We start from the raw sequence: 115,343 nt of genomic DNA on the forward strand, positions 1-115,343 counted from the left end.
CTGGGCTATCGCTATGCGCTCTGAATCTGAATATTGGCTTTTTCTGCCCTGCGTCTTCTTCATAAAGGAAATTTAATTTAAACGTTATTAAATCCCTAAACTGTAAAGCCAATTTTGAAATAAGACACTATTGTAACTGTATTGCCTTAGTATTTGCGTGGTATTACCGTAGTATAAGCGTGGTATTGGTGTGGAATGAATACCGTATTGTAACAGCGATAAAGCAATTTTACAGTTACCAGCATTCTTACAGAAAAAAGCGGTCCGGGTATAAACCAGGACCGCTTTTCATATTGAAAAGAATTAAAACTATACGAGATCGATATCGAAGTTTACCAGCTGCACGAATTGTTCGAGACGGTTGCTGATGTCTTCTTTAGAGATTTCACGCAGGCGGGCGGCGCCGAATTTCTCTACGCAGAACGAAGCCATGGCAGAGCCTACGATAATTGCGGTTTTCATGTTTTCGAAAGAGATATCTTTCGTTTTGGCCAGGTGGCCCATGAAGCCTCCGGCAAAGGTGTCACCGGCACCGGTGGGGTCGTACACTTCTTCCAGCGGCAAAGCAGGTGCGAAGAACACATGATTCTCGTGAAACAGCATGGCACCATGTTCACCTTTCTTAATGATAAGGTAGCGGGGGCCCATAGTGAGCACTTTCTTTGCAGCTTTAACCAGGGAGTATTCACCGGTGAGCTGGCGGGCTTCGCTGTCGTTGATCATCAGCACATCCACCATTTTGATGGTTTTGAGGAGGTCTTCCAGTGCCACATCCATCCAGAAGTTCATCGTATCCATTACGATAAGCTTGGGACGGGGGCTCATCTGGTTGATCACGCTCATTTGTACCTGCGGGGTGAGGTTACCGAGGATGAGGAACTCGCTACCCTGGTAGCTGGGAGGAATAACCGGCTGAAAATCGGCCAGTACATTCAGGTCTGTTACGAGGGTATCGCGGGTGTTCATATCGAGATGATAACGGCCCGCCCAGTAAAAGGATTTCTCGTCTTTCTTCACTTGTACACCTTCCAGTGCCACGCCTCTTTTGGCGAGGGCATCCAGTTCATCCTGCGGGAAATCCCCACCGATAACAGACACCTGGTTTACAGGCTGAACGAAGTTGGAAGCGGCCCAGGCAATAAATGATGCAGACCCGCCTACGATTTTATCCGATTTACCGAACGGCGTTTCGATATCGTCGAACGCCATGGTACCTACTACAGTAAGAGACATTAGTGCTTGAATTAGAGGTTTAAAACGCAGCAAATGTAATCCATTCGCTATTTTAAACCTTGATTTTCTTCCAGCGTCCTCTCCTGAAGAGGATAACCCCGGCTACCGCCATGGCAGATTCTGCCATCACAATGGCCCAGTATACGCCTTGTGGCCCCCAATCCAGCACAATCGCCAGCAGGTACGCCAATGGTATCTGGAAAACCCAGAATCCCAGCAGGTTGATGATCGTAGGGGTACGGGTATCGCCCGCACCATTAAACGCCTGGATCATGACCATACCGAAGGCATAAAACAGGTAACCTACACTAACGATCCGTAATCCTTCCACGCCATTTGCCTGAACGGCCGGGTCAGTGGAAAAGAATCCGATGATCCAGGGGGCCAGTGTAATAAAGAAGACTGAAACGCTACCCAGGAACACCATGTTCATAATGGCGGCCTTTTTAACGCTGATTGCCGCCCTTTCCGGCTCATTGGCGCCGAGGTTCTGTCCTACGAGTGTGGCCGCTGCATTAGCGAGGCCCCAGGCAGGCAAAATGGCGAAAATTATAGCACGGATGGCGAAGGTATAGCCGTCCAGCGCATCAACCCCGAAATGGGATATTATACGCGTTAGAAAGATCCAGCTGGCGCTGCTGATGAGGAACTGCATGGTACCACCCGTAGCAATAGAGGCCAGTTTACGAACGGTTTCCCAATGCGGGCGAATATGCTCCCACCTGATCCGTATCACCTTTTTGCCGCCAAACAGGTGATAGCACTGGTATACCACCCCGGTACCACGGCCAATTGTAGTTGCAATAGCCGCCCCTTCGATGCCCATAGCGGGCACAGGACCGAAACCATAGATGCAGATGGGGCAAAGGATAATATTGAGGATATTGGCCAGCCAGAGGCTTCGCATGGCTATACTGGCCTCTCCTGCCCCGCGGAAGATGCCGTTTATGAGAAACAGCATCATGATTACTATATTGGAGCCCAGTGCAATCCGGGTAAAGCCATGGCCATACGCCACCATTTCTTCCCCTGCCCCCATAAGGCGGAGAATGTCAGCGGCATAGATGATGCCGGCAATGCTAACGATCACTGAAAAGCCGAAGGCCAGGTATATAGATTGCATCGCGGCAATCGAAGCCCCTTCAGGATTCTTTTCCCCGATCCTGCGTGCCACAATGGCCGTGGTAGCCGTACTGATACCTACAGCCACGGCGTAAATAATAGCAAGTACCGATTCAGTAAGGCCCACCACTGAGATGGCTCCCTTGCCCAGGTGCCCAACAAAATAAGCGTCTACAAGTGCAAACATGGATTCCATGGTCATTTCCAGGATCATGGGAACAGCCAGGAGCACCAGAGCGCGGTTGATGCTGCCTTCAGTATATACTTTCTCCTCTCCCCGGAGTGCTTCTTTGATTAATGTAAAATATCTACGGGTACGGGTTATAACCTGCGCCATTTTTCGCATTTTAAATATTGATATAATAAGATAACGGGAATGCCCCGGGGAATGCGGGGCGTAATTAATTGTAACAAATCGCCGGCGCGGGGCTGGCGGCATTAGCCTTTCATATGCGAAATATTTGAAGGGCCCGAAATTAGCGGGAATTGCTGGTCATTAGGGCATTGTTTCCGTCCAATACAGTCAAAAAATGACCAATTCCATTCGTCAGGGCTTATTTAAAAACCGGGTGTAACTTTTCCGGGATGGTTCCCGTTTCATTCACAAACAGTTAAACGGACACCAAACTTATTATATCTTTGACGGAAATCATGCTTGTTATGTTCAAAAAACAGATATGGAAGGGAATGGCTGCAGCTGCGATAATCAGTACTACCTTCGCCGCCTGCAGTAAAGACGATGCACCCAAGAAAGTATACCGCTATCAGACCCTGGATCTGAAAGATAATAATAACACCAACAATGGCTTCATCACAATAGCCGAAACTTCTGATTCAACTTTCAATATCTTCATGCAAATCAATAAGTCGGTAATGGACAGGCAGTATAAGTTCGTGGTATTCCGCGGCAATACCGCCTCAGCGCCCACCGATACGCTCATTAAAGTAGGTTCTATTCTCAGTGAAACTACCGGCGCCCCCGTACTGGCGAAGCTGCATGCAATCAAAGAAATTAAAGTAGACGCAACTACCAGCCGCAAATTCAATTACGATAGTATCATTAACGTACTTGCGTTTGCCCGCATCTCTACCCCCGGCTCCCTCGGGCAGGATTCTACCCTTGCACTTGGCAACATCGGGAAGAGCAAATAAGTGTACAATTTTTAGTTGATAGATGGATGTAAGCTGTTCCGCCTTTGCGGGGCAGCTTTTTTCTTTGAGGCTATTCCTAAAAATAAAGCCGGCCAAATGGCCGGCTTCCAGGTCGTATATGAATAGGATATGGTTCCAGGCGGGAAGGAATTCCCATGCAGAACAACTTTTACCGTATGGTTGTCAATTTCGTAAGACTTTAAACTCGGTGCGCCTGTTTTGCTGGCGGCCATCAGGATTATCAGACCCGTTGGGCAGCGTATTGGGCGCTACAGGGCGTGTTTCGCCATAACCTTTACTCACAATCCTTTTTTGCTCTATGCCTTTGCTGATCAGATAATCCACGCAGGATTTGGCGCGGTTGTTAGACAGCTTGAGGTTGTAAGCATCAGTACCCTTACTGTCGGTATGTGCACCCAGCTCAATCTCCATTTTCGGATTATCCAGCAGCAGGAAATACAACGAATCCAGGATGAGCTTAGACTCTGGCCGGAGGGTAGCCTTATTGTAATCGTAGAAGATATCGTTCAGTACGATAGGCTTATCGATTTCAAAGCGTTTCAGGCACACAGTTGGGTTCATCATGGAATCAACCATTGTGAGCTGTTCGGAGTTGAAGGTGAAGTTCTTCGAGAAATAGTTATCCTTCTCGATCAGCACCTTATACTTCTTGTTCATCTCTATCTCAAATGTATAGTTCCCGCCAAAGCCGGTGGTTTGGGTTTCCAGCACATTGCGCTGGGTACTGTCGAGCAGGGTGATTTTGGCACCTGCGAGGGGTTTGTTGGTTTCGCAGTCCAGCACCATACCGCCAGCCATTTTGGCTCTTCTTTTTACAGCGAAAATTTCGAGGCAGCAAACAGACTCCCGGTCGGAGCTGATAAAGCCTTTATTAAGGGCATTATCCGGAGAAAGGCCGGTGTAATATTGATCGTCTTTGGCAGAGTTAATGGGGTAACCCATATTTTGGGGAGTGCTCCAGCCACCGAAATTACCGGCGGATTTAGCGGAGTAGAAGTCTTGTCCGCCGAAGCCTACGCGGCCGTTGGAGCTGAATATAAGGGTTTGTTTCGCGGGGTCATAGAATGGGGCGCTCTCGTCACCGTCGGAATTAAGGGTTGCGCCAATATGCTGGGCTGCGCTAAGCGTTCCGCCACTACCAATGGAAGCATACCAGATATCGAATCCGCCTTTTCCGCCAGAGCGGTCGGATACGAAGAGGAAGTATTTACCGTCGGAGGAAACGGAGGGCTCTTTGGAACTATAGCCGGGTGCATTAATGGTTGCATCAAGCGGTTGAGGCTCACTCCATCCATTACCCGTACGGGTACTTCTGTAAATGGAGGACTTCTTCGAACCGTCTTTGCTATTCCATCTGGTCAGAAACAAAGTTTTACCATCTGGCGTGATAGCCGCAGCTCCTTGTTCAATGCCCTTATCAGTAGGGATCGCTACTTTTTCCCGGCTTTCATAATTCGCATTATCACCCATCGCTACATACAGTGTATTCACGAATGGGTTAGCTTTCTTCGCCAGCAGCAGGGAATCGGGCCGTGAAGAGGTAAAATACACCATACGGTCGGCCACAGGCACAATGGCATAGTTGGCGCCCCCCTGGTTAATATTACCGGATACCTTTACTACTTCATACCGCGGAGGATACTTCATTTCTTCTATGGCAAACTCACAATTCTTTATCTCCATATCGGCTTTCTTCGAATACTCATCATACGATTTCTGTCCACGTCTGAAAGCAGAAAGCTGTTCCCATGCACGCTCGTAATCTTCACTTTTCTTTGCATTGGCCCGGATGGTAAGTCCGTACCAGTAGCGGGCATGCGGAAATAATGTGGAATCGAACTGAACTGCTTCGCCGTAATATTTTTCCGCATTACCAAAATCGTTGTACATGCGGTAGGATTCCGCCAGGCGGTATACTACCTGCTCGTAGTCCTTCAGTTTCTGTTGTTTCTTTTTGCCACTATGCTCAACCTGGTAAGGCCGGTATTCACCGGGCTTAACATTGAAAGTGCCCAGTGCCTTGCTATAGTACTGCGCGGCGGAGTAATAGTCTTTCTGCTCGAAATACTGGTCAGCCGTGCGCTTGTAATCCGTAACATACTGTGCCTGCAGGTTGTATAAAACTCCTGTCAAAGCCAGGATACATATAAGGGTAAATTTTTTCATAAGGCTCATCATTAGGTGTGACTGAACCGGGTATTATAACCTGGGGCAGATGAAATATTCCGGTTGAAGTATTCTGCGTTTGCGGCCGATGAACGAAAGCGACACTTCGAAAGCGTTGCTGCCGCTGGCGAGCTTGCGGAGGTTGGAAGCGTTGGCATCATAGCTGAGGCCCAGCGTGAAATTCTTGTAGTGAAAACCTGCAAAAGGTATTACAGCATCTTTTAAGCGGTAATTAGCCCCGATGAGCAGATCAAATTCAAGGTTAACACGCACCTGGGAATATACACCTACAACGGTTTCCTCTGCATTACCCTGGCGCATATAAAGTGCATGAGGGGTAAGGCCGATCATTTCTGACACTTTAATACGGGAGCCGCCGTGTACAGTGTAACGTACCGGCAGCGATTTGGTCTCATCGTTTTCAGCAACAAAGGGATCCTGTGGCTGGGTGAGGTGCGCTCCGGCTATTCCGACAAAAGGATTGAATTTGTGATTGGGGTTACCATCAAACAATAACAGCCCTACGTTGGCATCGAACACCGTTGAGGAAGAAGCCCGTAATGCTTCGCCTGAAGGGATATTTGGATCGAAGCCGCTAACGGGATTGTACTGGCTGCCCATTTGAAATTTAGACTGATCTACCCGGCGGCTGATTAAACCAGCCTGAACACCGGCCACGAGTTGCGTGGTTTGGTTCTTACCCATTTTAACACCACTGTACGAAACGGTAGCCATGGCATTAAAATAGTTAAAACCAGCCGAGCCTGCTCTGAGATTGAGTGCCGTAATACCAAGGCCCAGGTTCTTGCCGGTTGGCGCGTCAAAAGAAACGCCGCCGGTAGAATAAGGGTCTCCGAAGTTAGCCCATTGGTTGCGATAGTTCCCGGTAAGCCGCCAGTCCCCGTCAATCACACCTGCCATTGCCGGATTCAGGAATAGCGGATATGCATAATACTGGGAAAAGTGCGGATCAACCTGTGCACTGGCAGTTTGTTGTAAACATCCGCAAACTGCGAGCATGGCCACAAATATTTTATTCTTCATAGGAACGTGTTTTTCGTTTTTGATAGCCGGAACGAAGTGCTTTCCACTTCGCTCCGGCAGTTTGTTTTTTTGGTTGCCTATTTTATTGCAGGTATTACCTGATAATGGTAATGGTACCTCGTTTATTCACGGTAGTGCCATCCTGAAGCACTGCACGGAGTACGTAGTTGTAAACGCCTACCGGTTGCTTCCTGCCGCTCATCGTTCCATCCCAGCCGCGTACACGCTCTTTCGACTCGAACACCAGCTGGCCCCATTGGTTGTACACCCTGAATTCCATTTGACGGATTGTGGTGCCATACACATAGAGGATGTCATTGGTACCATCGTTATTCGGCGTAAATGCGTTCGGAACGAAGATGAGGTTACCGGCAGGATTATCTGTGCTGCCGCCACCCTGGAACCATGCACTGTTCGCGCACTCGCTGGCGCCTATTGCCATCACCTGGAGGGTTACAACCTGATTAGGCTCAAGACCAGTTACCGTATGCGTTGTGCCTGTGAGGCCCGAGCTAGGTTGCGTGAAGGTGACGCCACCGTCTGTAGATACTCTGTAGCCCAATGATCCCGGGATCGCATTCCATCCGAAGGTTACCGAAGTAGCAGTTTTGGATGCGATAGTTACCGTTGGTGCCGCAAGTACAGCATACACGTTGATAGTTACCGGTGTGCGGGTTGCACTCATACATCCGCTGGCATTGGCAGCCGATACGTAGTAAGTGGTTGCCGCCGTGAGGGCCGGTGTAGTAAACACAGCACCAGTGAAGATCGGCGTACCGCCTGTTGCGGAGGTGTACCAGTTGAAGGTAGTACCCGCCTGGCTGGATGTTGCTGTAATTCTCACTGTACTGTCAGGACAGATAGTATTCGCGGCAGCAGTTACTACCGGTACAACCGGTATACCACCCACATCCGCTCTTGCTAATGCTCTGCCCGGGCTGGTACAGCTTCCGCCAACAACTGCTTCCACATAAACTGTGAGGCTGCTGGTGAGGGCACCGGTAGTATAGGTAGGCATGTTGCCAGACTGGAGGAGTGTTCCGCCATTTGCGGCATCGTACCAGCGGTAAACAACACCTGCCACAGGATTCTGGATGGTGAAGGTGGCCGTGCTGCCGGAGCAGATGGTCACTGTACCACCGTTTGCCAGTACCGGAACAGATGGTGCATCTGCCGGGATGAGGATCACCTGGGCACGTCCGTTGCTTGCGCAGCTACCACCCAGCAGTGTGGCTTCAACATATACAGTATCTCTCAATGTCAGACCAGCAGGTGTGGTGTAGCTGGCCCCTGTGAAGAGCAGGTTTCCACCACTCGGCGCATCGTACCAGCGGTACAGAAGGTCTGTGCGTGCATCCCGTACTCTGCCTGTAGCGCGCAGACCGCGGCATACGGTTACCTCAGCATCAACCGGTGTCGGTACAGCCGGACCGGCAGTTGTTGTAACGGTCACACTAGTGCGGGCATTGCTGGCGCAATTAGCAGTATTCACCGCTTCAACATAGAAGATGTCTGTAGCAGTAAGTACAGGTGTGGTGAAGGATGCGCCTGTTCCCAGGAGGGTACCACCGGTTGCGGCGTCATACCATCTGTAGGTCAGGGCAGCCTGCGGGTTCGTTACATTGAGTACGGCAGTGTTGCCTACGCAAACTGTTTTCGCAGCAGCGTCCACCGTTACTGCCGGCGGAGCCGGACTGATGGTCACCATAACTGCTGCTCTTGTGGCGCTTGCGCAGGTGCCGTTATTGGATTCCACATAGAAGGACGTGGTTGCCGTGAGGCCTGTAGGAGCATAAGTGCTGCCAGTGAAGAGGAGTGATCCGCCATTAGCCGCATCATACCATCTGTAGGTAATGCCAGGTTGCGGAGACTGAACACTCAGGCTGATCGGGGTGCCGGCACAAACTGTGGTGTTACCCACAATTACAGGTACTGCAGGGCCAGCAGATGCGATCAGGATTACCTGGGCGCGGTTACCACTTGCACAATTGCTTGTGTTCACTGCTTCTACATAAATCGTATCACGCATGGTCAGCGGTTGTGCCGATGTGTAGGTAGCTCCTGTGAAGAGCAGCATACCACCACTCGGTGCATCGTACCAGCGGTAAGTGATGCCTGCCAGCGGGTTGCTTACTGCAGCAGTGGGGCGGTTACCGGAGCATACCGTTACCTCACCGTTTGCTACCGCAGGAGTTGACGGAGCCGGAGTTACAGTTACCATTACCTGCGTGCGGTTATTGCTGGCGCAATTGCTTGCGTTCACTGCTTCCACATAGAAGCTGCTGTTTGCAGTCAGCACAGGAGTGGTGAAGGTTACACCTGTACCCAGCAGCATACCACCCGTCGCAGTATTGTACCACCTGTAGGTAAGCGCAGCCTGCGGATTGGTTACAGTAAGTACGGCTGTGCTGCCTGCGCAGGCGGTTTTCGCTGTTGCGTCTACCGTTACTGATCCCGGAACAGGGTTCACCGTGATGGCTACAACTGTCCTGGTTATGCTGGCGCATGTGCCGTTATTGGATTCAACATAGAAAGTTGCAGAAGCGCTTATGGCATTCACTGCGAATGTGGTACCGGTTGCCAGCGGGGTACCGCCGGTTGCTGTACTGTACCAGGTGTAAGTGATGCCTGCTTGCGGTGTCTGGATGCTCAGGCGAACTGTATCTCCTGCACAAACAGTAGTGGCACCTGTAACTACAGGCTGGGCCGGTGCCGCAGTGGCGATGAAGATCACCTGGGCGCGGCTGCCACTGGGGCAGTTGCCGGCATTCACTGCTTCCACGTATACGGTATCTCGCATGGTCAGCGGTTGTGCCGCGGTATAGGTTGCCCCTGTAAAGAGAACAGTTCCGCCATTCGGCACATCGTACCAGCGATAGATCACGCCGGGTTGCGGGGTTACGCTTGCAGTGGGTCGGTTACCTGCGCATACCGTTACGGTAGCATTGGTCACCGTCGGAGTAACCGGCGCAGGTGTTACCGTTACGGTAACCTGTGTACGGTTATTGCTGGCGCAATTGCTGCTATTGACTGCTTCCACAAAGAAGCTGCTATTTGCCGTAAGCACCGGTGTTGTGAAGGACACACCAGTACCAAGGAGGGTACCGCCGGTGGCAGCGTTGTACCATCTGTAAGTAAGTGCAGCCTGAGGATTAGTAACGTTCAGTACTGCCGTGCTGCCAGCGCAGGCGGTTTTCGCAGTTGCGTCTACCGTTACACTACCCGGAACCGGATTCACCGTGATGGCTACTGCCGTTCTGGTAGTGCTGGCGCAGGTGCCGTTATTAGCTTCTACATAGAAGGAAGTAGATGCACTGATAGCATTTACCGTGAAGCTTGTTCCGGTTGCCAGCGGAGTGCCTCCGGTAGCAGTGCTGAACCAGCTGTAGGTGATGCCTGCCTGCGGCGTCTGAATGCTGAGGCGAACAGTATCGCCCGCACAAACTGTGGCATTTCCTATTACAACAGGTTGTGCCGGAGCTGCCGTGGCGATGAAGATCACCTGCGCACGGTTACCACTCGCGCAATCACCTGCATTTACTGCTTCCACATACACAGTATCGCGCATGGTCAGCGGTGCGGCAGTTGTATAACTGTTGCCGGTAAACAGGAGGGCGCCTCCTATCGGAGCGTCGTACCAGCGATAGGTAATACCTGCCAGCGGATTGCTAATGCTAGCTGTAGGACGATTACCTGCGCAAACCGTTACCTCACCATTGGTAACCGTTGGTGTTACAGGACGTGCAGTAACTGTTACGCTAACCTGCGTGCGTGTTGCGCTTACGCAATTGCTGCTGTTTACTGCCTGTACATAGAAATTCCTGTTGGTGTTCAGTACCGGTGTAGTGAGAGACGCACCTGTACCTACGAGGTTTCCGCCGGTAGCGGCATCGTACCATCTGTAAGTCAGGTTAGCCTGCGGATTCATCACATTCAGGGTGGCTGTAGTGCCTATACAGATTGTTTTGGAAGTTGCATCAACCGTTACTGCCGGAGGAGCAGGGTTTACAGTTACCAGCACAGCCGCTCTGGTGGTGCTTACACAACCGCCTGTATTAAGGGCTTCTGCGTAGAAGGTAACATTGGAAGCATGACCTGTTGAAGTAAAGGTGCTGCCTGTTCCCAGGAGGTTACCACCAGCAGGTGCATTATACCACCTGTAGGTAACACCTGCCACAGGGTTCTGTATCGAAAGACGAACAGTATCACCGGGGCAGATTGATGTGTTGCCGGTAACAACCGGTACTATCGGATTTGCTGCGACAGACACAGTAACTCTTGTGAGGGATGCACTGCCACAACCACTTGCATTCACAGCCTGAACGAAGAAGGTATCGGCTGCATTTACCGGTCCAATCGGGAAGTTAACGCCTGTAGACAGTAGTGTACCGCCCGGCTGGTCGTACCAGTTATAAGTAATGCCAGCTACAGGGCTCAGTACGCGGAGCGTATCACGACCGCCACTGCACACTGCAACACTTGTTGCCTGTACAGCCGGAGCCGCTGGCAGCAGATTCACGTTTACAAAAGCACGTGCTCTTGCAGAACTGATGCAATTACCTGTACCGATGGCATCCACGTAGTAAGATACCGTATCAGTAATTGCGGGGGTTACAAATACAGGTCCGGTAAATACCGGTGCACCGCCCGTTGCTGCTGCATACCACCTGTAAGTAATACCAGCCTGCGGATTACGAACGCTTACGGTAGCTGTTTGATTGAGACATACCGCCGTAGTTGCATTAGTTACAACAGGTATTGCCGGAGGCTGATTCACATTCACTGTGGCTGCCACACGGCCTCCTGCGTTCGGGCATCCGCCTGCGGAGCGAACAGCTTCCACATAATAGATCGTGGTATTGGACAAGGCCGGAGTTACGAAGGTATTACCGGTAAAGAGCGGTGTACCACCCGTTACCACATTATACCAGCGGTAAACCACACCAGCTGCAGGAGACACAACACGGAGAGTACCTGTAGTGCCGGAGCAGATGGAGATGCTGTCCAGTTCAAGTACCGGGTTCGGAGGCAGCGTTGCTACCGTTACGGTAACTGATGTACGTGCTACCGTTCCACAGGTACCGTTAAATGTTTCTACATAATAAGTAGTATTAGCCGTGAGTACAGGCGTAGTGAATACACTGTCGAGGCTGAGCGGTGTGCCACCGGTGGCAGTTGCGAACCAGCGGATAGCATGAGCCGGATTAGCCGGACGAGCCTTCAGCACAGCAGTATTGCCGGTGCAGATGGTAGTATCACCCGCGATAATTGCCGGTGCCGGTGGTACAGGCAATACATTCACTGTAGCCTGGGTACGGATCGGGTTAGCGCAATTTGTAGAGGCCCTGAAGCTTTCTGCATAATAGGTAGTAGTAGTGGACAATACAGGAGTATTGAACACTTTACCTACGAACACTGGTGTTCCACCAGTAGCCTGAGTATACCAGCGTACTGTTGCACTGTCTGATGCAGTTGCAGTGAGTGTAGCCGATGTACCTGCACAGATGGTTACGTTGTTCGTTGTGATAACCGGAGATGCAAGCACCCTGTTAGCATAGTACACATTGACGTTCATCAGTGCCCCTACCAGGCTGCGTACCCGGATCTGAACACTGGTATATGGTGCTCCAGGCGCAAAGAGAACAGCCTGCTGATTGGCACCACCAAGTAACACAACGCGGAGCAGTGAGTTGTTCAGCGTTTTTGTATCACCGTTGGATACTCCATTATTGAACGAGGTAATCTCGATACGGCCCAGGGCAGTTGCATCCAGTAAGCCGGACGGGGTAGCGAAGCGAAGTTTCACGGTATCGCCTGCTGCTGCCAGCGTCTGGAAGTTAAGGTTATAAGTTACATCGCCTGCCACCCCTACAGGAATAGAGATGTTAGCGAAGTTGGTAGTATCGTTATCTACCGCATTATCAGGATTAGTCACTGCACAAAGCAGGCAAACGCCATTAACAGTTGAAGTCGCAGCATTTGCGAAATCGCAACCCGGGTTGAAGTTACGGTCTACATTCACCGTTACAGAAGTACGGTTAGCGCTGGCGCATCCACCCACAGATACTGCTTCCACATAATAGGTAATGGTATTTGCCAGTTGCGGTGTTACGAACGATGTTCCGGTGAATATCGGTGTACCGCCAGACGCCTGTGTATACCATTTATAGGTATATGCTGCATTAGGTGCTGAGATATTCAACGTTGCGGTTTGACCATAATTCACAAGCCCGCTCGGCGGGATGATGGTTACCACCGGAGATGCAGGCAGTGCTTCCACCATTACCGTTACCGTACGGGGTGTAACACTTGTGCACTGGCCGCTAACAGCCACTACATAATACGTAGCGTTCGCACCAAGTGCAGGTGTATTGAATACAGAACCGGTGAACACGAGGTTCGTAAGGCCGGCATCACTGTACCATCTGAAGTCTACACCAGGTGTGGTGCTATTAGCAGACAGCGTAGCCGATGTACCGATGCAGACGCTCGCATTAGCAGGCGTTACATCAGGTACTGCCGGGCGCTCGCTAACATTCACCTGTACTCCTGTTCTGGTAGCACTTGCACATCCACCGGCAGAAACTGCTTCCACATAGTAAACTACCGAGCTGTCGAGCGCAGCAGTTATGTATGTTGCACCGGTAAACAGGGCAGTACCGCCACTTTGCTGGGAGTACCATCTGAAGGTCGCTCCTGCAGGGCCGGTAGCTCTTAATGTTGCAGAAGTACCGTCGCAGGTAGTAACTGTGGCATTTTCAACTGTGGGGGCCGCAGGAGGTACACCTACGGTTACAGTTGCGGATACCCTTCCACCTGCATTGGGACAACCTCCCGTTGAACGCACTGCTTCCACATAGTATATGGTGGTGCCATTCAATGCAGGTGTTATGAAGGTGGTTCCTTCAAATAATGGTGAGCCGCCTGTCAGCGAAGCATACCAGCGGTAAACTACGCCTGCCACAGGAGCCGTTACGCGCAGGGTGGCGTTGGCTCCTGCGCAGATGCCCAGACTATCAGCTTCCAGTACCGGAGCCGGTGCTGCCGTGCTCACAGTTACCGTTACCGAAGTACGGGCCGCAGATCCACATGTTCCATTGTATGCTTCTACATAATAAGTCGTATTGGCCGAAAGTGCTGCTGTAACAAACACACTGTCGAGGCTCAGCGGAGTACCGCCCGTTGCTGCCGCAAACCAGCGGATCGTGAGCGATGGGTCTGACGGACGGGCCTTCAGGATCGCATTGTTACCCGAGCAGATAGTGGTATCGCCTGCGATGATTGCAGGAGACGGTGGCACCGGTAACACATTCACCGTTACAGCAGTACGTACAGGATTCGCGCAATTCGTAGATGCGCGGAAGCTTTCGGCAAAATAAGTAGTTGTTGTATTAAGTACGGGCGTGGTAAACACTTTGCCTGTAAAGACAGGTGTGCCGCCAGTTGCCTGCGTATACCACCGTACCGTAGCGCTGTCAGAAGCTGTTGCGGTGAGCGTAGCCGTACTGCCGGCGCAGATGGTGCTGTCGCTGGTAGAGATACGCGGTGCAGCCAGTACTCTGTTTGCATAATAAACATTCACGTTCATCAACGCACCAACCAGGCTGCGAACCCGCAACTGGATGCGATTGTAAGTACCGCCCGGCGAAAAGAGCACCACTTGCTGATTGGCTCCGCCAAGCAGGTCTACACGTACCAGAGAATTATTCAACGCCCTGGTATCGTTATTGGAAGTAGTGCCGTTGAACGAAGTGATCTCCAGCCTGCCAAGCGCTGCAGCATCCAGAAGGCCTGTAGGTGTGGCAAAGCGCAGTTTCACTGTATCACCTGCCGCCGCGAGAGACGGGAAGGTCAGCGTGTAGGTTACATCGCCTGCAACACCAACGGGGATGGAGATGTTCGCGAAGTTAGTGGTATCATTATCTACCGCATTGTCTGGGTTATTCACTGCGCAAAGCAGACAAACACCATTCACGGATGATGTTGCCGCATTGGCAAAATCACAACCGGGATTAAAGTCGCGGTTTACGTTCACCGTAACTGCCGTGCGTGTACTGCTGGCGCAGCCGCCTGCAGATACCGTTTCGGCATAGAAGGTAGTTGTATTTGTAAGTTGTGGCGTAGTGAAAGAGAGCCCGGTACTAACAGGACTTCCGCCGGTGGGCGCAAGGTACCAGTTGTAGGTAGCTCCAGCCTGAGGACCACTGATCGTCAGGGTAGCGGTTTGGCCATATTCCACAATACCTGATACAGGATTGATGGTAACAATCGGTGCAGCCGGTGCCGCTTCTACCAATACGCTTACAGTACGGGGAGTTGTGCTAACACATTGACCGCTTGCTGCAACAACGTAATAAGTGGTATTAGCGGTAATAACCGGTGTATTGAATACTGGACCTGTGAATACAAGGTTTGTTAATCCTGCATCGCTGTACCATCTGAAGTCAACTCCGGCAGTGGTAGATGTAGCTGTAAGTGAGGCACTTCCTCCGATACAAACCGCAGCACTTGCCGGGGTTACATCCGGAGTGGCAGGCCGGGTTGTTACATTCACCTGTACCGCCGTTCTCGTTGCACTGGCGCAACCGCCAGCCGATACAGCATCTACATAATAAATCACTGAACTGTCAAGTACAGGTGTGGTAAATGCCGCACCGGTAAATACAGATGTACCGCCTGTTGCAGAAGTATACCAATTGAAGGTGGCACCTGCAGGAGCGGTGGCTCTCAGGATGGCAGATGTACCTTCACAGGTTGTAACCGTTGTATTTTCAACGGTTGGCGCTGCGGGCGCTGCACCCATCTTCACAAAGGCCCTTGTTCTTACAGGATTCGCGCAATTTGTAGATGTTTTAACTGCTTCCACATAGAATACGGAATCAACAGATACCGGTCCGGTTGTGAAAGATGTTCCGGAAGCGATGGGAGTACCACCTGCTGGTACAGTATACCAGCGGAACTGTGTATTGGGTTTCGGGGTAACATTGAAGGTAGCGGTTCCGCCTGCGCAAATCGTTACCGTATCCGGAGTTACTTCCGGCACTGCTATAAGTCGTTGTGCATAATGCACATTTACTGCGGAGATCAAAGTAGCTACACCGGAATTGAGGCGAATTTCCACCCTGTCGAACACCGCTGTAGGGGCAAAGGCAACAATGGCCTGTGTATTGCCAGCCAGCAGCCTCAGATTAACCAGGCTGTTGTTAAGCGCTACACGATCATTATTAAAGGTTGTTCCATTGTATGTCGCAATTTGCGTTCCGCCAAGGAGGGCAACATCAGCCAGTGATCCGGTGAATGATATCAGTAACCGTACACTATCTCCGGCATCACTCGAAGTCGGGAAGATGAGCGTTTGTTGTGCATAAGCACCCAACAGGCCTGCTACCACGTGCAGTGATGAGCTGGAAGTTGAGCTTGCATCCACCGCTGCTCCCTGGTTATCAACAAAACATCCGATACAAATACCGTTCACATTGCTTACCTGTGTGGTAGCAATGTCGCATGGCACATCCGGATTGGTAATAGTCACATTTGCCACTACTGCAACACGTTGGGCACTGGCACAACCTGTAGCATTGGTTGCCTCCACATAATAGGTGGTGGTAGATTGCAGTGCGGGTGTTGTAAAGCTAGGACCAGTGAATACAGCAGTACCTCCAACAGGCACTTCATACCATTTGTAAGTAAGCGCTGCATTCGGATTATCAACCGTAAAGGTTGCAGTACTTCCCTGAGGAATAGTAACTGAATTCGCAGTCACCGTTACATCAGCCAGCCCAACTTCCACTACTACCGGTACCCGTGTTTCGCTGGGGCAATTGGTAGTACCGGAAACCGCTTCTGCATAATACACGGTGTTTGCCGTAATGGCCGGAGTTGTGAAAGATGCACCGGTAGACAGTGGCGTACCGCCTGTGGCAGTACTATACCAGCGCACGGTATTACCCGTGGGCACAGTGGCATTAAGTGTAGCAGTCTGACCGCTGCAGACGTTTACCGTATCTGCCGCAATTGTGGGACGGGCAGTTATTTGTTGTACATAGAATACATTGATTTCATTCAGTGCGGATACTACGCCTGTAAGCCTGATTTCCACGTTATTGAATACCTGGCTTGGAACAAAAGACACCACACTTTGCGTACCGCCGTTCAACAATTGCAGGTTCACCAATCCGCTGTTCAGCGTTCTTACATCAGCAGCATTCTCTGTTGCACCCATCCTTGGACGAACAGATGTACCTGCCAGCAGGTTCAGATCAAGAAGGCCTGTGGTAGAACCAATTACTATACGCAGCGAATCTCCCTGCGTACTGGACTGAGGGAATGAGATGCGCTGGTAAACAGATCCGCCCAGCAGCCCTACCGGCAGGTGGAGTGATGAAGAAGTCTGCGGATTATCATCTACCGCGAGGCCCGCATCATCCACACCGCACAACAGGCAAAGCCCTAATGTACCGGTAGCAGTTGATAAAGTACCACGACCGCATGACAGATCAGGACTGGCCGGCCCTACCGTTACCGTAATCGGAACACTGGTACGGATGAAGCTTGTAAGACCATCAGGCGTTGCGGCCTGTACATAATATGTTTTATCCTTCAGCAGCGCAGGCGTATTGAAAGTGGCACCTGTTGCAACAGGAACACCGCCGGTTGGAGTTTCGTACCAGCTGAACGTAGCCCCGGGGAATCGGATGGAAGCATTGAATGTGGTATCGTTACCGAATGGCACTGTGGCACTTGGCGGTACTACTGTTACCGGTACAAATGCTGCGGCTTCATAAATATTAAGGTTACTCAGCGCTGTCACCAATCCGTTCAGATCTATCCGCACACCATCGAATCCGCTGGTGGCCGGTAAAACTACTTTGAATTTGCTCACGTTACCGGTAACATCCAGGCCTAATGCCTGAAGGTTTACCAGGTCGGCATCGAGCGTAACAGGATTACCGTTGGGTGTAGATCCTGAATAAGTTTCTACCCGGATGCCCGAAAGCAGCTGGGCGCTCAGTATTTGATTCGGCACACCAAGGAAGAGCGCAATGCTGTCGCCTGCCTGGTAAGTACCGGGGAATTTAATCAGTTGGCCTACAGATCCGCCGGCACCTACCGTCATCACTACCTGCGATGCTGTAGTGGTATCCTGGTCTACCGCCAGGTTGGGATTAAGTACGCTGCAACCCAGACAGATACCACCAATAAGCGGACTTTGCTGCAGGTCGCCATACGTCCATAACGGACCGGGGCCACCATTAACGGTTACGGTAGCAGATGTACGCGAGAAGCTTCGTTTGCCATCAGACGGGGTGAAGGCTTCCGCGAAATAAGTTTTGGTTCGGGTAAGTACAGGTGTTGTAAATGATGCAGCATTGCCCACTGCAGTACCACCATTTTGTTCCTGGAACCAGGAATAGGTAGCACCCGGAGCGCGCACGCTGGCAGTCATAGAAGCTGTGGAGCCGGAAGGTATAACCGGCGCAGGAGGTGTAATTGTTAACGGCATGAATGCCACTGCTTCATACACACGCAGCCCGCTTAAACCAGCCAGAGCAGCGGAAGTACCTATGCTCACACCATCGAAGGACTGGCCAACGGGGAAGGTAACCCTGAATTTACCAGTGCTGCCCACTCCAATGCCAAGCGGTTCAAGTCTTACCAGACCACTGTTTAATGCAATAGCGTCGCCATTCGGCGTATCACCGGTGTAAGTCTGAGCCGTTAAGCCACCGAGTGCTGTTAAACTGAACAGCTGATCAGGCAACTCAAGGAACAGTGCGATACTGTCGCCGGCCTGGTATACACCGGGGAAATGAATGATCTGTGAAATACTGCCCAGCGCGCCCAACGGCATGCTGATCAGTGAGGAAGTAGTAGTATCCTCATCCACCGCATTTGCTGCATCTGAAATATTGCAGCCTACACAAATACCGTTGATGGCAGGACCGTTCTGACGGTCACCATATGTCCACAACGGACCAGGCCCTCCACCCACGTTAACAGTTGCCAGGGTACGCACATAGCTCTTTTTGCCGTCTGGCGTGCTGGCTTCTACATAGTATAAAGTTTGACGGGAAAGGTTAGGAGTATTGAATGTGGCGCCTGTGAATACAGACGTACCGCCGGCTGGTGAGGTAAACCAATCGAATGTTACCGGCGAAAGGCGGTTAGTGGCTGCAATAGTAGCGGAAGTGTTGAGCGGGATGGTTTGTACGGCAGGTGTTACCGTAACAGGCACCATCGCCGTTGCTTCAAATACCTGCAGGTTGCTCAAGCCTCCTACAACAGGTGCCAGAGAAATCTGCACAGCATTAAAGTCTGCTGTGGCGGGGAGGGTAACCCGGAATTTACCGGTGGGCCCTACCGCAATACCCAGTGCCTGGGCATTGGCGAGTGCAGCGCTATAAGCCGCTGCATCATTATTGGAAGTGCTGCCATTAAATGTTTCTATCCGGATGCTGTTCAGTAATTGCAGAGAAAGCAGCTGACCTGCCGGAATAGCCAGGTCAAAGATGATGCTGTCTCCCGTATGATAATTACCCGGGAAGCGGATCAGCTGGCCTGCGCTGGAAAGTACACCCAGCGGGATGCTGATGGTTGATGCTGTTGTTGTATCCTCATCTACAGCCAGTTGGGGACTTGTTACCGAGCAACCGAGGCAAACTCCACTCAGAACGGGGCTGGACTCTGTATCTCCATATGTCCAAAGTGGCCCGTCTGCTCCACCAACCGTTACAGGAACTGCGGTGCGTACATAACTGGTTACACCACCCGCTGATGCTTCTACATAATATGTGGTACTGCGCGTGAGGTTAGGCGTATTGAAATTGGCGCTCGTACTAACCGGAGTACCTCCCGTGGGAGTAGTGTACCATGCAAAAGTTGCACCGGCAGGGCGTACCGTAGCAGCAAGATTTGCAGATGTTCCATAAGGCACAACTGCAGGGTTGGGAGTTACCCCAACCGGGATCATGGCCACTGCTTCATATATACGCAGGGTAGCCAGCTCAGCCAGTACTGCATTCAGGTTCACCTGCACAGCATCGAAAGATGTGGTGGCAGGAATGCTTACTCTGAACTTAGGTGTGCCGCCCAGGCCAACACCCAGCGCCTGCACATGAATAAGGTCGGTGCCGAGGTTGATGGCGGCTCCCGCAGTTGCGGCACCAAGGTATGGCTGCAGTGAAATATTAGTGAGGAGGGATTTCGTATAAAGTACGCCGGGCAACTCCAGATCCAGGATAATGCTGTCGCCCGCCTGATAAATACCGGGGAAGCGGATCAACTGACCTACCGTGCTGGCAACGCCAACCGGTGAAGATAATGTGCTGAAGGTATTAGGGTTACCATCCACGGCATTGTTCGGATCAGTCACGGAGCAAAGCAGGCAAACGCCGCCCAGCTTCGGACTTTCTTCTTCAAAACCATACGTCCATAACGGACCAGCTCCGCCACCCAGGTTAACGGTTGCGAGTGTGCGGTTAAAGCTTGTTTTCCCGTCAGGCGTACTTGCTGCTACATAGTATCGTGCTCTTGCAGTAAGGTTTGGTGTATTGAAAGTAGCCCCCGTAAATACCGGAGACCCGCCCGTTGGCGTGGTATACCAGTTGAAAGTAGCCGTAGAAAGTCTATTGGCTGCCGTGATAGTTGCAGAAGTATTATAGGGTACTGTTTGAGTGGCAGGATTCACTGTCACCGGAATGGTAGCAGTAGCTTCATACACCTGAAGGTTTGCCAAACCACCGATCAATGGAGATAGTGAAATCTGTACCGCATCGAAATCAGTACCTGCCGGGAGCGTTACACGGAATTTACCGGTTGGCCCCACACCAATTCCTAATGCCTGTGCAGCAGCAAGCGATGCATTGAAAGCAGCGGCATCATTGTTAGCTGTGCTGCCGTTGAAAGTTTCTATGCGGATGCTGCCCAGCAGCTGAAGCGAAAGCAACTGACCTGCCGGGATGCCGAGGTCGAGAATGATACTGTCTCCCGCATGATAATTACCCGGGAAGCGGATCAGCTGGCCGGCATTGGAAAGCACGCCTGCAGTAATATTGATAGTAGATGCAGTAGTTGTATCCTGATCCACGGCCAAACCGGGATTTGTAACAGAGCAACCTACGCAAACTCCGCTGAGAACAGGACTTGTTTCAGTATCACCGAATGTCCATAACGGACCATCAGTCCCCCCAACTCTTACAGGCACCGCAGTGCGCACGTAGCTTGTAACTCCGTTCGATGCAGCTTCCACATAATATGTGGTGCTGCGGGAAAGGTTAGGTGTATTGAATGTGGCACTGGTGCTTACAGGCGATCCGCCGGTAGGGGTAGTATACCAGGCAAAAGTAGCCCCTGCCGGGCGCACGGTAGCACTGAGACTGGTAGATGTTCCATAAGGCACTACCGGTGCTGCGGGTGTTACTGCTACCGGGATCATGGCCACGGCTTCGTAAACACGCAGTGTGCCCAGTTCAGCCACCAATGCATTAAGGTTAACCTGCACGCCATCGAAAGAAGCTGTTGCAGGAATGCTTACACGGAATTTAGGTGTACCGCCAAGTCCTACGCCAAGTGCCTGTACATGAATGAGATCGGTACCCAGACTTACTGCGGCGCCTGCCGGAGAGGCACCCAGATATGGCTGCAGGGATATATTGGTAAGAAGCGATTTGGTATAAACAACACCGGGTAGTTCGAGGTCGAGTACGATACTGTCGCCCGCCTGATAAATACCGGGGAACTTAATGAGCTGTCCAACAGTGCTAAGCAGCCCTACAGGAGAAGAAATAGTGCTGAAAGTATTTGGATCGGCATCTATTGCATTGGCAGGGTCTGCCACTGTGCAAAGGGCGCATACGCCACCCAGTTTCGGACTTTCTTCCTGATCGCCATAGCTCCAGAGCAGACCGGGGCCGCCTCCTACGTCTACCGTAGTACCGGTACGGAGGATGCTGGTAAGACCATCAGAAGTGGTGGTTGCTTCTACATAATAATCATGAACACCACGGGTTAACACGGGTGCATAGGTAGCGCCGGTGTGTAGTAGGGTTCCACCGGTGGGAGCATCGTACCAGCGGAAGGTAGCTGCGCCAAGGCGGTGGGTGGCTGTCATGGAAGCTGCCTGACCGGCAGGACTGATTATAGGATCGGCGGAAGGAGTTATTGTAACTGGTACCACAGCGGCAGCCTGGAACAATTGCATATCGTAGCTGAGGCTTACGAGGCCGCCAAAGGTAATGGCAATCTGATCGAACTGTTGGGTGATGGGGATCACCGCTCTTCTTTTGCCGGTGGAGCCAACGCCCAGGAGCTGAACATTCACTGCGGTGCCGAGGCGTACATCCTGACGAACGGTGCTGCCACCGCCGAGGTATGTTCTTACCCGCACGTTATTTAGTACGGAAGCATCTACGAGTCCCGAAGTGGTGAGTGCGAAATCGACCACGAGACTATCGCCCGCTTCATAGGTTCCGGGGAATACGATCCGTTGTCCCATTTCTGCAACGAGGCCCAGTGCCATATTATATAATGCGGCGGTGTTGGGATCGTTATCGATGGAGTTTCCGGGATCGGTGATGGTGCAACCGATACAGGTAATGGAGGTGATGTTGGATGCAGTGGTGCCGCGGGAATAAATGGGTCCTGCGGCAAAGAAATTACGTACAGCCGGTACGTTTAGCCAGGAAAACCTGGCATCATCATGCAACATCGGGGATTTCCCAAACCAATCTTCCAGGTTAGGTACAGGGGATTGTTCCGGATACCACCAATATTGATTATATGCTGCGGGGGTGGCAGCGCGCGCGTTCCCGGCTGTACCGAGCATGAAAGCTGCGGAGAGCACGAATAAGAAGCGCAATAAGCAATTCGGAGTAACATTACAACTCATACGACAATGGTTTGGGTTTATAAGCTTGTGTTGATCGGTTCGGACACATCAGGAAATCCTTCTTTTGGTTGGAAGCAGGGTTTCCCGGACTAGCAAAGGCTATGATAAAGGAGAATGTCTGTCAAAAGATACAGGATTGAGTACCGGTCTTTTTAGTTTTTGATAGGATGCATTCATCGGTTTATTCATGGATTCTCGAAGCGATTGTAGCGCTAAATTAAATGGCCCGGGAGATGAATCGATATGCCATTCTTATCCATTCCGTTCAGAAACTACTATGTCGTTCATTCATTCAATAGTTGTTCATTTTGTTCATTTTTTAATTATTTGAACAATCGCTATTCATTAATTGTATCGGGGTTATTCATTAGAAATGTCACGCAGAGGTCAAATGATATGGTTTATGCATTCACCCGTTCATCCTTTATTCATATTCTCCTCTCTCATTATCAATATAGTTAGGAACACAGATTAATTTTAGAAATACTGAATTATTTAATATTCTATAAGAAACTGATTTTCAATAATATACTAACAAAATACCACTATGATCCCTACCGTTCATTTTGTTCATTTGTTAAAAACCAAAATCCAAACGTTCATTTCACTACGTATTTATTCATTTCAATCAGGGTCCCAGTATACCATAATCCATTAATTGTATACCCTTATGATAGATCTGTCCTACGACTTTATTATCACCTTACAAGCAGAGGTACTAAGGCATTTCGGCGTCGAGAATTTACAGCCTAATCAATGTAAGCATCTGACGCAGGCTATTCTTAACCATACCGGCAAACTGGTGAGCGAAACCACACTCAAACGTGTGTTCGGATTCGCCGTCACCCAACACAGCTTCTCGCGCTACACGCTCAACACATTAGCGCAGTATTGCCGTTACCGTGACTGGGAAGATTTCCAGTCCCAGCTCTACAAAAAGCAATTCCAGTTCAAACAACCCGTGCAGGAAAACTCGAAATGGGAAGACGTTCGCCGCAAAGCCACCGCCGTATCCCATTACACCATCCTCACTCTCCGCAACCGCTGCGGCATGCCATTTGAAAAAACCATGCCCCGCCAGTATTGCCAGCAACACATTGAGAAATTCCTCGAATCAAAATATTCCGCCACCTTCCTCATAGCCCCCGCAGGCTGGGGAAAGTCCACCGCCCTCGTTCACGCCGCAGAACATTACTGGTTCAGCCGCACACCCGCCTGCCCGCAGGATATCTGCTGGTTCATCAACGCTCATGCTACCGGAAGCCTCCTCCTCAAAGGATTCTCCCTTTCTTCATGGCTCGACAATCAGCTGAACCTCGGCAATGGCGACAACTTCCGGGAATACTTCTCTGCCAAACCGGAAGAGCGTTCCGGTAAACTCATCCTCATTATAGACGGGTTCGACGAAATTGCCCTCAGTGCCGATAAACTGAAGCTCTTATATAATAAACTGGAAGATTTCGTGTACTCCAACGATCTGCACCCCTGGGTGAAGGTCATCCTCTCCATCCGGTCGAGCACCTGGAGTGATGTGTTCCATCAATCTCACCAGTACCCTGCTTTCCGTAAGTTCTGGTACCTCGGTTCCGAAATGGATGAAGAAACCAATACCAATATCCCGGCGTTAACAGATCAGGAAGTGAAATCAGTATTGTATAACTTTGATTTCGACCCCGCTACAGTACGCCTCTTCTCCGATAATTTCATCCAGCGCCTCCGTCACCCCTACTATCTCCAGCTCTTCTGCCAGCTGAGTAATACGCCGGACCAATCGTTCGTAGACGAAAACCTTAGTCTTTTCGAAATCATCTCCCGCTTTATTCAGAACCGCGTATTCCATTCACCCGCAAATTCCTTTAAGATGCAGCTCATCGAAAAGCTGCTGGTATTGCTGGATATGGGAAGAGCCGGTTTATATACAGACAAAAGCAGCCTGCTCAACCAGAATGCCGATTATTTCCCGGCTTACAAGGAACTGCTGGCTGATAATATATTAGTGGAAGAGAATCTCAGTCAGGAAATCATGTTCAACGTGAAAGTCCGTTTTGCACATAATTTCCTCCTGGAATATTTCACGGCCATGAATTATGTGAACAGCCACAGCCAAACCGTGTCTGCCCGGCTGCTGGAAAAAGTGCTGGCAGATTTTCCCCAGAGCCCCTTCCGCATCTCCGTATTCAAATGGCTGTTGCGCTACGCCATCACCCGTAGCCAGGTAGATGGTATCCGAGATTTCTTCCGTTTGCCGCTGGCCACCAGCGAGAAAGCGCATTTGCTGGAGTATGTGGTACTGCACTACCAGCAGGAAGGCACCCATCAGGAACAACTTTCCGCTATTTTCCCTCCGGGTTACTTCCGCAAAAATCCGTTCGGCCAGTTTATTGCCGACGATTTCATGCATTTCAAAAAGCGGAAAGTGCTTAACACCTTACTGAGCATGGCTGAGTCGGCCGATGATAAGCTGAAGATCCGCTGCAATTTATTTGTAATGGCCCTGATGCAGCTGGATGCCGAACAATGTGAGATTGAGCTGTCTAATATCCGGAAGCTGTGTTCCGGCGAAAAGGCAGGAGATATGTGGATTACCCCCTACGAAGCGTTCCTGTTTATATATGAATACCTGAAATTCGGGCAAACCAATCCCGAAATGCGTGATAAGCTGTATCACTACGCATCCTGCTGGAACTTCTCTAACCACAAAACCTTCACTACCGGAGAAGAAGCCGTGTACCGGGCGCTCTGTTTCATCTTCCTCCTGCTGGGCGACTATCATCAATTGCTGTTATTCACCAGCCGGCTGTTTGAACAGCATCCGAGTATCCTTTTCAACCGTACAGACCCCTTCCGGCTCATGATGCTTTGCTGGAAAGCACAGGCCCACCTCAGCACCGGGGATACGGAACCTGCACGCCGCATCAGTACGCACGTGGAAAATGTGCTGAAACATTACCCTGCCGAGTTCTACAACGGCAAGCACCTCGAAACCCTGCAGAAAATAGTGGCTGCCCAGATCCATTTGCACGATCAGGAGTTTAACAAAGCCATCCGCGCAGCGGAATCTGCAATGGATATGGCCCACAAACTCGATTTCAAAATCTTCGCGCTGCTGAACTACAGCATCCTCGACCGGATTTATCACCAACTTAAAATGGATAAGCAGAAAAAGGATGCCCGGCAGAAAATGATCGTCATCCGCCAGAGCACTTCATTTATTCAAACACTGCCCGGCCTTGTAGAACATTAACGGGTTGTACCACAGATTTGGCATAATTTTGCGGTACTTATCCGAAATGCCCATCGATCAGAGCAAATACACAACTTTTCAGCACTTCCTCATGAACCTGCTGAGCCTGTTGATCATACTGCCCCTGGCTCCCTATCTCAACCGGTTCATGCCTGTTATTCAGGTAGGCAGCTGGCATATCGATCTCTTCGTTTCCGCACTGATCGTATTCCTTTTTACCCGCCTGCTCCTCTGGATATTCCGGCCACTTATTATTCCTGCTTTCGTATTGATGGCAGGTGTCCTCATTTTCAACCAGTTCACCGGCAAGTACTCTTTTGCAAATGTGCTGAACGATTATCAGGGGATGGTACAGGGCAACTGGGGAACAAAAGGCAACAAACAGCTCGACATCCTCAGCTTTTACCCCCGCAAGGTGGAAACCTATGTCGATAAAACCGTGCGCGGTATCCGGGAAAGAACCAATTACAAGGATTCCATTGTCCGGAACTTTTCTGTGGAACATTCTCTGGATTATTATGACGCATACTTCCCCAAGTACGGCCGCATCGTCCGTTACCTCTCGCTTTACCGCTATATTCGTGAACATTTCAAATACGTGAACGATTCCCAGCGCGACGAATACTTTGCCACCCCCATGGAAACCATCCTTAACGGAATGGGAGGCGATTGTGACGATCATAGCATCCTCATGGCCTCCTGCCTGGAATCCATTGGCGCACGTATGCGCATCGTACTCATACGCGGCCATGCCTATCCGGAACTGTATTGCGGGAATAAAGATGACTTCGAAACCATGAAGCAGGCAATTATCCTGTTATTCAACAATCCGCCTGTTAAAGAGTTATATTATCATGAAATGAAAGGCGAGTACTGGATCAACATGGATTATACCGCCCGGAACCCCGGTGGCAGATACCTGAACGATAAGGTATATGCCCTTATTGAGTTGTAACCATTAACAAATATTAAAATACTTTGCATCATGAAAGCAAACATTGGCATCAGCGAAAACCATTTGAAGGCAGTAGCAGAAAAATTACAGGTAGTATTAGCGGATGAACAGGTGCTTTACACCAAAACCCGGAATTATCACTGGAACGTAGTGGGCGACAACTTCTCCGAAATGCACATCTTCTTTGAGAAACAATACGACGAACTGGCAGAGATCGTAGACGAAGTAGCCGAGCGTATCCGTATGCTGGGCCACTACAGTACCGGGCGCCTTGTGGACTTCCTGAAGCTGACCAACCTGCTGGAACCTGAGTATTCCAACGTACAAAGCGAGCAGATCAAAAACCTGCTGGACGACCATGAAACCATCATCCGTCACCTCCGCGAACTCATTACAGAGTTTGCTGAAAAGCAAAAAGACCTCGGCTCCAGCGACTTCGTGACCGGCCTTCTCCGCCAGCACGAAAAAATGGCCTGGATGCTCCGTTCGTACCTTGATAAATAAGTAATCTTTGTAAACATAAAAAAGGAACCGTCGCACTTGTTTGAGACGGTTCCTTTTTTATGCTCCTATAATTGCATATTCACTACCCTACCCTGTAAAGCTTTTTTCAATATAAGACACTATAAGTTCAGGCTATCCAAATTGTCTGCTAATTGTCATGTGAGATACCTTTGAGTTACCTTTGAGCCACCTATAAGCCACCTTTAAGCTACCCTAAAGGAGGGTGGCTTATAGGTAACTTATATCTGCATCATACCTGGGTTGTAGATAATTTATGTTACATTTTTCTATTTTGTAGGCCTTAGGTTACAAGGAATGTAAAGGGAGGCAAACCAGTGGCAAAGAAAAAGGCCGCCTCAGACTAGTGAGACGGCCCTTCGGTTTTTATGCCTGCTTGCCAATTATTGCCTGTAAATGATGATCTCCACCCGCCGGTTCCGCCTCCGCCCCTCGGGAGTATCATTCGGGAACACCGGGCGGTGCTCACCCTCACCTTTAACCTGCAGGATGTAATCCCCCAGTCCTTTATTGCGCAGGTACTCTGCCAGGGAAGCTGCGCGCTTTTGCGAAAGGGCCAGATTATAATCGTCTTCCCCTGCATTATCAGTATGCCCGATCAGCGCGAGGGTAGTGCCTTCAATGCGGGGAATCTTCCCTACCAGACTGTCGAGCGATTTAAAAAGGGCCGGATTGAGTTCGTGACGGTCAAATCTGAACAATACGTCCGGAATGATCAGCGTATCTGGCTGTAGAGACGGTTTTGCGACAAGAGGCGCCATGGGTGCAGTATTTGTATCTTTGACACAAAAGGCAATCTTCACGAAATTGCGCCCTTCCCGCCCATCTTCCCCATCAGGATTATAAGGCGGGGCCTTACCTGCCGCCGTTACATCGATCTCCTCCTTGTTGAATCCGTATTTATTTACGAGTACTTCCCTGACTCTTTCCGCCTGAATAACGGATATCGATTTGTTGTACAGGCCGTCCTGTGGATAGTAAAACCCGGTAACTTCCACCCGTTGCCCCGTTTCCGGTTCATAGGCACGAATAATGGAATCTACCCGGGCCGCAGCCACAGGGTCTGCAGTGCGGCCGGCTGCCGTGAAAATATCTGCTCCCGGTACCCCGATATCTATACATTTCAATTTACGGTGCAGCCTGACGTGGACAGAATCGTCCCGAGGCCCAAAGAACTCGTCGGGTATGGTATGCCGGTCGATGCGGGTACGGAGTGTATCCATCACCAAAGCTGCTCCTGAACAAAGCGGGCCCGGTTCCAGTGGTTCAATACTGAGGGAATCTATATACAGGTATTCATTTTCCCCGCTTACCCTTGATTCCCTTTTCGCCATCACTCCCATGAGCAGATGCTGCCAGTTGCCCCCGGCGGTAAACTCTCTTTCCATCACCCAAAAGTTGGATTTGGGGAACTTCTTTTTGATATCAGGCTCACTCAGCTTCAATGTAGGCGGTATATTGGCAATGGCCTCGCCGTAATACCGGTAAGTGTATTTATCGGACAGGTAAAAATCCAGTTCAGGAGATGCAGCATTGGTACCTACAATGGCATAAATGCGGTAGCGCTTACCTATTTCAAGCGGGCACAGGAGCTTTGTTTGTGCATAGTTCCGTGCAAATGACTCGCTGCCCGCCAATAGCCGTATCATCTGATTGCCCGCTCCATTCTTGTTTGTGTGAAAATTATAAGTCATTTTCAGGGTAGTGGGGGCCACATTTTCCCAGCCCACCGGGGCGCATGGCGCTCTGTACTCCCTGCAGATATTAATCTCTTCGAAACTGGGATTCGGGACCAGGTTCTGGGCCAGCGCCCCCTGGTGGAATGGCAGGAGGGCAGGTAGTAAGCGTAACAGGGCAGACAGTCGCATTTTTCGCTTCATCAGCTTCCTATTAACTGAAAATCACTGCAAATATTATCCTCCTGCCTCATATATGACACAAATATGTTATACCCTTTCAATCTTAGGATTTCCCTAACATGCACCTCCCGTACCTTTATATCCTACAAACAATCTCCGGCCATTTTACGTTAAACCTACTGCACTCACACATTTGTAACCCTGTCTATTATTCATTTTTAAATCTTAAATGATGGAACAGTTATTTTCCGGGAAAGTGGCATTGGTAACCGGCGCAGGCTCCGGCATTGGAGAGGCTACGGCACTCCTGTATGCGAAGCATGGCGCTAAAGTAATCGTTTCGGATATTAACGTGGAGCATGGCAACAGCGTGGTGGAAAAGATCCGTACAAACGGGGGCGATGCACAGTTTGTTGCCTGTGATGTCAGTAAATCCGAAGAATGCGAAAAGCTTGTGAATGAAACCCTCAGGCATTACGGCCGTCTCGACTATGCCTGCAACAATGCCGGCATCGGTGGAGAAGCCGCACCGGTAGGTGATATGAGCACTGGTGGGTGGGACAAGGTAATTGCCATTAACCTCTCCAGTGTTTTCTATTGTATGAAATACCAGCTGCCTGCCATGCTGAAAAATGGCGGTGGTGCCATCGTGAATATGGCTTCCATTCTGGGCCAGGTGGGCTTCGCCCATTCCGCAGGCTATGCAGCAGCCAAGCATGGCGTGGTAGGCCTCACACAAACTGCCGGTGCCGAATACTCCTCACAGGGAGTTCGTATTAATGCGGTAGGCCCCGGTTTCATTGATACCCCACTGCTCCAGCAAATGGATAAAGCTGCGAAAGCGATGCTGGTTTCCAATCATCCTATCGGCCGCCTGGGCAGGGCGGAAGAAGTGGCTGAACTCGTTATCTGGCTTAGTTCCGACAAAGCATCTTTCGTTACCGGCTCCTATTACCCGGTAGACGGGGCGTACCTCGCCGTATAAATTTATCAGGACAGGGCAGGACAGTTGCGGCTACGCGGCTGTCCTGTTCTTTTTCCCTACCGCCCATCTCCCACAATCCCCGCTCCTCCATTATCCACCCTTCCGCTTAAACGTTTGTCTGTTTAATAACGTCTATCAAAGTGAACGGACCACGGAATTTCAAGTCCGAAAAGGGCATTACCATTTATCCCGTAAATCCTGCACAGGTGTAAAAGCCACGACAGGCGGGCGATGGAGTCGTATTTTTCGGCATCAACCTATAGATATTATACCTAGATGAGAATCACGCCAAAAAGCAGCATAGGTGCCGCTATCGGTATCCTTTGCTGGCTCGGATGTATGTTCACCTTTGAGGAAGCTTACGCACAGCAGCCCCCATCGAATAAGGACACGGAAACCGGTGCCATCAGCGGAAAAGTGCAACAGAACGGCAGTAAAGAACCGATCCCTTTCGCTTCCATAGCCCTGCTGAACGAAGACGATTCTACCGTTATCAACGGCGTTGCCGCCGATGAGAAGGGAACGTTTGTCCTAAAGCCGGTACCTTATGGCAGTTATCTCATCAGGGTAGCCACCATGGGCTTCACCCCTTATTTCACCAAAGTAAAACTCAACGGGGAAAGACCCCATTGGGAGCTGGGGACCATCATCCTCGAAACCGGAACCCGAAGCCTCAAAGAAGTGGAAGTGGTGGGACAGAAGAAGATGTTCACCATGAACAAGGATTCCATCATCTTCACCCCCGACGAAAACTTCCTCCCAGGAGGTACCGGTATGGAGCTGCTCGAATATGTTCCCGGTGTTACCATCGATGCGAACAATAATATCACTATGGAAGGGAAAGACCAGGTGCGGTTTTATGTAGATAATAAGCCTGTGGCGCAAACCGGCATGGATGCCAACAGCTACCTCAACAACCTGCCTTCCTTTATGATTGAGAGGATAGAAGTGCTGAAAGTACCACCCGATGCAGTAGATGCTGAACAGGCGTTAGTGGAAGGCCGCAACAATATCCGGTATATCAACATCATTACCCGCAAAGTGAAGTTCCGTGGATATTCCGCAGCAGTAACCGCAGGGGTCGACAGCCGCCGTAACCTCAATGCTAAAATGCGGTACAACCTCAACCTCGCACCCTTCCAGGTCACATATTTCAACAACGGCCAGTATAATTCCGACTCCAGCTATCTGCAGCGTGTCTACTTTCCGAAAACTGCGGGAGGCGACAGCTCCTATCTTTCCCAGAAAAACTTCCGCACCAGCTATAACTTCAACCACAACCTCAACACCCGGTATGAAAGGAAATTCACTGATAAGGAATTCCTCCGTGGTGCTGTAACCCTCGGCTGGACGGGCGATGGCAGTAACAGTAATAACAATTCCATCAATAGCAACGCTTCCCATAAACCTACCATGCTCAAAAACCAGGAAAATGAAAACAGGCGGAATGGCTATCGTGCCGTTACTGACTGGAACTATTCCAAAGAGTATGAGGAGCGTAATAAAAAACTGGAAGCAGGCTTCAACTTCACCAAGGCAGGTGGTACAGGAAGAGGGTATAATGATTACCTCTATCCGCTGACAGATGATACCTCTCTCCAGAAAAATGACCAAAGCAACGGTAACTATAGTATGCGGACCAACATTCACTTCCGCCAGCCGCTGGAAAAAGGTAAATATTATGATCTCAGTGGCGATGCATCCCTTAGCGGTTCTACCAACGAGAATATTGCGAAGCGCAAAAATGTGAACGATCATGAGCTGCTCGATGCTCCCCGCCTCAGCACCGACTATACTTCATTTAATCAGAACTACGCGGTTAATGCCAGCACGGGTAAGTCTAACCCCAAGCTGGGATACAATTTCACAGGCAGGTTCTCCTACAACAGCCAGCAATCGCGGGAAACATTTGCAGGTAACGAGTTCAACAATAAAACGTATGAAGTGAGGAGTTCTGTGGGTCTTAACTACAGTCCCTGGAAAGACCACAGGGCTAACCTGCGCTTCAATCCGGGAATCCAGTTCTTTAACCAGGAGGCACTGCTGGATTCTCTCCGCAGCCGTGTGCCCTTCAAGTACACGAACTTTGCCCCCGGGATGAACTTCACATACGATTACAAGCAGCAGCAGCTGTCGTTTAACTACTCCCGGAATATGGACCGGCCTACGCCCGACCAGCTGAACCCCTTCGTAAATACTACCGACAGCTTCAATATACGTACCGGCAACCCTAACCTGCGCCCGTCTTTTACAAAAGACTACCGCGCGGAGTACAGCATCCAGGTTAAATCGCATTCCATGAAAGTAGGTGTGGAAAAGCAGGATGCCGATGATATCATTTCGCGGTACACACAGGTACAGTACATCAACGATACCACTATCATCAATAAGAGCACATTCGTGAACCTGGCCTCCCGCCGGGATCATAATGCATACATAACACTTACTTCCCACTTCTTCAAGCCTACCAACAATAACAAAGGCGCCCTGCAGCTGAATATCAACGGAGGCCTTCGTTATTACGATACTAAAACCGATGGTGGGGAAGACGGGCAGGGGGCAGTGAGCGATAAATTCGCACATGTTTCCGGGTGGACGAGCCACCTCAATGTCTGGACGAGCTACCGCATCCGGGTGTTCTCCATTTCTGCGAACTTCCGTTATAACGGCCCGCGGTATTATGCCCAGGGCAAACAGGAAGCCCGTTTCGGGAGTGGCCTGAAAGGACAGCTGAACCTGTTTCAGCGGAAGCTTAACGTAGCGTTTTCCGTGGAAAACATTTTCGGATCTAGCGTAAGGAACTTCTATGAGCTTACGAAAGACTACGAGCAATTTTCCAACAACCGCCGCAATGTGCGATACCTCAGCCTCAATGTTACATACAACATCCGCAAGTTCACCAAGCTGGGCAAGAAAGGTCCGAAAGAATTCGAACTGGGAACGGAAGAGGAAGAGGGAGGCGATCGCGGAAGACGCCGTCCATAAAATTCTTTAACCACGAAGCGCCGGCATATTTGCATTCTGCAAACGTGCCGGCGCTTCTTCTTTTACAGAATGACTGGTGGGATTAAAGTACCATTCTGGATTTCAGTTCCAGGTATTTATTTACCACATTCACCGTCAGGTGTTCCGGAGCAGTAAGGAGGCTCATGATTCCTGCATGCGCCAGTTCCCGCACGATCTGTTTCTTTTCGTGTGCAAACTTTTGGGCTATCACCTGCATATAAATATCTTCTGTTTCCTCCATCCGCTTTTCGTTTACCGTTTTCAGTTCCGTGTTCTCGAAAAACACAACGAGCAGAATATGGTATTTGGCGAGTTGCTTCAGGTAAGGTAACTGCCGCTGCATTCCGGAGAGCGACTCAAAGTTGGTGAATAACATCAGGAAGGAGCGCTGAGACAATGAAGCCCGCAGGTGTACACCCAGGCGCTCATAATCAGTTTCCATCCAGTCTGTACTTTGAGCATAAAGCTGATCCAGTATTTTGCTGAGCTGTATTTTCTTGTTACTGGCAGGGAGTACTTCGGTTTGCTTACCCGTAAAAGTAATCAGTCCGGATTTATCCCCTTTCTGCATGGCCACATTACTGAAAACGAGTGTGGCGTTAATGGCATAGTCGAGCAGGGTAAGGCCGCCAAATGGCATCTTCATGGTGCGGCCTTTATCGATCACACAATACACGAGTTGGGAACGTTCTTCTGTATAGCTGTTCACCATCAGGTTACCACGGCGTGCGGTAGCTTTCCAGTTGAGGGTGCGCACATCATCACCACGGATGTATTCTTTAATGTGATCAAACTCCATGCTGTGCCCTATCACCCGGCGGCGGTGCACGCCCAGTTCGTTCAGTTTATGCTTGATGGAAAAAAGCTCAAAGTTGCGGAGCTGCATATAGGAAGGATACACCTTTACCGTTTGGGCAAGCGGCTGCGTAATACGGCGGCATACGAAACCAAAAGCGCTCCAGACATATACATGCATATCCCCGAATGCATATTCTCCTCTTTCTACCGGGCGCAGCGTCATCCGTAGCTGCGCATCGCCTCCGGCACTGAGCCTGAACGGCAAAGTATAATCTCTCCGCTGAAACTGCACAGGCAGTTCATCCATCACTTCGCCCCATACAGGAAAGCCGTACCTGCTTTGCAGCAGGTATTGCACAGGGTTTTCGTCGCCATTGCTGAAACGGTCGGCCATTACCCGGCTGGCCTGTATTGGCTTGCGCGGCGCATACAGGATGAAGATATCCACCAGCAATAATGCCAGCCATACCGCTGAGCCTATCAAACCCAGCAGGTAAGCAACCGGGAGGAAGAACCCGATGATGAATACAATTACCAGTATCCCCAGTGCGAGATACAGGCGGTTGCGAAAGAACAGCGATTGATAAAAACGGAGTAACTGCATGTTATCTGGGTACTTCTACAGCTTTGAGAATTTCACCGATTACTTCATCAGGTGTAATACCTTCCATTTCACGCTCTGGTGTGAGGATGATACGGTGGCGTAATACATGCGGAAGGATGTACACCACATCATCGGGCGTTACGAAATCGCGGCGGTTCATTACTGCCACGGCTTTGGCGCAGTTCATGACTGCAATGGAAGCACGGGGCGATGCGCCGAGGTAAATACCGGGGTTGTTGCGTGTCTGGTTTACCAAAGCTGCCACATAACTGAGCAGTTTTTCTTCCATGATGATGGTACGCACTTTCTGCTGCAGGCGTATAACGGTAGATGCGCTCACCACCGGCTTCATATGTTGTACGGCCGCATGATCGCCCCCCTGTTCATTTGCCGACTGTAGAATGCCTATTTCATCCTGCAGGGAAGGGTACTTCACCTCCACTTTGAAAAGGAAACGGTCGAGCTGGGCTTCCGGCAGGCGGTAGGTACCTTCCTGCTCAATGGGGTTCTGTGTGGCCACTACCATAAAAGGAGCATCCAACTGGTGCGATACACCATCGTTGGTGATTTGCCTTTCTTCCATTACCTCAAACAATGCTGCCTGTGTTTTGGCCGGGGCGCGGTTGATCTCATCTATCAGGATGATATTGCCGAAAATGGGACCTTTCTTGTATTCGAATTCCTTGCTTTGCGGGTTGAAGATGGAAGTTCCCAGCACGTCGGCCGGCATAAGATCAGGGGTAAACTGAATACGGGAAAATTTAGCGTCGATAGTGCCTGCCAGTAATTTGGCTGCCAGTGTTTTAGCTACTCCCGGTACGCCTTCCACCAGGATATGCCCGTTGGCCAGCATTCCCGTCATCAGCAAGTCTATCAGCTGATGCTGCCCTACAATTACTTTGGCGATCTCGCTGCGGATAGCTGCAACGGCCTCATGGAGGTCGGCCAGATCGGTACGCGGCTCAAAGGTGTTAATATCCATTATTTCGAATTTTGATAGAATTGATTGATGCTGTTATAAAAGTTATGTAAATATTCATCATCGACATGTCCGCCCAGGCGCACGTCCATCACCATCTGCATCATGCCTTCGATGAACTCCCGCGGATGTCCTGATTTACGGGAAAGTCCTGTAATAAACTCGGCATTGATCTGTGCGGTATTCAGGAAGTAATGCTGGCGGATATATTCCAGCAGGTGCTGGGCCATTTTCTGAGCCAGGTTGGTATTGTTATGATGCAGGTAATACAGGCGGCCGAGGGTTTCTGCGAAGTCAAGCGAGTTATTACGGAGCTTCGGCATATCAGGGATAATGCGCTGGCGGCGTTTGCTTTCGCTGAAGATGTATAGTCCCAGCAACAGAATGCTCAGCCAAAGTGCCCATTTTAAGGGCGGGTGTTTGAGCATCACCTGCATGTCGGAGAAGTTATCAGAAGTACGTGGCGATTTCTGGTATTTGTAGAACTCATCCCAGTACACATGATCGGCATGCATACGCAGGTAAGCCATTTGCCAGCCCAGGGCCTGCACATTATCATTCTCCAGCAGCCAGGAGTTGGTCCATGCCATTGGATTGAGCAATATGAATACCTGTCCTTCCCCGTATTGTATGCGGAAGAAGTTAGGCTGATGCTGTGCATTATTGCCCAGTACCGTGATAACGGCGGTATCGCTTTCCTCCAGTAGCAGATGGCCGTTCATTGGGAGGCCTTTCCCGGAAAATACCGTATCGGGAGCAAAGGCTGGATTCACGAAACGCTGTACGGCAGATGAAGGTTCTACTTCGAAAGTTGACTCTGATGTTTTGAAACCAAAGGTTTTCTCCAGCAAAGAATCGGTGCTTTCAACGACCAGTACAAGCTGATTACCGTTGTATACGTAAGATGCCATGTCTTCCGCATCTTTTTCTGTGAGGTGAAGCTGAGTGGCTACTGCGATGTAAACAGAATTATTGCCTTCGAGGTTTTTGGTTTTGCGGTAGGTATAAGCGAAAGGGCGTGTTACCCTGCGTGGCTGGCGGCCGTTGAAATAACCGTCGAGCAGGGAATAAGCGGCTTTACAGCCATAGGCAGTTTCGTTTTTATTACCATAATGCACTGCTGAACGGATATAGCGCGCGTCCTGCCCTTTGCTGAGTACGGGGGCAGCAAAATGCCCGATCCCCATCAGCATCAGTACAAACAGCACTACGATGATCAATATCAGCCCTATGATGATGTTGCGGTTTCTCACTGCGGTTGATTGGATAAGGAATGTTTAAAATCGTCGAAAGCTGCGTATACCCGGCCGAACTGTAATTCGCTGAGCGGCATCTTCCCGTACCACACATATTCATATTGCAGTGTGATGGCGGCAAATGACTGATGAAAAGCGGTACGCCCCAGCTCACGGAGGTAATCCATGTTCGTTTTATCTTTTGTTCTGGTGATCAGTCCGGCGCTTTCCAGGAGCTGAAGGGTATGCAGGTATCGTAAACGCACTGCCTCCCGCAGCTGCCCCGCACTTCGTGCCATGCGGGCCATCTCTTCCAGATCCGCTTCTGTAACTTCTTCTACTGACTCGCCGGCCAGAACCTTCTTCTTAGACCGCCATCTGAAAACGGGGATGTCGTTCTTATTCATGAAGAGGATGATTGCCACAATCAGCAGCAGGCCCAGTGAACTAAAAAATGCAATGCGGATGTTATGAAAATTCTCTGCTGCCCATGCTGCAATATTCTTCAGCCATTGCGGCCTTCTGTCTCCCGTAGGTTTAAAAGGCGGATATTGGAAATCTTTATCGTTCCGGATTTTTGCCAGTGCTGCAGAATCGGGATTACGCGGGGTGAGGCGCATCTGCGAACTTTCATCAAACCCATCAACTGGCTGGCGGTCGTATAGGGAATGCGGGATTAAACCATGCCGCATTTTATCTGCCATCGTCATATCTTCTTCATCCATTACCACATCTTCCCCATCCGTTGCGTTTAGCATTCCTGTATCGATGGCAGATTCTGCCATATCATCATTGGGTAATGCAATATTATCTGCATCAGAAGAGTCGAGCATCCGGTATTCCATCGTATCGGCCTGCCGGGATGGTTGTTGTCCCAGAGCATTGCCACCGGCTGCCAGCAGTAAGAGGAGCAGCGCTGTCTTCAACATATTCATGCGGCGGCTGGTTTAATCAGTTTGCTGTCCATATCGAGGCGGTAACCCATTTTCTCCACACGGATGGGATACCATACAAAATACCAGAACATAAATAAAGCCGAAGCTGCAAGGATGAAGATGCTGAGTGCCATGGGCATTCCGGTATGCCGGGTCACAAAGCTTTCGAGGAAGGCAGCCACTATAAAAATGGGCACTAATGCCGTGATGATCTTTACGCCTTCCAGTGCTCCCCGCTTGAGGGATTCCTTCCTGGAATAGGTACCGGGAAACAGGAGGCTGTTGCCCATAATTACCCCGGCACTACCTGCAATTACGATAGAAGAGATCTCCAGCGTACCATGTATCCAGATTACCAGAACGGATTGCAGCCCTAGTCCTTTCGCAAAAAACATATACTGGAACGAACCCAGCATGATACCGTTTTTGAACAGCACCCATAATGTGCCTGCCGAAAAAAGTATCCCGCTTACGAAGCAGAACATGGAAACACGGATGTTATTGAATCCGATCCGGAGCCACATCAGCCAGGGATTTTCATCTTTATATACCCCGAAAGGATCACCGGCGGCAATGTTCTCTTCCGTCATATTCACATAATCATCGCCCAGCACACCACGGATAAATGTATCGTCGTGCGCCGATGAAAATGCGGCCAGTATGCAAAACAGCAGGAAATAGCAAAACGTAAAGAGGAAAATACGATGATGCTTCCGGATAAGCAGCGGCAGCTGATATCGGAAAAAGTTACGGAAGCGGTCCTTGTCGCCCTGATGGTCGCGATATATACGCTGGAAAATGGCGGCGGCCATCCCATTAATATACCCGGTCACCTTACTATGTGCGTAAAATGTTTTGGCGTAGGCAAGATCGTCTACGAGGGAAGTAAACCGTTCTGCCATCACATCCGGGTCTTCGGTGGGCTCTTCCCGGATTTTCTTCCAGCGGACAAGGTTACGTTTAATGAATGAAGATTCTCTCATGCGGTACCGGAGATAAAAAATAACGGAGTGAAAATATAATAAATTTTAAATTTGATTATGCCTAATATTAAAATCCCTACCGTATTCAACATAGACCTTGAGTTTGAGGCTGCCGATATGGGCAGGCGCCTTGTGGCTTACCTGCTCGACCTGCTGATCAGGGGGGCGTATGTTTTAGTGGCACTTTACCTGATTAATAAAGCAGATTTCGATTCCCAGACCAATAATGTGGTATTAACCCTGGTGATCGGCATCCCAATATCCTTATATTATCTCATATCCGAACTGCTGATGCGGGGCCAGAGCCTCGGTAAGCGGATCATGGATGTGAAAGTGGTGAGCCTCATGGGCAATGTTCCCAGCATCAGCCAGGTACTGCTACGCTGGATGTTCCGCCTGATCGAGTCCCCGCTGCTGTCGATGCTCCTCATCGGCGCTATCCTTTCCGAAACATCGCCTTTTACGGCGCTGATGGTACTTATCATCGGGATGATTCCAATTGTGATGGTGTTACGCTCCCCCCTCAACCAGCGCCTTGGAGATATGGCCGCAGGCACCATCTTAGTGCGTACCCGGCAGCGGCACAGTCTGGAGGATACCATTTTCCGGGAAATTGCTCAGGATAATTACCAGGCCACCTTCCCCCAGATCCTTCGCCTGTCTGACCGTGACCTGAGCAAGATAAAATCAGTGATTGACAGTACGCAGCGGAGTAAAGATTACGTAATGGCAGAACGTATCTCCTTCAAAATCAAAGAAGTACTGCAAATTCAAACAGAAATGCCTGCGCTGGAGTTCCTGGAAACGCTGCTGAACGACTATAACTACCTTGTTACCCGGAAATAATTCTTTTTCCACCGACCCAACCTCCGGACAAAAATGGGATGTCTATACCATCATAGCGTCCTTGTCCACCCATGATTCACATATCAAAAATCCGGTACAACCGTTACCGGAAGAATTTTCCGCCTGGCTGGAAGGCTGCAGGCGGCAGGATCGTTTGAGCCAGGAGCGCTTGTACCGGCATTTTTACGACCGCATGATGATGGTTGTAAAGCGGACATTTCAGGATCAGGACGCAGCTGTCACCATACTCAACAATGGTTTTCTGAGAGCATTTACCAGGATAACACAATTTAACGGGACCGGGAGTTTTGAGGGCTGGCTCCGCCGCATTATGCATCATTCAGCGGCCGATTACTTCCGTCAAAACAAGCTGCGGCTGCAGGCTGAAACATCTTTACCTCCGGAAACGGAGGTACATGATAAAAACGAGCCCACAGCATACCGGGAGCTGCTGCAACTGCTGCGCTTTTTACCACCGGCCACACGGATGGCGATAACCCTGTTTGTTATCGAGGGGTATTCCCATAAAGAAATTGCCGCGATGCTGGGTATCAGCACCGGAACATCCAAATGGCATGTTTCCGAGGGAAAGCGGTTATTAAAAGAATTTTTGATCAAACGCAATGCGTAACCGTCTGCCAGATATTGAACAAATGCTAAAAGCGGCCGCTGCAAGCCAGGTAGCGCCTGTTGCAGACCTTTCTGAAAAAGAAGCGTCCTGGGGTCAGCTGTGTGCCGCATTGGACACGATTTCTGATAATACGGGGGCTAAACCGGATCAGGCATCAGATCCGCATTCTGGAGGAGGTAACTTGCTGATGTTGGTAGAATCCGTGGTACTGGCAGGCCTTACCGCTGCAACTATATGGCTGCAGACAGGGCATTACAACCCTAAGGCAGGTTTGACTCAAAACATACAGGCAGTGGGTGAGGAAATTCCTGTACCACGGCTAGCCAAAGTAAGCAGTGCTCCGGAAGAAGCAAATACTTACAATGCGCGCATCAATATTACGGATTCCGTGTACACTTACTTCCCGGTTTCGGGCCAGTTGCACAAAACGCCGCTTCAATTGCCATTCCTGGTAGTTGGAAATCCGGTGAATAAATCCGGTAACTATGTGTCAACGCATATTACGGCTACTGAAACCACTGGATTGTCAGCAGATAATTCAGGTAATACGCTGAACTTGCAGACAACGGTTACCCGTAATTATCACGCTCATTTTCATAGACAGACTCTGGTCCCCGCCGGATCCGGACTTCCCGGTCAGGAGAAAAGCAACAGCATACGGCAAGAAAATAGTAAAGCTTATGCAGGGATCCCGTTGAACCCAACAAGCCTGCCTGCCGATTCTGATACCTTGTTCACGGACAATCAGCATTCTTCCGGTAGCTTTTCAGCCGGAAATTCCACTAACATGCATATTGGAAAGCAAGCCGTCAAAGGAGCCGGCTGGCAACTCTCCGCTATAAACCGCAGGCCTTCACTGCAACTCCCTTCTATTATCCCACCCTATTATCCCCTTTTTACCCCACGCACTACCAATGATTGGATTCCAGTACCGGGTAGCATCAGCATTCGTGCTATGGGAACTTTTGCTTCGGGGAACACATTCGGAGGCGGATTGATGGCTGAATATACACTTCCACTCAGGGAACACCTGTTGCTCCGCCCCTTTGCCGGAGTACAATTTCTGACGGGCAGTTCAGCTGATTTTAACTTCCGGTACTTTAAACTCAATCCCCCCGACACAGGGGCTTTCATTAAGGCAGACAGTGGTACCACCCGTTATACGGTACGTAATACGGCCTATATTGTTGCCGGTGCCCAGGTGGTGAAGGAATGGCGTAATTGGGAAATATCGTCGGGCATCAGCCTGCAATACCGCGCTTACCAGGCCGGAAAGGAAACCACATTAATACTTTCCACCACCCCTATTCCTGTAAACGCAGATGTTAAAGGAACACCCGTATTCCGAAAGTCTATGACGCCGGGACAGGCAACGTTGGGTTGGCACGCCGGCATAGATTACAGGATCACATCACTCTTGCGTGTTGGCCTGCAGTATAATATCCGTCTGCTGGAAAGCGGCGCCAGTGGCGAACTGAATAGCCCTGCACCATCCTATCCCGGAAAGCATTCGATATCCCTGCATCTTCGATATTACTTCCGGAAAAAAGGGCGCTGACCCAACTTTCATTACCGTTCTCCACGTCTATAAGGTTATTAAAACCTTTTCTCCATGAAAAAATCCATGCTTTTACCCTGCATGCTGTTTGCCTGTATGGGTGCCCTGATGGCCTTCGGTGGCAGCGGAAACATTTCCGGTAAAACCCGACCGGTAACCATGTATGAGAAAGACTCTTTCCCGCGCGACTCTTTCCCCTGCGACACGTTTCCCCCGGATTCCTGCCCCGACACGTTTTACCTCCGCACACCTGTCATAGCTGCAGTAATCAGCGCGGAGCTGCAAACACCGGTGTTTGAAAGTATTCCGGCAACGCATTAACAGCGCAATTTCCAAAAGTAAAAACGGGCCGGGAACAAAAGTTCCGGCCCGTTTTTCGTTTCATTCCTATAATGGAGTAACCTAATATCAGAAAGTGAATTGCCCGTCGAGATACACGCCGCCGTTGTTTCCTGCTTCATCTAACAGGGTAAGGTTAGCGCGGTATCCTGCACGGATGGCGCCAATATCCTTGTATCCCATTACTTTGGCAGGGTAAACCGTTGCCATCCGCACTGCTTCCTCCAGCGCAATGCCGGCATGCTGCACACAGTTGCGGATACCTTCCGCCATCGTAATAGCCGACCCGGAAAGGGTTCCGTCCGGCAACGTAAACCGGTCGTTCTGCCGCACATGCGGATAAGCTCCTTCGCTTTTCTCAACAGCGTCGGTAATAAGGAATAGTCTTTCTCCCATTATCTTTTTGCTGATGGCAAGTGCTTCGTAGCTGACGTGAATACCATCGGGTATTATGCTGGCGAATGCGCCGGACTGATAAACTGCTCCGGGCAGGCCAACATCCCGGTGATGGAACGGGCTCATGGCATTGAAAAGATGGGTGGCGGTACGGATACCTGCACCAAACCCCGCCATGGCTTCTGTAAAAGTGGCATTGCTATGGCCTGCTGAAATTACTACACCATGATCAAGCAGGAGCTGCAGGATATCAGGCGTACACATTTCAGGAGCGAGGGTCATCATTTTCACCGTGCCGTCCGCACGCTTGAGGAGAGCTTCCACTTCTTTACGCTCCGGCTTCCGGATGCAGTCTGCAATGTGAGCGCCACGCTTCACCGGGTTGATGTATGGGCCTTCGAGATGCAGGCCCAGCACAGCAGGGTGCGGGTTATTTTTAACCACATCCATTGCAGCCTCGAAAACATCCAGCTTATTGGTGGCAAGGGTGATGAGGAAGCCTGTAGTTCCTGTTTTTACAAGTCCGGCAGCCATTTCGTATAAAGCAGCGGAGGAGGGGGCGTCTGAAAACAGAACACCTCCTCCTCCGTAAATCTGCAGGTCCAGCAATCCCGGCACAATGGTCATGCCGGGGTGATGGATAATATAATAATCAGATGGAATGCTGTTTTCGTTGACCAGTCCCAGTATTCTTCCGTTCTCCAGCAGCAGGGCCTCGCCTGTGATGTCTTTAGTTCCCGTCAGGATACGGGCCTGTGTGAGCGCTAACAGCATTGTTGAAACGTTTGGTTTGGATTACCAATCCTTGTTCTGCACCAGCTTGTAGCCTCTGTCTGAATAGACTTTGATCTGGTCAGATGGGATTGGATCCAAATATACGCGTGCGTTGTCAAATTTCCTGTGTGCGAGGACAGAAACTGAGGGAATTATGTAGCCTTCGTCTGCACCCGTGAGCGTAACGTCTACTAACCACGATGTACCATTAGGCTTCAGCCATTCGGAACGCTTGATCCAGGCGCCACGGTTGATATTAGGACGCAGCTCTGTATCGAGATAGTGCAGTTTCTTCCACCGGCGGAGATCATCGAGGCGGAAGCCTTCCATACTCAGTTCTACACGCCGCTCCCGGCGAATCTCCCAGAGGATTCCCGAAACATCGGCATCACGAGCCGGATCGTCGTACACCGCCCCACCTACAGCTGCTTCGGTACCATTAACCTGTAACGGAGGTACCCCTGCACGTGCGCGCAGCACATTGATGGATGCATCCAGTTCTGCCTGCGTAATATTCCCCGTTTCGGCACAGGCTTCCGCATAATTCATCAATACTTCTCCATAACGGATTACGGGAGCATCCGAATCATTAGTATTACTTGCGGCATTGGGCTTATCGCGCAGCGCATCATTGAGGAATTTCCAGGTGGCATATCCCGAAGTAGAAACACCGAGGTTGTTGTAACGGCCTTTGGAACCCATGGGGCGCAATTCCGGATTGATGGTCTGGCTCAAACGCAGATCACGGTTGGCAAGTACATCAGTTATGGTTTTATCACCCTGATACCTGGGGGAGAGTGAAATGGGGAGACCATCGTTGCAGAGATAGGTTTCCACCAGATCCTTACTTACACCGGTTTGCCCTTCTGCATTTACATAGCTCATCATAGAATGGGTAACCATGCTGGTTACATAAGAGCGGTACATGATGATCTCTTTATTGCCTGCGAGATCAAGTGCGTTGAAGGATTCGCGGTATGGATGTGAGAAGGAATATCCACCACCATCGATCACCTGTTTGGCGGCCCATTTGGCCTTACCCAGGTATTCTGCTGCTTTGGCGGCGTTATTCAGGTGATACTTCTGCCATGTGCCTTCAAACAGCATGTACCTCGACATAAAGGAAAGTACCACCCATTTGGTGACGTTCAGCCCTTTTTCTCCATCCACCGCTCTTACATTGGCAGCAGCGAAATCAAGGTCTTCCAGTACTTTATCCATTACCAGCGTTCTGTTGTCGCGGGGCTTGAACAGTTCTGCCAGCTCAGTAACATCCAGTGCCCGGTCGAAGTACGGTACATCACCATAACTGTTCACCAGGTTGGAATATGCGATGGCGCGGAAAAAACGGGCAACGCCTACCCAATGGTTTTTGGTAGCAGCGTCAAGCTTGTCCATGGCGCTTACCCTGGCAAGCATATAATTCGCATCTCGCACTTTCGTGAAGCTCCATCCGCTACTGCTTACAGGTACCTGTTTAGTAAAAGCATTTGGTGTAGTGGGCGAAAAATCATCGTTCAGGCCTTGCCCGAGATAGAAATAATTCCGCCAGGTATAACCTGTTCCGAAACCGGAAAAGTAATCCGGATAAAAGCGGTATGCGAAGGCCCGCACATTGGTTTCACTGGTCCAGAACGTATCATCTGTCAGTTGATCCTTAGGCAGCCTGGTGAGAAAATCCTTGTTGCAACCAGCCACGAGGGTGGCTGCAAGCGCGAGGGTGAATATTTTAAGTTTCATATCCTGTCAGATTTGAGCGAATTAGAAAGTAAGTTGAACACCGGCGGAATATTCCTTACGATAAGGATATACCCGCCCGAAAGTAGCCCTGTCGGTTTGTTCCGTGGTATAATCGATTTCCGGATCAATGGGGATATCGAGCTTATCGAACGTAACCAGGTTTTCACCAGTCAGGAATACTCTGGCTGATTTAAATCGGGCTTTACTGATCAGCGACTGTGGCAGACGGTATCCAATCGTGAGGTTTTTCACACGGAGATAACTCATATCCAGCAGATAACGCGTTTGCCGGTTGAAGTTGTAAATGCTTTCGTTCTGAGCATGGTTGGTAGGGCGAGGATAGTAAGCACCGGTATTAGCAGGCGTCCAGTAATCCATCTGATACTGGAACCAGGCTTCCGTGTCACGGAATCCGGGGATGGCAATGGGACCGCCAGCCCAGTAATCACGCTTGCCTACACCCTGCAGGAAAACGCTCAGCTCAATCCCTTTCCAGTCTGCCCCTACACGAAGGCTATACTGATAGCGCGGGGTTGAATTACCGATCACATAGAGATCGCCGGAGTCATCAACTGTTTCTCCACCCCAGTCTACCTTACCATCGCCATTGCGATCTACATACTTAACATCGCCAGGGCCGTAATAGAACCAGGCGCTGCCTTTCTGAAGAGCCGACTGATCAGGGATACCGCCTTTAGGCTCCCAGCGGCCATTGGCACCTACGGTGAAATCACTTTCCTGGAAAATACGGTCAGTTTCGTATCCCCAGATCTCTCCGATCATTTTACCCTGGTAGTTACCATACACGTTTCTGGAAGGATTGATGTACTTGGTGAGCTGCTCGCGGAAATCGGTTATGGATGCCATGATATTAATACCCAGGCCATTTTCGAAACGTTCGCTCCAGTCAATAGCCAGCTCCCATCCTTTGGTTTCCAGTGTGCCATAGTTCAGCTGCGGAGCACCGGTACCGAGGGTAGCAGGTACGGCTACGGTGGGCCCGATCATATCGTTGGTTTTCCTTGAATACCAGTCGAAGGTTACACCCAGCCTGTTGTCGAGAAAGCGGGCATCTGCACCAAAGTCAAGCGTGGTAATTGTTTCCCAGGTCAGTGATTCTGAAATGAGGCCCGGAACGGTAAAGGTCAGCATGTTGTTGCCGCCAACCAGCCAGCCGGAATTGGTGGAGGAAATGGTAGGGATAAACCTGGAATAAGAGCTGCCCAGCTTCTGGTTACCCACTGCTCCGTAAGAAGCGCGGAGCTTCAGGAAAGACAAGGTAGGCTGCAAGCCCTTCAGGAAATTTTCTTCTGTAGCCACCCAGCCTGCAGAAACAGAGGGGAAGAAAGCCCACTGGTCTTTCCGGGGGAACCAGGAAGAACCATCGTAACGGGCGTTTACTTCAAAGAGATATTTGTTTCTGTAATCGTAGTTGATACGGCCGAAGTAACCATTCGTAGCCCAATGTCCTGCATTACCGCCTACAAACTGGTCTCCAATTGCCAGGGGAATTTCTCCGAGGTTCTGGTCAAGCATCCCTTTCCTTTCGGAAGAATGCATGCCCCGCTGATACAGATCCGCATCCATACCTGCGAGTACTTTGAAGTGGTGGTTCTCTTTCAGATCGTAGGAATAGGTAGCAAATGCGCGGACGGTATGCATGTTATTGTAACTGGAAATATATCTCACCAGATTGTTGGCCGCAGGCTGGAAGTTGTCTTTATACGTCAGCGAGCCAGACCAGAAGTCGATACCCGATGTGCCGCCACCCACTTCGTGGCTACGGGTATTGGTTGAAGAATAGGTATAATCCACATCCAGCGTCATGCCTTTAAACGGACGGATGGTGGTACCGATCTGCACCCTTTGGAAGGCGGAAGATAGCTTATCCATGTTAGCCTGTTGCAGTTCGGTAACCGCACTGCGGAAAGGCTTGCCCTGGTATGTTCCGTAAGGGTATGTGCGCGACCAGCGGTACAGGTAGTACCATGGGCCGTAAGTAGCCGCAGTAAAATTAAACGGCGTGCGCAATTCTGTCTGGGAGAACATCATTTTACCCCGGATATCCATCCAGTCGTTTACGGTGGAGTTGATATTGAGAGAAGCATTGTATCTGTCGAACCGGTCAGTTTTAAAATTCAGCATACCGGTTTGGTTGAGATAACCCAGACCCAGATGATATTGCGTTTTCTCGCCACCGCCGCTGAAAGAAAGGTCATGTTTCTGGAGGAAGGCATATTTCCGCAGGTATTTCTTAGCGGGATCCCATTGCCGGTAAGGATAAAACTCACCGTTCTTAATCTCGAAATCGCGGCCTTCCACCATTTCATCATCCAGGTTCTTATCACCGTATTGTTGCTGCCATTCGCGGATCTTGCGGATGCTGCCGGTATCATGTCGCATACCTACCAACATTGGGAGTGAAACCAGGTTGGGGTTCTGCTGGGTACGTCTTGTTGTTGCCAGAACGGTTTCCACCCATTGCGCTGCATCTGCCAGTTCCGGCATTTGCGTAGGCTTGCTCCAGGAGAGTGTATTGGAATAATTAATGGCTGATGGTGCGCCTTTTTTGCCGCTCTTGGTGGTAATAAGCACAACACCCCATGCGGCGCGTGCACCATAGATGGACGTGGAAGCTGCATCTTTCAGTACGGAGATAGACTCAATGTCCTGCGGGTTCACCATCTGCAGACTGGGGATTTCCACGTTATCTACCAGGATGAGGGGTTGCGTACCGGTACCGCCGTTATTGAGTGATCCTGTCATACCGCGCAGGCGGATGTTAGGGTTACGGCCGAGGTCACCACTTGAAGAAGTAATGGTTAAGCCGGGAACAACGCCCTGAAGGCCGCGGCCTACATCAGATATAGGGCGTGCTTCCAGTGAGCGTTTCACATCTACAGTAGATACAGCACCGGTGAGGTTTGCCTTCTTCTGAGAGCCATAACCTACAATTACTACGTCTTCCAGCTTACGATTGTCAGCTTTCAGCACGATGGAGAGTGCAGCATTACCGGCTACAGTATGCTCCTGCTGGATTGCGCCAATAGAACTGAAAACGATCACTTCACCAGTGGAAGCCTGGAGGTTGAAAGCTCCCGAACCATCCGTATAAACACCGCGCGTAGAACCCTTTACGCGGACAGATACACCCGGCATAGGGCCGCCCGTTTCATCCAATACCTTACCCCGTACGGGCTTCAGCGTGTCCGCCACTACGGCGGGCTTCTGCTGAACCACAGGAGCGCCATCGGGCTGAGGCACGATCATAATGGTGTTCTCCGAATAACGGTATTCCAATCCCGTTTGGGTAAGCAGGGAGTGCAGCGTGGCGCTCACACTACGGGTGCCCATAGGCATAAATACCCGCTGATGGCGCAGCACTTTCTCTGTCGCAAAGGCAACACGGAAACCGGAGAGTTTCTCCACCTGTACCAGCGCTCTTTCCAGCGTGATATTGGTGGCTTCCATTGTGATTTTCTTATCATCCAGTGCCTGGCCCTTTAAAGGAGAAGCTACCAGAAATTGTAGCCCCATTGCCATGAACAGGATGAGTGAGAGACTAAACCTCATAACAAAACGCATTTGCGTGGAATAAACCGCTTTGTACAGTAACGGCATAAGCCGGCCAGTAGCAAAAACCGCTGATTTTTGCATAACTTGCAATAGTTTAAAATGATGAAGAATCAGCCTTTCAGGCTGTTTACGTTTTAGACCTTCCCCTCCCGACCTGCCACAGTACGGAGGGGTTTTTCGTTACAGGCCCGGGCACGGGGGCCTGGGCAAGATCCGATTCATGATGAATGATTTTGGTTACCGATCGATATTAGCTTTCTTTCTTATCCCGATTTGTTAGCTGGCAGGGGCGTCTTCTTCGTCACGACAGCCTTCTCCGCTGATTATCACCGTGTTGCCACGATGGGTATAGGTTGCATTGCGCACAGTGCATAATACAAACAGCACCTGATCCAACGTTTCCGTTCCTTCAAATGTGGCGCGTATCCTGCAATTGCGCAGCTCGTTGTTGGCGAATTCTATTTTTACCTGGTATTGTTCTGAGATCTGTTGGGCAATGTCGCCGAAAGGAACGGAATTGAAATCCATACCTTTTTTCAGCCACGCCACACTTTCTTCTGCTTTCACCGGGCGGGTTTCCGCTACGGATGCCACGTTTTCATACACGATCTGCTGATCCTGCCCGAGGATGCCCAGCAGCCTGTTGCTTTCCTGTTCTTCAATTTTCACCTTCCCGCGGCTAACGGTTACAGTTACATGCTCCTGCCCGGGATAGGCTTTGATGGAAAAGGCCGTACCCAATACCGTGGTCAGCAATTTGCCGGACCGTATACGGAAGGGCTTACCGGGCTGCTCCCGCACGTCGAAGTACCCTTCGCCCGTGAGTGTCACTACCCGCTCGCCGTCACTGAACACTGAGGGATATAAGAGGGTGCTGCCCTCCCGAAGTACCACGGTACTACTGTCAGGCAGCAGGATGAAACGTTTGGTGTCGGGCTGTGCAGGCACTTCTGCCAGAACAGGCCCGGAAATGGCAGTGGTGGCTGAAGGGCGGCTCATCCACATAAATGTGCCGATACCGGCAAGGGGTATAATCACCGCCGCGGCCTTCCACCAGTTGCTCCAGCCATTATTGCGGAACAACTTTTCCTTCCTGCGCTGCATTTCCTTAAAATCCTGCATGAGCGAAGCCGTAAGCTCCTCGTCTGCCTCCCATTTCATATCAGCGGCATCTGGATGACGAAAGTTTTCGTACCACGCTTCCAGCGCTTCCAGCTCTTCCGGCGTACATGTGCCAGCCTGATATTTTTCCAATAATTGCCTGATGTCGGTCACGCTCATAAAAGTGATTTGATGCGTCGGTTACCGTATAGGACAAACAATAAAACATCTGCCGTTATCCGCTTTAAAAAAATATTTTTCCCGGGTTTCACTTTGTAATTAGCGCTTATTTTTACTTACATTTAACTTGCGCTAAACCCTCCGCTTCTATTCCACACACATCGCAACATAGCGACACTCTTCTCCTGGACCGTTGGAAACACGGCGACCAGTCAGCGTTTGAGACGTTGTACGAGAGGTATGCAGTGATGTTATTAAAGAAAGCGTATGAGAAAACCGGCGACCGTGAAATGGCCCGGGAATTTGTACAGGAAGTATTCCTGGAACTGCTGGAAAGAAAAGACCGGCTCGAAATTCACACCTCTTTCAAGGCATATATCTTCACCGCTTTACGCAACCGGGTACTAAACTACATCCACCGCCAGTCTATCCATCACAAATACGAGATATTCCAGGAAACGCGCCCAGCCGCACAGGGTAACGATGTGGAATCCTACCTGTCTCATAAAGAACTGGCGCACCAGTTGTCGGATGCTATTCAGCAACTGCCGGATAAATGCCGCCAGGTGTTCCTCCTCAGCCGTTCGGAAGAACTCAGTAACAAAGAGATTGCCGAGCGCTCTGGTATTTCCGTTAACACGGTAGAGCAGCATATGCGCAAAGCCTTACGTATGCTCCGCAGTGGCCTGCAACGCACTATCTTGCTGGCCGGGGCGTGGCTTTTTCCGTGGTAAGCCCTTCATTTTCCTTTAATGCAAGCAGGTATATCAATACAGCCGTACCATCCATGGTAGGCTCATTGGTACTATAATCCCCGTAATCGTCGTGGTACACCACCAGGCTGCTTTGAAACGCAGCGTACTCATCTTCCTCCGCCAGCTTTATTCCAATCAGATTACCGTAAATGGTGCCATACACCGGCCCGTCTACCAGCCCGCCGTCTATCGGATATTTACAAATATGCGTAAAGGCGGAGTGCGGGTCTACAGGGGTATCTCCTGCTGCAGGAAGCCCATACACCATGCTCGTACCCCAGGGGTTACAGCCGAAGAGCCAGTCTACATTAGCCTGCGCCAGTTCTGCATACTGCCTGCTTGCTGTGAGCTGGCCATACCAGTAACATTGTATCGCAAAAGCTGTGGTGAGGTTATTACTGCACCAGATGAACGGCACCCCGCGATAGAACGCATTCTTTTCCGCTTTACGCTTCACCTTTTCAATACCATCGGCAAGATATTGCGTCAACTCCTTACGGGCATCTCCAGAGGTGCGTTTGGCCAGTTCGAAATGACCGGGGTTCACGAAAGGATACCATTGATAGTGATTAGCAGTGTCTTTACCCAACCATGGCGTAACCGGTTCCATAGCGGCATACTTCCTCCCATCCCTGAAAAATTTCATATCGCGGGAAACTCCGAATAGCTCTGCCGCGGCAAGCTCCATATCATCGGTCCAGTTGTCTTCTGCATAAATGTAGGGAGACATGACAGATGCAGTTTGCTGCACACCGGGCTTTTCCACACCCAGCTTGTAAGCGGAATAGGCTTTCCGCAGCAGGGAATCTGCATAAGCAGCATCCGTTTTCCGGAGAAGGGTATGCCCCAGTGCAAAGGCACTCGCGAACTTACCGGCGGTAGATGCCACACCGGTACTGCGGTTCATCTTTTTATATTTCACACCCTGCACCTGCGGCTCACCGGAGCAGAAGTACACCGGCCGCTCAAAGCCCCGCCCGTAAAAAGAATCAAGTTTAGGAAGACGCATTCCCCGATGATCACGGTCGTCTGCTATCTGGTTAAACAACCAGTCCGACTGCGGATGCATGCGCATAAGCCAGTCCAGCCCCCAACGGGCCTCGTCAATAACGTCCGGGGTATTGTTAGCTCCTGAAAGCCCGGATGCGGCATGCTGGTCGCCAAATACACCGGGAAAGTCGCGGTATGCGGCCAGCAGGTGATATACGGTATTTGCGGAAGTGGTGGAATACTGGAGATAATCACTGGCATCATGCCAGCCGCCGATGGCGTTTATACGCGTACTGTCGGGCATGGGCCCGTAAAGGGTATAACCATCGAAGGTATGGCAGGAATCTTTGAGGAAAGGATTGAAGCCGCAGCGCTGCTGGCGGAGGTAACGGAGGCAGAAGTCGGCCGCACCTTTATACACATCAGTACCTATGCGAAAGGCGGGAGACTTTGCGGAAGAAGTTTTGATGTAGTAAGTACCCGGCGTCCGAAAGGAAGAGAAATCAAGGCGGTACGATTCCCCGAAAGGGCCATATGCCCCGAATGACTTGCCCGCTTTGCCGGTATAAACGGTTTTACCATTTGAAGCATCTATCAGCCTGAATTCCTTTACCGTTACTCCACCGGGACCACCCCATACCGCCACCTTAATACCGGCAGGCAGGTAACCGATCTGGTTGATACGTACTACAGCGGGTACGGTATGCAAAGAAAAAGCGGACGACGCATGGATGTTTCCGCTGCGCGATCCGCCAGATATTAAAATAAGTGGAATACTGATTAGAAAAAGGGTAATACGCTTCATGGCAGCCGGCTGTGTTTATCTAAATATAGACAATCATACCGGTATAAGCCGTTACGCCGTAGGGCGGAGCACACGGCTCGAAACGAGGTACCCGCGGTCGGGACTGTAAATAAAGAGACAGGTTCCGTTACGGATGCTGCCGATGATCTTCTTATGCATGTTCACCGGAACGGCAGGGCAACCAAGGCTTCTGCCAATATACCCCTGGGCTCGGCCCAGTTTATCATTTACATAATCTGCTGCATGCATCACGATACCGCGCTCCATGGCTTTATCATTAATGCCCAGCTCGGTACCTTCCAGCCGGAGGGAGTAGCCATGCGCACCCTGGTAGGTATCGCCGGTTACATAGAAACCAAGACTGCTCTTAAAGCTCTCGGGCCTGTTGGAAAACGATGTCGCCATTGTTTTACCGGAGTTCCGGCCATGAGATACCAGTGTGTTATACAGTACTTTCCCTTCCTCCAGGTCAAGCACAAATAAGCGCTTTTGGGTAGAAGGCAAACTGAAATCGATAATGGAAATAATATTGTCTTTCCGGATCTTCCCTTCCTGTACGAGTTTGTTATAACCCGTCATTGCCCGGTCAAATGCTTCGCGCGAAAGCCCTGCTTCGGCAAGCCCCATATTGGCATACATCATGCTCCCGGCAGACGCTGCTGCGCTTACCGGTTTCACTACCCCCGTGTGCTTTTTTCCTATGGAAGATACCTTTAGGCTAAATAGAGAAGTAAGGAGTACAAAAGGAAGTATGTATGCTTTTTTGCTTAAACGTTTTTTCATCCACCTCATTTTAAGTCTCACAAATGTTTGTTCAAAAATGGTTTTTCAAAATCGGCTAGTTACAAAAATACTAAATTTTCACCATTCGTATTGTTGTTAATATCACTGAATTGTCGGAAAGTAGTCAAAAAATAAGTATTGAAAATCAATTCTTTGTAAATGTCAGAAATTCCGCACTGGAAACGTTATCATCCGTCAGCCGGATCTCCCTGCCCGTTACGGAAATCACCTTCCAGTTGTCGGAAAGCTCCCCCAGTGGCTTATTTGCGTCAGTCTTAGGCCCGAAATCTATGTTAAAACGGGTATTGTTGTTCATGGACCAGGTGCCCGTTTTACTGGCTCCGCTTTTCAGGGCAGTTGCCTGCCCATCTGCACCAAAACTGAAGGTATAACCTGAAAAATCCCCCGTTTCATCTGATCCCCGCTCCGAAAAGGTGCTTACCCTCCAGGTTCCGGAAGTAATACCCGCAGGGGAATTATCGTCGTTACGATCTGATGAACAGGCTGTTAGCAGTGCAAATGCCATTGGTAATAAGGTGGAAATGATACGCATAATTCAGGTGTTTTCGATTGGGTACGTATTTTCCGGCTCCCGGGTTGCTGAATTCACCGGTTCATCGGTTATTAAATGTAAGCAGTTACGAAAAATAAGTAGTTTACCGGGTACACGGCATTTGTCAATCGCTTTATTTTGCTTGCATAATAATGCGTAATCCCATGCTTACTTTTCAAACCCCAGTCCCCGATATCCGGGACATCGCGCAAATGCTGGAACAACTGTTGAAAAAACAGGCTTACAAAGAACGGTTCGCCATCAAAAGGGGGCAAACCATCATCTCCGTGCCTGTCCAGGACATTGCTTACTTCTTCTCCCGCGACAAGATCAGTTATATCAAAACGCACGATGGCAAAGAATATTATTTGTCCATGTCGCTCGGGGAGATCGAAAAATGTGTTTCTCCTGATTACTTCTTCCGCGCCACCCGCCAGCTTATTGTGAGCTACCCGGCCATTATCCGCATCAATGTATGGTGGAACGGCAAGCTTAAGCTGGACCTCCGGCCCGAACATCCGGCCACTGAAATCATCATCAGCCGTGAAAAAGTGGCTGGCTTTAAAGCCTGGCTGGGAGAGTAGTAAAATACAAAGAGGGGATGACGCTAGCCGGCGCCATCCCCTCTTTCCTTAACCGGAGTTATTTACCGGATAATATCTCCATAGCTTTCTCCAGTACCACATCCCGCTTTACCAATATATCGTTCGCGGAAGGCAGCACGGTAACATCTGCCGGCACGCCACCCGTAACGTTTGCCGTACCCGCTTCCATGTAATACCCAAGGAGCGGCACCGCCATGGTTAGTTTCGTATTAGGCAATGTCACGATTGCGAAGCCTCCGCTGGTATTACCTTTTCGGCCGGCACCTCCTTCTTCCCCGATGGTTTTAATACCAAGGCCCCGGGCTGCTGCTGCAAACTCCCCGCTCACGGAAAAGCTGCGCCCGTTCTGCAGAATACACACTTTACCATGAAACCCGTTTTGGGCGGAAGGCTGCTGCATACCCAATCCTTCTTTGGCAGTAAATAAATACTCATCTCCCTGCTTCACCACATATTGTTTCAAAAATTCCAGTTCCGGAGGGAAGGTGGCATGCGCAGCAAAAGAATAAGGCCCCACACCTGCAACGGTCAGTTTCTGATAATAGGAGAAAGGCCGGCTGGCGAGGTACGACAGCAGCTGAAGCCCCAGTTTATCTGTCCCTCCTTCATTATCCCGTAAATCAATGATAAGGCGTTCGGCTCCCTTACTCCGGATCTCTGCAAACGCCGCAGGCAGGAAGCCCGGCATTCCATGAAAACCACTGATGCGGAGAAGGGCAGTTTTGGGTGCCGGCCAAGCTAATTTGAAAGCAGGAGTATCCGGTGCAGGGTTCCTATAAAGCTGGTCTGCATTTATAGCCGGGATGGTAACTGTCACCCGCTTACCCATCACTTCTTTATACTGAATTTCAAATGCCGACTTAGGCCCGAAAAAAGTAGCATAGTATCCCGGGAAGAATTGATCCAGCTCCCGGAGCTTTGCACTGTTGCTGCTGCCATCAGCTAGAATATTGGCCGATAGTTTTGTGATTATTTCTTCCATACTGCGCCCGTTCACCCGGAGTACTTCGGCACCGGCTTCTATGCTTCCGGCAATAACGAAAGCTCTCCCTTCTCTGAAATAAAGGCGTAGCGGGAAAAGGCCGGTCTGGTAAAAGGCATACCAGTCATCTGGCCGGCCCTGGCGGTGGAGCTTCGTATGCCCATCCTGCACTTTAGCCAGCAAGGGATACAGATACCGGAAAAACTCCAGTTCAGTCATCTCTTTCCGGATACCGGCACCGGCTTTATCGAGCGCAGCATCCATGGCAGTGCGGGGGGTATAGCGGTACAGGCCTGCGTGGGCTTCCACAAGAGCGCTGCGGAAAATCTGAAAATCTTCCTGCAGTTGCCCGGGGCTATATACAGGCGCCGGAACCGGCTTTTTGAGGCTGTCGATAAGTAGCGGGGTTGCTTTTACCACGGTGGCCGCCAGCATACAGGCGGCAATGATCCAATTTCTGCGCATTTTCTTTTTTTATACAAAACTAGCTGCCATGGCGCGTTCTGTCGACCGTGCCCATGGGCTCATACCTCTAATTGCAGGGATTGTTGCCATGCCGATGGGGTAGTACCGGTCATTTTCCGGAAAGCGGCATTAAAAGTGGCTTTGCTCTGGAAACCGCATTCCATGGCAATGCCCAGGATGCTGAGGTGTTGTTTATCCGGATCGGCCAGCATACGCTTCACTTCCTCTACCCGGTAGCCGTTCACGAATTCAAAATAAGTACCGCCCGATTGTTCGTTGATAACCTGTGAAAGATGATGTTTCTGAACACCCAGCATTTCGGCCAGCGAGGCATGTGTAAGTTCCGGATCGAGGTAAGGGCGCTGATCATGCATGAGGAGGCATAACTTTCCATAAAGGGCTGCCGGAGCAGTAAGCCCTGATTTCCTGTATTTCTTTTCCTCCGTTTGCTCTTCTTCGGTAAACAGCTCCGGCACCGTCTGGCACTTCCAGGCCAGCCAGTATACGAGTGCAACTATAGCGGCGTAATTGTAATGATAGAAGTGCGTGATGCCGGGAATATTCCACTTACGGCCAAAGAACCCCAGTGCAGAGATCCCCAGGATAAGGAGCAAAGCCCCCAGGAAGCGGCGCAACCATTGCATGCGTAGTGTCTGTACAGGATGCGGGCTTGCAGGCAGACTGCGTTCCCACTGTTTTAACCTGACAACCGAGGCCAGCAGGTAAAAGGTGATCAGGCAGAGGTTAGCCTGATTCACCCATCCGAAATCCTGCCGGGAAAGTCCGTCGAAGTCCTGCAGCAGCCTCCGCTTTACTTCTGCGGTTTGCAGGAACCATGGAGCCAGTATCACAGATGCCGTAAAGAAAGGAACAGCGTGCAAAGCATCGGTCCATCGGAAACGGGGACCGTCACCCGTCATTTTCCGGGTAAAAAGATATACGAGTGGGCCTACCAGTGTCAGGTTCAGCCATGATACCCGGCTGAGGTGGGGGAAGGTGAGAAAGAAATCGCGGTTATCGAATGCGTTCAGCAGCGCCTGGAATGATACCAGTACCATCAGTGCCAGCAGCAGCATGGAAGGGGCAGCCTGGCGGCGGCGGGATAGCAGGAGCGCTGCAAACACTGCGGTATTGATGAGGCCTGCTACCACGAAATACCGGAAGAGCAGGGCGGGTTGGATGGATTGCATAGCAGGGGTTTTGCTATAAAATGATCAATTGAATTCGTCCTAAAGACGCGCATGGATGCGGGAAGTTGCATACTTCCGCACGAAACTTTCGCGCGGAAGATGCGCACCGCTTTTAAATATCCAAAATTCGTTTCATCTTTGCATCATCAAATAAATAACCGCAGTCATGCAACTCAGTTTTCAACATACAGGCATTCAACATCCGGCACGCTTTTCAGCGGCGGAGGGCCTTTATGCGGAGCAGGTTATGCATGGATAATACGATAAAAAGAATCCAATATAACTGAGGCCCCGCAAGCAATTGCGGGGCCTTTTTAATTTTCACGGCTAATGCTATACATAAGAATTAGACATACACAATGGACAAATGGGGATGATTCTTCATCCGCACGACAAACGTAGCTTGTCACCTTTAAACGGTGACAGGTTTTCCGGCCCGGTCGTGCAGCATGCGCGGCCGGGCCTTTTTTATGGTGCCTGTAGTTCAGTGGCAGAACGTCCGGTTGTGGTCCGGATAGCGAGGGTTCGATTCCCCCTGGCACCCAAATGGAGGCCTGCACTTAGGGGTGTATTGTCGTATAGTGGTATTACGCCCGGCAGAGGGCCGGGAAACGCAGGTTCGATTCCTGCCGGCGTTCATTTTTGTTGACCCTTTTTATATAGCGCCATGGTATAACGGTAGTATCCCGGTCTTTCATCACCGGACGTGGAGGGTTCGAGTCCCCCTGGCGGCACTAATCATGGACCTCCTATATCAGGTCCACCATTGTTTGATGCCCCGTTACACCAGCAGTTCAGCGGCAGAACGTCCGGTTTGGGTCCGGAAGGCGAGGGTTCGATTCCCCCTGGTGTTCGCTTTTCTTAGCCTATACCTGTGAATGGTTAGTTTCATCCTGTTAACCCAACCCCGGAAGCCCGGGCCGTCTCACTTGCTTGAGATGGCCCTTTTTCATGCTCTTAATAAGGCACAACTACCCCTTCCCAACCCATTATATGACAACATTCAGTGGCATTCCGGGCCATAAAGAAGGTTAAAGTATGTATAACTAAGGGCTAAGGAGTATATAAGTTATCCATTAGCTAAGTATACCTTTCCTGTACCTAAACTATAGCTATCCTATACTGGGACTGGCTTTCAGGTGGTTTTATATACATTATACCTTCTTTAAGTATACTTTAAACCTACTTTAAGGATACTTTATGCCCCTTTTAACCACCGGGTTAATATGGTTGAAGCGGGAGCCTGAAGAGAATGAAATAAAAAGGCCGCCCCATGTAAATGGAGCGGCGTCTTTACTTTCCTTACTAAAGGAATTATTCCACGTTTATAGTTATGGACTGATTATCGTTGGCCAGCGTCAACGTTTTTACAACGCATTTCACGACAGGATTGGCCACACCCTGCGGATCGAAGCGCGATACCGGCTGTACTGCTACCCAGCTTCCCGCATCCAGTTTTCTTTCTGCCCCGTTTACCTTCGCAACATCTTTCCCAAATCCATGCAATACGAGTTGTATATGCCGGAAGTGAGAAGCCGTGCCGCTGACGGGCTTCTCCAATGTAAGATTCCCATCAGCAGGCCGGTAATCGATCACGCGCCGGTAGCTCGCGCCTTTTTCATAAGCATATGTTTCACCATCATCTTCATAATATTCAAACCTGTTGTTGCGGTTGCCTTTATAAACATGCAGGAACAGCGTGTCCGAAGGTTTTTCCGCCGTGGTTTGCACCAGCGACTGCATGGGGATAATACTGCTCTCCCGGATATATACCGGAAGGGTATGCATCCCCAGCGTCAGCATTTTCTCCTGTCCGCCGGTGGCAACAGTATCGTTGTAGAGATTATACCAGGTGCCGGGCGGCAGATATACGGGGGCGTAAGGCTGCTTACTGTCGAAAGGGGCCACCATAATACCATCGCCCAGGAGAAACTGGTTCTGGAACCGGGGATCGTATACGAGCGGGTCGTGCGTCCAGCCTATGGCGAGGGTTCGCATCAGCGGCATACCTGTTACGGAGGCTTCATGAAAACCGGAATAGAGGTAAGGCAGCAGGCGGTAGCGCAGGTTGATGTAGTTCCGCGCAATCTCCAGCACTTCTTCCCCGAAAGCCCATGGCTCCGCAGATTTGGTGTTGATGCCGGTATGACTGCGGCAGTACGGTAAAAACGCCCCCAGCTGAATCCAGCGGGCATAAAGTGCAGGAGAGCCATTACCCGTAAACCCGCCGATGTCCATACCCGAAAAAGCCACACCGCTGAGGCCAAGACTGTTCATAAGCCGTACACCCAGCAGCATATGATCATCTTCCGCACGGTTATCACCGGTCCAGATGGCGGTATAACGCTGCAGGCCGGCGTATCCTGCGCGGGTAAGGAGGAAGGGCCGCCTGCCCTGCATGGATGCGCGGGCGCCCTCATAACTGGCCTGCACCATGGCAAGTCCGTATACATTATGCGCCTGGCGGTGCGTGGCCGACCTTCCTTCAAAATCGAACAGCACATTGTCGGGCATATTCTGCCCCCAGGTAGCAATCTCATTCATATCGTTCCACAATCCATCCACACCGGCTGCCGTAAAACTCTTCACCTGCTCTTTCCACCAGTTGCGGCCTTTCGGACCCGTGAAGTCAGGAAAGTGGCACCAGCCTGGCCATACCTGGCCGGTGTAATATTGTCCGTCGGAATATTTGATGAAAATATCTTCCTTCTTACCGCTTTCATAAGCATGGTATCCTGCTTCGGTTTTAATACCGGGGTCAACGATCACGGTAGTACGGAAGCCCATTTTACGCAGCCGGGCATTCATACCTGCAGGATCGGGGAAGCGTAGCTTATTCCAGGTAAATAATTTGTACGCGTCCATGTAGTGGATATCGAGCGTAATACCATCTGCAGGTATCTGCTTTTCCCGCATGGTTTGTGCGATCCGCATTACTTCCGCCTCCGGGTAGTAGCTATAACGGTTTTGCTGATAACCCAGGCTCCATAACGGCGGCATGTGCATACGCCCCGTTAGCCAGGTATATGCAGTGATGATGCCCGATACTTCGGGGTGGTGGATGAAGTAATAATTCATTTCACCGCTGTTGGCAGAAAAAGAAGCGAAGCGGTTGTTGCTGGCGCCGAAGTTGAAATTCGTGCGGTAGCTGTTATCGAAAAACAGGCCGTAGCTTTTGCCGTGATGGATGCCGATGTAAAAAGGAATGGTGGCGTAGATGGGGTCCTGGTTAACGGTGTACCCGAATGCATCGGTGTTCCAGTTGGTGTAGGAGCTGCCCCGCCTGTCGAGGTTACCGGTTTTTTCTCCAAGCCCTATAAACCGTTCCCCATCCTGCATGGTTTTATAGGCAGTTACCTCTTCCCCTATCCATGAGGTGCCAAGGCCCGGTTCATCTGCCTGTAATACTTCACCGCTTTTTGTGAGGAAGGTGATGGAAAAAGGCTGCTTACCGATGCGCGTTACGAGCGAATCGGTTTCCAGCTTAATCTCATCAGCATTCTGGGTAATGACGGGCGCAAAGTTTTTAGGAGTGGCTACCACTGCGTAGGAAAAATCTTTCTCCAATGCCTGCCTGTTCATCCGTACACGAACCACGTTATGCGACCATGCCGTTACTTCCGCACTGGCATTAGCTGCCTTGATGCGGATGGTTTGACCCGTGATCTTCACATCGGTCACATTCCCTGGGGTTACCACCTGCTGCGCCGCTGCAGTAACGGCTGTCAGGAGGCAAAAGCAAATCATTCTGCCGGTCATATCGTGCTTGTTTTTGTGCAAAAAGAATCCAGCAGAGGGCGGCATTACCGCCCCCTGCCTGGATATTTTCCTGTTCAGTCTTTACTTGGTATATCCCGGATTCTGTTTCAGATTGGGGTTAACAGCCAGATCATTTACAGGTATGGGAAACAGGAGATTTTTAGGATCATCGCTTGGCTTGAGCTGCCACGGCTCCAGGAACTTACCGAACCGGATGAGATCCTGCCGGCGCCATCCTTCCCAATACAATTCACGGCCGCGTTCATCCAGCAGGTTAGCCAGTGTAAGGGTAACGAATGGTGTAGCTCCACGTTTTACACGCAGCTGGTTAACAATGGCCAGGCCGGCACCGCTGCCGGTACGCAGCAGGGCTTCCGCTTTCATGAGCATTACATCGCCCAGCCTGAAAAACACCCAGTCGTTACTTCCGTTGTTGCTGTTATGACCACCGTCGGTCACCATATCCGGCGGATATTTTACCACACGGATGCCTTTGATCTCCAGGTCGGTTCCGGCTTCGGAAAGCTTCAGATCGCGGGTAAAGGCGAGGTTGTTGCCTTTACGGTCTTTCAGCGCATTCCCGTTCTTGTCAAACTGCTGGCCGATCAGGAAGCCAACACGGGTGCCGCTTACATCCGTCACACCAGCATATGCAACACCACGGCGGGTGTCGGTAGCTTCAAACTTATCGTAGAAATCAGATGTGGTGGCGAAACCATTCCAGCCACTGGGCAGTTGATGGTAGTGCAAGGTGGGCGCCCAATGGCAAAAGGCAGCATTACCCGCGCGGATGGTACTCAGGCCGGGACCATTCTGCTGCGTGAAAATATTTTCGGTACCAATTACATCGTTATTATACGCCAGGTTATCAAAGTAATTATTTGCCAGGCTGTACCTGCCGGAACCAATGATCTGATCGGCCAGGGTTATCACCTGCTGCATGTCTGCAGCATCAAACGTGGGAGCCGCCCGGTTCAGGAAAGCGCCTTTGTTGAGATAACATTTCATGAGCAGCGTACGGCCTGCGTCTTTATTGGCCGTCCATGCCTTTACCGCGCCTGCACGCTCAGGCAGGTCGGGAATGATGGCATTCAGCTCGGCGATAATGAAAGCGATCGCATCTGATGCACTCAGCACTTTAGGAGGAAGCAGCAGGTTTTCATTAGGCTCCCGGTAAGGTACCTGCCCCCATCCGTCGAGTGTTGAAAACATACAGAGTGCGCGGATAAAGCGTGCCTCGGCAGCCTGCTGTTTGGATGGCTGGAAGTTCAGTACGTTGGTAGCCGAAAACTGCAGCAGCAGCAGGTTGGTAAACGTAGCCTGGATCATGGAATGCTCAGGCGTCCAGGTATGGAGCTTCAGGGAACGCCATACACCATTATCGTCCCAGTCGCCACCGCGTGTGGGTGCAACCGCCTCGTCTGACGGCATTTCCTGCAGGGCCCAGAAGTTAGACTGGTCCTGGTAGGGCAGCTGCATATCGTTATAAGCATTAATCAGCAGCGAGTTTACTTTGATCACTTTTTCAGCCTGAGACCGTTCCAGTGTGGAACCCAGTTTTTCATCGAGCTTGGTACAGCCACCAAGTGCAAGGGCCGACAGGGCGAGGATGGATACTTTTTTATGTAAATGCATGATAATCTGTTTTAAGGAACTGAATTAGAAGGAAACACCAATACTCATCATAATGCTCCGGGCAGTAGGGTACGGGATGTACTCGATACCGAAGGAGTTTACACCATTCACATTTTTATCCGTATTCACCTCAGGGTCGAAGCCGGTGTATTTGGTGATCACGAAAAGGTTTTGTCCTGTGAGGGAAAGACTCAGGTTCCTGAAGTTCTTACCCACATCCCCGAAGGAATAGCTGATGGTAGCATTCGTCAGTTTCAGGAAGTTGCCGCTTTCGAGATAGCGGGTAGAAGTAGCGATGGGGTTGGAAGTGCTTTCGTTATTACCCATCAGCTCTTTGGCAATGTTGCGCGAAGAAAGGTTGTTGACAGTGAGTACGGTGTTGGCGGTGTTGTTATAGATCTTATGACCAAATGCTCCATTAAAGTTCACCCCGAAATACCATTTCTTAATGCTGAGATCGGTAGTGATGCCAAGGAGGGTACGTGGGTTGGGATCGCCGCTGTAAAACATTTTTGTATCACCGCCTTCATATTCGCTGATACCGTCTTTATTCAGCCCGTTCCATTTCCGGATGTAAAACACGTTAAGCGGATAGCCATTGGCAAAGCGCTGCACGGTAGCTCCGGAAACACCCTGACCACTGATGGCACCTGTCAGCACATCCGGACCTTCATAATTCTGCAGTTCGTTTTTCATGAATGCTGCATTCACACCCAGGTTCCATAACACATCTTTACCGCGCACGATTTCTCCGCGCAATGCCAGCTCCACACCTTTGTTAAGGATCTCACCGGGCATATTACGCCATACATTGGCTGCAGGGCCGGGGCCGGTGGCGATGAAGTTGAACAACAGATCAGAAGTCTTTTTATGGAAGTAATCCACGCTGCCGGAAACACGGCCGCTGAGAATGGAGAAGTCTACACCGGCATTCAGCTGAGCGGATTTTTCCCATTTAAGATCAGGGTTAGCTGCGTTGATCTGGCGCGAGCCTCCACCACCTGTGAGCATAAACTGCTCCTGTGCAGCCCCTGCAGGGAATTCCTGGTTACCCGTGATACCCCAGCCCGCGCGGATGGCCAGCTGCTGTATAAACGAATTGCCTTTCAGGAAATCTTCTTCAGAAAGGTTCCACTTGGCGGCGAAAGAAGGGAAGTAGCCATAACGGTTGTTCTCCCCGAATTTATTAGAGCCGTCTGCACGAATAGTTGCTGTCAGCAGGTATTTATCGTGCAGGTTAGCGGTAACGCGGCCAAAAATGGATTGCAGTTCAGATTTAGGCTGTACGTTGGCAGAAATGAAAGTATTGCTCTGCAAGGGATCCTGCAGAATGCTTGTGTAAGGCAGCGCATCGGTACTGAAACCTCTTGCGCCAATATCGGTGGTCTTGTACTGGAAATCCTGGTATTCGTACCCTACCACTGCTCCCAGGTGGAAGGCCTCCGTAATCTGCTTATTGTAGTTGAGGGTATGGGAAAACAGTTTGGTGATCAGTTCCGCATTGCCATAATAAGCCTGTCCGAGGTCTTTCACACCATTAATATTGATCCACGATTGAATCTGTGTACGGCGGATACCTGTTTGGCGGTTGATCGAGAACAGGAAGCGGTACTCCAGGTCGTCGGTGATTTTGAAATAGGGGGAGATGTTACCGAGGAGGTAATTAACATCAGCTTTATCATCCCAGGCTTCAGACATGCCCAGCGGGTTAACGGCGCCATTATTTCCGAGGATGGTGAGCCTGCCATCGGGCTGGCGAAGGTTGAGGGTGGGGTTCCACTGGAGGGCCTGGCCGATGAGGGAGCCGGTAAAGCCGGCGTTATTTGAGATGGGGGCCATGGTTTCCACGGTTTGCGCTGCCATAAGGGCGAAATCGAGACCGAGGCGGCGGCTCTCCAGGAACTTGAACTGTCCGGTAAGGTTACCCGTGTATTTCTTCAGCCCGGATTTCAGGACGATCCCGTCCTGGTTCATGAGACCGAATGCTGCGCGGTAACGTGCATTTTCCGAGCCACCGCTGATACCCACATTAAAGTTATGGGTGATGCCGGTGCGGAGGATGGAATTGAGGCCGTTAGCGGAGCCGCCTTCGTCGCCACTGGGGAAATTATAGTTTTTGATGGTTTGCCTGAACTCATCAGGCCCCAGTACTTTGAGTTTTTTCATGGCAGAGCTGGCGCCGATGGAATAATTGACATCCAACTTTGCGGGACCTTCCTGCCCTTTTTTGGTGGTGATGATGATAACACCGTTGGAGCCACGGGAGCCATATATGGCAGTGGCGGAAGCGTCTTTCAGCACATCCATGGAGGCAATATCGAAGGAGTTTACGAAGTTGAGGGGGTTGGCGCTGGGTGTTTGACCGATGCCGTTGGCATTGATCTCGGGGCGCGCCACCCTGCCGTCGAGCGGTACCCCGTCTATCACATACAGGGGTTGGTTGCCCGACCTAACGGACGATACCCCGCGGATGCGGACGGTGGCTGCGGCACCGGGGGCACCGCTGTTATTAACGATCATGAGGCCTGCTACCTTGCCCTGAATGAGCTGGTCGGGGGCAGCCACAATACCTTTATTGAAGTCTTTGGCTTTCAGGGAGGTAACTGCGCCGGTGAGGTCTTTCTTCCGGGTGGTGCCATAACCTACCACTACCACGTCTGTAAGGGTGGAGCTTTCCAGTTTAAGGGCAACGGTAACCTCTGATGAGTTTGTGATATCTACTTCCCGGGGGGCGTAGCCGATGAAAGAAACAATAAGGGTTTTGGATTGAGCGGGTACATTCAGCTTAAAAGCGCCTGTAGGGTCCGAAACCGTACCGATGTTAGTGCCTTTGGCCTGAACGCTGGCGCCGGGGATACCCTCGCCTTTTTCATCGGTAATCTTGCCGGAAACTGGTTTTGTCTGGGCTAATGCTACCTGGGATAGAAACAGGAGCGGACAAATCAGTAGCGCGCTGAGTAGTCGCATTTTGATCATAACGTAGTGTTTAAGAATTACTGAGATGGTTTTTTCGCAGAAAGGACGAAACGTGAAATCCAATTTTGGTTGAACGATTCAAAGTAAGGGGGTTCGCAAATCGTGGCAAACTATTATCATCCCGATATAGATATTATTGCCGGATTATAGGGTTTTCTGAAATTTAAATGGCTGATTTACAAATAGATGATAATGAATATAAATATTCTTAATATAAATGGTTTCAGATCTTAATTTCCATGATCCGGTCTTCAAACTCCTCATTGGGGACGATGGATTTGTTCCGGATACGGGTTTTATAGGCGTAAATGGTGTTCACTGAATATTCGAGGATACGGGCGATTTTTTCGTTTTCGGAAATACCGATCCGGATGAGGGCATAGATGCGGAGGTCGGTATTCAGGAGTTCGTTTTCCTTTAACCGGATCTGGTCATCTTCCCGGAAAAAGGAGTTGAATTCGGAAACGAAGTTGGGGAAGATGCGGAGGAAGATGCGGTCGAAGTTGTGGAAGAGCTCTTCTCTTTCCTGTTTGATATTGATATTATTGACGATATACCGGATATCCCCATGCTTATGGTCGGCCAGCTTCGTTTCGACCTGGTGCTTCAGCTTCTCAATTTTTTCGATGTAGGCGGAGGCGATGTGGAAGCAATAGCCGATGTATTCTTCCTTGATCCGGTTGGATTCGAGGAGTTTATCGTTTATTTCCTGCTGGCGGCGGTGGGCAACGGTAATAATTTCCTTGGCGGCCTTCAGGCGGCTGATTTGTTTGAAGATGATGAAGGCGAGCAGGATGAGGGCGAGTACGAGGAAGGTGGCGATGGCGGAGTAAACCACCAGGCGGTTTTTCTCATTCTCAATGGCGTTATACCTTTCCCCTTCGATCATGGGGAGGATGGCGCTTACCTGTACCTTGCGCTGGCGGGCACCATAAAAAGTGGCGTCCTGCACAGCCCGTTCTATATATCGGGAAGCGTTTTTGATATCACCCGTCTGGAACAACAGTGAAGCCAGGTTAAAGGCGGCCGTGGTTTCTTTAATAGAACCACGGGTATCTGCCATGGCCGACTGGGCAAACATGACTACGGCTGAGTCATATTGTTTTCTGCTAACATATATGGAACCCACATTTGCCTTGATCATAGCCTGCTGGTGCCAGGATAGGTTGGGCAGGGCCATGGTACGGCGTAAATAGTGGAGGGCAGAGTCTGGCCGGTTTTCCTTGAAATACTTATATCCCAGGCAGGAAAGGCGCTCGAAATGGTTTTCGGGGTAGCATGCCGCTGCGGAATCCGTATAAAGTCCGGCGAGGCGGAGGTATTTCGGGGAGTAATACCAGTCATTCACATAATCGGCAAGGTCATAATAATATCGGCGGATGAGTACGTAGTATTCCGCGCGTAAGGAATCGGAGAGGCCGGCAGCACTGATTGAGTCGAGTACAGTTGCCGTTTCACGGAACATGCCGGATGAAAGGAGGATAAAACCCAGTTTTATATCAGCATAAGCGGAACGCTGCGGGTCGTTCATACCCGCAGCAATTTTCTTCAGCTGAAGGGCATAGGAAAAAGCGGTATCGTAATTAAAAGACTTGTATTCGTTATAGAGCCGGATGCATATTTCGAACTGATTTACGGCATCGGGAGCGGCCGCAAGTTGCTGCTTGAGCGACTGCAGAAGGGCATATTTCTGATTATCGAAATCATGGGACAGTCGGATGGTTTCGTCCAGTTGCCTAAGAATATTCTCTTTGCCGGATTGGGCCGTGGCAGCGGCGTACCGGAAAATTAAAATGCTGAACAGGATCCACTTCATAATGTTGTGCTGGCTACTATAAAGATATCAGAAATAGGGTAGTTCAGAAAAAAATTGAAAATAGATTTTGCAGAAATAAAATTTTGTCTATTTTTGCAATCCCAATCGAGGGAAACACTCCTCCTTAGCTCAGTTGGTTAGAGCATCTGACTGTTAATCAGAGGGTCGTTGGTTCAAGTCCAACAGGGGGAGCATAAAGGAAAGCAGTTATAACAATCGTTGTAACTGCTTTTTTCATTATACCCTTTTGGCAGCATATCCGGATCAGATAAAATAACTTACATAACCGCGCCGGTTGACCTCCACATGATCCGCATGGTTGTAATTACATTTCGAAAGTACACACACCTCGTTATTCCAAAAAAGCAAAGGGGCCAAAAGTTCCGATTTGGGTTGTTTTGGGTCATTTGTTCCGTTTTGAAAAAGGTGCTGAGTGCATGAAAAGTGCTTGTTGAGTGCATGAAAAGCGCATGATGAGTGCTTGTTAAGTGCTTGTTGAGTGCTTCTCCAGCCGTCAAAAACCCTTTCTAACTACCTTGTCCTTAACTTGTCCTTAGCTTCATACTAACTTGTAACTGCATTAATACGGTTTCTATGAAAAATCCCCCGGATATATTACCATGGCCCTCCATTTCCGAATGGATGACTACCGGCAGGCAGGCTTTTCAATGAAGTATTTTAAACCTACCTTTATCGATCAATAACCGGTAACGATGAAAGTCTATTTTGATCATCAGATTTTTTCGCTTCAACGCTACGGAGGAATTTCAAGATACTTTGCCAACATTTACAATTCCCTGCAGGATAATGGTCATACCGGCTGTAAGCTCACGGTGCTTTACAGCAGAAATCAGTATATACAGAATGTAAAGTTTCCGTTACCCGCCTTTCTTGGCGAAAGGTTATTAAGAAAACAGCGCAAGCTGGAGAAGTGGAACAGAAAATACTCCGGCTACCTGATTGGTAAGAATGATTTTGATGTACTCCACCCTACTTATTACCATCCTTACTTTTTAACGGAGCTGAAAAAGCCCTTCGTTATTACGGTCCATGACATGATCCATGAGCTGTTCCCGGAATACTTTTCCCCTCATGAACAATACGTGCCCTTTAAGCGGGCAACAATCACGAAAGCCGATCACATTATAGCCATCTCCGAATCCACTAAGAACGATCTTCAGAAAGTCTTTAACATTCCTGATCATAAGATTTCGGTGATCCATCATGGATACCAGTCAACCGCTCCGGCATTAATGTCTGAAACAGACCATGCATACAAGCCTCCTTTCAAAGACTACCTTCTGTTTGTGGGCGACCGATCCGGTTATAAAAACTTTAACCGGTTTGTTCTGGCAGTTCAGCCATTAATGAACCGTTACGATATCCGGCTCATTTGTACCGGAGGCGGGGAGTTCGGTCCGGCAGAAAGAGAAATACTGATCAGAGCAGGTATTGAAGATAAGGTTATGCAGATTTCCGCTACAGATGCGCAATTGAATACCCTGTATCAGCAGGCTATGGCATTTGTTTATCCATCACTTTATGAAGGGTTCGGATTACCCATCCTTGAAGCATTCAATAACCAATGCCCCGTTATCACAAGTAACACCAGCTGTTTTAAAGAAGTGGCCGGTAATGCCGCCGCATATTTCGATCCCTACCAGCCCGAAGATATGACCCGCGTTATAGACGCGGTTATCAACAGCAAAGAAACTTCCGGTCTTCTGAAAGCCGAAGGCACACGGCAACTTACACGTTTTCCCATGGACCTGTGCATGCAGCGTACGCTGGATGTTTACCGGCACCTCGTGTAAAACGCCCCATTGGTCATCGCAAACATGTTATACATCAAATGGTTTTTATGCCCTGTGCATACTGCCGTTGTTTTGCCGCATAAACAACAAAATTTGATTTGACATGACAAGACAAAAAAACTTCCGGGTATGGATGACCGCCCTGTTTCTCATGACCTGCCAGATAGTTATGGCACAATCCGGTCCCGATCTCCGATTTGGTGTAAAAGCCGGCGGACAATTCAGCAAAGCTTCTGCCCCACAGGATATGTCGTCTAAATTTTCCGGTGGCTGGCATGCTGGTGGCATGGCGCGTCTGGAACTGGGACGGCTTTACTTCCAGGGCGAAACCCTGCTGGAACGGCAGACCATGACCTTCAAAAGCGGTAAGGTGGAAGATATCAGGTATAAATCTTATGCGGTTGGTATCCCCGTAACAGCAGGTTACAAAGTCTGGAAAACGGACGCTGCAAGCCTGCGTATCTTTGCAGGAGGTGTTTACCGCTACAGCTTCAAAGGAAATCAGGCAGTGCTCTCCGGTGTTCAATCCGGCCTGAAGAAATTCGATAAATCCAATATTGGCGCTACGGCAGGCATCGGGGCAGACTTTAACCGGCTTACCCTCGACCTCCGGTATGAGCAGGGGCTTTCCAAATACAGCAGCGACTTTAAAGCCCTTCCGCAGACCCTTTCCCTCAGCGTGGGCTTCTTTCTTTTTTAATACCGCTTCTGGTCCATAATTTTGACAACCGCAATGCCTTCAATTGCGGTTGTCTGTCGTTCATCACTATTCCATCATCACACCATGATATCGCCGAAATTTCAAAAGTGGCTCTTCCTTTTATCCTTCTGGATGCTGCTGGCCATCACCGTCTGGCTCCAGATCAAACAAGACCTGCCGCTGTGGCCCTCTATCGCCATTACCGTACTTACCATTGCAGGGTCTATCGTTTGTGCCCATATCCTGAGCGATCTTATGCTCGCCCATGCTCTCCGCCAGCGGAACCTGAAGCGCTTCTACAGCTATGCTTTCTTTATGCTACTGCTCCTGACCGTTTACCTCGGCTTCCTCAACACCCTTTACCTGCTGAAATACCGGCCCGATATGATTAATGGAGATACAAACTTCCTGTCTGTTTTCTGGGTCCGGTTTTACATCTCCATTCCCTCCTCCCTGCTCATCAATGGCACCCTCTGCGGCATGCGCTTTTACCAGGAGCACGTTCGTATCGAAAAGAAGCACGCCCAGCTCCAGCAGGCACACCTGGAAGGACAGGTGAGGTTCCTCCAGAGCCAGATCAACCCGCATGTGATGTTCAACGTGCTGAACCATATTTTTATCCTGATGAAGAAAGATGTGGAAATCGCATCCTTCCTTCTCCTGAAATTCTCCGATGTGCTGCGATACCAGTTATACGAATGCAACCGCAACCAGGTGAAGCTTTCCAGGGAGATCCAGTACCTGCAGGACCTCGTGGCGGTAGAGCAACTCCGCTGGGGGAATGAGCTGGACGTTTCCTGTAACTGGGATATAGAAGATAACGAGTCGCCTATTGCCCCACTGCTGCTGGTTCCGTTCGTGGAAAATGCCTTTAAGCACGTTTCCCGGCTGGAAGGGCATAAGGGTTATATCAAAATCCATTGCAGTGCACAAGGCGGATTTCTCCGGTTTTATATAGAAAACCCCTACACCATGCTCAGCGGCAAAAGACAGATGAATGCACATGGTATTGGCCTGCAAAATGTTCAGAACCGCCTTCAGCTGCAATATCCTAATGCCCACGAGCTTATAATAGACCCGTCGGACCATGTTTTTAAGGTAACTTTGGTGCTGGATCTGGGGAAAATCATCATTTAACAAATTGTGCCCTGATGGAAAAGATGAAGTGTTTAGTAATTGACGACGAACCCCTGGCCCGCGACCAGATACAGGAATTTGCCCGCCAGCTCGAGTTCATGGAAGTAGCAGGCACTTATGCCTCAGCCCTGGCTGCCACTTCCCGTATTACTCAGGGCGGCATCGATCTGCTTTTCCTCGATATTAATATGCCCTATTTATCAGGCCTCGACTTCCTTGAATCCCTCGAATCTCCACCACTCTGCATCTTTATAACCGCCCATTCAGAATATGCGCTGGAAGGCTTCCGCCTCCAAATCGTAGACTACCTGCTTAAACCTATTGCATTCCCGCGGTTCTACCAGGCTGCCAGTAAAGCCTACCAGCAATTCCAGCTGCTGGAGAAAAACAAAAACAACCTCCCTGCGGAAGATGCCATCTTATATGTAAAACTTAATGACCAGTTCGTAAAAATATCGTGGCCCGATATCCTTTTCGTGGAAGGCATGCAGAACTATACCAAGCTGCATTTTAAAGATAAGGTACTCACCATACATCAAACGCTTGTGGCGCTGGAAGAATCGTTACCAGCGCAACAGTTCTTCCGCATCCATAAATCCTACCTCGTTAATATTTCCCACATCGACATGATCTCCGGAGGCCGCGTGTTTGTAGGTAAGCATGAGCTGCCAATTTCCCGCGCAAAGAAGGAAGATCTCCTGAACCAGGTGGTATATAAAAAACTCATCAGCCGCTAACCATTGTATTCTTATATTAAAAAATCCTGTATCCCCAGGGTTTTAAGCCCGGCAATACAGGAAGTGTATGAACGATCAGGATATGGATGATCAGGGCATATTTAACTTAAGGGATATGGCGCCATAAAAGGTGGTGGTGAACCGGGGATCAACCTTATTCATCCCGCTAAATATCCCTTTCAGAGAGCGTTCACTTTCCTTGAACGACCTTGCCAGTGTGGTGCCCGCAGTAAGCCCTACCGTCCAGGATTTATTCAGTCTCACTTCAGGGCGCAATCCGGCAGTGATCTGCTGATAACCCAGCAGGATGGATTTTCCGTCTTTTTCCTTCTCCACCGTCATACCACTGAGCCCCAATACTGCTTTCAGTCCCAGGTTTGGATTAAACTGGTATCCGATGTCTGCGCCTTCGGGCAGGTTTACGTTTACTTTGAACTTCGTTCCGGTGGTCCAGCTGAAGTATAAACCCGGCATTACCATGGGCACGCCGAAAGCATTGGACACTACCGGACCGAGGCCAGCTGCGAGGCGGGGGTTAAATTGCTTCACAAAAATAACACCGCCCTGGAGGAGCACATCATTCCTGTCTATCTGTGTCATATCTGTGTATACACCCACACCGGCCATGGTATATAACGACCAGTTTTTCTTCATAGGAATAATATGCTTCAGGCCCACCTGGGCATTGAGCATTTCAGTGGGAAAGAGGGGCTTCTCGTAATCGCGGTTGGTCATTTTGGCGTAGGCACCATCCAGCACCACAAACCATCGGGCAGCCTCATCTGCTTCCCGCTTGCGGAAAGAGAAGGGTATCATCACCGTCAGTTTCATGCGTTTAAAATCGCTCGTACTGCCGGTTTTGAGACTGTCTTCGGGGCGAACGTAATTAGAGAAGGGAACGTATTCGGCAGTGAGTTCCGCCGCTACTTTATTCTGTGCATTGGTGATATGGGTTACCAGCATCAGGGCGCCAACGCAGCAACAGGTTTTAAATTTCATCAGACTTAGTATTTAAACGCAAAGGGAGCCTATTGCGATGGCGCCGGGAAATCCTTTTGACCATCTGTCGGTTTGGACGGATTACCTGCGGGTATAGCCGGACAACTTTTCCCTAATTGTTTAAATCCTAAGCCTGCTTTTAAACACAAGTGCCTCCAACCCGGAGGCACTACCAGTTAATACCGTTTCATCACTTTCACCAGCATCTTTGTGATGGCCTTGTATCCTTCGTCGGAAGGGTGAAGGCCGTCGTACGTCATCCAGATAGCCTCCGGGGGATAAGGGTAAGCGTCGTTAGCGGGGTTCCATGGTTTATCACGATAGGCAGGCCATGTTAGCTTTTGGGTTGCTCCTGTAGTGGAATCTTTCAGCAGTTTAAAGTGAACCATATTCTTCAGGTTGATGCCGCTATTATGATACAGATCTATCAGTTCGAACTTTTCATGCCTCGCAATTGAATCTATTACACGTACGATAGCCTCCAGCATCTGCCCGTTTTTATTAGGTCTGTAAGAACCCCAGGCATTGTTATGGGAATTATTCAGATAAACGAAATCCCCCCGCTGCAAAGGCGTCATCAGGATAAAACGGGCATTGGGATTGAGGTGCTTCAGTTTATCGATGATAATCCGGAATGAACCACTTACGGTTGCATTTCCGGATGCAGATAAATAATCCTTCATAGTACCCGGCTCCCGGCCCTGCCACCAATCGTTCGTACCCAGAAACACAGAGTAAATATCTGCCTTAGTGATGTTCAGCTGATCGAATTTATCTGCTATTCCCCCGGCCGTCCAGCCATTGTGGCCCTGATTGATGTACGTAATGTGCGGGAGGCGCTCCGTCACCATGGTCAGGTACCCTTTCGTGATGCGGTTCCCCGTTTCATTTGGGTGATCGTTGAGGTACGTAATCGAATCCCCTATGGCCACCCAGGTTAAGCGTGGTGGGAGGAAGGAGGTGCAGCTAAGGGATATGATTGCGAGAAGGATCGCTTTAGTGATAGCATTCATAGTTTCAATAAATTGAAAACAACTAATTAATTATACTACTTCTATATTATCAAATATAGGTAGTTCATTTTCCCAATGATAACGAAGTACTTGAATGTTAATAGATTTCAAAAATTCATCTAATTTAGGTGTAACATTCATTTTACTTACTAATATCAAAGTAACACGCCCCTTTGCATCCTTATATCCTGCACTATAAAACAACAACTGGCCTATCGCCGTAAATAGACTTTGTGTACTATTGGGTGTTTTAACCTCAATCAATCGAATTGTTCCTGTTACCGGATCTGTTACTATTAGATCTCTCCATTTATCATTGGAAACAACATATCCCTTTCCTTTAAAATAATCATGCAATGCCCGTACGACTCTTCCGTGTGTTCTATTGACTGTTCTTTCGTTTGCTATGGCATTGAAAGAGTATGTCCCTGAAAATTCATCTGTAAAACTAGCTTGTATAGGCACAGATAAAATATTTGATATTTCACGGTAAAATCGTTCACCCCCAGTTGCTACTTCAACGTTAAATTCAATCCCTGTATCTTGAAATTCATTTGCTGCATTTTCGATATCCATAATATGCTTGCCAATCCAATTTTTCAATTCGCTATAAGCTCCTATAACATTTCGTAAATCGTTCATTAATTCATCATCTCCAGGCAAATCACTACGGTCATATTGCTTACTAATAATTGTTCCTAATTCATATTTATCCCCCCACTTATTAGTACCATCTAGCTTAATCCGTGTGGTTAAAAAATCTGCTTTAGATCGTAAGTTTTTTTGGGCATACTCCGTCGTTTCCCGGATTCTTACTTTACCTTCTTTTACTTTGAACTTTGTATTGTAAGGCGTCCAACTTTGCACTAATGTCAAATAGACCTTTTTCATGTTGGCATCAAACAAATATGCTACATAATATCCATCACTTGGAGAATCTGTTATGTCCAAATCAAAGATGCATACATGCGGTGTTTCCGTTATATTACCTTGCCCAATTGAACCAGATACCTTATACCTTTTTGAATCTAGGTGAATACTCTTCCGTATTTCTTGCGGCAGGTCAACGGTCATTAAATTGTATATAGATAGGTCACTAATCTTGCGATTCGAATTGCTTGGGCTATAATACGCCTCTTTTTCACTTAAATACCTTTGGAAGATCGTTTCAATAATTTCTCGTAACATGGGATATTGGGATGGGTTATCGCAAATTAACGGTTTATATACCATTTTGAGAACCCCCATCCCCCTGAAACCAAAATCGGCCGCAGAAACCTGCGGCCGATGAATCCAAGACTAAACTCAAAGTATACGAAGACTAAATCGCCTGGTACACGAAGTTGTAATACGGGAAGGTTCCGCCCGTAATGCCATTCAGGTAAATGGAAGTGATCTGCACTTTCCACAGCGTAGTGCCTACTTTCACGATCAGCGTTCTCCCGGCTACAGGGGTAACGGTATGGCCTGCGCTCCAGTTGTAGGTGTACCAGCCTTTGCCGTTTGCATAAGCAGATACACCCGGAGGCACGCCCGTTCCGGTAACGTTGTTCATACCAATCACATTGCTGCCTGCAGGAGATGCACCGGGTAATGTACCCAATGCCCAGTCGGAGGAAACTACGGATGCAAAGGCCTTGTCGATGAACTTGATGGAATCACGGGGAATGATGTCTCCGGTAGCAATACCGGTGAACTTCACTTCCTGTGTGGCCGGACTTCCGGCTTCATTCACTGAAAAGCGCCAGTAGAAATTACCATCAGCAGGCTGACCGGGGCCAGTGCTGTAGGCCTGCTTGAAATTGGTAACGGTGTACAGCGCACCACTGCGTGCAATAGTCCCCGAGGTAACACCCGGACCGGTAATCGCCTGGCTGGTACCATCGGGGATTACTACAGAGGCGCCGGCTCTTCCGGCAGCAATACGGCCGGCTTCGGGAGTTACCACATCACTGTTCTTGGAACAGGAAGCCAATAAAAGGGCTACAGCAAGGATACCACCTGCAGGACGAAGGGTTTTCTTCATGGAAATCATAGTTAATAAACGGGTTGAGGGTGAAACAATATTAATCGGGTTTCTAAAAAACTTAAGGCGTTACACTAAATGCTATGTATCCGGGGATCTCAACAAAGTTCTTCGGCTCCGTTTTCCAGTTCCACCAGCCAATGAAATTGGTGATGCGCAGGCGAATGCCTATGGCATTTGGCCCCCAGTCTCCAAACTGGTAAGTTCCTGCCGGGAAGTTGGCCGGGATACGATAGGTGGCCGATGTAGTTGTGAAACTCACCAGCGGAAGAGGCATGATCTCCTTCTCATTATAGTTTTCATCGTAGGTGTAAGCGATCGCGTCTTTCAGGTCAAAATACTTCTGGCCGGCGAAAGTGATTGTTTCACCACGCTTTACTGTAACCGGGGCTTCCAGCGAAGCCGGTATGGGCTTTTCTGATGCGGGATACAAAACTCCGAACACATAATTTTCAGTAGTGTGGGTGAGCGTACCACTGGAGATCCTTACCCGGTAACCGCCAATCTTTACACCGGTGGCTGGCACCTTTACCCGCATGGACAGGGTACCATCGTGCTGCGTAAAGAATTCGATATTCATCTGTGTAGCGTTACCGGCTGTATCTACCAGGTAAAACTTAGTGGCAGTGGCATCCCGGTCGAAATAGCGCATGGCCGATCCGTTGTCGATAACCGCTTCTCCACCCAGTGGAGCAATATATGAGGCCCCTTCATAAATCTGAATCGGCGGCTGGCTGATCACAACTTTCAGATAGAACTTCTTCTCCTTTCCATTCTGGGCTTTTACCGTGTACGCTGTGCCGGTTTTAAATGCCACGGAAGCGCCGGATGCCGGTGATATAGCGGCTCCCTCAGATACTTCGATCTGAGGCTGGATGGTAGATGGTTGCGCCAGGTAAGATGGCCAGTAAACCAGGATACTGTCTCCCGACATGGCGGCCGATACTGTTGAGCCTCCGGCTTCTATTGTAAAATTGGCAATGCGGTTATATGGCGATGGTTCCTGCTCCGTTTCTTTTTTACAGGCAACGGCCAGCAGGGATATAGCGATGACAGGTACGAGTTTCATTATTGCAGTTTGTTAATTCGGATGGGGAATTGCAGTGTTTTCACGCGGCCATAACAGTACACACGCAACCGGTAAAGGCCGGTGGCTGGAAGCGCCTGTACCAGCGGTGAATACGGTTCCTGGTACTTCTCGCAGTGCAGGGTAATACGGGTAATATCTCCCAGATTGGTGATGCCCAGCATAAAGGGAGGCAGCTCTTTACCGTCTGCATCCACCGGAACTACCCGCATCAGGTCGTTATTCTCCAAAAAGCCGCTCCCCTGAATAGTTACCGAAAAGCTGGAGTATTGCTCTTTCATGTTGATGGAAAATGCTTTGATATCATCAGGCGAGCTCACTTCTTTAAGCACCAGCTCGGGCTGGAGCACTTTCAGCTGAAGTTTATACTCACGCCTGCTGCCGTCTGCCCCGGTAACGGTATAGGTTGTTTTACGCTCGGTGCGCAGGGCTTCGAATACGTTTTCTATCAAAGTGCCCGAGGCGGGAGATATAGTAGCCCCTGCCGGCAGTGCGATAGCAGGCTCCAGGATGCTCAGCTGCTTGTAAAAAGGCCAATACACGGTGATGGTATTCTCCTTATCCGAGATGGCTGCCTCCAGTGGCTCGCCCTGCACGTTAACGATGCGGAACGACTCTATCCGGTTGCCAGGCTCCGCCTTAGGAGCAATCGTCTCTGTTTTTGTGCAGGCAAACAGCCCGCAGCTCAGTAGGATGCTGTAGAAATATTTCATGGAATGTTGAGGTTTACAGAACCATCCATCTGGATGGAATAACGGAATGTGATATAACCAGGCTTGTTGGTACGGTTCGGGTTAGCCGGACTGTCTTTATAAATACTTTCCATCATCAATTTGGCATAACGGCCTTTATGTGTTTTTACGATCATGACACGCGGCATGGTATATACTACGTGCGACTTCTGAGGATCGCCCGGGAAAAGGCGCCCGTAAAAATCATAATAACCCCAACCGTCGAAGCCGCCAAGGAAATGATCCAGACCAATATCGCGGGTAACGAACTTCAGGCCTGCCGGTACCTGTGTAACTTTAGCATATGCTTCGTTCCAGAGCGCAGCAGGCACGGGAATCTGTGTAGGCCTGAAATTGGTGGTATCATAATACTGCACGTCGAACTTACGGTCTACTATCACCGCGATCTCCGCTTTGCCCGGGCCACCATAACCGGGTGAACCTTGAGCAGCACCGTTATTGGGATAAATACTGCTGTTGTAGATACCGTAGAACACGATATCCCAGTTGCCCGTTTGCCTTTGCGAAGCGGGCACCACCTTATTCTCTTCCAGACTGTAATAGAGCGAAACGGCATCACCTGCTGAAGTGGCGCTGGTATCAGCCACGAGGTTCACTACGCGGTAGGTGCCTGTTTTCACGGTATTCCCTCCGCCGCCTGCAGGCTCATCGGGCTTAACAGGCGCATCATCTTTCGAACATGCCATCAGAAAGGCCAGCGCCAGGATACTTGTAAGTTTTATTTTCATGGTTTTCGTCAGTTGGATGTGTTTAACCGGCGGCTGCCGTCGGTTTGCACGAAGTATTTGAAAGTGAGGTATGGTGCAGGCCAGAAAAGGTCCGTTACCACAGGAGGATTGCCTTTGTAAATATTCAGCAGGGCCAGCTTGGCGTATTTGCCTTCGGCCGTGCGTAATACGAACGTGCGGTTTTTAATCGGCACGCAAATATGGTTGCTGAGGGAATAGAAAAACCAGCCGTAGCCATTCCCGCTATCCCAGCCCACGCCATGCACCCCTTTGTTCTCAAAGTCTTCGTCTGAAGGCGCTTCAGTAACCTGGTCGTATGGCTTCTCAATGATGATCATGGCGCCTTTACCCGGCCCGCCTGCGCCGGGGGTACCGGTATAGGTACCGTTATTCACCACCACGTAGGAGTTATATTCCTGTGTAAAGGCGATGTCCCAATCTGTGTTTTTGAGATATTGCAGCGAGTCGGCTTTAGTTTTGATGAGGCGCGACTGTTTAGTGGAAAAGCTGAATGTGAGCGAGTAAAAGGGGCGCTTCTCTTTGCCTTCGCCGGCATCGTCGCCTACGGAAGCGCCCGTGTCTGCCTGGAGGTCAGAGATGGTGGTACTGGGAGGTCCCGTGAGTGTGGGCTTCTCATCCCCGTCTTTTGAGCAGGAAGCAAGCAATGCGCTTGCCGCAAGGATCCATATTCGTAATTTCATTGCTGGCTGTGGTTAGGATGCAAAATTGAGTGCATCTGCTGACCACTTCCGGAAAAAGACCAACCTATTCAGGAAAAGGGAGAAAGTTCCGTTTCGGGTAAGCGAATTTCCGGCAATGAGCTATGACAATCCGATGACATGACTATCTTTAGTTCGACAAAAACAAACAAAGCCATGACAAATCACTATGTTGCCATTAACTACATCCAATGCAATGAAGACTTCCGCGACCGTTTCGAACAGATGTTCGCAACCCGCGCCCATGCTATTGATACAATGCCCGGATTCGTGAACATGCATGTGCTCCGTCCTGAAAAGGCGGGCGATGCATATCTTATCGTCAGCTATTGGGAAACAGAACAGTCGTTTAAAGACTGGATGAAATCGCCTGCCTTCACCGCAGGTCATCAGCGCGGGTTTGCCGAGCTGGCTAAAGCCAAAGAAGAAGGCCGCCCTGCACCCATGTCCAGCGATTTCAAGATCTACCGCATTATCAGCGAATAAATGAAAGCGCCCAACAAAGCAGCCATCCTGAAATGGCTGAAGAGACTTGGCTTCTGGGGATTCGTTTTCTTCCTCGTAAAAGGCCTGGTTTGGCTCGCCATCTTCTACTGGCTGGCCACCTAGCCCTGGTACGTATATGGATGCCAAAAATGCCGCGGTGCGGGAAATCTGACCATTTCCTGTACTGCGGCATTTCTGTTTAGCCTTTTATCCTTCCCGGCGCATAGCCGAAAAATTTCTTGAATGCACGCGTAAAATGCGCGGTGTGCTTATATCCTGATAAATACGCCACTTCAGACACCTGCTTACCCTGTCCCAGCAGCTCCCGCGCATGTGCCATCTTAATTCCCTGCAGGTATCCGTAAACAGTGGTGCCGAATACCTGTTTGAAATGGCTTTTCAGATATGCATCGTTGGTGCCTACCTGGTGTGCCAGATCGATCAGTGTACATGGACTGTGAATGTTGCTGGCAATAATATCCCGCGCCAGATGCATGCGTTCCACATCTTCCTTCCGGAGCGAGCGGGAGGCTTCAGGCGGTTTCAGTCCTGCCATCTGCTCATACTGCGACAGCTGGATAGCCAGCAGCTCGATGGTTTTCGCTTTCAGAAAAAGTTGTTTGTAACGCCCCTCCAGCGGGCAATGCAGCATATCGTACAAAATAGTGCTGATGGGCGCCTGCATGGGCAGGTTCACGGAACTGATAGCTACCGGCGCATTGCGCTCGATGCTGCCTGAAAATACTTTGTATAGCGGATGCTCCCGGGGCATAGCCTGCAACACCAGGTCCGGACTTACACCCAGCTCAAAAGTTTCCAGCTGCTCATGGGCAGGCCATTGCAGCCGGATGTCTTCTTCCGGGAAAAACAGGTAATTGTATTGATGCCGGTCGAGCGATGCCAGTTTACCGGAACTGCTTTGAGAAGAGTAACTCTTACTGCCGCTTACCGTATAGCTCATTTGGAAGAACGGTGCTGAGTTCCGGAAAACGATCTCCCCTGCATTGCGGGAGCGGAGATTGTAGTACCCGAAATTAATACCGTCCGGACTCAGCATTTCGAAGAGCGATCCGGTATGGCCGTCTTGCGACAGCTCGCGGCGGCGCTCACGGAACGCTTCGGAATGCCGGATGTCGAACCGGCAGGAGGGGATGATATGTACTGGCTGGGCAGGCAAATGGAGAAAATGTTGAATCAGGCAATATTAACCCATCGATCCTACAAAACGGCCCGCAATCGGGAACGGCAAATGATCGTATCGGGAAGATGCCCGCTACTGCCACCCTTTATGATTTCGATTTTCCGGATATGGTAAATCTTTTTCCCTTCCTGAGCATAAATACTCCCGCTCAGGTAAGCTTTTCTCCCCTGCGGGTCAGTATTCTGACTGAGCTTTGCACCCGATATGCATATCCGCCCATCCCTCCTGCTCCCATGCCTGCTTGCCAGCGTCACCGCTTCGGCCCAAGGGTCCCGGGCCGACAGTTTACCTGCCGTACGCACGCTCCATACCCATGAAGTAACGGACCAGTCGCTACGCAAAACCGACGACCTCATTGGTATCGGGAGGCAAACCGCGCCTACGCTCGTTATCTCCCGCCAGTCTATTCAGCTTGCAGGCAGCCGCCGGCTCGATGAGGTATTGCGCGAGCAAACAGGTATGGCCATTGTGCCGGACCTTGGGAGCGGCAACCGCAGTGTGGGTATACAGTTGCAGGGCTTTAGTTCAGAATATGTGCTCATTCTTATCGACGGCCAGCCAATGACCGGGCGCCTCGCCGGCAACTTCGACCTGTCGCGCATCGGCGTGGCCGATGTGGAAAGGATAGAAGTGATCAAAGGTGCGGCCAGCAGCCTGTATGGATCCGAAGCGCTGGGGGGCGTCATCAACATCATCACCCGCCAGGTGGTGCGGCAAACCTCAGCTACGGCCGGCATCCGGCACGGCACTTACCAGACTACCGATGCTAATATAAACGCCGAAACACCTTTCCGGAACAACAAAGGCTTCGTTTCCGTTTCGGGCAACTTCTACAAAACCGATGGATTCAACGCCAATACCGAATACCTCAAAGAAGGGAAAACTTCTCCACCTTACCATAGTGGCATGATGCAGGCCCGTGCTCACTGGCGTATCAGTGACCGTACTACGTTACAGGCCCGGTTGCGTGCTGCCGGCAGAAGCTCAGAAATGTTCCGCAACTATGGCGCCCAGCCTTTCAGTGACCACCTCCGCGAGCAGGATATAAACGCCGGATTGGGCTTGCGGCATCTGGCTACCCGTACGCTTACATTACAGGCACGATATTACTATACCGGCTACGATACACGCCAAACCGTAACCCTGCAGGAAAATGGCCGGCTGTTGCAGGAGAACGACTTCTTCCAGCAGATACACCGGCTCGAAGTGCAGGCAGAGCAACGCCCGGAGCAACTGCCACTTGTTTTCCTTGGTGGCATTGGCGGCGACCGGCAATCTTACCGCAACCCCGGGTCAGACATCCGGCGGTCGATGAACGGATACTTCGGCTATCTGCAAACCGAATATTCAGCAACAGACAAATTCAAGCTCACCGCAGGCCTGCGCTATGATGGTAACAGCGATTACGGCGGCCGCCTCAATCTTAGCGCCGGCGCCCTTTACCGCCCGGTGCAATGGCTCGGCATAAGAGCCTCTATGGGCAATGGCTTTAAACCACCTACCTATGCCCAGATGTACCAGGTATTCACAAATATCACCCAGGGCTACACGGTGATTGGCGCACATAATTTCGCAGAAAAGGCTGCTCAGCTGAAAGCCGCCGGTACCGTAGCACAGATTTGGGATAATGCTTCACAGGTAAATACCCTACAGCCGGAAACCTCTACTTCTTTCAACACAGGCATTACCCTGAATACCGGCAGCAGAATGGAATGGCAGGCAGGGGCTTTTATGCACCGCCTGCGCAATCTCATAAATACGGAGCAGGTAGGCATCATGCGAAACGGACAGCAATTATTTTCCTACATCAATATAGACCGGGTAACCTTACGGGGAGTGGAGGCAGGATGGAAGTATTCCATTACATCCAACCTTCAGATTTCTGCAGGTTACCAGCTGCTGGAAGCACGTAATCCCACCATACTGGATTCCATCCGCCAGAAATCCCCGCGCTACAAAACGGTGCGCACGCCTGATGGCATACGGCCGGCTACCTCCGGCGATTACTTCGGATTACCCAACCGCAGCCGTCATATGGCCAGCCTCCAAACTACATGGGCACATCCCCGCTGGGGACTCAGCGCTTCATTTCGTGGAACCTACAGAGGCAAATACGGCTTCCTGGATGTTGACAACAATGGATATATCGATCCATACGATGTATTTGTAAAAGGCCATGTGCTGCTGTATGCATCGGTTCAGAAAACACTTCTTCAAAAAAGGCTTACACTCCATCTGGGTGTCGATAACCTTACAGGCCACACAGATTATCTGATGCCATCCCAACCCGGCCGTATGTTTATGGCTGGAGCGGAATGGCATTTTCTCCGCAAGATCAGTAAGCACTGATTATTGCAGCACAGGGGCGCTCTCCGCAATCTCCGGGCGGGAGCTGCTTCCTGTGGAAACCAGTGGCTCCTTACGGCGCTTACCATGCATGAGGTACAGGGTTAACGCAGTGAAGATAACCCCGCCTGCGATGTTGCCCAGTGTAACCGGCAGCTGGTTCAGCCACCACCATTGTCCTGCAGAAACAGGCGCACCCAGCAGCATACCTGCGGGAATCACGAACATGTTCACAACGGCGTGTTCAAAACCCTGAGCAAAAAAGATGAAGATCGGGAGCCATGCCGCCAGAATCTTACCTAATGTGGAAGTAGATGTCATGGCCATCACCACACCCAGCGTTACCATCCAGTTGCATAAAATTCCTTTCACAAAAACGGTGAGCAGACCGGTAGTTCCGAATTGACCATAGCCTGTGGTTTTGGCAACTGCAATATTGGTAATCAGTTTGCCGATGGCGCCCCCGTCTACCTTCCCGAACTGGGTGAGTGATGCCCAGAAAAGCCCTGCATACATGAGGCCTCCTGCGAGGTTGGCGAGGTATACAACCGCCCAGTTTTTGCCCAGCTGCTTCAGGGAAATTTGCCCCGCAAACCACGACAGCGACATCACGGCAAAGTTCCCCGTTACCAGTTCGTACCCCAGCAGCACCACGATGATGAAGCATGCAGGAAAGATAGCTGCTCCTATGAGCGGGAGGCTCGTTTGCACGGTAGCCGTGAGGGCGAACGTAGTGCCAAAGCCGAGGATTGCGCCGGAAAGGATTCCTTTTACGATCATATCTGTCATACTCATGCGGGTTTTATCGATACCGGCCTGGATCATGGCGCCGGATACTTCCGCTGGTTTTTTATAATCCATCGTTGAATAGTTTAAGTGAGTGAAGAATTATTTCAGTAATAATGAAGGTTTGATATTGATCATGAGGTAAGCCCATTGGTTACTGCGTGCCGCATTGTTAACCGCCTTTACCGCTGCCAGTGGAAGTGTGCTGCGGTAATAGCTGTACCCCGCCTCGAAGCCTATTACAGGCGTGAGTGCAAACTGTGCATTGAGGTCGGCCTCCCAGCCATAGTCGCGGTTGTGCATGGCGATGGAGCTGGCCGAAAAGAAGCGGTGCCCGTCGGCCTGAAGGCTCCATCTGGCGCCGGGTTTGAAAAGAAAGCGGAGGTAATAATCCTGCAGGCCGGTGGCGCCGAAAGTATTGCCGGCGTAGTAATAATCCATATGCCCCCAGAATTTATGTGGTGTACCATACAATGGATCAAAGGCCTTTGCCCTGCTGCCCGATTTGCCCCCGGTAGTATAATCTGTTCCCACACCTGCTTTCAGCTGAGGTGTGATAGCATATAGCGCCTGTCCTGAAAGGAGCCATCCTTCTACTGTACCGCCATCAGCATACCTCCCGCCCTGGTAAGCCACGTTACCGGTCAGCGACAGCCTGCCGAAAGTTTGTTGCGCATAAGCGGCTGCCGTAAACCTGCTGTGCACACCGGCATCGTAAGTTTTAACAGGCTTTTGCTCAATGGTATCTACATGAAACCGGGGAAACTGATCTGCCAGTGCAAGCAGAGATATCTGCCCATGGGTATTTTTCCGGGAGATGTGCAGGTATTGTAATCCTTTATACATCGACCCGCCGTTGGTATTGGCAGGATAAGCACCCGGAGGCGTACCCTGGTATAAGGTGCCCGATGCAGCTTCGCGGTTTTGCGCATAGGCTAAACCAACATCGGCCTGCCAGGAACCGGAACTGTAACGGAACACCAGTGCATCGTGCCTGCGGGCCTGCTGCAACCAGTCGAGGTTACCCAGCAGCCTGCCATCATCATAATTCAGTTCCTGCCGGCCTATCTTAAAGCTCAGGTTGTGAAGGGATGTAGTATCTGTAAGCCGTACTTCGGCCCAGGCTTCGTGCACCATCAGCCCGTTGTTATCCTGCGTACTGATCTTATTGATAGTGGAAACATCCTGGCCCCAAACCCGGACATCCTGAACAGACAATCCGAATTTGAGGCGGTTCGTGGTAAACCCTGCCGAGAGGCGGGTGCGTTGTGAGGTGAAGAATGCCGGCTTTGCGGATCGCGGGAGCGGCGCCCCCTGCCCATCGCGGAACTCTGTACGGGTGCGTAACTGCGCAGAGAGCGATAACTGGGCTTTACCGGCCAGCGGGAGGCCGCCCAATAAGAGGAGCATGGCCGTCCCGCAGCGGGAATGCATTTTATTGTACATTTGAACGATTTTAATTCCAGCAATTGAAGTCACGAAACCCGGTTCGCCGCCAAGCCACCGGGTTTCACCTTTTCAGGCATTCACCCCGGAATAGGATGAACACCGATATAAATACGGTCGTCTTCCAGCTTTACAGGATATACTTTAATGGCACATTCATGCTCGTCGGAAAGACAGCGCCCGTCTGCCAGTGAAAAAGTTTTCTTATGAAACGGGCAGGCTACCTTAGGCTCTCCCTGCTGGGCACCGATCATACCGCGGCTTAATGCCATCTGTTGCCGGTGCGGACAAAGGTTCTGCGAAGCATACCATTCGCCACGGCGGGCAAAATGGAACAGTGCAATCTGTTCATCTTTGTACTTCACGCAAACACCGCCGTTGGCAGGTACATCTTCCACCTTACAGGCAAAAAACCAGGTCATTTTTTCTTTAGTGATAGTAGACATGCGTATCGTCTTTTTTGGTTGATGATGAGTTATTTCCACTCCAGTGCCTTCTTCTGTCCGCGCAATGTTTCGAAACGAACGTTGGGATCTTTATCTTCCGGAGCGTTTACGAAATGGCTGAACCGTTTGCGCAGTGCGGGCGTTTCCACTACTTCCTTCCATTCGCATTTGTAATTATCTACCAGCAACTGCATTTCGCGTTCCAGCTCTTCTGCGATGCCTAAGCTGTCTTTCACCACCACATTGCGGAGGTAATCGATTCCGCCATCCATTTTGTTAAGCCATGTTGCGGTGCGGGTAAGCGGGTCGGCAGTTTTGATGTAGAACATGAGGAAACGGTCGATATAACGGATGCAGGTTTCGCTATCGATATCTGCCGCGAGGAGATGGGCATGTTGTGGTTTGGAGCCGCCATTGCCACACACATAAAGGTTCCAGCCTTTTTCAGTAGCGATGATACCGAAGTCTTTCGATTGCGCTTCCGCACATTCCCGGATACAGCCGGACACGGCAGATTTAAGTTTATGTGGCGCCCGCAGTCCGCGGTACCTTTCTTCGACCCTGATGGCGTAGCTCACACTGTCGTGCAGTCCGAAACGGCACCAGGTAGACCCCACACAGCTTTTTACCGTGCGCAGGGCCTTCCCGTATGCATGGCCGCTTTCGAAGCCCTCTGCGATCAGTTCTTCCCAGATCAGCGGCAGATCCCCGACGTGTGCGCCAAACATATCGATACGCTGGCCGCCGGTAATTTTGGTGTATAGATTGTACTTCTCCGCAATTCGGCCAATGGCCATGAGTTTTTGCGGCGTGATTTCCCCTCCGGGAATACGGGGTACTACAGAGTAGGTACCTCCTTTCTGTATATTGGCGAGATAACGGTCGTTGGAGTCCTGCGCGGTATCGTTCCCCTTAGCGAGGATCATATCATTCCATAAACTGGCAAGAATAGATGAAACGGCAGGTTTGCAAACCTCACAGCCATCGCCCTGCCCGATATGATCCAGTACATCATCGTAAGTACGGAGGTTGCGGAGCCGGATGAGGTCGAAGAGTTCCTGACGGGAATATCCGAAGTGCTCACACAATACGTTCCTCACATATTTCCCCTGCGATTTCAATGTATATGTGATCAGATCCTTCACCATGGGTGCACATCCGCCGCAGGAAGTAGAAGCACCGGTACATTTCTTCACGGCATTGAAAGTTTCGTGACCATCTTCCACCGCTTTGCAGATAGCAGCTTTGGATACACTTTCGCAGGAGCAGATCATAGCATCGGGAGGCAGGCCCAGTACACCGGCAGCAGTATCGCCGGAGGAGCGGCTGCCCAACAGTTCATCTTCCGGCTTGCCCGTCACTTTAATCTTATTCTTTACCTTTTGCAGCAACATGTTGTACGACGATGCATCACCGATGAGAATACCCCCGAGAATGTACTGCCCGTCGTCCGTCATGTTTATGCGTTTGTACACCCCGGCAACCTGATCTTCGAATACGATCACGCGGCAGGTATCAGGAGGAGGGAAGGGATCTCCGAAGCTTGCTACATCCACGCCCACAAGTTTCAGCTTGGTACTCATATCGAACCCGCCGAAAGTGCGGTCGCCACCGAGGATATTATCTATGGCAATATCCGCCATTTCGTATCCGGGCGCTACCAGTCCATATATGGTGTGATCATACAAGGCACACTCGCCGATGGCGTAAATGTTGGCATGCGAAGCCTGCATGCGGTCATTCACTATAATCCCCCCGCGGGATCCCGTTTCGAGACCTGCAGCAGCGGCGAGTTCATCACGTGGACGAATCCCTGCCGATATAACGATCATATCTGCGGGAATGGAAGAACCGTCTTCGAAACCGATGCCTGTTGCCTGCCCGTCGCCCCGGATAGAAGTGGTGTAAGCGTTGGTACGGATTTTAAGGCCGAGTGCCAGGAGCTGGCGCTGGAGGATTTCGGAGCCGTTCTGATCGATCTGCCGGGGCATGAGGCGGGGGGCGTATTCTACGATGGTGGTGTCGGCAATGCCGAGGTCCATGCAGGATTTGGCCGCTTCAAGTCCAAGGAGGCCGCCGCCTATGACTGCTGCACGGCGCGCCTTCCGGGCGGCCGATTTCATGAGTTCCAGATCATCGAGCGTGCGGTAAACGAATACGCCTTTCTGATCGGTGCCGGGCATGGGCGGTACAAAGGCGGAGGAACCAGTGGCAAAAACCAGCACGTCGTAAGATTCGGTGATGCCGGACCTGGAGGTGACTGTCTGAACGCCGGGGGAAATGTGGTGAACGGGATCACCGAGGAGGAGGCGGATGCCATTGTCGGCATACCAGTTTTTAGGAGCGAGGAGCAGATCGGCGGTGGATTTACCTTCGAAATAGCTGCTGAGATGGACACGGTCGTATGCCGGGTGGCGCTCTTCTCCGAAGACGACGAGCTGGAGCCCGGGGATCTGCCTTTCGGTGATTTTACGGCAGAATTTGAAACCGACCATGCCGTTTCCGATGACGACGATTTTCATGGGAGCATATTTGGTGATAAAACGAATAAAGTCACATTAAATTAATTTCTATACAGCATTTCAATTGATCAGGATAGCACTTTTCACCTATTGAGCATCAAAATAATCAAATTAAACTATGATTCATATCATGAATTTACACTTAGATCTATTATTTTTATAGCGTTTCTTATAAATTATGTCAGATATATTTATTCTTAATCCGTTATAGTATGTTACAGCCTATGCTCAGCCTGGTGGGTGCAGGACCGGGAGATCCGGAGCTTATCACCCTGAAAGCTATCAAGACGCTCAGTGCGGCAGACGTTATATTATATGATGCACTGGCATGCGAGGATTTGCTGCAGTATGCCCGTCCGGGTACGCTTTGCCTCTCAGTAGGTAAAAGGCCCGGCCGCCACGCCGTACCGCAGGACGAAATATGCCGCCTTATCGTTCATTACGCCCAATCTCATGGGCATGTGGTACGCCTAAAAGGTGGCGACCCTTTCCTTTTCGGGCGGGCAGAGGAAGAGATCAGGGCTGCCCGCGAAGCCGGCATCCCCGTCCAAACCATACCCGGAATTACCAGCGCCATAGCCGCCCCGGCCTCACAAGGCATCCCCTTAACGGCCCGTGGCCTCCACGAATCCTGCTGGATCACTACCGGCACTACCCGGACGGGCACCATTTCCGCCGATATTGCCCTGGCGGCACAATCCACCGCCACCGTGGTGATCCTCATGGGCATGAGCCGCATCCGGGAGATCATGGATATATTTATCACCAACGGTAAATCAGGTATTCCCGCCGCCGTGATACAATCGGCCACCACCGGTGAGGAGCGCTGTGTAACCGGCAGTGTGGCAGATATTGCAGAACTGGCGGAAGAAGCCGGGCTGGGAAGTCCTGCAGTCATCATCATCGGCGAAACCGTGCGCCTGCACCCCGCATTATGGAAAGAATACGCTAACTTGACCGCCCACTCAAACGAGCCCCCATTATGAAGCTTGCCCGACAATCCTGCGACATGGATGCCTGCCTGCTGTGCCGCCTTTGCCTGCCCTCCTGGAAGCCAGCCATCACCGCTAACAAAAAACACTATGCCCTCAAAAAGGGCGAGCTCCTTTTTTCCGAAGGCGATCCTGTAACAGGTATTTATTTTATTGATAAGGGAAGGATGAAAGTGCATAAACACTGGGGGAGGGATAAGGAACTCATCGTACGCTTTGCCGCTTCGGGCGATATTGTGGGGCACCGTGGCATTGGCACCGATCATACCTATCCCGTTTCTGCTACCGCGCTGGAAGCCACTACCGTCTGCCACTTCGATCTTTCCTTCTTCCAGGATTCGCTGCAGGTTAACAATAGTTTGCTGTATGAGCTGATGATGTTTTACGCCCGTGAATTACAGGAATCCGAGAAACGCATGCGCAACCTCGCACATATGTCCGTAAAGGGCCGAATTGCCCAGGCATTGCTTCATTTAGAGAAGAAATTCGGAACTAAAGACGGGTTTATCAATTTCCCCCTTTCCCGTCAGGATATGGCTTCTTATACCGGCACAACTTACGAAACCGCCCACCGCATGCTCCAGGAACTTGTTCAGGAAGGCTGGGTTACTTCGGAAGATAAGCGCTTCTCTATTCTGCAGCCCGCACAGCTCCAGCTATTTGTGACGGCTCAGGAGGAAGGGCAATGAGCATCCCCGGTTCAACTTCAGCCAGATCTCAGGGATAAGGAATATATACAGATAGCATACTGTAATGGTACCTTATAGTATATAAATCGCTGCTTTTCCTTTACTGTATTGGGTTTGGATGGCTTTTATATACAGTATATATACAGTAACCCTTCTTTAAATCAGAAGTAACCCTACAGTAAAGCCGGTTTATGTGGCACAAATCCCCCCGGCTGCCCATAAACAGGAAAGGCACCCCATTCAGGAGCGCCTTCCACTATACTCAAACTAACCAGACAAATTTATACGGGAATTCGCACCAGCAGCGTCCCTTCCGATTCCTGCAGTTCAAAGGTACCACCCTGCAGTTCCGACAAGTAGCCGATGAGCCTGCACATCCGCTGATCCAGCGCCGGGCGGCCCGGCACGGGCACCAGACCTGTAATTTCGAAATGCTCTTCCTGTACTGCATACCGTATTTCCGGCGCGGCACCGGGTGCTGCATTACGATTCAGGCACCAGGCCACATTCAGCACAGTTTGCCGGAGCAACTGTTCATCTGCATACACCACTTCCCGCTCCTCACGCATATCAAAGGCCACACCTGCCGGAAATAAATGTGCATAACGCTCATCTTCCACCAGCTGTTCTAGCATATGCACGATATTGAAATGATTTCGGTGAATGATCTGCGATGCATTCAGCATATCCTGTATCACTTTCACGTTCTGCAACTGGAATTCCAGTTCCATTACCTGCATCTTGATGGAGCCTGCCTGACGGCTGATGCGCCCTCCGGAATCGGGCCTGGCGGCATACATTTCAATCAGCTCCACACTGCTCAATATCGCAGACAGCATACTCCGCAGTTCATGAAACACATCATTGATTAACCATTTATCGGCAGGGAGATCGCGTACTCCTGTGGAAGATTTCATTGTTAGCCCCTTGGTTTTTGTATTCAGTTTCAAAATAAAGATACTGGCCGCCGGAGCGGTTTTTCGCATGTCGCTATACAAAATACTCTTTTTCCTGTAAAGAGAAACCCGTTTGTGTCTATAATCTTATAACAACGCATTTCTTAAATTGTTGACTGCCAACATCTTCCCCAGCACTTTCCTGAAATCAAATTCCGTAAGTGCCTGTAAATGCCGCTGGTGATGCAGATCGGTACCGGCGAAATGAATCAGTCCTTCTTCCGCCAGCTGCAATGCTGCCGCCTGCACTCGGCTGCCGTAGTATCCTGTGAACGACAGCAGGTTGGCCTGCAACAGTACCCCGGAAGCATGAATCTCCCGGTATACATCAAAATCCTTATGCAGGTAATGATACCGCTCGGGATGCGCCAGTACAGGTTCGTACCCCGCTACTTTCATGTTGAAGAAAGTACTCCGGTAACCAGCCGGCAGCCCCACCCACGAAAACTCTACCAGCACATGATTTCCACCGATAGTCATTAAAGGGGCACGCTCTTCCAGCAGCGATTCGAAATAATCGTCCAGCAGGTATTCTGCACCGGCATCCAGCTCTATGGGGATTCCGGCTTTCCGCACTGCTTCCCGCACTTCCTCCAGCTTTGGCAGGATGGTATCTGCACCATTGTTATACACCCCGCACATGATGTGAGGTGTAGTGGTAAGGTGCTCATAACCCAGCGCAGAAAGCTGCCGGATGAACGCCAGGGCAGTTTCCAGGTCCTGCACACCGTCGTCCAGCCCGGGCAGCAAATGCGAGTGCATGTCGTGTTTAAGGATATCAAAATGCATTCTTTTCTCCTTTCATCGTGTTCGCCACTGTTAAAAATATGATCCGTAAGTCCAGATAAACAGACCAGTTTTCCATGTACCAAATATCGTGCTCCACCCGTTTGCGCAGATGTGCATCTTCCGTTATCTCCCCTCTGAAACCATTTACCTGTGCCCATCCGGTGATACCCGGTTTCAGGAAGTGCCGCACCATGTATTGTTTGATGATCGACGAATATTCTTCGGTATGCTTCAGCATATGAGGGCGCGGGCCTACCACAGACATGTCGCCCAGCAGTACGTTAAAGAACTGGGGCATTTCATCCAGGTTCGTTTTGCGGAGTATGCGCCCTACACGCGTAAACCGCTTATCGTTTCGGGAAGCCTGTTTGGAATTGGCATCGTTATTCACGTACATACTGCGCATTTTCAGGCAGCGGAACGTTCTGTTATTACGGCCGGTGCGGTGCTGCACAAAGAATACCGGACCTTTCGATTCCAGCCTGATGAGCAATGCCAGCAAGGGTATCAGCCAGCTCAGGAGGAAAACGCATACCAGCGTACTGAAGACCAGGTCAAAGATGCGCTTACGGATACGGTTTGCAATATCATCGAGCGGTTCGGAACGCAGGCTGATGATGGGAATATTGTTGAAATAATCCACATGAATCTGCCGGTTCACAAACATTTTAAAATCCGGCACAAAGCGAAAATGAATAAAGTGCCTTTCCGCTTCGTAGGCGAGTGTGTAGAGATACGGAAACTGTTCGGGGGATAATGTGGAGTAGATTTCGCGGATGTTATTATCCCGCGCATAAGGCACACAATCCTGCAGGTTACCGATCACCGGGTAGTACGACAGCTCCTGCACTTTACTATACTCTTCGAAATAACCTTCAAACCGGAGGTTGCTCTTCTCCGACACCAGGTTATCCGCCAGTTTCTTCGACATTTCGTTATACCCCAGTATCACCATTTTCCTTTCAATCCCTTTCCTGCTGCGCACGTGATCCGTGATCCAGTAAAAGAGCAGCCTGTTTAGCACCACCGCAGAGATAAAAAGCGAACAGTACATCAGTACAAAAAACCGGCTGTAAAGGTGTTGATAGAGGAATAGAAAGCCTAATAAAATAAGCAGGTACATCAGCACCGATTTCGCGGTTTTCCTCGCCATTTTTTCATAGGAGAGCTGGCTGCTCACGGAGTGAAGCCCTGATGTATACAGTGCAATGGCCCAGGCGATGTTGGATACCAGCAAAAAGGCGTCGGCACCCTGGTGCGATTGAAGATCGTATTGCCGCAGGCCCATCCCTGCGAGGAAAAAGAGCCCGTTCAGGCAAATGAAATCCAGTACAAAGATCTGGATGAGAAATATTTTCAGATACCGGTTCAGCATGACTAATTTTTTAAAACATTTGCTTCAAATCGGCGCATGACTTTATCGATGGATAAATACTCCACAGCATACGACCGTGCATTGCCGCGCATACCCACATGGTCTTCAGTGACCGCTTTCCGGATGCCATGGTTCAGCGCTTCCTGATTCTCCGCCGGCACAACAATACCCAGCTGATACCCTTCTACCAGCGCATGCAGGCTCGATCCGGGATTGGCTGTAACCAGAGACAGTCCGCCTACGGCCAGTATGGCCGTGAGCTTGGAAGGCATCACCAGGTCGGAGGCGCCCGACTTCTGGATTACCAGGTGCAGGTCGGCCATATTGAGGAAGCGGTTAAACTGATCCAGCGGCTGAAGGGGAAGAAAGTGTACACTCCGCAAACCCATTTCCAGCGCTTTCTCATGCAGCTTTTCGCGATAAGGGCCGGAGCCACAGATGACGAATTGCACATCTTCCCTGTCTTCCAGCGATCTGGCGGCATGCAAGATTGATTCCAGCCCCTGCTTTTCTCCAATAGCGCCGGAATACAGCACTACCTTATGACCGGGCTGAAACCCGAATGATTCTTTCAGCGACATACGGCCGGGCAGGGGATGAAATTTGTCTACATCCGCCCAGTTGGGGAACAGCTCTATCTGCCGGTCCAGCTTACCGCTGATCTGGCGGATCATACCGTCGGATATACTACTCACCCTGTCCGATTTCCGGAGGATGTATTTCTCCAGCTTCAACATGGCGTTGATCATCTTCCCACTCCGGATCATATTCAGATCGCGGGCCGCATCTATCTGGAGGTCCTGGATGTGATACAGTACTTCTGCGCCACGGAATTTCTTATACAGCAGCGCCAGTAAGCCGAGGTGAAACGAGGGCACCACGCTCATGACGTAATCATATTTCTTCGAAGGGAGGAGCTTCAGCATCTGCACAAAAGCAGCCATGGCAAATGTGGCATCCATCATCATCCTTTTTTTACCGCTGGGTTCCGCGGGCACATATTGCGGGCAGCGGTAAACTTTCAGCCTTCCTTCGTGCGATTCCTCACAGCGGAACCAGCGGTTTTTCCGGGAGTAGGGTTCCTGAACCTTCCATTGGGGATAATACGGGTAGGTGGTTATCACGGTGCATTCATACCCGTTGTTCACCAGCCAGCCGATCATCTCACCGTTGAACTTCCCGATGCCGGTTGGCTCGGGCGCATAATTTCCTCCTATCAGCAACAATCTCTTGGGCATGTGTCTTTATTATTTTTTCATGACGCGATCGCGTACAAAAGCTGCCGGGTTACCCGCATGGATCTCCCAGGGCGCAATATCACGTGTGGCTACCGAGCTAACGGTAAGTATGGCATGACTGCCGAGGCGGACACCCGGGCACACTACCGATTTCGCACCTACCCACGAACCATCGTCCAGCCGGATGGGGCCGAGGCGGTAAGGGAAGTCGGAAGCGGTGTAATCATGGTTACCCGTCAGCAGCAGGGCCCCCTGGGAAATACAGACATGATTTCCTATCGATACATTTTCCAGGTTATCGATCCAAACATCTTCCCCTATCCATACATGATCGCCGATGGTGAGGCGCCAGGGGTTCTTGATCCGCACGTTCGTTTTTATCACGAGCCCTTTCCCCACCTTAGCACCAAACATCCGCAGCAGGGCCGTTTTCAGCCCATACGGCCAGGGGAGGGAGCTGTAAAACACCCAGTAATTCACGAAGTACCAGGAAAGTACTTTCCACCCGGGCCCGGCGGAGTAATCTCCGGTACGGAACTTCGACAGGTCTGTCCGGATGGCTTCAGATCGCGATGTTGTAATCATTTCTTAAGATTTCTTTCAGTTTAGCCGCACTGGTATCTCCTCCCAGCTTGGCTTCAAATTCCTTAACGTTTACATCTACCAGCAGCCGGTACCAATACCCCTGCATGAAATGGAATATAAAACCCCGGTAGCCGTCCAGAAATCCGAACCGCACGAAATAGCGGTAGCAGAAATACAGGAAAGCGCGCCCTCCGGGAGGGATAGTGGAATACACTTTTTCTTTAAGGAAGCGCTTACGGCGGGCACTCCCGTTGGTAGAACCCAGCAGGCGCTGATCCAGCTCCATAAAGCGGTATTTGATGTTCAGGAGGTCGATCATTTCCTTGATGGCATAATTGTTATGCTTGTTAACCCACCAGTGAATGGAATTAAGATTGTGATCAACAAGGTGCTCTTTCAGCATAAGGGTATCCCCGCTGTTTACAACGATATGCTCGTCCATCCACCGCTGTTCCACGCTGGCCTGTCCATTTCGCCAGATTCGCATGAGTATATGCGGATAGAATCCTCCATGGCGGATCCATTTATTTTTAAAGAGCACTTTCCTGCGGATGTACAAACCGGTAATGTTCTCCGGCATCGTATCCAGGCGCTCTTCTATTTCACGTTTCAGTGCAGGCTCCAGGTATTCATCCGCGTCCAGGCGCATTACCCAATCTGCCTTAATACCACAATTATCCATGCCCCACTGGCACTGTTCTGCATGGTTGGTCCATTTACGCTGCACCACAGTGGCGCCGAAGCGTTCCGCGATGGCAAGCGTATCATCTGTAGAATAAGAATCCACGATATGTATCTCGGAAGCGATAGTACGCACACTCTCGAGGCAGCGTGCGAGGTGGAGCGATTCGTTATAGGTTAATATGATTACTGCTAGTTTCATACAGCGGTACGTTTATATGGGAGGTTGTTGACATTACGGTACATATCCGCGTAATCGGCTGCCAGCTTTTCTTCATTAAAATCTTCCCGGATGATGGGAACGGCGTCTTTCCTGATACGGAAACGCTCCTGCTGCGCGCGGTAGGCTTCTGTGAGGCGCGCACGCACTTCCTTCAACCCCAGTGTTGTTACCCATCCCAGGTTTCGCTCTTTCACATACCGCGAAAGCCCAACGTTTTCACTTACCAATACCGGTGTACCCACAGACAGTGATTCGATTACCACCACCGCAAAATTTTCGTTGTGGGAAGTGAGTGCGAAAAGATCCACTTCAGCGAGGAAAGAGAATTTCTCTTCTCCCTTCTTCCAGCCTACCCATTCCACTTTATCCTCTATTCCCTCAGCCGCAATCAGTGCGCGAAGCTCATCCATATAATCTCCGTCTCCGGAACCTGCTATTTTCAATACGAAAGGGAAATCCACACCGGCCAGGGCTTTGATGAGGATATCCAGCCCTTTCTTGGGATCTACCCGGGAAAGGAAACCAATGGTAAACTCAGGATTGCTTTGATGCTCCTGCGGCTTACCGGATTGGTACGGAAGGTCAACGATGTTATGAATGAGACCACCCCGCCAGTTTTCGTTCAGCTTCAGGCAATCGTTCCATTCCACGTGGGATGTAACGTGCAGGAAGGTTCTTGACAGCAGGTGTTTGCCTACCGTATGATGGAGCAGCTTCTTTTTGAACTGGTTTTTGTTGGTGAAAATGTAGTCGCACAGCATTCCGCGTGGACTCAGCACAGGCTTTACCCCCTTCATGGTGCATATGAGTGAAACGCCCATGATGAGGAAGTTCCACCAGGAGTGGATGTGTACGGCATCATAATCTTTCACGGTGGCCCAGGTGGCTTTCCACAGGGCGGGGGAAATATGGGTATGGTCTTTCGTGATACGGCGGAAGAATTGTACGCGCACCCCGTCCATCATTACCGGCTCGGTGAGCGGCATATCCAGCTCATCGGGCCCGTTGGCGGTAGTGGTATAAACTGTTACTGTATGCCCTATCTGCACGAGGCTTTCCGCCAGCCGTGCTACCGACACGATGGGGCCGCCATAGATATAAGCGGGTTTGTAACTGGGTACTATGAATAAAATGTTCATGCTTCGTTTTAGAATTTCGTGCCTTTATAGGTCATTTTCTTATAGATACCACGGGCGTTCACCACCTTGGTGATCATTTCATAGAAGTATTTGCGCAGCTTGTTATGCTTCAATGGCAGGGCATTGCGCATCCGGTGATTTTCCGCGATCATTTTTTCGGTTACCGAAACCGAGAAGGAGTCTCCATGCATACGGTACTCTCCCAGTACAGCAGGTATGTATCCTTTACGGATCATGGGATCGAGGCAGAGGGTGAGCAGGAACTTGGAATCGGCGGAGTACTTCATGGACTTGTCGAAACCACCGGCTTTCCGGTAAGCCTCCTTCGTCCAGAAGGCGCTTTGCTGCGCAAATGGCACCCGGTGCAAGTAGCTGATGGCATCCCGGCTGAAATTCACACCCTTATATGTGTAGGCGATTTCCCCCGTTTCCGAGATAAAATTATGGTCGCCAAACACCAGGTCGTATTGCCCGTGCTCGAATTTGCGCACCACTTTCTCGAGGGTATATGGCAGCAGGCGGTCGTCGGAATTAATATAACAGAGATACTTCCCTGAAGCGGCTTCCATACCTTTCCGCAAGGCGTCGTACATGCCTTCGTCTTTCTCGGAGATAAGAATATCCACGGTTTGCAGGTGATCTTTCACCAGCTGCACCGTACGGTCTGTAGAGTTCCCATCCACCACTATCAGCTCAAAGCCCCGCCAGGTTTGGCGCAGCAGGCTGTCCAGCGTGTCGTTGATATATTTCTCCCCGTTGTAAACGGGTACAATTACTGAAATAAGCTTTTCCATTATACTCTGAATTTTTTAATGACTGCCGGGTTGCCGGCTACAATGGCATATTCAGGAACATCTTTGGTTACCACCGATCCAGCACCTATGATGCTGTGCGAACCGATTTTTATTCCGGGGAGAATAATAACCCGTGTACCGATCCATACATCATCGCCTATCACTACCGGCTTCCTGTGTGTGGCGCCCTGCTCCCGCATGGGGATGTCTGTACGCTCGAAATTGTGGCTGCCGGAGAGGATAACTACTTCCGGACCGAACATTACATCGTTCCCGATTACAGTATCGTTCCCGATCCATCCACCGGTATTCAGGCCTGAGAAGTCTCCGATCTCCACTTTTATACCACTGCCGAAGCGTGTGTTTCTGCCTATTTTAATATTCTTTCCTGCTTTCAGGAAAATCTTTGATGCCAGCCAGGTACGGAAAGAAAGGCAGAGCCCCCCTATAGGCCGGGGAGGATCGGGCAGCCAGATGGCCACGCTGTAGTAGAGGTACAGCATGATGCTCTTCTTCAGGGAGATGTTGGACCGGCGAAGAAAATACAGCGGATTGTCGCGGTACATCTTCACCTTACCGGTTCGCGCGTCGGTCTTTTCTTCAAATAATTGATCTGTCGCCATGGTGAACAGTATTTAGTTCCGCTTTGAGGGCGGCGATTTCATCAAAAAAACGGGTGTTGATTTCCTGAATGGCATTGTCTGACGACAGGCTGAAGTTGCGTATGCCCGCCAGTTGCTTCACCAGATCTTCCCGCACTGCGCGTTTTACCAGGAACTCGGTGTTAAGCACGTTACCGGAAGCTTTTTTAAGCCAGCCATGCAGGAATGATTTGCGGTAGAGTTTGATGTGTGCCGTGTCCGTCCCGGTTTGCCCGATAGAGAACAGCCAGTCCATCCATTTAAATTCCGACACGCCGCTCCCTTCCGTAAAAGGGGTACTGAGTACAAAACGGCTCCAGGGCACGCGGAGGATATCTGCGATAATAGCACCATGCATAGCTTCTGCAATTACAAACTCGGAAGAAGCAATCTCCTCCAGCGTATGTTCAATACCATGCTCGGCGGTAGGAGATATATAATGGAAGCCCAGTTCAGCACATACCTTTTCCCAGTCGAAGAATGGCAGCGACCGGAAATAGGGGATCACACTCACTTTATATTTCTTGGGTGTGGATGCGATACGATCGAAACTTTCCGAAAGCCCGAGAGCATATGCGGCATCCGCAATAAAAGGATGTTCGTTATTGAAATAATGGGCGGATAATGGTCCCCTCAGGAAGCGGACATCCCATTCGTTACCGAAAGTAAACGATTTGTATGCCGGGCGTACACCCGTACCGAACACGATCTTCCGGCGGCCTGTGAGGGGCCTGAAAAGCGGGGAATCGTGGCACAGGATAGATCCTATTCCTACAAAAGCATGTGGCGAAGAGGGGTTGTGCGGACCAAAAAACTGTGGCCACAGCCAGGCATTGAGATCATCTCCGAAATTGCCCTTTGCGTCTTTATAATAAATATATTCCATTCACTAACTGGTATAAAGGAGTTCAGAAAAATCCGGTTCTTCGGAATACACGAAATCATAATAAGCGCTCATAATGATAGCCCCCGTGGCAGGTACGCTAAAGCGCAGGTGCTGGAAGGGAGAGAACGCGAAAGTCCATATCAAACCTATTGTCATGAGTACGATCACGGGGTAGAGTGCGAGATGCTGCCCGTTCCTGATGAGGTAAAAACCCATCTTCATCAGGAAGAAAAAGACCAGCAATACCGATAAAAACCCTCCGATGCCACAGTTTATCCATGCTCCCATGAGTATGGAGTGGCTGGGAATAAGCTGCTCTTTGGAATAGGCCTTTTCGAGATTGAAATCCTCATCGTGGAACATGAGCAGGATCTGGTAATACTTGAGGGTATGATCCTTTGCCCAGGAGCCATGCCCGAAAACGGGAGCGTCGCCGATGGCGGTAACCGCCGCAAAGGTTTCGCCCCTGCCGGTCATCAGCAGCTCCAGGGGATTGTAAGGATTATCCAGCCGCTCTATCTGTGCACGGGCATGCTCGCCCCCGAACTCTCCAGCCTTAACAGCATCTACATAAAAAACATATGCGATCTGAAACAGCACCACCCCGATGATGGCGAAAGCCGTAATCTTGGCTTTGGTAAGCTTAAGCCCGGTATTAAAAAAGTAGATGATAATGGCAGACAGAAAGAAGACCACGGCCGTGGATCGGGAATCGAATGAAACGCAGGTGATAGAATAACCGAACAGCACGGCCATTACCGCTTTGATATTTCCCCGGCGGTAGAAGTACGCACTGAGGAGGTATACCAGAGACGATAAGATGGGCACCATTTTGAACTTGAAATAACTCATATCAGACGTTACGATGTCGTCTGTATAAAAGATATTCTTCACCATTATCATCAATATGTAGATCATGATGCCTTCGTAGCTGTTGAACAGTTTGAAGAGCACCACAAACGAAAGCATAGACATGAGGATGGAAGCCCATCCTCTGAAGTAATTCTGGGGGGTGGTTCCTACCACCATATCCGTCAGCACCTGGAAAAAGAGTAATAGCGCCAATGACAGTATAATTTTTCGCAGATATGGAAACCGCGAGAAATCATCTTTCTTAATGACGGAAGGTGCCAGCCCCATCAGCAGTATTTCGCTCAACCGCATGGAACCCACGAGGTTTACGTTTACCGTGCTGAGCAGGGCATAGAGCGATATTTTGATCTTATTGTACATGATGCGCGAAATGAATGGCTTCCTGCAGCCGCTCCCGGTTCACGGAAGCACTGTATTCCTTCATAAAATCGGCCCTTAAAGCATCCCCGCGTTGCGGGGTTCCCTCAAAGCGCAGGAGAGCAGTTTTGAAATCGGCCGCAGTATCTGCCAGGATGAAATGGTGGCTCTGCACACCTTCCACACCCCTGGAGGTGGCTATTATGGGTGTGTTCAGCGCCATGGCTTCCAGGCACTTCAGGCGGGTACCGCTGCCATGCAGGAGCGGGATCACTACGCCTTCCGCACTGGCAATAAATTGCTTCACATCATCTACCCGGCCCAGGGCTATGATGTTCTCAAATTCCTCCTGCCCGGTTATTTTACGTAAAGCTTCCTTTGACCCGCGGCCTACCAGCTGCAGCCTGAATTTATCTGCCAGCCGGGTATCCCATACTTCCTGTACAAACCAGCGAAGGCCTTCCAGGTTCTGGTATACGGTAAAGTTGGCGGTCATCACTAGCAGTCGTTTCTGGCGGGGGGCTTTAATGGCATACTCCCTTTCATCGAGGAAGTTGGGAACGAGGAACAGCTTTTCCTGTTGAATAAACCGGCTGTGGTAACTGTGGTCGTGTTCACTTACCACCAGTACGGCATCCGCTTGGGTGAAATAGCTACGTTCATGCCACTGTTCCAGGGTTACCAGTTGTGCTTTCCTGATTTTCTGTAACAGGCTGCGTGCGGGCAGCTGTCTTGAAATTTCAGGTTGGGCGTTATGGGTACCTAATACCACCCGAATGCCGCGGCGCCGGAAAAAGCTGATGTAATGCCCCACGTATCCGTAATCCAGTACTGCCGCATCTATTTTGTGCTCCCGGCATATTTGTTCAAACAGCTCCATTACGGCGGCAGACTTTTTGAAATAGTGGCTGCCGGTCAGCCTCTCCGTTACGGCCAGCGGCTTTTTCGGATGGATATGGTAAGCAACGTTAGGTAGCGGGTATTGGGAAAGATCGGCCTCCTCTTCATTGCGGATCACGGCATGCACCGTGTGCCCCAGGTCGGAGAGTGCCTTCAGGAGGTAATAGCTCCTGATCTTTTCACCACCGTTGTATGGGAAGGTGGATATGTTGGTAAAGAAAATAATATTCATCACACAGCTTTTTTAATCACAGCCAGGCGCGGGTGTATCCGCGACAGTGCTTTCGTCATCACATCCCGGATTTTACCGGTTTCATATGCGGAAAGGCCCACCCAGTTCAAAGTGCATATCAATCCCATGGTACTGGCTGCACAGGTGGCTATGAGCCTCGCCCATCCTTCATCCATTGCACGGTATGGCAACAGGGCAATACAGAACGCCAGCAAAACACTGGCTACTGCCCGCGTAACCACACCGCTCAGGAATGTCCGCACCGGCAGGCCGATCAGTTTCTCGGCCGCACCGATACGGTATGCACAGGTTATTATCTCTATCCCTAAAGCAGCAGCCAGTACCGACCATGCCGGCATACCCATCCGCAACAGCAGGTAGGCCACAGGCAGGTTCAGCATCAGCAATGCGCTTACAGACAATTGATACTTCCTGATCTTACCCACAGACTGTACCCCTACCTGTATACCAACAGACAGCTGGTTTACCATCGTACTCAGCAGTATCAGCCGGCAGAAAACGATCGTGTAATCCGGCACCTCCTTCAGCCAGAGGCCTAATACGAAAGGGGTTTCCAGGATGAGGGGGATGGAAAAGAAAGCCAGCAGCGAAAAGGAGAATTTACTGGCTATCATCGCCAGCTTCAGCATCCTTTCCCTGTTGCCCTGTCCTTCGCTTTTCATGATCTGCGGGTTAAGAGCCTGCATCAGTGTTACCGAAAAGAAGCTCAGCTGGGCATTTACCTGGTTGGCGATACCGTAAGCAGCATTTACAATGGTCCCGAAAAAAACATTCAGGATCATGGCGATGCCCTGGTTGCGGGTAACCACGCTCACGGCTCCAAACATGTTCCATCCGCCATAGAAAAGCATTTCTTTCAGCAGGGCACCATCTTTATACTTCCCGAAGCGTATCCTGCTTTCCGGATATTTCAATGAACAGTAGATACGTTTGAAAAGAAGCAGCCCCACCGCTGTAGCGGCAGTTAGTCCTGCAAACAGTACCAGCCGGTCGCTTCCCGCATTTTGCAACACGAGGGCCACACCCAGTTTCAGTAAAGCTTCCGCGATACCTGTGAGTGCTACCAGCAGCATGTTCTCCCGTGCGTTAATGGTGGCATCATACGGCACGGAAATGATGGTAAAAAATGCGCTGACCACCATGAAATGGTAAATGATCCTTGCGGCAGAGAGGCGCTCCGGCGGGATGTTCAGTACATGGCCCAGCAGGAAGTAGCCGGCTGCTTCAAACACAATTACCAATCCCAGCCCCAGCAGCAGGTGGAGGAGAATGCTGGCGTTGAAGATCTTCTTCAGCCTTTCCATATCCCCGCCACCCAGGTGAACGGACATATACCGCTGGGTAGAAAGCGTCATGGCCATATTGAGAAAAGACAACATGGCAATTACGCCCGCGATGAGATTAAATATCCCAAAGTCGCGGGCGCCCAATGCGCTTAGCACAAGCCGGGTAGAGTACAGGGAGATGAAGATGGTGACCAGCATTTTCCCGTACAGCAAACCCGTATTCATTACCACTCTGTTCGCTGCCTGCATGCTATATGTAGTTTTATCCGATCAGGTGTTCCAGGTGAGCTACGTCTTTCTTACGGAACAGTTCCACGTCGGCCGCCACCATTTCCTTAACGAGGGCGGGCAAATCGTATTCAGGCTCCCATCCCAGTTTGGTTTTGGCTTTGGTGGGGTCACCGATGAGGAGTTCCACTTCCGTCGGGCGGAAATACTTCGGATCCACCGCCACTACTTCTTTCCCTACCGGCAGCACAAACTCTTTATTACGGCAGGCAGTAACCACAGCGGTTTCATTTACGCCTGTGCCTACAAAGGCCAGTTCCACACCCACTTCTTCAAATGCCATACGCACAAAATCGCGGACGGTGGTGGTAATGCCGGTGGCGATCACGAAATCTTCCGGGGTATCCTGCTGGAGGATGCGCCACATGGCATCCACATAATCTTTGGCATGGCCCCAGTCGCGCTTGGCATCGAGGTTACCGAGATACAGTTTATCCTGCAGGCCCAGTACAATGGCCGATACGGCACGGGTGATCTTCCTAGTCACGAAAGTTTCGCCACGGAGGGGCGATTCGTGGTTGAAGAGGATGCCATTGCAGGCGAACATCCCGTATGCTTCCCGGTAGTTCACCGTGATCCAGTAAGCGTACATTTTGGCCACTGCGTAAGGAGAGCGGGGGTAGAACGGAGTAGTTTCGCGCTGGGGAACTTCCTGCACCAGGCCATACAGCTCGGAGGTGGAAGCCTGGTATACACGTGTTTTCTGCTCCAGCTTCAGGATGCGCAGGGCTTCCAGGATGCGGAGGGTACCAATACCATCTGCATTGGCAGTGTATTCCGGTGTGTCGAAACTAACGCGTACGTGGCTCATGGCCGCGAGGTTATAAATTTCGTCGGGCTGCGTTTCCTGGATAATACGGATCAGGTTGGTTGAATCCGTCATATCGCCGTAATGCAGTTTGAAACGTACATTTTTCTCATGAGGGTCCTGGTACAGGTGATCGATCCTTTCAGTATTGATCAGCGATGCGCGGCGTTTGATGCCATGCACCATGTATCCTTTCTCAAGTAAAAGCTCAGCGAGGTATGCGCCGTCCTGGCCATTAACGCCGGTAATCAATGCGACTTTCATATGGTTATCATTTTTTGGATGGTGGGTTGAATGGTTCCGATACCGTAATAGGTAATGCCGTTTTTATGCAGCAACACATCGTCGTAGATGTTTCTTCCGTCGAACATAACGCGTGCTCCGATCCGCTTCCAGTCTGGCAGGCGGAACTCGTTCCATTCCGTTACCAGCGCTACAGCATCTGCCCCTTCGGCGGCATGGTACAGGTCAGTACACCATTCCACAGTATTACCAAGGGATTTTTGTGCTTCGTGCATGGCCACGGGGTCAAACACCCGTACGCTGGCGCCGGCTTCCAGGAGGGAGGCAACAAGCACCAGCGACGGGGCTTCACGCATGTCGTCCGTGTTTGGTTTGAAGGAGAGCCCCCATAGGGCGATTGTTTTGTTTTTTAGCTGTCCGTCGAAGTGACGGTATATTTTATCGAACATAACCTGTTTCTGGTCCTGGTTAACGGCCTCTACGGCTTCCAGGATACGGAGGCGGCGGTCGTGTTCAAGACCTGTACGGATAAGGGCCTTTACGTCCTTAGGGAAGCAGGAACCGCCATATCCTATACCGGGATATATGAACCGGTTACCAATGCGGGGATCGCTGCCGATACCTTTGCGCACCTTATTCACATCTGCCCCTACCAACTCGCATAACCCGGCGATATCGTTCATGAACGATATTTTAGTGGCCAGCATGGCGTTGGCGGCATACTTGGTCATTTCCGCGGAGGCTACGTCCATAAAAAGGATGGGGTGGCCGTTCAGGAGAAACGGGGCGTAGAGGGTTTCGAGTGTTTTAGCGGCGCGTTCGTTATTAACGCCCACCACAATGCGGTCGGGCTTCATAAAATCTGCCACGGCGGCGCCTTCCTTCAGGAATTCTGGGTTTGAGGCCACATCGTAATCAATCTGTGCCCCTCTTTGCTGCAGCGCTTCTTTTACGGCGCGGTTCACTTTCACAGCGGTGCCCACCGGTACGGTGCTCTTAGTTACCACTACGAGTGGCTCCGTCATGTATGTTCCTATCTCTTTGGCTACCTGGATAACGTACCGGAGGTCTGCCGATCCGTCTTCCCCCGGAGGGGTACCCACGGCAATGAACGCTACTGCTGCTCCGGGAATGCTAAACTCCAGGCTTGTGCTGAACTTAAGCCGGCCATTGCGGTAATTACGGGTCACGATTTCTTCCAGCCCCGGCTCATATATAGGCAGTATGCCTTTTTCCAGCCGCGCAATCTTGGCCGCGTCCACATCAACACACACCACGTCTGTACCTACTTCGGCCAAACATGCGCCTGTTACCAGCCCCACATATCCTGTTCCTACTACAACTACTTTCATGTCTTACATTTTTATTGATGCATGGCATTCATATGCTGAAATTGTTTCCGCAGAAAATCGCCGTATGCCTGGGCAATTCCCTGCCTGAGCTCTGTACGGTGCTTCCAGCCAAGGGAGTGCAGTTTTGACACATCCATCAGCTTCCGGGGCGTACCGTCAGGCTTGGTGGTATCAAAAATGATATCGCCTTCATAGCACACTACATCCCGTACGGTTTCTGCGAGTTCGCGGATGCTAAGATCTTCCCCGGCGCCTATGTTCACCAGCTCACGGCCATTGTATTGCTCCATGAGGAAAACGCAGGCTTCCGCCAGATCGTCGGCATACAGGAACTCACGTTTCGGTGTGCCGCTGCCCCATACGGTTACTGCGTCCTTTCCGGCTTGCTTTGCTTCATGAAACCTGCGTATCAGTGCGGGGAGTACATGCGAGTTCTCCGGGTGATAATTGTCGCCGATGCCGTACAGGTTGGTCGGCATAACGCTGATGAAATTGCAGCCGTATTGATCGCGGTAAGCCTCACACAGTTTGATGCCTGTGATCTTAGCGATGGCATATGGCTCGTTGGTGGCTTCCAGCGGCCCGGTCAGCAAACTATCTTCCGTGATGGGCTGCGGCGCAAGGCGCGGATAAATGCAGGAGCTTCCCAGGAACATGAGCTTTTGTACCTGTTGTTCATAAGCAGCATGAATGATGTTCGCGGCAATCATCAGATTGTCGTACAGAAATTCTGCCCGGTAAGTGTTGTTGGCATGAATGCCGCCCACTTTAGCCGCGGCGAGGAAAACATAGTCTGGCTTCTCCTCTTCGAAAAATGCCTGCACCTGATCCTGCCGGCGCAGGTCCAGTTCTCCCGATGTACGGGTAATGATATTCCGGAAACCGTCTTTCTCCAGTTTCCTCTTGATGGCGCCACCCACCATTCCACGGTGGCCGGCGATGTATATTTTAGATGTCTTTTCCATGAACGATTTCAGTTACAGCAGCTCCGGACGGTTTTCTGCCACCCAGTTATGCAATTGTTTAATAACCTGGCCTTTCCCTTTTTGCATGATGAGCAGGGCGCCCGGCGTATCCACTACCACCATATTATCCACACCAACAAGAGCAACCAGTTTATCCGTACCTATCACGGTACTGTTGTGCGGGTTGCTGTCGATATACACCGCCTGATCGTTGGAGTAGCGGAATTGTTCGGTGAGGGCCTGTGTGAGGGCTTCGTAGCTGCCTACATCGCTCCATTCCATATCGCTGGGTACCACTTTCACGCGGCTGGTTTTTTCCATGACGGCGTAGTCGATACTGTCTGAGGGTATGGCCGTCATTGCCTCGCGGGAAATTGCGCCGGTGCGGACAAGCTCTCCGGCAGCGCGGGAAGCGGCATGGTAGATGGCGGGTGAATGCAACAGGAGTTCATCGAGCATCACGGATGCTTTCGCACAGAAGATGCCGCTGTTCCATAAGTAATCACCGTTGCCTACCATAAATATTGCCGTAGCAGCGTCGGGCTTTTCCACGAATCGCAGCACTTCATTACCCTGGTGATGGATATATCCGAATCCGGTTTCCGGATACGTGGGCTTCAGTCCGAAAGTGACGATGTACCCATCTTCGGCCAGCTGCTTTGCTTCAGCGATTGCTGTATTGTAACGGTCTGGCGTACCAATGAGGTGATCGGAAGGTGTGATGAGCAAAATATCGTCTGGTGCGGAAACGAACGCAGCAATAGCGATGGCAGCTGCAGTATTGCGCCCTACCGGCTCAGCAATGCACCGGAGTGCCGCCCCCTCATCAATGAGCTGGCTGGCGATAAGCTCGGCCTGTGCTGCGCCCGCAATGGCCAGTACGCCTTTACAGGCGGGGCGGTTGCGGATATACGTCAGCTGCAGGAGACTTTTCCCTTCGAAAAGGGGAAGCAGCTGCTTGGGCGTCTGGCGGTTCGACAATGGCCAGAGCCTTGTGCCGGAGCCACCGCACAGTATCACATGCTGCATGCGGTTATTATCGGAATTATGCATAGCGGTAATCAGCTTTGAGAACGTTAAGGTCATGAGTAGGTGCAGCAGCAACCAATGCGTATCCCAGGCTGGAAAGCACGGCCCTTACTTTATTCCGGTTGGCTTCCGGAGATTTGCCTCTGTAATACAGGAGCTGGGTGCCGGGGGCACCATCTGCATGCACCTGGCGTACGGGGATCTTTTCCAGTCCGGCAGTACGGTGCTCACGAAGAAAACGGCGGATCAGATCGATATCCGCATCGTGAATAACTGCAGGCTTTCCAAGCCAGTACACGAAGTTGACAATACCTTCCGTTTCCCTGACGATACCCTGCATGCTTTCAGGAATACGGACGAACACATAAGAAGAAAACAGCGGTTCTTCGGTGTACTTCCGCCGGTCGTTCCATTGTTTTTCAACAACATTCATAGGGCAGTAACTTTCAAGGCGCTTCCGGGTTAACAGATCAGCTACCTTTTTTTCCATTTTCGCCTTGGTATATACAGCATACCAGGCATGCAATTCCTGTTTCATAGTCTAGCTTTTTACGGTGAACGAATCGCAATCGGTTTTCATAGTGTGGAAGTTATAAAGGCAGGAGAAGCAAAGGCTTCGCTCCTCATTCACATGATGATGAGCCGGGTTTTCAATAAAGGCTATCGCAGAATCGGCAGTTGCCGTATTTATTTGAACATGTTTTTCAGTTTCTTTCCCGCACCGTTCTTCTGATCTTCCATGTAACCATACCCGTAACCATAGCTATGGTTGGCTACACCACGCGGCTTCACGCCATTGTACACAAGGCTGAGGCGTCCCATCTCTCCCGTACGGTATAATTCATCGATCTGTTTCAAATACTGCCGTGGCGTAACCTGGTGGCGCATCACGTACAGGCATGCATCAGAAAGCGGTGCCAGGAGGCGTGCGTCTGTTACAAGGCCCACCGGGGCAGAGTCAATGATGATGTAATCGAACATCCCCCGCAGTTCCTGAATCAATTCTTCCAGCCGTCCATTCAGGATCAGCTCTGTAGGGTTAGGCGGAATAACCCCTGCAGGTATGAGGAACAGATTATCGTTTCCGGGAACCGGGCGTATCAGGTCACTCAACTGTGCTTTGCCTACGAGGTAATTGGAAATCCCGGGCTCGCGGGTAATACCCAGCATATTGCTCAACATGGGCTTACGCAGATCAAACTCCATCAGCACCACTTTTTTGCGCAGCAGCGAGAGGCTGGATGCCAGGTTCAGTGACACGAAGCTTTTGCCTTCCCCGGAAATTGAGGAAGTAACCAGCAGCGTTTTATTATCGCCATTGAGGCCTATGTATGAGAGTGATGTTCTGAGGTTACGGAACTGCTCCGCCACCAGGCTCCTTCTGCCGTCGGCGATAACAAGCGGGTCCTTGCTGTCGTCGTGCAGCAGTTCTGCCACAATGGGGGCCGAAGTTTCCTTTTCAATTTCAAGCCTCGAAGTGATCTCTTTCTTCAGCATATCTTTCAGCGTGATCCATACGGCTACTACTACTATACCACCGAGTACGGCTATAGCGTAGATCATCATCTTACGGGGGCTCACAGGCGCACCCGCAGTTTCTGCACCATCCACGATCCTGCTGTCGGAAACTGCCGCTGCATATGCCAGGGCGGTTTCTTCCCGCTTCTGTAATAAGAAAGTGTAAATGTTATTCTTGATCGCCTGTTGGCGGCTTACTTCCAGTAAGGCCCTTTCTTTGCCGGGCACACTGCGGAGCATCCCCATAAAGCGGTCGTTAGCCGCCAGCAGCTTTGCCTTACCTGCTTCCAGGTTGGAGCGCTGGCTCTGGATGTTTTCAAGGATACCTGGCTTCAGCATATCTGCCTGCCGGTTGAGCGCTGTCAGCGAAGGACTGTTAGCCCCTGTCGTTTTCTTCAGCCGCTCTTTCTCCAGCTCCGTTTCATATAACTTATTGACGAGTTCCAGCAGTACAGGATCGCTGAGACCAAGGGTAGCCGGCACCATATTCACACCGGCAGTTTTACCGGCCACATACTTCTCGATGGATTCGAGTACAGACAGCTGCATATTGGCTTCGTTGATCTTCGAATCATTTTCCTGCACGCTGCCCAGGAACATTTTGCTTTGCTCGCTGATATCAACAATTCCTTCTGTTGTTTTAAACCGTGCCACTTCCTTTTCCACTTCGCCCAGCTCGTTGGTCACAATGCGGAGCCTTTCTTCCACGAACGACATGGTGCTGGCCGCCATCCGGTTTTTGTCTTTCACCGCAGCTTCATTATATACACGGATCAGGTCATTTACAATAGCTTCTCCGCGGGCGGGGAGCACATCCATGTATTCCAGATTAATAACGGTGGCCATTTTGGAAACCGGCATAATCTTCATTCTGTTCAGGATCTGCTGTGTGAGGTTCCGTTCGCCTGTAAGCTTCAGGAAGTACTGGCCTACGGCAATAGGTTGCGAGCCGTCGCGCAGGCGGATCACCATGCGGCCCCAGGGGGTATGCGCGGTATCGTTTACAGGGTATGGCTTGTTGTTCAGCAATATCTGCTTCTTCTTTTCGTCGTACCCTACACTTACGAATTCCGACGGACCGTCTTTAATAGCCCATGGCTCAACAAAATGTATGGTGGCGGGGGCAGTTTCTCCGTAAACGGCCACGTTGCGGAGGCGCCCTTTGGAAAAGAGTTCTCCGTAAAGGTCCAGCTTACGTATCACGTCCCGGATAAGCGTGCGTGAGGTGAGTATCTGAATTTCGTTTTCGATATTCTTTTTTGTGCCGAACAGGTCCATTGAACTAAGGATGTTCGATTCACCGAGATCTTTGGCTTCGTCTTTTACAAGGAGTGAGGCTGATACTTTATATACCGGGGTGGCATAACGCAGGTAGGCCCATGCTCCGCCCGCGGCTATAAGGGCTGCCAGCACAAACAGCGGCCAGTAGCTCAGGTAACGGAACCTGATCATGGCCAGCAGGTCTGCCGACTCTTGCGGCTCCACGCGTTTATGGGCACTTGTCTGCTGCTTCATGGTTTTTCAATTCAATATGGTTATCACTATGGTCTTTCGCTACGGGTCTTCAATGGATATGCTGAAACGGATCGTTTACTTGATCACCAGCCTGTCGAGGATAATGACGAGGAGACTGATACTGCTGAGAATAACGGGCAGTACCTGTCTCGAACGGTCGGCCTGGGCCACCTTCGACTTGGTAGGTTCCACGTATACGATATCGTTGGGTTGCAAATAGTAGTAAGGCGATGAAAGGATGTTTGCATCGTTGAGATTGAGGCGCTTCACGGTTCGTGTGCCATCTTTGTCGCGGATGAGCATTACGTTTTCGCGTTTGCCGTACACGGTGATGTCTCCCGCCATGCCGAGTGCTTCCATGATAGAGATCTTTTCACTGGTAACAGTGATTACGGCGGGTTTGGAAACTTCGCCGAGCATGGTTACACGGAAGTTGAGGAAGCGAACATTCACCACGGGGTCTACCAACAGCTGGCGCTGTTCGAAGCGTGTGCGAATGGTATCTGCCAGTACTTTAGTGGTAAGGCCTGCTGCACGAATGGAGCCGAAAACCGGGTACTGGATATTGCCTGCGGCATCTACCAGGAATCCGGAGCCGGGAGCAGCACCTGTTGTAGCCGTGGCTCCGCTGTTGGCGGCATTGGGTACATTGTACAGTAATGCTTCCTGCGGGTTGAGGCTGGTAACGGTGATCTGCAGAATGTCGTTCTGCTGAATCGCCGGTTCAAAATTTCCGGCGATGCGTTGCACGGCCGTATCGTTTACATTATTGAAGTAGGTAGCGTTCTTGGTACTGACGCAGGATGCAAACAATCCGCAAACTGCTACCAGCAAGGTTTTCAATAAAGCATTCCGGTTCTTCTTTCGGGTCATAATAAGCACGTTGATATGGTATTTGTTCACTGCTTATGCACAGTTACAATATTACTGCATACCACGCGCCACAAATATTACTGGATAGAGTATAAAACCGGAGATCAACTGATAAGGTACTACTTGAAAGAGTAACCGGCTTTGCGCACAGATATTTTAGAAAAGATTATTCGACCAAATTTTGGAGATCAGTTCTGATTTTGATGCCACGTTGAGCTTGGAATATATTTTTTTCAGATGCTGGTTTACGGTGTGCACAGTTACAAATAACCGGTCGGCCATCACTTTATAAGAATGTCCTTCCTTGAGGAGGCCCAGCAATTCGTACTCTCTTTTAGTGAGCCGGTCGCGGATGCTTTCAAGCGGATCTTTGGAAATGTGGTTAATGAGCATATGGGCGGCTTTCGGAGAAAGGGTGCCTCCCTGGGTAACGGCATCGAGGATGGAGTGATAGATTTCCATGAGGCGGCTGGTTTTTATTATATAGCCGCTGGCGCCGTGCATGATGGACTCAATCACGTATTGCTGGCCATCATGGCCGGAAAGGACGATGATTTTGGCATCCGGATAATGCTGTTTCAACTCTTCCATTCCCTGGATTCCGGAATCTCCCGGAAGGGAAATATCCAGCAGAATTGCTTTCACATCAGGATCCTTGTATGGCAATGCCCGGAACTCTTCCATGGACCGGCAAGCGAAAACAACCTTACACTCCTGAAAATCTTCCAAAAACTCTTTATAGTTATTGAGTTGAAAATGGTTGTCTTCAATGATACCTATAGTTATCATATTACGGTTAACGTTGATACGGTTTTCTCAATAAAGATGCTTCAGCACCTCGAACAAATATAAAGGATAGTATACTATCAAAGATAAGTCCAAATTTTAAAAAATTATCAGCAGATGTATTAATTTATTGATAGCTGTTCAATATGGAATAGGAATTGCTGTATTATTATTTCAAGTAACAAATTAACATTTATCATATGCGATTGAAACGTATATAAGCTTTACTCCAATGGGTAATGCGTTATATACAAACATTGGGTGGAATATGCGCTGTAAATTTCTTATCTTTCTCGTGTGAAAACCCGACCGGATATTTCCGGAAAACTGAAGAACCATATCGAAAGAACCATATCGACAGAATTAAGACATGAAGCCTAACCAGTCCATCAGGGTAAGCCACATGCTGCGCGGCATAGAGGACCCTGTTTTGATCATTAGTACAGACAGGCAAATTGTTCTGAACGCCAACAGAAAGGCCATAGACACACTAGCCAACGGGCGATCCTCACAACTGAGAGGGCTTCCTCTTCAGGCCGGTTATGGTATGGAACAAACGGAACTGTTCCCCAAACCCATGCCCCCCGCCTTCCTGCTCCCTGTATCACAAAACGGCTCCATGGCGCTTATCGATTTCCGGGTGAGCCCGCTGAAAATTGAAGGGAAAAAATACTGGCTGGCCATTGGCCGGAAAGTAGAGCAGGAAGAAGAATTGCAGATGAGACTGCAGCATCTCGAACAGGAAAAATCCATGCAACAGATGAAAGTTCAGCTCATGTCTATGACATCACACGAATTCAGAACACCGCTTACTGCCATCTCCTCCGCGATGGACCTTCTCGAAACGCGCATGCAGCTCGATGGGCAGCTGTCTCAATTCCACCGCCTACAGTTCCGTAAAATGGCGGATGAGATCTTCCAGCTTAATTCGATGCTCGACGAGGTACTGACCCTCAGTAAAATCGCCGGCAACAACTGGGAGCCAACCCGCAAGCCCGTATGCGTAGAACAGATTATAGAAACGCTCCGATATCAATACTTCTCCCAACGAAAAGACAAACGTTCACTGGGCATCTCTATAGAAGGCGAGCCCAGGCTTATCCTGGCTGATAAAGATCAGCTGGCGAAAGTATTTACCAATCTTATCAGCAATGCCTTTAAATATTCCACGCTGAAGAACCCGTCCGTTAAACTGCTGTACCGCAAAAAGAAACTGGTCATCTCCTTTAGTGACCACGGTATCGGCATTCCCGAAAAAGACCTTCCACATCTGTTTACCTCGTTTTACAGAGGTAGCAATGTAGACGGTATTGAAGGCACGGGGCTCGGTCTTTCAATTGTCAAAACTTTTGTGGAATCTAATCGCGGCACGATTTCAGTAAGTAGCGGTGTAAATGAGGGCACCACCTTTACATTGGTTTTCGAGGATTTTGCAGACGCTATCTAAATCGATTTTGTGCCAGGTTACAAAGCTGAACTGTAATGAACAACACCATCCTGCTTATTGAGGATAAGCCCGGCTTGTCCGACCCGCTCAAATCGCTGCTGGAATTGCATCAGTATACTGTTGCCATTGCCACAAACGGGGAAGAAGGCATCCGCACGGCGCGCATATTGCGCCCCGACCTCGTTATCAGCGATATCTACATGCCCGTTCTCAATGGCTTCGACCTGCTGGACGGCTTCCGGAACGATCCTCTTTTACATGACATCCCTGTTGTGATGCTCACTGCACGATCTGAAATAGACGATGTGCAGCTGGCCATGGAAAAAGGAGCGGCCGGGTACGTGACCAAGCCATTCCTATTCAAGAATCTCCATGCGGTAATTCAAGGCATCTTCGAGAAGCAGCTTTAGCGGCGCCCCTGAGCAAACAGCCATTCTACCCCCAGCATAAAGCCGGCCGTCTGGCTCATGTCTCCGCCATCCAGGCCCACTGCTCCCGTAAGGGTGAGGCCCTGCACGAGTGTAACATACCGTACCTGCTGCATGGCGTACCACTGGCTGAGCGCTTCTTTGAAAGGGCCCGGTTCATACGTACCAAAGTTACGGGTATACGTAAGCATGGTTTTACCTTCCAGCACCTGCCCAATGCGATAAAGCGCACCCAGGTGCACCCCGCTTACCCTGTTATTGATAATGTTCCAGCCCTTGCTCCTGATCACGTTCCAGCGCTCACTGTAATCGAACGGTTGAATATTATCGAAGTAGTATTGCCCGCGGCTGCGGTTCGTAAATAACGGTGTACCGATGATGCGGTTCTCATATTCCCAACCCGTCAGGTATACGCCGTTATTATAATAGCTTTCACGCACCTGCTTCGGGTGCCAGTTGTTCATTTTCTTTGTAGAAATAAGCTCCAGTGTAGCCTTCAGCAATACGGCATTCTCCCGCTTGTCGCGAAAACTGAGGCCCATCAGGTGATCGGTATTCCTGATATCGATACCCTGCCCCGTTTCAAACGGTGTTTGGTTATATGCCCTGAAAGCCACATTCTCATTCTCCCATTCCAGCCCTCCTTCCAACACACCCCTATGATCGCCAGGCCGGTTAGGACGGATCTCATCACTGATTACCGTACCATCGTCGGCCTCTTTTACTAACACCACATCGAGGTAGTCTTTGAAACTGCTCTTAATCTTCGGAAGGTCTTTCCGGTTACCACCCCAAACGGCGTAATGCTGAATACCTCCGTATGCCTTGAGCTTCCGCTTACCGATACGCAGGTAAAAGTTTTTCTCATGCAGAAATGCATATGGGATAAACTGGTTACGCCCCATCCATCCGTGACTGAACTGGCCTTTTACCTGAACCCATCCGTTCGTGAAGGGAACCGGTGCGTACTCCTTCAGTCCGATACTTACTTTCGGTATGGGCAGCGCGTTGCCGCTAACGCCCAGTGAACCCGATGAAAGCTCCGGATCAACATCCCCTATGATTTCTTCATACCGGCCTGCGCGTAATTCCAGCTTTTTGAAAGAGAATTTCACGTATGCTTCTTCAAAGAAGTTCCGCCGGAAATGATTGTTATTATAAGCACTGATCCCATATTGGAGCCGCCAGTTTTGCTCCTGGCCAAATGTATGTACGTTTTTAGCACGGATGTATGTGGAAAGATCGGACTTCCTGTCGGTCATGGTGCCGAACTTGTTAGCCGTGAGCCAGAGAGGCTGATAATCC

Annotated in this window: 81 protein-coding genes, 5 tRNA genes and 1 pseudogene (1 of these 87 running past the window's edge); 28 read left to right on the plus strand and 59 right to left on the minus strand. The window is 50.3% G+C overall.

Features of this window, described 5'->3' with window-relative positions; genetic code table 11:
- Nucleotides 1-309: 309 nt before the first annotated feature.
- Both DEV76_RS04035 and DEV76_RS04040 read right to left on the minus strand, forming a co-directional pair.
- Entirely contained in the window at nucleotides 310-1,233 is a 924-nt protein-coding gene (locus tag DEV76_RS04035) for a PfkB family carbohydrate kinase (RefSeq protein WP_109695412.1), read from the minus strand.
- A 52-nt stretch (nucleotides 1,234-1,285) separates the two neighbouring features.
- The gene (locus tag DEV76_RS04040; protein WP_109695414.1) at nucleotides 1,286-2,692 is read right to left on the minus strand and encodes an MATE family efflux transporter; all 1,407 of its coding nucleotides are present in this window, start codon (nucleotides 2,690-2,692) and stop codon (nucleotides 1,286-1,288) included.
- Nucleotides 2,693-3,015: 323 nt separating this feature from the next.
- Here DEV76_RS04040 and DEV76_RS04045 point away from each other — a divergent pair, with 323 nt between their 5' ends.
- Entirely contained in the window at nucleotides 3,016-3,507 is a 492-nt protein-coding gene (locus tag DEV76_RS04045; protein WP_109695416.1) for a hypothetical protein, read from the plus strand.
- A 183-nt stretch (nucleotides 3,508-3,690) separates the two neighbouring features.
- Here DEV76_RS04045 and DEV76_RS04050 read toward each other — a convergent pair whose 3' ends face one another.
- The 3 genes from DEV76_RS04050 to DEV76_RS04060 all read right to left on the minus strand — a co-directional run bounded on the left by DEV76_RS04050 (nucleotide 3,691) and on the right by DEV76_RS04060 (nucleotide 22,624).
- Nucleotides 3,691-5,694, minus strand: a complete 2,004-nt coding sequence (locus DEV76_RS04050; protein ID WP_198651938.1) for an OmpA family protein — start codon at nucleotides 5,692-5,694, stop codon at nucleotides 3,691-3,693.
- A 33-nt stretch (nucleotides 5,695-5,727) separates the two neighbouring features.
- A complete protein-coding gene (locus DEV76_RS04055; protein WP_109695420.1) occupies nucleotides 5,728-6,738 on the minus strand; it encodes a PorP/SprF family type IX secretion system membrane protein in 1,011 nt (336 codons plus the stop codon).
- Nucleotides 6,739-6,832: 94 nt separating this feature from the next.
- Nucleotides 6,833-22,624 carry a gliding motility-associated C-terminal domain-containing protein gene (locus DEV76_RS04060; RefSeq protein ID WP_157962705.1) on the minus strand — a complete coding sequence of 5,264 codons (15,792 nt, stop codon included), beginning with the start codon at nucleotides 22,622-22,624 and terminating at the stop codon, nucleotides 6,833-6,835.
- A 670-nt stretch (nucleotides 22,625-23,294) separates the two neighbouring features.
- Between DEV76_RS04060 and DEV76_RS04065 the strand changes: the two genes are divergently transcribed.
- From DEV76_RS04065 to DEV76_RS04075, 3 genes are read left to right on the plus strand one after another with little or no spacing between them, the layout of a single operon-like run.
- Nucleotides 23,295-25,868 (plus strand): NACHT domain-containing protein, encoded by a 2,574-nt coding sequence (locus DEV76_RS04065; RefSeq protein ID WP_109695424.1) that lies wholly within the window; start codon nucleotides 23,295-23,297, stop codon nucleotides 25,866-25,868.
- 28 nt (nucleotides 25,869-25,896) lie between these two features.
- Entirely contained in the window at nucleotides 25,897-26,823 is a 927-nt protein-coding gene (locus DEV76_RS04070; RefSeq protein WP_232826872.1) for a transglutaminase-like domain-containing protein, read from the plus strand.
- Between the two features lie 30 nt (nucleotides 26,824-26,853).
- Nucleotides 26,854-27,327 (plus strand): Dps family protein, encoded by a 474-nt coding sequence (locus DEV76_RS04075; protein WP_109695429.1) that lies wholly within the window; start codon nucleotides 26,854-26,856, stop codon nucleotides 27,325-27,327.
- A gap of 401 nt (nucleotides 27,328-27,728) precedes the next feature.
- Here the strand turns inward: DEV76_RS04075 and DEV76_RS04080 are convergent, their stop codons facing one another.
- Nucleotides 27,729-29,225, minus strand: coding sequence for an OmpA family protein (locus tag DEV76_RS04080; RefSeq protein WP_109695431.1), 1,497 nt, complete (start codon nucleotides 29,223-29,225; stop codon nucleotides 27,729-27,731).
- Nucleotides 29,226-29,436: 211 nt separating this feature from the next.
- Here DEV76_RS04080 and fabG point away from each other — a divergent pair, with 211 nt between their 5' ends.
- Both fabG and DEV76_RS04090 read left to right on the plus strand, forming a co-directional pair.
- Nucleotides 29,437-30,189, plus strand: coding sequence for a 3-oxoacyl-ACP reductase FabG (gene fabG / locus DEV76_RS04085; protein ID WP_109696624.1), 753 nt, complete (start codon nucleotides 29,437-29,439; stop codon nucleotides 30,187-30,189).
- Nucleotides 30,190-30,465: 276 nt separating this feature from the next.
- A complete protein-coding gene (locus DEV76_RS04090; protein WP_109695432.1) occupies nucleotides 30,466-33,174 on the plus strand; it encodes a TonB-dependent receptor in 2,709 nt (902 codons plus the stop codon).
- A gap of 82 nt (nucleotides 33,175-33,256) precedes the next feature.
- Here the strand turns inward: DEV76_RS04090 and DEV76_RS04095 are convergent, their stop codons facing one another.
- Genes DEV76_RS04095 through DEV76_RS04115 form a run of 5 tightly spaced genes read right to left on the minus strand, consistent with a single transcriptional unit; the run spans nucleotide 33,257 to nucleotide 38,729 of the window.
- A complete protein-coding gene (locus tag DEV76_RS04095) occupies nucleotides 33,257-34,597 on the minus strand; it encodes a DUF58 domain-containing protein (protein ID WP_109695434.1) in 1,341 nt (446 codons plus the stop codon).
- A 1-nt stretch (nucleotide 34,598) separates the two neighbouring features.
- Nucleotides 34,599-35,579: an AAA family ATPase gene (locus DEV76_RS04100; RefSeq protein WP_109695436.1), complete on the minus strand. Its 981-nt coding sequence runs from the start codon at nucleotides 35,577-35,579 to the stop codon at nucleotides 34,599-34,601.
- Nucleotides 35,579-36,829 (minus strand): DUF4350 domain-containing protein, encoded by a 1,251-nt coding sequence (locus DEV76_RS04105; protein WP_109695438.1) that lies wholly within the window; start codon nucleotides 36,827-36,829, stop codon nucleotides 35,579-35,581. The genes DEV76_RS04100 and DEV76_RS04105 overlap by 1 nt, the downstream gene beginning before the upstream one ends.
- Nucleotides 36,826-37,746 carry a DUF4129 domain-containing protein gene (locus DEV76_RS04110; RefSeq protein WP_109695440.1) on the minus strand — a complete coding sequence of 307 codons (921 nt, stop codon included), beginning with the start codon at nucleotides 37,744-37,746 and terminating at the stop codon, nucleotides 36,826-36,828. Before DEV76_RS04110 ends, DEV76_RS04105 begins: the two co-directional genes overlap by 4 nt.
- A complete protein-coding gene (locus tag DEV76_RS04115; protein ID WP_109695442.1) occupies nucleotides 37,743-38,729 on the minus strand; it encodes a stage II sporulation protein M in 987 nt (328 codons plus the stop codon). The genes DEV76_RS04110 and DEV76_RS04115 overlap by 4 nt, the downstream gene beginning before the upstream one ends.
- Nucleotides 38,730-38,786: 57 nt before the next feature.
- On the opposite strand from DEV76_RS04115, the gene DEV76_RS04120 reads away from it, so the two are divergent.
- The 4 genes from DEV76_RS04120 to DEV76_RS04135 all read left to right on the plus strand — a co-directional run bounded on the left by DEV76_RS04120 (nucleotide 38,787) and on the right by DEV76_RS04135 (nucleotide 42,085).
- Entirely contained in the window at nucleotides 38,787-39,575 is a 789-nt protein-coding gene (locus tag DEV76_RS04120; RefSeq protein WP_109695444.1) for an RDD family protein, read from the plus strand.
- Complete coding sequence (locus DEV76_RS04125; protein WP_157962706.1) at nucleotides 39,559-40,206, plus strand: RNA polymerase sigma factor; 648 nt, start codon at nucleotides 39,559-39,561, stop codon at nucleotides 40,204-40,206. The genes DEV76_RS04120 and DEV76_RS04125 overlap by 17 nt, the downstream gene beginning before the upstream one ends.
- A 787-nt stretch (nucleotides 40,207-40,993) precedes the next feature.
- On the plus strand, nucleotides 40,994-41,764 hold the full coding sequence (locus DEV76_RS25845; RefSeq protein ID WP_157962707.1) for a hypothetical protein: 771 nt from the start codon (nucleotides 40,994-40,996) through the stop codon (nucleotides 41,762-41,764).
- Nucleotides 41,765-41,818: 54 nt separating this feature from the next.
- Entirely contained in the window at nucleotides 41,819-42,085 is a 267-nt protein-coding gene (locus DEV76_RS04135) for a hypothetical protein (protein WP_109695451.1), read from the plus strand.
- 87 nt (nucleotides 42,086-42,172) lie between these two features.
- Here the strand turns inward: DEV76_RS04135 and nagA are convergent, their stop codons facing one another.
- From nagA to DEV76_RS04155, 4 genes are all read right to left on the minus strand, one after another.
- Nucleotides 42,173-43,273, minus strand: a complete 1,101-nt coding sequence (nagA, locus tag DEV76_RS04140) for an N-acetylglucosamine-6-phosphate deacetylase (protein ID WP_109695453.1) — start codon at nucleotides 43,271-43,273, stop codon at nucleotides 42,173-42,175.
- 21 nt (nucleotides 43,274-43,294) lie between these two features.
- Complete coding sequence (locus DEV76_RS04145; RefSeq protein WP_109695455.1) at nucleotides 43,295-45,013, minus strand: RagB/SusD family nutrient uptake outer membrane protein; 1,719 nt, start codon at nucleotides 45,011-45,013, stop codon at nucleotides 43,295-43,297.
- Between the two features lie 21 nt (nucleotides 45,014-45,034).
- Nucleotides 45,035-48,586: a TonB-dependent receptor gene (locus DEV76_RS04150; protein WP_198651939.1), complete on the minus strand. Its 3,552-nt coding sequence runs from the start codon at nucleotides 48,584-48,586 to the stop codon at nucleotides 45,035-45,037.
- Nucleotides 48,587-48,865: 279 nt separating this feature from the next.
- The gene (locus DEV76_RS04155) at nucleotides 48,866-49,870 is read right to left on the minus strand and encodes a FecR family protein (RefSeq protein WP_109695457.1); all 1,005 of its coding nucleotides are present in this window, start codon (nucleotides 49,868-49,870) and stop codon (nucleotides 48,866-48,868) included.
- A gap of 185 nt (nucleotides 49,871-50,055) precedes the next feature.
- Here DEV76_RS04155 and DEV76_RS04160 point away from each other — a divergent pair, with 185 nt between their 5' ends.
- Nucleotides 50,056-50,604: an RNA polymerase sigma-70 factor gene (locus DEV76_RS04160; RefSeq protein WP_262509826.1), complete on the plus strand. Its 549-nt coding sequence runs from the start codon at nucleotides 50,056-50,058 to the stop codon at nucleotides 50,602-50,604.
- On the opposite strand, the gene DEV76_RS04165 is transcribed toward DEV76_RS04160, so the two are convergent.
- From DEV76_RS04165 to DEV76_RS04175, 3 genes are all read right to left on the minus strand, one after another.
- A complete protein-coding gene (locus tag DEV76_RS04165; RefSeq protein ID WP_109695460.1) occupies nucleotides 50,567-52,420 on the minus strand; it encodes a glycoside hydrolase family 9 protein in 1,854 nt (617 codons plus the stop codon). The genes DEV76_RS04160 and DEV76_RS04165 overlap by 38 nt on opposite strands.
- Nucleotides 52,421-52,471: 51 nt before the next feature.
- A complete protein-coding gene (locus DEV76_RS04170; protein WP_109695462.1) occupies nucleotides 52,472-53,203 on the minus strand; it encodes a murein L,D-transpeptidase catalytic domain family protein in 732 nt (243 codons plus the stop codon).
- 145 nt (nucleotides 53,204-53,348) lie between these two features.
- Nucleotides 53,349-53,756 carry a hypothetical protein gene (locus DEV76_RS04175; protein ID WP_157962708.1) on the minus strand — a complete coding sequence of 136 codons (408 nt, stop codon included), beginning with the start codon at nucleotides 53,754-53,756 and terminating at the stop codon, nucleotides 53,349-53,351.
- Between the two features lie 164 nt (nucleotides 53,757-53,920).
- Here DEV76_RS04175 and DEV76_RS04180 point away from each other — a divergent pair, with 164 nt between their 5' ends.
- The gene (locus tag DEV76_RS04180; RefSeq protein WP_157962709.1) at nucleotides 53,921-54,340 is read left to right on the plus strand and encodes a LytR/AlgR family response regulator transcription factor; all 420 of its coding nucleotides are present in this window, start codon (nucleotides 53,921-53,923) and stop codon (nucleotides 54,338-54,340) included.
- A 58-nt stretch (nucleotides 54,341-54,398) separates the two neighbouring features.
- Here the strand turns inward: DEV76_RS04180 and DEV76_RS04185 are convergent, their stop codons facing one another.
- Together DEV76_RS04185 and DEV76_RS04190 are read right to left on the minus strand one after the other, a co-directional pair.
- Nucleotides 54,399-55,808 carry a S41 family peptidase gene (locus DEV76_RS04185; protein ID WP_109695468.1) on the minus strand — a complete coding sequence of 470 codons (1,410 nt, stop codon included), beginning with the start codon at nucleotides 55,806-55,808 and terminating at the stop codon, nucleotides 54,399-54,401.
- Nucleotides 55,809-55,867: 59 nt separating this feature from the next.
- The gene (locus DEV76_RS04190) at nucleotides 55,868-56,998 is read right to left on the minus strand and encodes a helix-turn-helix domain-containing protein (RefSeq protein ID WP_109695470.1); all 1,131 of its coding nucleotides are present in this window, start codon (nucleotides 56,996-56,998) and stop codon (nucleotides 55,868-55,870) included.
- Nucleotides 56,999-57,470: 472 nt separating this feature from the next.
- Here DEV76_RS04190 and DEV76_RS04195 point away from each other — a divergent pair.
- The 4 genes from DEV76_RS04195 (at nucleotide 57,471) to DEV76_RS04205 (ending at nucleotide 57,851) form a co-directional block, all read left to right on the plus strand.
- Nucleotides 57,471-57,542: transfer RNA gene (locus DEV76_RS04195), tRNA-His, on the plus strand.
- A gap of 20 nt (nucleotides 57,543-57,562) precedes the next feature.
- Nucleotides 57,563-57,637, plus strand: a tRNA-Leu gene (locus DEV76_RS25850).
- A 24-nt stretch (nucleotides 57,638-57,661) separates the two neighbouring features.
- A tRNA-Glu gene (locus DEV76_RS04200) sits at nucleotides 57,662-57,732 on the plus strand.
- A gap of 49 nt (nucleotides 57,733-57,781) precedes the next feature.
- Nucleotides 57,782-57,851 (plus strand) — tRNA-Pro (locus DEV76_RS04205).
- Nucleotides 57,852-58,312: 461 nt separating this feature from the next.
- Here DEV76_RS04205 and DEV76_RS04210 read toward each other — a convergent pair.
- The 4 genes from DEV76_RS04210 to DEV76_RS04225 all read right to left on the minus strand — a co-directional run bounded on the left by DEV76_RS04210 (nucleotide 58,313) and on the right by DEV76_RS04225 (nucleotide 67,184).
- Nucleotides 58,313-60,757, minus strand: a complete 2,445-nt coding sequence (locus DEV76_RS04210; protein ID WP_232826873.1) for a glycoside hydrolase family 31 protein — start codon at nucleotides 60,755-60,757, stop codon at nucleotides 58,313-58,315.
- 81 nt (nucleotides 60,758-60,838) lie between these two features.
- The gene (locus DEV76_RS04215) at nucleotides 60,839-62,392 is read right to left on the minus strand and encodes a RagB/SusD family nutrient uptake outer membrane protein (RefSeq protein WP_109695472.1); all 1,554 of its coding nucleotides are present in this window, start codon (nucleotides 62,390-62,392) and stop codon (nucleotides 60,839-60,841) included.
- A gap of 24 nt (nucleotides 62,393-62,416) precedes the next feature.
- On the minus strand, nucleotides 62,417-65,368 hold the full coding sequence (locus DEV76_RS04220; protein WP_109696631.1) for a SusC/RagA family TonB-linked outer membrane protein: 2,952 nt from the start codon (nucleotides 65,366-65,368) through the stop codon (nucleotides 62,417-62,419).
- 223 nt (nucleotides 65,369-65,591) lie between these two features.
- A complete protein-coding gene (locus tag DEV76_RS04225; RefSeq protein WP_232826874.1) occupies nucleotides 65,592-67,184 on the minus strand; it encodes a DUF6377 domain-containing protein in 1,593 nt (530 codons plus the stop codon).
- A 118-nt stretch (nucleotides 67,185-67,302) separates the two neighbouring features.
- Between DEV76_RS04225 and DEV76_RS04230 the strand changes: the two genes are divergently transcribed.
- From DEV76_RS04230 to DEV76_RS04250, 5 genes are all read left to right on the plus strand, one after another.
- Nucleotides 67,303-67,376 (plus strand) — tRNA-Asn (locus tag DEV76_RS04230).
- A gap of 521 nt (nucleotides 67,377-67,897) precedes the next feature.
- Nucleotides 67,898-68,998: a glycosyltransferase family 4 protein gene (locus tag DEV76_RS04235; protein WP_109695476.1), complete on the plus strand. Its 1,101-nt coding sequence runs from the start codon at nucleotides 67,898-67,900 to the stop codon at nucleotides 68,996-68,998.
- Nucleotides 68,999-69,101: 103 nt separating this feature from the next.
- Nucleotides 69,102-69,698 (plus strand): porin family protein, encoded by a 597-nt coding sequence (locus DEV76_RS04240; protein WP_109695478.1) that lies wholly within the window; start codon nucleotides 69,102-69,104, stop codon nucleotides 69,696-69,698.
- 84 nt (nucleotides 69,699-69,782) lie between these two features.
- Nucleotides 69,783-70,835, plus strand: a complete 1,053-nt coding sequence (locus tag DEV76_RS04245; protein WP_109695479.1) for a sensor histidine kinase — start codon at nucleotides 69,783-69,785, stop codon at nucleotides 70,833-70,835.
- A 14-nt stretch (nucleotides 70,836-70,849) separates the two neighbouring features.
- A complete protein-coding gene (locus tag DEV76_RS04250; protein WP_197737165.1) occupies nucleotides 70,850-71,572 on the plus strand; it encodes a LytR/AlgR family response regulator transcription factor in 723 nt (240 codons plus the stop codon).
- 90 nt (nucleotides 71,573-71,662) lie between these two features.
- Here DEV76_RS04250 and DEV76_RS04255 read toward each other — a convergent pair whose 3' ends face one another.
- The 8 genes from DEV76_RS04255 to DEV76_RS04290 all read right to left on the minus strand — a co-directional run bounded on the left by DEV76_RS04255 (nucleotide 71,663) and on the right by DEV76_RS04290 (nucleotide 78,878).
- Entirely contained in the window at nucleotides 71,663-72,571 is a 909-nt protein-coding gene (locus DEV76_RS04255) for a DUF6268 family outer membrane beta-barrel protein (RefSeq protein WP_109695481.1), read from the minus strand.
- A 176-nt stretch (nucleotides 72,572-72,747) separates the two neighbouring features.
- Entirely contained in the window at nucleotides 72,748-73,584 is an 837-nt protein-coding gene (locus tag DEV76_RS04260; RefSeq protein ID WP_109695484.1) for an SGNH/GDSL hydrolase family protein, read from the minus strand.
- Between the two features lie 30 nt (nucleotides 73,585-73,614).
- The gene (locus tag DEV76_RS04265; protein WP_157962710.1) at nucleotides 73,615-74,772 is read right to left on the minus strand and encodes an MrcB family domain-containing protein; all 1,158 of its coding nucleotides are present in this window, start codon (nucleotides 74,770-74,772) and stop codon (nucleotides 73,615-73,617) included.
- Nucleotides 74,773-74,905: 133 nt separating this feature from the next.
- Entirely contained in the window at nucleotides 74,906-75,610 is a 705-nt protein-coding gene (locus tag DEV76_RS04270; RefSeq protein WP_157962711.1) for a hypothetical protein, read from the minus strand.
- A 61-nt stretch (nucleotides 75,611-75,671) separates the two neighbouring features.
- On the minus strand, nucleotides 75,672-76,679 hold the full coding sequence (locus tag DEV76_RS04275; RefSeq protein WP_109695490.1) for a hypothetical protein: 1,008 nt from the start codon (nucleotides 76,677-76,679) through the stop codon (nucleotides 75,672-75,674).
- Nucleotides 76,679-77,410, minus strand: coding sequence for a hypothetical protein (locus DEV76_RS04280; RefSeq protein ID WP_109695492.1), 732 nt, complete (start codon nucleotides 77,408-77,410; stop codon nucleotides 76,679-76,681). Before DEV76_RS04280 ends, DEV76_RS04275 begins: the two co-directional genes overlap by 1 nt.
- Nucleotides 77,407-78,177 (minus strand): HmuY family protein, encoded by a 771-nt coding sequence (locus DEV76_RS04285; RefSeq protein WP_109695494.1) that lies wholly within the window; start codon nucleotides 78,175-78,177, stop codon nucleotides 77,407-77,409. Before DEV76_RS04285 ends, DEV76_RS04280 begins: the two co-directional genes overlap by 4 nt.
- A gap of 8 nt (nucleotides 78,178-78,185) precedes the next feature.
- Nucleotides 78,186-78,878, minus strand: coding sequence for an HmuY family protein (locus DEV76_RS04290; protein WP_109695496.1), 693 nt, complete (start codon nucleotides 78,876-78,878; stop codon nucleotides 78,186-78,188).
- Nucleotides 78,879-79,052: 174 nt separating this feature from the next.
- Here DEV76_RS04290 and DEV76_RS04295 point away from each other — a divergent pair, with 174 nt between their 5' ends.
- Nucleotides 79,053-79,382 carry an antibiotic biosynthesis monooxygenase family protein gene (locus DEV76_RS04295; RefSeq protein ID WP_157962712.1) on the plus strand — a complete coding sequence of 110 codons (330 nt, stop codon included), beginning with the start codon at nucleotides 79,053-79,055 and terminating at the stop codon, nucleotides 79,380-79,382.
- Nucleotides 79,383-79,505 carry an alanyl-tRNA synthetase gene (locus DEV76_RS04300; protein WP_109695500.1) on the plus strand — a complete coding sequence of 41 codons (123 nt, stop codon included), beginning with the start codon at nucleotides 79,383-79,385 and terminating at the stop codon, nucleotides 79,503-79,505. It begins immediately after the preceding gene.
- 76 nt (nucleotides 79,506-79,581) lie between these two features.
- Here DEV76_RS04300 and DEV76_RS04305 read toward each other — a convergent pair whose 3' ends face one another.
- Nucleotides 79,582-80,559, minus strand: a complete 978-nt coding sequence (locus tag DEV76_RS04305; protein ID WP_109695502.1) for a helix-turn-helix transcriptional regulator — start codon at nucleotides 80,557-80,559, stop codon at nucleotides 79,582-79,584.
- Nucleotides 80,560-80,787: 228 nt separating this feature from the next.
- On the opposite strand from DEV76_RS04305, the gene DEV76_RS04310 reads away from it, so the two are divergent.
- On the plus strand, nucleotides 80,788-82,932 hold the full coding sequence (locus DEV76_RS04310) for a TonB-dependent receptor plug domain-containing protein (protein ID WP_109695504.1): 2,145 nt from the start codon (nucleotides 80,788-80,790) through the stop codon (nucleotides 82,930-82,932).
- On the opposite strand, the gene DEV76_RS04315 is transcribed toward DEV76_RS04310, so the two are convergent.
- The 4 genes from DEV76_RS04315 to nirB form a co-directional block, all read right to left on the minus strand.
- Nucleotides 82,933-83,790, minus strand: a complete 858-nt coding sequence (locus DEV76_RS04315) for a formate/nitrite transporter family protein (RefSeq protein ID WP_109695505.1) — start codon at nucleotides 83,788-83,790, stop codon at nucleotides 82,933-82,935. It abuts the gene before it with no gap.
- Between the two features lie 27 nt (nucleotides 83,791-83,817).
- The gene (locus DEV76_RS04320; RefSeq protein WP_232826875.1) at nucleotides 83,818-85,161 is read right to left on the minus strand and encodes an alginate export family protein; all 1,344 of its coding nucleotides are present in this window, start codon (nucleotides 85,159-85,161) and stop codon (nucleotides 83,818-83,820) included.
- A gap of 80 nt (nucleotides 85,162-85,241) precedes the next feature.
- Entirely contained in the window at nucleotides 85,242-85,607 is a 366-nt protein-coding gene (nirD, locus tag DEV76_RS04325) for a nitrite reductase small subunit NirD (RefSeq protein ID WP_109695507.1), read from the minus strand.
- 29 nt (nucleotides 85,608-85,636) lie between these two features.
- Complete coding sequence (gene nirB / locus DEV76_RS04330) at nucleotides 85,637-88,129, minus strand: nitrite reductase large subunit NirB (RefSeq protein WP_109695509.1); 2,493 nt, start codon at nucleotides 88,127-88,129, stop codon at nucleotides 85,637-85,639.
- Nucleotides 88,130-88,341: 212 nt separating this feature from the next.
- Here nirB and cobA point away from each other — a divergent pair, with 212 nt between their 5' ends.
- Together cobA and DEV76_RS04340 are read left to right on the plus strand one after the other, a co-directional pair.
- Nucleotides 88,342-89,115: a uroporphyrinogen-III C-methyltransferase gene (gene cobA, locus DEV76_RS04335; protein ID WP_109695511.1), complete on the plus strand. Its 774-nt coding sequence runs from the start codon at nucleotides 88,342-88,344 to the stop codon at nucleotides 89,113-89,115.
- On the plus strand, nucleotides 89,112-89,810 hold the full coding sequence (locus tag DEV76_RS04340; protein ID WP_109695513.1) for a Crp/Fnr family transcriptional regulator: 699 nt from the start codon (nucleotides 89,112-89,114) through the stop codon (nucleotides 89,808-89,810). The genes cobA and DEV76_RS04340 overlap by 4 nt, the downstream gene beginning before the upstream one ends.
- A 281-nt stretch (nucleotides 89,811-90,091) precedes the next feature.
- Here the strand turns inward: DEV76_RS04340 and DEV76_RS04345 are convergent, their stop codons facing one another.
- The 21 genes and pseudogenes from DEV76_RS04345 to DEV76_RS04445 all read right to left on the minus strand — a co-directional run bounded on the left by DEV76_RS04345 (nucleotide 90,092) and on the right by DEV76_RS04445 (nucleotide 112,166).
- On the minus strand, nucleotides 90,092-90,727 hold the full coding sequence (locus tag DEV76_RS04345; RefSeq protein WP_157962713.1) for a histidine kinase: 636 nt from the start codon (nucleotides 90,725-90,727) through the stop codon (nucleotides 90,092-90,094).
- 126 nt (nucleotides 90,728-90,853) lie between these two features.
- Nucleotides 90,854-91,528 carry a tyrosine-protein phosphatase gene (locus DEV76_RS04350; RefSeq protein WP_157962714.1) on the minus strand — a complete coding sequence of 225 codons (675 nt, stop codon included), beginning with the start codon at nucleotides 91,526-91,528 and terminating at the stop codon, nucleotides 90,854-90,856.
- A 16-nt stretch (nucleotides 91,529-91,544) separates the two neighbouring features.
- A complete protein-coding gene (locus DEV76_RS04355) occupies nucleotides 91,545-92,930 on the minus strand; it encodes an undecaprenyl-phosphate glucose phosphotransferase (RefSeq protein ID WP_109695519.1) in 1,386 nt (461 codons plus the stop codon).
- A 2-nt stretch (nucleotides 92,931-92,932) separates the two neighbouring features.
- A complete protein-coding gene (locus tag DEV76_RS04360) occupies nucleotides 92,933-94,168 on the minus strand; it encodes a WcaI family glycosyltransferase (protein ID WP_109695521.1) in 1,236 nt (411 codons plus the stop codon).
- 9 nt (nucleotides 94,169-94,177) lie between these two features.
- The gene (locus tag DEV76_RS04365; RefSeq protein ID WP_109695523.1) at nucleotides 94,178-94,753 is read right to left on the minus strand and encodes a WcaF family extracellular polysaccharide biosynthesis acetyltransferase; all 576 of its coding nucleotides are present in this window, start codon (nucleotides 94,751-94,753) and stop codon (nucleotides 94,178-94,180) included.
- Nucleotides 94,731-95,636: a glycosyltransferase family 2 protein gene (locus tag DEV76_RS04370; RefSeq protein WP_109695525.1), complete on the minus strand. Its 906-nt coding sequence runs from the start codon at nucleotides 95,634-95,636 to the stop codon at nucleotides 94,731-94,733. The genes DEV76_RS04365 and DEV76_RS04370 overlap by 23 nt, the downstream gene beginning before the upstream one ends.
- Entirely contained in the window at nucleotides 95,633-96,796 is a 1,164-nt protein-coding gene (locus tag DEV76_RS04375) for an XrtY-associated glycosyltransferase XYAG1 (protein ID WP_109695527.1), read from the minus strand. The genes DEV76_RS04370 and DEV76_RS04375 overlap by 4 nt, the downstream gene beginning before the upstream one ends.
- Nucleotides 96,797-96,804: 8 nt before the next feature.
- Nucleotides 96,805-97,590: a glycosyltransferase family 2 protein gene (locus DEV76_RS04380; RefSeq protein WP_109695529.1), complete on the minus strand. Its 786-nt coding sequence runs from the start codon at nucleotides 97,588-97,590 to the stop codon at nucleotides 96,805-96,807.
- A gap of 23 nt (nucleotides 97,591-97,613) precedes the next feature.
- Nucleotides 97,614-97,754: pseudogene (locus DEV76_RS26340) on the minus strand (DapH/DapD/GlmU-related protein); the annotation flags it as partial.
- Nucleotides 97,755-98,190: 436 nt separating this feature from the next.
- Entirely contained in the window at nucleotides 98,191-99,117 is a 927-nt protein-coding gene (locus DEV76_RS04390; protein ID WP_109695533.1) for a polysaccharide pyruvyl transferase family protein, read from the minus strand.
- Between the two features lie 3 nt (nucleotides 99,118-99,120).
- Nucleotides 99,121-100,350 (minus strand): hypothetical protein, encoded by a 1,230-nt coding sequence (locus tag DEV76_RS04395; protein ID WP_109695535.1) that lies wholly within the window; start codon nucleotides 100,348-100,350, stop codon nucleotides 99,121-99,123.
- Nucleotides 100,340-101,479, minus strand: a complete 1,140-nt coding sequence (locus DEV76_RS04400) for a glycosyltransferase family 4 protein (protein WP_109695536.1) — start codon at nucleotides 101,477-101,479, stop codon at nucleotides 100,340-100,342. Before DEV76_RS04400 ends, DEV76_RS04395 begins: the two co-directional genes overlap by 11 nt.
- A complete protein-coding gene (locus DEV76_RS04405; protein ID WP_109695538.1) occupies nucleotides 101,479-103,035 on the minus strand; it encodes an MATE family efflux transporter in 1,557 nt (518 codons plus the stop codon). Before DEV76_RS04405 ends, DEV76_RS04400 begins: the two co-directional genes overlap by 1 nt.
- 13 nt (nucleotides 103,036-103,048) lie before the next feature.
- Nucleotides 103,049-104,146, minus strand: coding sequence for a GDP-mannose 4,6-dehydratase (gmd, locus tag DEV76_RS04410; RefSeq protein WP_109695540.1), 1,098 nt, complete (start codon nucleotides 104,144-104,146; stop codon nucleotides 103,049-103,051).
- Nucleotides 104,143-105,477: a UDP-glucose dehydrogenase family protein gene (locus tag DEV76_RS04415; protein WP_109695542.1), complete on the minus strand. Its 1,335-nt coding sequence runs from the start codon at nucleotides 105,475-105,477 to the stop codon at nucleotides 104,143-104,145. Before DEV76_RS04415 ends, gmd begins: the two co-directional genes overlap by 4 nt.
- Nucleotides 105,478-105,488: 11 nt before the next feature.
- Complete coding sequence (gene fcl / locus DEV76_RS04420) at nucleotides 105,489-106,442, minus strand: GDP-L-fucose synthase (protein ID WP_109695544.1); 954 nt, start codon at nucleotides 106,440-106,442, stop codon at nucleotides 105,489-105,491.
- Between the two features lie 12 nt (nucleotides 106,443-106,454).
- Nucleotides 106,455-107,495: a mannose-1-phosphate guanylyltransferase gene (locus DEV76_RS04425; RefSeq protein ID WP_157962715.1), complete on the minus strand. Its 1,041-nt coding sequence runs from the start codon at nucleotides 107,493-107,495 to the stop codon at nucleotides 106,455-106,457.
- Nucleotides 107,488-108,009, minus strand: a complete 522-nt coding sequence (locus tag DEV76_RS04430; RefSeq protein ID WP_109695548.1) for a transcription termination/antitermination NusG family protein — start codon at nucleotides 108,007-108,009, stop codon at nucleotides 107,488-107,490. Before DEV76_RS04430 ends, DEV76_RS04425 begins: the two co-directional genes overlap by 8 nt.
- Before the next feature lie 149 nt (nucleotides 108,010-108,158).
- Complete coding sequence (locus DEV76_RS04435) at nucleotides 108,159-110,504, minus strand: GumC family protein (RefSeq protein ID WP_109695550.1); 2,346 nt, start codon at nucleotides 110,502-110,504, stop codon at nucleotides 108,159-108,161.
- A gap of 75 nt (nucleotides 110,505-110,579) precedes the next feature.
- Nucleotides 110,580-111,377 (minus strand): polysaccharide biosynthesis/export family protein, encoded by a 798-nt coding sequence (locus DEV76_RS04440; protein ID WP_109696638.1) that lies wholly within the window; start codon nucleotides 111,375-111,377, stop codon nucleotides 110,580-110,582.
- Nucleotides 111,378-111,533: 156 nt separating this feature from the next.
- Nucleotides 111,534-112,166 carry a response regulator transcription factor gene (locus DEV76_RS04445; protein ID WP_109695552.1) on the minus strand — a complete coding sequence of 211 codons (633 nt, stop codon included), beginning with the start codon at nucleotides 112,164-112,166 and terminating at the stop codon, nucleotides 111,534-111,536.
- A 367-nt stretch (nucleotides 112,167-112,533) separates the two neighbouring features.
- Here DEV76_RS04445 and DEV76_RS04450 point away from each other — a divergent pair, with 367 nt between their 5' ends.
- Nucleotides 112,534-113,610, plus strand: a complete 1,077-nt coding sequence (locus DEV76_RS04450; RefSeq protein ID WP_109695554.1) for a sensor histidine kinase — start codon at nucleotides 112,534-112,536, stop codon at nucleotides 113,608-113,610.
- Between the two features lie 35 nt (nucleotides 113,611-113,645).
- The gene (locus DEV76_RS04455; RefSeq protein ID WP_109695556.1) at nucleotides 113,646-114,020 is read left to right on the plus strand and encodes a response regulator transcription factor; all 375 of its coding nucleotides are present in this window, start codon (nucleotides 113,646-113,648) and stop codon (nucleotides 114,018-114,020) included.
- Here the strand turns inward: DEV76_RS04455 and DEV76_RS04460 are convergent.
- A protein-coding gene (locus DEV76_RS04460; RefSeq protein ID WP_109695558.1) for a capsule assembly Wzi family protein crosses the window boundary here: on the minus strand, nucleotides 114,017-115,343 show its 3' portion. 119 nt of this gene lie beyond the right edge of the window; the window shows 1,327 of its 1,446 coding nt (coding positions 120-1,446); its start codon lies off the right edge, out of view — the gene reads right to left on this strand; its stop codon occupies nucleotides 114,017-114,019. The two genes, DEV76_RS04455 and DEV76_RS04460, sit on opposite strands and share 4 nt — an antisense overlap.

Source organism: Chitinophaga deserti (assembly GCF_003149455.1).
Taxonomy (GTDB): domain Bacteria; phylum Bacteroidota; class Bacteroidia; order Chitinophagales; family Chitinophagaceae; genus Chitinophaga; species Chitinophaga deserti.

Coding starts and splice junctions, on each gene's coding strand:
- DEV76_RS04155 (WP_109695457.1), bottom strand. CDS start 49,870: ATGAGCGTGACCGACATCAGGCAATTATTGGAAAAATATCAGGCTGGC.
- DEV76_RS04430 (WP_109695548.1), bottom strand. CDS start 108,009: ATGAAACAGGAATTGCATGCCTGGTATGCTGTATATACCAAGGCGAAA.
- DEV76_RS04190 (WP_109695470.1), bottom strand. CDS start 56,998: ATGCAATCCATCCAACCCGCCCTGCTCTTCCGGTATTTCGTGGTAGCA.
- DEV76_RS04270 (WP_157962711.1), bottom strand. CDS start 75,610: ATGAAGAAAACCCTTCGTCCTGCAGGTGGTATCCTTGCTGTAGCCCTT.
- DEV76_RS04210 (WP_232826873.1), bottom strand. CDS start 60,757: ATGACCGGCAGAATGATTTGCTTTTGCCTCCTGACAGCCGTTACTGCA.
- gmd (WP_109695540.1), bottom strand. CDS start 104,146: ATGAAAGTCGCATTGATTACCGGCGTTAATGGCCAGGACGGCGCATAC.
- DEV76_RS04170 (WP_109695462.1), bottom strand. CDS start 53,203: ATGAAAAAACGTTTAAGCAAAAAAGCATACATACTTCCTTTTGTACTC.
- DEV76_RS04380 (WP_109695529.1), bottom strand. CDS start 97,590: ATGGAAAAGCTTATTTCAGTAATTGTACCCGTTTACAACGGGGAGAAA.
- DEV76_RS04370 (WP_109695525.1), bottom strand. CDS start 95,636: ATGAAACTAGCAGTAATCATATTAACCTATAACGAATCGCTCCACCTC.
- DEV76_RS25845 (WP_157962707.1), top strand. CDS start 40,994: ATGCATATTGGAAAGCAAGCCGTCAAAGGAGCCGGCTGGCAACTCTCC.
- DEV76_RS04365 (WP_109695523.1), bottom strand. CDS start 94,753: ATGATTACAACATCGCGATCTGAAGCCATCCGGACAGACCTGTCGAAG.
- DEV76_RS04345 (WP_157962713.1), bottom strand. CDS start 90,727: ATGAAATCTTCCACAGGAGTACGCGATCTCCCTGCCGATAAATGGTTA.
- DEV76_RS04120 (WP_109695444.1), top strand. CDS start 38,787: ATGCCTAATATTAAAATCCCTACCGTATTCAACATAGACCTTGAGTTT.
- DEV76_RS04255 (WP_109695481.1), bottom strand. CDS start 72,571: ATGAAATTTAAAACCTGTTGCTGCGTTGGCGCCCTGATGCTGGTAACC.
- DEV76_RS04185 (WP_109695468.1), bottom strand. CDS start 55,808: ATGCGCAGAAATTGGATCATTGCCGCCTGTATGCTGGCGGCCACCGTG.
- DEV76_RS04435 (WP_109695550.1), bottom strand. CDS start 110,504: ATGAAGCAGCAGACAAGTGCCCATAAACGCGTGGAGCCGCAAGAGTCG.
- DEV76_RS04080 (WP_109695431.1), bottom strand. CDS start 29,225: ATGAAGCGAAAAATGCGACTGTCTGCCCTGTTACGCTTACTACCTGCC.
- DEV76_RS04145 (WP_109695455.1), bottom strand. CDS start 45,013: ATGAAACTTAAAATATTCACCCTCGCGCTTGCAGCCACCCTCGTGGCT.
- DEV76_RS04425 (WP_157962715.1), bottom strand. CDS start 107,495: ATGCATAATTCCGATAATAACCGCATGCAGCATGTGATACTGTGCGGT.
- DEV76_RS04280 (WP_109695492.1), bottom strand. CDS start 77,410: ATGAAATATTTCTACAGCATCCTACTGAGCTGCGGGCTGTTTGCCTGC.
- DEV76_RS04245 (WP_109695479.1), top strand. CDS start 69,783: ATGATATCGCCGAAATTTCAAAAGTGGCTCTTCCTTTTATCCTTCTGG.
- DEV76_RS04065 (WP_109695424.1), top strand. CDS start 23,295: ATGATAGATCTGTCCTACGACTTTATTATCACCTTACAAGCAGAGGTA.
- DEV76_RS04135 (WP_109695451.1), top strand. CDS start 41,819: ATGAAAAAATCCATGCTTTTACCCTGCATGCTGTTTGCCTGTATGGGT.
- DEV76_RS04450 (WP_109695554.1), top strand. CDS start 112,534: ATGAAGCCTAACCAGTCCATCAGGGTAAGCCACATGCTGCGCGGCATA.
- DEV76_RS04415 (WP_109695542.1), bottom strand. CDS start 105,477: ATGAAAGTAGTTGTAGTAGGAACAGGATATGTGGGGCTGGTAACAGGC.
- DEV76_RS04375 (WP_109695527.1), bottom strand. CDS start 96,796: ATGAACATTTTATTCATAGTACCCAGTTACAAACCCGCTTATATCTAT.
- DEV76_RS04260 (WP_109695484.1), bottom strand. CDS start 73,584: ATGAATGCTATCACTAAAGCGATCCTTCTCGCAATCATATCCCTTAGC.
- DEV76_RS04050 (WP_198651938.1), bottom strand. CDS start 5,694: ATGAAAAAATTTACCCTTATATGTATCCTGGCTTTGACAGGAGTTTTA.
- DEV76_RS04115 (WP_109695442.1), bottom strand. CDS start 38,729: ATGAGAGAATCTTCATTCATTAAACGTAACCTTGTCCGCTGGAAGAAA.
- DEV76_RS04300 (WP_109695500.1), top strand. CDS start 79,383: ATGAAAGCGCCCAACAAAGCAGCCATCCTGAAATGGCTGAAGAGACTT.
- DEV76_RS04110 (WP_109695440.1), bottom strand. CDS start 37,746: ATGAATATGTTGAAGACAGCGCTGCTCCTCTTACTGCTGGCAGCCGGT.
- nirB (WP_109695509.1), bottom strand. CDS start 88,129: ATGAAAATCGTCGTCATCGGAAACGGCATGGTCGGTTTCAAATTCTGC.
- DEV76_RS04405 (WP_109695538.1), bottom strand. CDS start 103,035: ATGCAGGCAGCGAACAGAGTGGTAATGAATACGGGTTTGCTGTACGGG.
- DEV76_RS04440 (WP_109696638.1), bottom strand. CDS start 111,377: ATGACCCGAAAGAAGAACCGGAATGCTTTATTGAAAACCTTGCTGGTA.
- DEV76_RS04350 (WP_157962714.1), bottom strand. CDS start 91,528: ATGCACTCGCATTTGCTGCCCGGGCTGGACGACGGTGTGCAGGACCTG.
- DEV76_RS04220 (WP_109696631.1), bottom strand. CDS start 65,368: ATGATCAAAATGCGACTACTCAGCGCGCTACTGATTTGTCCGCTCCTG.
- DEV76_RS04100 (WP_109695436.1), bottom strand. CDS start 35,579: ATGGATATTAACACCTTTGAGCCGCGTACCGATCTGGCCGACCTCCAT.
- DEV76_RS04250 (WP_197737165.1), top strand. CDS start 70,850: ATGGAAAAGATGAAGTGTTTAGTAATTGACGACGAACCCCTGGCCCGC.
- DEV76_RS04265 (WP_157962710.1), bottom strand. CDS start 74,772: ATGTTACGAGAAATTATTGAAACGATCTTCCAAAGGTATTTAAGTGAA.
- DEV76_RS04055 (WP_109695420.1), bottom strand. CDS start 6,738: ATGAAGAATAAAATATTTGTGGCCATGCTCGCAGTTTGCGGATGTTTA.
- nagA (WP_109695453.1), bottom strand. CDS start 43,273: ATGCTGTTAGCGCTCACACAGGCCCGTATCCTGACGGGAACTAAAGAC.
- DEV76_RS04035 (WP_109695412.1), bottom strand. CDS start 1,233: ATGTCTCTTACTGTAGTAGGTACCATGGCGTTCGACGATATCGAAACG.
- DEV76_RS04355 (WP_109695519.1), bottom strand. CDS start 92,930: ATGCTGAACCGGTATCTGAAAATATTTCTCATCCAGATCTTTGTACTG.
- DEV76_RS04040 (WP_109695414.1), bottom strand. CDS start 2,692: ATGGCGCAGGTTATAACCCGTACCCGTAGATATTTTACATTAATCAAA.
- DEV76_RS04215 (WP_109695472.1), bottom strand. CDS start 62,392: ATGCATTTACATAAAAAAGTATCCATCCTCGCCCTGTCGGCCCTTGCA.
- DEV76_RS04095 (WP_109695434.1), bottom strand. CDS start 34,597: ATGCAGTTACTCCGTTTTTATCAATCGCTGTTCTTTCGCAACCGCCTG.
- DEV76_RS04235 (WP_109695476.1), top strand. CDS start 67,898: ATGAAAGTCTATTTTGATCATCAGATTTTTTCGCTTCAACGCTACGGA.
- DEV76_RS04310 (WP_109695504.1), top strand. CDS start 80,788: ATGCATATCCGCCCATCCCTCCTGCTCCCATGCCTGCTTGCCAGCGTC.
- DEV76_RS04150 (WP_198651939.1), bottom strand. CDS start 48,586: ATGAGGTTTAGTCTCTCACTCATCCTGTTCATGGCAATGGGGCTACAA.
- DEV76_RS04340 (WP_109695513.1), top strand. CDS start 89,112: ATGAAGCTTGCCCGACAATCCTGCGACATGGATGCCTGCCTGCTGTGC.
- DEV76_RS04400 (WP_109695536.1), bottom strand. CDS start 101,479: ATGAATATTATTTTCTTTACCAACATATCCACCTTCCCATACAACGGT.
- DEV76_RS04090 (WP_109695432.1), top strand. CDS start 30,466: ATGAGAATCACGCCAAAAAGCAGCATAGGTGCCGCTATCGGTATCCTT.
- DEV76_RS04275 (WP_109695490.1), bottom strand. CDS start 76,679: ATGAAACTCGTACCTGTCATCGCTATATCCCTGCTGGCCGTTGCCTGT.
- DEV76_RS04295 (WP_157962712.1), top strand. CDS start 79,053: ATGACAAATCACTATGTTGCCATTAACTACATCCAATGCAATGAAGAC.
- DEV76_RS04060 (WP_157962705.1), bottom strand. CDS start 22,624: ATGAGTTGTAATGTTACTCCGAATTGCTTATTGCGCTTCTTATTCGTG.
- DEV76_RS04455 (WP_109695556.1), top strand. CDS start 113,646: ATGAACAACACCATCCTGCTTATTGAGGATAAGCCCGGCTTGTCCGAC.
- DEV76_RS04045 (WP_109695416.1), top strand. CDS start 3,016: ATGTTCAAAAAACAGATATGGAAGGGAATGGCTGCAGCTGCGATAATC.
- fabG (WP_109696624.1), top strand. CDS start 29,437: ATGGAACAGTTATTTTCCGGGAAAGTGGCATTGGTAACCGGCGCAGGC.
- DEV76_RS04180 (WP_157962709.1), top strand. CDS start 53,921: ATGCTTACTTTTCAAACCCCAGTCCCCGATATCCGGGACATCGCGCAA.
- DEV76_RS04075 (WP_109695429.1), top strand. CDS start 26,854: ATGAAAGCAAACATTGGCATCAGCGAAAACCATTTGAAGGCAGTAGCA.
- DEV76_RS04175 (WP_157962708.1), bottom strand. CDS start 53,756: ATGCGTATCATTTCCACCTTATTACCAATGGCATTTGCACTGCTAACA.
- DEV76_RS04285 (WP_109695494.1), bottom strand. CDS start 78,177: ATGAAAATAAAACTTACAAGTATCCTGGCGCTGGCCTTTCTGATGGCA.
- DEV76_RS04445 (WP_109695552.1), bottom strand. CDS start 112,166: ATGATAACTATAGGTATCATTGAAGACAACCATTTTCAACTCAATAAC.
- DEV76_RS04390 (WP_109695533.1), bottom strand. CDS start 99,117: ATGGAATATATTTATTATAAAGACGCAAAGGGCAATTTCGGAGATGAT.
- DEV76_RS04395 (WP_109695535.1), bottom strand. CDS start 100,350: ATGTACAATAAGATCAAAATATCGCTCTATGCCCTGCTCAGCACGGTA.
- DEV76_RS04290 (WP_109695496.1), bottom strand. CDS start 78,878: ATGAAATTACGAATATGGATCCTTGCGGCAAGCGCATTGCTTGCTTCC.
- fcl (WP_109695544.1), bottom strand. CDS start 106,442: ATGGAAAAGACATCTAAAATATACATCGCCGGCCACCGTGGAATGGTG.
- DEV76_RS04315 (WP_109695505.1), bottom strand. CDS start 83,790: ATGGATTATAAAAAACCAGCGGAAGTATCCGGCGCCATGATCCAGGCC.
- DEV76_RS04165 (WP_109695460.1), bottom strand. CDS start 52,420: ATGAAGCGTATTACCCTTTTTCTAATCAGTATTCCACTTATTTTAATA.
- DEV76_RS04240 (WP_109695478.1), top strand. CDS start 69,102: ATGACAAGACAAAAAAACTTCCGGGTATGGATGACCGCCCTGTTTCTC.
- DEV76_RS04320 (WP_232826875.1), bottom strand. CDS start 85,161: ATGTACAATAAAATGCATTCCCGCTGCGGGACGGCCATGCTCCTCTTA.
- cobA (WP_109695511.1), top strand. CDS start 88,342: ATGTTACAGCCTATGCTCAGCCTGGTGGGTGCAGGACCGGGAGATCCG.
- DEV76_RS04360 (WP_109695521.1), bottom strand. CDS start 94,168: ATGCCCAAGAGATTGTTGCTGATAGGAGGAAATTATGCGCCCGAGCCA.
- DEV76_RS04225 (WP_232826874.1), bottom strand. CDS start 67,184: ATGAAGTGGATCCTGTTCAGCATTTTAATTTTCCGGTACGCCGCTGCC.
- nirD (WP_109695507.1), bottom strand. CDS start 85,607: ATGTCTACTATCACTAAAGAAAAAATGACCTGGTTTTTTGCCTGTAAG.